Below are 115,343 nucleotides of genomic sequence, written 5' to 3'. Positions count from 1 at the left end.
GGATCAGTATCAAAATAAACAACAATTCCAACGGGTCATCCAACAGGCGGCGTTAACCAAAGTAAATGAGCGCCCTTTAGCTGTTGGCTCTGACGGGCTTATGCAAGCAGCGCTTCCTTATCATCAGCAAGGGAAGCCAGCCGTTTATTTATTTTCAGCTTTGGGGGAAACGGGGAACCAAGAGTTTCTGCCACTGGTTTTGTTTCTGCCACTGGTTTTGTTTCTGCCGACAGAGTATCCGACGGCAACGGTGTATCTGTATGGAAAATACCAAACGACCGCAGGGACAGGAGAGCTGATCAAGGAATCACCCAATCATGGGAATAAGCCATCAACAAAAACATCATTGCCTTAAACAAATGAGCGTCCTAGTAATTTTCTGTATAGCGGAATTTTGCTAGCTCTAGCTGGGGGCGGTGGTCTGGCTTATCAAAAACAAAAAAACAGGAGGAAAAATGAATGAAAAGTAAGAAGATAGTTCGGGTTGTCGCAGCGATCGTGTGTCTGCTTCCGCTGATCGCCGGAGTGTTTGGGTTTGGGGGCGCCGTACAGGCCGCTGCTGAAGAAAAAGTGGATGTCACACTTCACAAGAAAAAAATGGACCAATTCCCAACGAATCCAGTAGAGAATACAGGGAAGGAAATGGCCGAATTTGAGCAATACGAAGGTCTGGCTGAAGTCACCTTTGAGGCGTGGGACATCACCACTGATTTTTACACACAATTGAATAAACTCGTAGCGCCGAATGCGTCGAAGGACGTATACGAGGCGGCTGTGAAGGATTTAATGAAGAACTTTAAATTGAACAAGGACGCAGCTGTATCAAAGGGTTCTGAAACTACGGATGAATTGGGCTTGGCTACTTTTGCTGATTTGGATAAGCGGACAACAGAGGGAACGTACAAGGTCTACCTGTTTGAAGAAACCGACAGTAAAGGCGCGACGGCTTCGGCGGTACCATTGATTTTAGTATTACCTGTTGTCGATGAAGCGGGTGAGAATACGGATATCCATTTGTATCCAAAAAACAAGATCAAAGGTGAGATCGACAAAGAGCTTGTGGACGAAGACGGGAAGGAACTGACGGGAAAAGATCGCTACGATTATGAAGTAGGCAAAAAAATCTACTACCATGCGAGCTTTACGATCCCGAGCCAAATTGGTGAGATTCTTGACTCAGAGGGCAGTTTGCAGACACGTTACACGAAATTGCAATTCAAGGATGAGGTGTCACAAAATGGCGTGAAATTTGAAGGGATCGAACGAATCTCGATCGCGGATAAAACAGACGATATCAAAGCGGCCTTCCTCTCTCACGGAACAGCGAGCTATACGAGCACTGCGGCTCCTTACAATGAAAAAGCAGGATTCACGATCGATATGAATTTGTCTGACGCGAAAAGCGATGGAGATGCTGCCAAGTTTGCTTCATCGAAGGAGACAGCGGAGTATCTGAAGCCCTTTGGCGGAAAGACACTGCATATTTATTACGCGATCTCCTTTACGGATAAAACGCCTGTCGACGTTGACATCAATAATAACTTCTCCGTTGAGCTGACCCATGATGGACAAACAGAAACGGACGACCATACAACCGTACCGCCTGTCGTTACTGGCGGTAAGAAATTCATGAAGCATGAATCCGAAAAAGAGAAGCAAGGATTGGATGGCGCTAAATTCGTTGTTATCAAAAAAGTAGATGGAAAAGACTACTATTTAACGAATAAAAATGACCAAATGATTTGGACAGAAGTTGGAGAAACAGAAGATTTCGCGACAGCGACACACTATACGTCCGAAAATGGCGGACATCTGCAAGTGTCGGGTCTAGCGTTTGGTACCTACTATTTACGTGAGATCGAGGCACCGAAAGGCTTCCAATTGTTGGAGACGGATAAGGAGTTCATTGTAGAGAAAGGGTCCTTTGACGATGCAGCGACCTTGCCGATCGCCAACGTGTCAAAAGGCGGCTTCTTGCCTTCAACAGGTGGAACAGGGATCATTGCCTTTTTAGTGATCGGAGCAGCATTGATGACAGGGGCATTTATCAAGTATCGCCAGATAAATCACGCATAAAACCAATAAAGACGAAAAAACAAGAGCGAAACGGTTCTTGTTTTTTTGTTTTTTGAAAAAAAATGGATAAGAAGAAAAAATGATTTTTAAGGTGAAAGTTGGTTGGTAATTGCTCATTTTTCATAGAAAATACAATTAATTTAAGAATATTAATCTACTTTTTTGCTGTTTTAGCGGGTGTTTAGGCACCCGTTTTTCAGCGTTCAGAAAAAGGTCATTTTGAAATCATATATTTTGAATAATTTTGACCGAAAATTGCTTTTATCGTTTTTTTATACTATTATTTGTGAATAACACAAAAATATTTCTTGTATTTTCTCTTTCTGATATTGGGAAAACGGACTATTTTTGAGAAAATAGCCTTGAATCAATCTATTAATAAAGGAGGATTCCAATTTTTTAGCAAAAGAGTAAAAATCCTAAACGGGCTGTCTAAAGCAGTATCCAATAAGGGGAAACGCAGGATTTTACTTGTGAAGACATTCTTTTGAGAGGAGAATGATCATGGATTTTCGTGGGGTTTTAGGGACAAGCAACAAACGACGATTGGCGTTGCTGGAGCAGCTTTATTATCGTCGGGAAGGGTGGTCGAGTGATCAGCTTTTGAGTGAATTGAATTGTTCGCTGCCGATCTTGTTGAATGACATCGAGATGATCAACGAGGAGTACCCCAGTTTCCAGATTACGAAAACGAAGGGACTTTATCGGCTAGAGGTGGACAAGAAAGTCAGTTTGGGAAATTTGTATGCCAATATTTTGAACACGAGCCCTGAATTTCAGATCATCGAGGAATTGCTGTATGAGGAATGTGAAAATATCACGGCTTTAGGGAAAAAGCTGTACCTTAGCTCCTCAAACACGCAGCGTTATCTTAAAAAGATCGAAGAGGCGTTGTCAGAGGCGGGGATAGAATTGTGCTACCGACCCTTGCGCGTCGAGGGAAATGAAGGGGAGATCCGAAATTTTTATTACCGCTTTTACAGTGAACGGCAAGATGCGTTTGAAAGCACACTGCCGAAGCTGCCTGCGAAGCACTATCACGTGATCGAGCAGTACGTACAGGAATTTGTTTCGATCAATCAGATCCACGAAAAGTACGTCTTTCAAAAGCGCTTGATCTACAATTTCTATATCAGTATCTGGCGGGTCAAAAATGGTCATCGGTATCCGGTCGATCACTTGCGGACAGAAGGCTTGGAGTTGCCGAAAGGCCCGTATTATCAGCACTTGAAGCAGGCGGTCCATGAGGGCGCGGAGGTCGAGCTGTCGCCGGAGCTGGTTCGCGACGGGCTGTGGCTGCTCTTTTCGGATTCGGTCGTATTCAGCAGTCCTCATCGTGCGCTTGCAATGTCAGACAATGAAAAGTATCAGCAATTATTCAGTCGTCACTATGAATTGGTGGGGGCGTACAACAAAATGCTAGGGTACCGCTTGGACAAGCAAAGTCGGATCAATCTGGCGACCGTCTTGTCGAACGAATTTTACCTTTATGATCCGGCAGGTCAGTATGTTTGCTTGCTATGGCGCAATCGAACGGTGTTTTTAACAGAGGTATCGAAGGTTTATAGTCGCGGCGTGGAACGGGTAAAGGAACTTGTTCAGCGATTTACGGAAAAATACCAGATGTATCAAGAAGAAGATTTTTTGCGGAACTATACATACTTATTGGTGACGACAGAAGAGCGAAGCATGGAATGGCTGGCGAACCAAGAGCCGTTGCTGCAGGTGCTGCTGCTGTCTGATCTAACGCCAACTGAGGAAAGCTTTTTGGCCAAGCAAATTTCAGACGCTATATATGGAAATTTTATCATTCTGCATTTTGAAACATTATCCGGGGGAAACCCGCAGCTGCGCAATGAATTGAAAAATTATGATTGTTTGATCACGACGGGTTCGGCGGAAGGGTTGCCCCAGGACTATCCAGTGGTAGTGATCGATCCCTTTTTAACAAGGCAGAGTACGCGGTGGATACAGGAGATGATCACCGAGCTGGAGGAAAAACGAAGCCTTCTTTCTGTGATAGAATAGAAGCGAAAGAAGGTCGACTATGAACAGTATGGAGAAAATCAATCAATTTCGCGATGATCGCAATTGGCGCCCGTTCCATAATGAAAAGGATCTCGCGCTGTCTATCTGCTTAGAAGCAGCCGAATTATTGGAGCTGTTTCAATGGAAGGATTCTGAAGAAGCCCGGACCCAAACTGAGCGGCTGAAAGAGGAATTGGCAGATGTGCTGATCTATTCTTATATGATGGCGGACAATCTAGACTTTGATATTGACGAGATCATCAGCGAAAAATTAAAGAAAAACGCGATCAAATACCCAGTGGAGAACGCGTAAAAAAGAGGTGCCCGTATGCAGCGGCACCTCTTTTTTATTCATGCAATTCTAGCGGCAGACCGTCAGGATCAAAGAAGAAGGTCATTTTCTCGCCAGTGAAATCATCGGTGCGCAACGGTTCGCAGACGACCCCTTCACTAGCCAAATAGGCCACTGTCGCTTCGATGTCCTCGGTTTTGAAGGCAAGATGACGCAAGCCGGCCGCTTCTGGGAAGCTTGGGCGGTTCGGCGGATCTTGGACAGCAAAAAGCTCCAATTCCGCGTCCTTCAATTGCAGATCCAGCTTGTAGTCGTGCCGTTCAGGCCGGTAATGTTCCCGCAGGATCGGCAGACCGAGAATATCGACGTAAAAATGGCGGGCTTTTTGATAATCGGACACAATGATCGCCACGTGATGGATCGCAGAAAAATCGGGTTTCGACATAGGCGTCTCCTTTCTTTTTTCGTTGGCTATAAGCGTCGCTTCGACGTGCTCGAAGGCTTCCTTTCCATTATAAGCTAGTTGCTTTAAAAAAAGTATGTTATACTCTAACCAATTGAAGAGAAACATTTGGGGTGCTGTATTGCTGAGATTATACCCATGGAACCTGATGCAGTTAAGACTGTCGCAGGGAAATGTAGCGAATTTACGACGTGCACCCGACCATTTTCTTTTGGTTGGGTTTTTCTGTCTTTTTGTACACCCTCCTTTTGTTTCTTGAAAAAAGGAGGGTATTTGCCGTGGAAAAAAATAAAATCCATAAATTGACGCTTTTAGCATTGATGATCGCACTAGATGTCGTCTTATCACCGTTGATGCGGATCGAGGGCATGGCGCCGATGTCCAGTGTGATGAACATCCTCGCGGGTGTTTTATTGGGACCCTTTTATGGCACTATGATGGCGCTGGTATGCGGATTGATTCGCATGACGCTGTTGGGGATTCCCCCTTTAGCGCTGACAGGGGCGGTATTTGGGGCGTTCTTTGCTGGGGTGTTTTATCGTTTCGGAAAAAAGGTGTATTGGTCGATGCTGGGGGAAATAGTTGGCACCGGAATCATAGGCTCGCTGCTGTCGTATCCCGTAATGGTCTGTTTCACGGGCAGTCAGAGCGACTTGTACTGGCTGATCTACACGCCGAGGTTTTTAGGCGCGACGGTGATCGGCGCTGCGATCGCCTTTGTTGTACTGGTGAAGTTAAAGGAGACAACGATTTTCAAACGGTGGCAGCGGTTATTTGCCAATGAAAGGATGATTGGATGATCAAACGAAAAGTCTCAAACGTATTTCCTTTGAAGCGTGCTCCGTTAGTCCATTGTATTACCAATGAGGTCACCTGTGAGACGGTGGCGAATGCGCTGCTTTATGTGGGAGCGAAACCGATCATGGCGGCTGATCCAAGAGAGTTTGACGCCTTGTTTCAGCAGACGGACAGTCTGCTGCTGAACATAGGACATTTGTCGGAGCAGCGCGCAGCAAGTCTGACGGCGGCAGCGGCAAGTGCAAGAAAGCAGGAAAAACCGACCGTCGTGGACCTTGTGGGCTTTGGCATCAGCGAGCTGCGGAATGGTGTCGGGCAGCAGCTAGTTGCAGAAAACCCAACGGTCGTAAAGGGCAATATTTCGGAGCTGCGAAACTTTTGCCAGCTTCCAAGCCATGCCCGCGGAGTGGATGGCAGCGCGCTGGATCAAGGAGAAGAAGCGTTAGAAGAATTGGTCGAAGCGTTGCAGCGAGCGACGAAAGCGTACCCGCAAACCACTTTCTTGGCGACTGGTAGTCAAGACATTCTCGTGGATCAACAACGAACGTGGCGGTTGACGAACGGAGTCCCTGAACTGGATCGGTTTACGGGCACGGGGGACGTGGTGGGGGCGTTGATCGCGGCTTTGTTGGGAAGCGGTGTGGACACGCCTGAAGCCGTCATCGCAGCGGTCAGTTACTTCAATCTTTGCGGAGAGCAGGCAGCCGATGGGAAGGGCTTAGCTGCTTTTCGACAGGAAACACTGAACCAGCTTTCATTACAAATGGAAAAAGAATGGTGGAGGGAGATCAAAGGATGGGAAAAGCAATGGATCTAACGTTGTACTTGGTGACTGGGCATTATGATTTCAGCGACACGAAATTTTTAGCGGTGGTGGAAGAGGCCTGTAAGAATGGCGTGACTCTTGTTCAATTGCGGGAGAAGGAGTTGCTGACGGGGGCATTTTATGACCTGGCGTTAAAGGTCAAAGCAATCACCGACGCGTATCAGGTTCCGTTGATCATCAACGATCGGGTGGATATTTGTCTAGCCGTTGACGCAGCGGGGGTACACATCGGAGATGACGAGCTGCCGGTGGCGGTCGTTCGATCGCTGATCGGTCCGGAAAAAATCTTAGGTGTTTCAGCGAAGACGGTGGCGCGGGGAGTGGAGGCGGAACAGGCAGGCGCAGATTATTTAGGGATCGGGGCGATTTTTCCAACGAAGACCAAGGAGACGCCGCTGACGGGATTGGAAACAGTGAAAGCGATCAATGACGCAACGACGATCCCAAGTGTGGCGATCGGCGGGATCAAGGAAGGCAATTTGGCGGCTGTTGGCGGAACAGGGGTCGCGGGCGTCTCCATCGTAAGCGACATTATGTTAGCGGAGGCTGTCGGACAGAAAGTCCGTCGTCTGAAACAAAAAATCACGGATGTATTGGAGGAAGAAAAATGATCAATGCAACACCGCAAGTCGTAACGATCGCCGGTTCGGATTCTGGCGGCGGCGCAGGCGTGCAGGCAGACCTTAAAACCTTTCAAGCCCGCAACGCCTTCGGGATGAGCATCTTCGTGGCTCTGACCGCGCAAAATACGTATGGCGTACAAAACAGCATGGCGATCCCAAGTGCGTTTATCGAAGATCAATTTGATTCATTGGCGGCAGATTTTGCGATCGGTGCCGCGAAGACAGGGATGTTAGCGGATGTGGAACGGGTGGAGACCGTCGTAAAAAAACTGAAGCAAGTCGATTTTGGTCCCTTGATCGTTGACCCGGTGATGGTGGCAAAAGGCGGCCATCATTTGCTGCAAAGCGATGCGGTAAAAACGATCAATGAACAATTATTGCCGCTGGCGACGATCGTGACGCCGAACTTGCCTGAGGCAGAGGTGATCATTGGTGAACGGATCGTGACCGATCAGGAAATGGTTGCTGCTGCGAAGAAGCTGCAGGCTTTCGGGACGGAGAATGTCGTCGTCAAGGGTGGTCATAGCCAGAAGAAAGAAGCGGCGGATTTTGTTCTGCTGGCATCGGGAGACGCCTTTTGGATGAGTGCACCAAGGGTGGAAACAGCGAGCACCCACGGCACAGGGGATACCTTCTCCGCCTGTATCGCGGCAGAACTTGCAAAGGGGACGGAGCTGAAGGAAGCGATCCTCATCGGAAAGAGATTTATTCAGGCGGCCATTCGTCAGCCGATTTTTGTCGGACACGGTCATGGCCCAACGAATCATTGGGCGGAAATCACAGAATCTATTTCAATTCAGGACGCCCTTGTTTAGAAAAAGGACTATCTTAGTAAAGGCCTGTTGTCAGAACGTTTCTGGCAACGGGCTTTTTTTATTCCTGTCACCAAATGGTTAAAATAGCGATCTTTGAGGCAAAGATTTATAATTGAAGATGAGGAATTCATGGGTGAAGAAATAAATGCAATGCTGGAAGAACTAGAAAATCAGTATTTAAAGAAAAGAGGGAACATATGCGTGTAGTGATTGTAGGAGGCTCCTTTGGCGGTGTCCAAGCGGCAGTGGAAATAAAGCGGAGGGCACCAGAAACAGAGGTCCTAGTGATTGAAAAGCAAACAGAATTGGGCTTCGTGCCCGGCAGCTTGGCACTGATTTTACAGGGGAAAGCGACCTCTGTAGACGAATTGCGCTGGATCACACGAGCGGAATTAGAGGCGCAGGGGATTCACGTAAGAACGGGTGTTTCTTGTACCGGTCTTTTGCCAGATCATCAAATCCAGTTGTCGACTGGCGAAGCGATCGGGTTTGATCGGCTGGTGATCGCGACCGGTTCGCGGCAATCGTTTCAACAAGAAGAGGTGCCGTCAGCCAGAATCAAAACCTGTAAGACCGAGCAGGATGTCACGGACATTCTCACGCAGCTGGAGGAGCTAGAGACAGTCGCGATCGTCGGTGGCGGACACGTCGGCTTAGAGCTTGCGGATGCTTTTGCACAAACTGATAAGCAGATTCATTTGTTTGAGAGTGACACGATGCTGATGGGGCACTATTTTGATGAAGAAATGATCCAGCCCCTCGAGACGGCGATCCGCCAGTCTGCCGTCCACCTCCATATGGGCACCTTTGTAGAATCAATGGAGGAAACCAATGAGGGGCACGTCCGACTCTGTTTTGATGAATCGGACCTGACTGTTGATTTGGTCGTGTTGGCCAATAGTACGCGTCCCGACAACCACATTTGGCAGGCATTGGACCGCAACGATGACGGCACGCTGAAAGTGAACGCCTATTTGCAAACCTCCGATCCGAACATTTATGCGATCGGGGATACCATCAAAGTAAGGTTCCAACTGACGGGGGAAGAACTCTACGTGTCATTGGTCACGAACGCGCTTCGGACAGCAAGCATCGCCAGTCAGAACATCCTTGGAACGCCGGAAGAAGATCCTGGAACCGTGCGAGTGAGCGGCAATCAATGGTTTGGCTATTTTGTCGGCAGTGTTGGTTTACTTGAGAAAGAAGCCTTATTGTATCCTGAAGAAATCCAGATGGCGCAGGTCGACGTGCCGGTGGCGGCTGTTTCAAAGGAAAAGATGAAGCTGAAGGTGATTTGGGATGCAGAGACAGAGGTGTTGCTAGGCGTACAGCTTGTTTCAAAATGGATGGATTTCGCCTTACTCGATCTATTCGCGCTAGCGATCCAACAGCAGCAAACGATTCATGGATTTCAAGTGAAGGAACGCTTCTTCCATCCAGCTTTTCGTGCGCCGTTACTGGGATTCTCTGGTTTAGGGGAGAAGTAGGATGAGGATGGAACAATTATTGGATAAGAATCAACAAGTGCAATTGTCGATCCTCCATCATCTAGTCTTATCTGGCGGCAGGCTGTCTGCGAATGTGCTGGCGGAAGCGATCCATTCGTCAAAATCTAGCTTGGATCAGTATAGCCAAGAGCTCTCCTACTTAGGAAAAGAATTAAACATGGGCTTCTCGCTCACGAAAGAGGGTACTACGCTGGTACTGGCCTTAGAAAGAAGAACGACGCTTGAGGGGATCACGGCCACGCTAGTAAGAGACAGCTTTAAATTTCAACTGTTGGAATACATGCTGCTGCATCGAACGTTCACGATCCCGCAGATCACACAGGAATTTGCGACCAGCGAATCCTCCGTGTTTCGTAAATTTCGCGAGCTGAATGAGGTTCTTGCGGAATTTCATATTCGGATAAAAAATGGCCGTTTGCAGGGGGAAGAATTACAGATTCGGTATTTCTACTTTCAAATCTATAGCTATTTTCCAGTTAGGATGCGGCCTCGTTTCCTCGTTGCATCCGATCAGAATCAGCTGTTCTTTAGAGGACTTGAGCGTGCGCTAGAGACGGAATTTTCTGCTGAGTCCAAAAGCGAGATCGCCTGCTGGCTAGGGATCAGCTTGAAGCGCATGTCTGCTAAGAAAACACAGCAGACACGGCTGAAAACAACGTATCGGCTCTTTCAAAAGGACGCGCTGTTTCAACGCATCGAGCCGTTGATCCGCCTATACAACAGCCGCAGTTCCTTTGAATTGAACCAGTATGAACCGATGATGTTTTACAGCTTTTTGGTGTCCTTTGCGATTTTGGATGAAGAGACGTTTTATCGATATGAATTGCAGCGGAGCAAAAAGCTGCTGCCGGCTCTTTTAGATATGTACATCCGTGAGATGATCCTTGTCCATTACCGGCCAAGGCGATTGTCCATTCAGCAGGAGAAAGCGGTAGGTTATCAGCTTTCCCAGATCAACAACCGCATCTATTTCTTTCAAGGCTATCTCCCGCGGTACGAGCCTGAACGTCTGCTTGCGCGGCAGCGAGAAAAACTAGGCATTGAGCGAAGTCGATTGTTAGATATGCTTCAGGAAACAGCTCGTAATTTTTTGGAGCCGGCGAAGGCACAAGACACCTTGCTTACACAGGCGTTGCTGATCGATTACGCGAGTATCCTGTCGATGATCGATTTTTACATCGCGAAGGAAGTCATTGTGGGGATTGATCTGGAGGCATTGCCGGTGTACCGTATTTCTTATTATCATTATTTGTTTTCAGAATTGCGTCCGATCCCGGGGATTCAAGTAGAACAACTGCGTGAGGGAACGACGTATGATTTGATTGTTAGTACCCGAGATGGAGAAGACCCTTCTGAGGCGATCCATTATTGCCTGTCTGAATTTGAATCTGCCTATGATCTTGACCAAATAAAGCAACTGATCGAGCAATTGAAAAAAGCGAAAAATTGATGGAGCGGTTCCTTAGGGAGCTGCTTTTTTTGATGAAAGAAAAAAATTTTGGCTTTCTGGATTCTTTGATATAACAGAGTTTTGGAGAGAAACTGCCACTAAATCGTGAAATCGTTTTAATAATTGACTGTTTTCAATGCGGAATGCACGTTAGGATAAGTCCATAAAGAAAGCGATTGCAAGAAAACTTTAGTACAAGGAGGACCAATCAAAATGACTGAAAAACAACAATACATTATGGCGATCGACCAAGGGACAACGAGTTCACGAGCAATTATCTATGATAAGTTTGGGCATCAGGTGGCAAGCTCGCAAAAGGAATTTACGCAATATTTTCCAACAGAGGGCTGGGTGGAACACGATGCCAATGAAATTTGGAATTCTGTTCAATCTGTAATCGCAGGGGCATTCATCGATTCAGGTATCAAGCCGGATCAAGTTGCGGGGATCGGGATCACGAACCAGCGGGAAACAACGGTTATCTGGGAAAAGGATACCGGCCGCCCAATCTATCATGCGGTAGTTTGGCAGTCGCGGCAATCCGCGCAAATCGCGGATCAGTTAAAGTCTGACGGGTACGAGGAAATGATCCATCAAAAGACCGGCTTAGTCGTCGATGCGTATTTCTCCGCAACGAAAATCCGGTGGATCTTGGATCAGGTAGAAGGCGCACAGGAACGAGCAGAACAGGGCGAGCTGCTTTTCGGAACGATCGATAGCTGGCTTGTTTGGAAATTGACAGATGGCGGTGCGCACGTGACGGATTATTCCAATGCCAGCCGGACGATGCTTTACAACATCCACGAGCTGACTTGGGACCAAGAAATTTTAGATCTGCTGAATATCCCCAACGAGCTTTTGCCGAAGGTGACCTCAAATTCTGAGATTTACGGCTACACGCAGGGTTATCATTTCTTCGGCAGCGAAGCACCGATCTCAGGAATGGCTGGGGACCAGCAAGCCGCATTGTTTGGTCAAATGGCTTTTGAGCCTGGGATGGTCAAGAATACCTATGGCACAGGGTCCTTTATCGTGATGAACACAGGTGAGAAGCCGCAATTATCAAAAAACAATTTATTGACGACGATTGGCTATGGGATCAACGGCAAAGTGTATTACGCCTTAGAAGGAAGTATTTTCGTTGCTGGTTCATCCATTCAATGGCTGAGGGATGGTTTGAAAATGCTGAAAAAGGCGAGTGATTCGGAAGATGCTGCCAAGCGCTCCACCAACCAAGACGAAGTGTACATCGTCCCAGCGTTTGTGGGTCTAGGCGCGCCGTATTGGGATCAAAACGCTCGCGGAGCGATGTTCGGATTGACCCGAGGGACGACGAAAGAAGATCTGATCAAAGCAACCCTTCAATCCATCGCCTATCAAGTGCGGGACATCGTGGATACGATGCAGGAAGATACCGGCATCCAGATTCCAGTATTGAAGGTAGATGGCGGGGCAGCGAACAATGAATATTTGATGCAATTTCAATCAGACATATTAGATGTACCGATCCAACGTGCAGCAAATCTTGAGACGACGGCTTTAGGAGCTGCCTTCTTGGCGGGATTGGCGGTAGGCTACTGGAAGGACATGGACGAAATCAGAGAATTTTATGAAGCTGGGAAGATTTTTGAGGCGGAGATGGCACCTGAACGCCGTCAAAAATTGTACGCCGGTTGGAAGAAAGCAGTAAAAGCGACCCAAGTATTTGAATAAAAGTGAGGAGTGAACGAAATGTCATTTTCAAAAGCAACGCGTAAAGAAAGTATTCAAGTCCTTAAAAAGGAAGAAATGGATCTATTGATCATCGGCGGCGGCATCACAGGTGCGGGCGTCGCGATCCAAGCAGCCGCAGCCGGAATGAAGACCGGGCTGATCGAAATGCAGGATTTTTCAGAGGGAACCTCTTCACGCTCCACGAAGCTGGTCCATGGCGGTATTCGTTATTTGAAGAACTTTGATGTAGAAGTGGTCGCAGATACGGTCACGGAACGAGCGATCGTTCAAGGGATCGCTCCGCATATTCCGAAACCTGATCCCATGCTTTTGCCTATCTATAATGACGAAGGACCCACGACCTTCAGCATGTTCTCAGTCAAAGTCGCTATGGACATCTACGATCAATTAGCCAATGTGAAGGGAACCAACTTTGAAAATTACACATTGACTCCGGAAGAAGTATTGGAGAGAGAGCCCTTCATCAAGAAGGAAGGGCTTCAAGGTGCAGGCGTGTATTTGGACTTTCGGAACAACGACGCACGGTTGGTGATCGAAAATATCAAGCAAGCCGCTTCCGATGGCGGTCACATGGTCAGCAAAATGAAAGCAGTCGGCTTCCTCTATGAAGGGGATAAGATCATCGGCGTCAAAGCGCGCGATTTGTTGACGGGCGAAACGATCGAGATCCACGCCAAATTAGTGATCAACACAAGTGGTCCATGGGTCGATAAAGTTCGCAACATGAATTTTACGCAGCCTATCTTGCCTAAAATGCGTCCAACAAAAGGCGTTCATTTAGTGGTCGATGCAAAGAAATTACCCGTTCCTCAGCCGACCTATTTTGATACTGCTCAAAATGATGGCCGCATGGTGTTTGCGATCCCGCGGGAAAACAAAACTTATTTTGGGACGACGGACACGGATTACCAAGGAGATTATGTCGATCCGAAGGTCACGCAAGAAGACGTGGATTATTTACTGACAGTCATCAACCACCGTTATCCTGAAGCGAAGCTGACGCTCCAAGATATCGAGAGCAGCTGGGCAGGACTGCGGCCATTGCTGATCGGAAATGCTGGATCAGACTACAATGGCGGCGATAACGGAAATATCTCGACCCAAAGCTTCCAACAAGCCGTGGACGTAGTGACGGATTATAAAGATGGCAAAGCGACCCGAGATGAAGTAGAGGATGTATTGAACAACCTTGAAAGCAGTCGTGCAGAAAAACGGTTGGCACCTTCTTCGGTTTCTCGCGGCAGTTCTTTGGAGCAGGCACCCGATGGCATGATCACTTTATCAGGAGGGAAAATCACGGATTATCGTAAAATGGCAGCCGGTGCCATCGAATTGATCCGCAAGCTCTTGCAGGAAGACTACGACTTGACCTTTAAAGAAGTGGATTCAAAAACCTATGCCGTTTCCGGTGGGGATTTTGATCCTACCAAAGTAGCTGAAATGGTGGTTGAACAAGCCAAAATCGGCGTTGCTGCAGGTCTTTCAGAGGAAGAGGCCGCGTATATCGCTGATTTTTACGGCACGAACGCCAGCAAGATCTTCCAGTTGGCAAAAGAAATGGACGCGTATCCGGGAATGAGTCTGGCTGAATCGGCGCGTTTGCGCTATGGCATGGAAGAAGAAATGGTCTTAACTCCCGTAGATTATTTATTGCGTCGGACCAATCATCTTTTATTTGAAAGAGATACGGTAGATGCTCTGCGTCAACCAGTCCTTGATGCGATGGCCGCCTACTTCGAATGGGAAGAAGCGGAAAAAGCAGAGGTCGCTGCACAATTGGCTGCGGCGATCGACGAATCAGATCTGACCCAGCTAAAGACAGGAGGAAACAACTAAATGAGCGGTGATATGACACAGGTAATGGGTGAATTTATCGGCACGATGATCTTAGTCTTATTAGGTGACGGTGTCTGTGCAGCGGTAAATCTGAATAAGAGTAAGGCGCAGGCTTCCGGTTGGATCGTGATTGCGATGGGCTGGGGAATGGCGGTAATGATGGGGGCGTATATCTCCGGCTTCATGGGGCCTGCACACTTGAATCCAGCAGTTACTTTGGCGATGGCGCTGAATGGTTCGATTTCTTATAGCTTAGTAGTTCCCTTTATCGTCGCGCAAATGGCGGGTGCTTTTGTCGGCGCCGCACTTGTCTGGTTAGCGTATTTGCCTCATTGGGAAGCCACGAAGGATCAGGCAGCGATTTTAGGAACCTTTGCGACGGGACCTGCGATCCGCCGGTATCCTGCAAACTTAATAACAGAGATCATTGGTACGTTTGTCTTGGTCTTAGGACTGTTTGCATTCACACAAACATCATTCGCACCTGGAACGAATATCTTTGCCGTAGCCGGTCTTATCTTGGCACTCGGTCTTTCCTTGGGAGGACCAACAGGCTATGCGATCAATCCAGCCAGAGATTTAGGTCCTCGCTTGGCCCACGCTATTTTGCCGATCGCCAATAAAGGAACCTCCGATTGGCACTATGCATGGGTACCTGTCGTAGGTCCTATGATCGGCGGAATCATCGCCTATGGTGTTTTCCAATTGATGGTTTAATAAAACAGACCCACGCTGCTTTTTGCGGCGCGGGTCTGTTTTTTTGTGCCGTCGTGAAAAAGAGGAACGGCTTTTTAGTTGGCCTTCAAGCAAACATCCTGCCCCTGATCTTGCAGGTGAGCGACATGATGCTCGCCCCAACTGCATAGGCTGTCTAAAATATCGGAGAGGCTGCGGCCATATTCACTCAAGGAATAGTCCACTTTTGGCGGGACCTGCTGATACACTTTCCGATCGATGATGTTGTCCTCTTCTAATTCACGAAGCTGCTGCGTCAGCATTTTTTGGCTGATCCCTGTGATACTCCGTTTCAAATCACTGGGCCGCATCGGTCCGTGACGTAGGTTGCAAAGGATGATAGGCTTCCATTTGCCGCCGATGACATCCATTGTTGCTTCTACACCGATCATATATGCACGATTCTCCAAAAAAATTCCTCCTAAAAAACGTTGATATTATCCAAAAGTTACAAAAAGGTACCTATAATACAAAAAAGTGGGTACTTATCAAAAGATCATCAACAGTATATAGTATCTTCTCGTAGCTTACAAATATTTTTTGATGTCTGGTTTCACGAACGCGCGTCAGTGCTTTGCCAGTGCGAAAGACTTCGTAAAACCTTTCTGAGGAGGAACAAAATGGAAAAGAAAATTTCACCAAACTTCACGCTATTAGCCCTCGCGATCAACGCCTTTGCGATCGGCTCAACCGAATTTATCAGCGTCGGCCTGTTGCCGATGATCGTCAATAGCTTCCATGTGACCTTGGCGCAAGCAGGACTGACGGTCTCCCTTTACGCGCTAGGCGTGACGATCGGTGCGCCGCTGCTCACCGTTTTAACAGGGAAATGGAATCGCCGCAGCTTGATGCTGGGGATCATGCTGTTGTTCATCAGCGGGAATGTGTTAGCCGCGTTTGCACCGACCTTTACGATATTATTATTGGGGCGTATTTTAGCTGCGTTGGCACACGGGATCTTTATGTCGGTATCAACCGTGATCGCTGCCGATGTCGTTGAACCTTCACGGCGGGCAAGTGCGATCGCCATCATGTTTACTGGCTTGACTGTAGCGACTGTAACAGGGGTGCCTTTGGGAACCTTTATTGGACAGCAAACAAGCTGGAACATGTCCTTTCTCTTTATCGCGGCAATCGGCCTGATTGGTTTGATCGCCAGCAGTTTCTTGGTACCGCGTCATTTACCTATTCCTGGTAAAGTCGATTTGAAGGGGTTTGCTCGGATCTTTACGAATAAACCGTTGGTGATGTCTTTCTTGATCACAGCCTTTGGATACGGCGGTACGTTTGCGGCGTATACGTACCTATCCCCGATTTTAGAAGGCTTTGGTTTTTCTGCGAGTGCCGTTGTGATTATTCTGATCGTTTATGGTGTGATGGTGGCGATCGGCAATACCGTCGGCGGACATTTCGCGAATGAAAAGCCCCTCGCGTCATTGATCAAGATGTTTGGCCTTTTGATGATAGCTTTGGTCTTTTTATTTGTGACGATCGTGGTTGGCAACAGCCTTTTAGGCTTGTTTGCAGCATTGCTTTTAGGGTTGTTCGCGTTCATGAACGTTCCAGGCCTGCAATTGTACGTCGTGCAGTTAGCGGAAAAATACGTGCCTCAAGATATCACGCTGGCTTCTGCTTTGAACATTGCTGCCTTCAATATCGGGATCACCTTAGGCTCAACGATCGGTGCGCAAGTCACCGGCAGCATGGGGATCGCCTATACCCCGATTTTTGGTGCAGGGATCGTTTTACTGGCGATTCTATTGATCTTCCAAGTGAAAAAAAGCGAATCCCCAGTGACCATAAGTCAAGGGACAGAATGTGAAGAATAAGCAAAAGCCGTGACTTTTGAGTCACGGCTTCTTTGCTAGTTGTTTTTCCAAACGTGGGCCAAGAGATCCTTCAATACAAGGAAGGCATCTTGGTCGTTGTAGCCATAATCCTTTTTCAAACGGTGAAGCAGGTCGATCAGTTTCGGAACATAATCATTCAAATCAACGGTCTTTTGATAGGTTCCCAGGATCGGGTATTTCTCCGACCATACCGACGTCCAGTCGATTTTTTGCTGCTTCTCTTCACTAGTCTTTGCGATCACTTCTTTGATGTCGTTCAAATCAGGATCAAATTCAATCAATTCATCTAAGGAAACTTTATAGATGGCGGCCAGCTTTTTCGATTGATTGATGTCCGGCAGTGTCTCATCCAGCTCCCATTTCGAGATGGTTTGTCTGCTGACACCAAGGTGTTCTGCGACGTCCTCTTGAGAAAGGCTTTGCTTCTTGCGAGCGGTAAAAAAATTTGTTCCTAATGTCATAGGTGCTCCCTCCAAACGTGATACCTTCAGTTTAACAGGATAAAACAGAAAAACGAGCGAACCTTCATTGAAGATTCGCCCGTTTTCTTTCCATTGATTTAATCGACTGCTGGTTCATTGCGGAAATGAAGGACGCACGCGATAAGCACGAGGACTAACAAAGCCAATAAGAAAAGCAGAGAAATCTGTGAGCCAGTCACGGTCGCGGCGATAAAGTCCGGTTGCGATTGTTGTGCCAAATTGATGATGGTGGCAACGATCGCTGTAGCCACTGCACCAGAAAATTGCTGAAGGGTATTGAACAGCGTATTGCCGTCGCCATAGGCTTCTTCTGAGAGCAGATTCATTCCCGTCGTCATCAAATTACTATAGGAAAAACCGATACCGATCATATAAAAGACGTGCCCTGCAACAAATCCAAGGAGCAGCGGAGAACGTAACAAGACGGTCAAAATGATCCAACCGATCGTAGCGAAGCTCAAGCCAAGCAGGATCGGTTTTTTCGGACCAAAGGTATCAAGAACACGGCCAGAGATAGGGGCCAAAAGCGCGCCAACAGCTGCACCGGGCATCATTACAAGTCCTGCGATAAAGGCATCTTTGCCTAAAACGATCTGAATGAAGTTTGGCAAGACAAAGGAGATCCCCAAGAGCAAGAACTGACAGACTAAAAAGCCGCATAAAAATAAAACAAACACACGGTTCTTCAATACGTCGATCCTTACCAGCGGATTTTTCCCTCGTGTTGCTTGTCGGTAAAAAATCACCAGTCCGACAAGACCGATCGCTAACGAAAGGAGACTGGTCATGCTGCCGATTTGATTCAAGAACATCAGCAGGCCGCTGAAGAGCAGTGCCACACCGATCAGACTGACAAAATCCAATGTGCCCCGCTTTTTGACAGGCATCTCAGGAATCGCATAAAGTCCGATAACCAATGAAATCGCCAATACCGGCAACAGGAATAAGAAAATCGAATGCCACGAAAGACTCGCAGTCATGATCCCTCCATACGTCGGGCCGATCGCTGGCGCGATGGACGTGGTCAATGTTCCCACCCCCATCATGGTCCCGCGCTTGTGCATAGGCGTGAAATTCAAAATAATATGGAACATCAAGGGCAAAGCAATTCCCGTGCTGACCCCTTGGAATAGACGTCCAATCAATAAAATACTGTAGGAAGGCGACCAGAGATCAATCACTAATCCTGCAATAAAAAAGAGATTGGCAACGATAAATAATTTCCGAATCGAAAAATTCTTCAATAAATAATTGGAAAAAGGCACCATGATGGAGATCACTAGGAGATAGATCGTCGTGACCCACTGCACCATACCGGTAGAGATGCCGAACTGCTTGATCAGTGTCGGGAACGTGACGTTCATGGCAGTCTCGATCAGCACACCGGCAAAGGACATGATCCCTGTGGCAAGGACCGCTAACAACAAATGGATTTTCTTTTCTTTCATGTAATAACCTCACTTTATTTCGATAGATAACACGCCCTACGACGACCGCGGGATGTAGGGATTTGGCTGGGGAGCGCTGTTCCCGGTTTGCAGGATGTATTTTGATAGGGCCAATGAATACCGACACGTTGGACTTGCAGCTAATTCGTCAAAAGGAGTGTTCTTTTTTCAAAACCCGAAAAAAGAACCGTTGATCCTCATCACGCCTATCATTCTGCTAGACATCACGTATTGAGATGTTAGGTATCAATGTAGAATAATGAGCACGCTTTAGAATCCTGCAAAAAGCAGAACTGACAAAAAAAGAGAGGGGGTTTCTAAATTAATAGAAACCGCCTCTCTCTCGACACGTCGTGCGTGTTATCTGTACGATTTATTCACAAGGAGCATTGTAAAGCTTTTTATATCGAAGGTCAAGCTTATCGTTGGATCAAAAAGCTGATGATCGCGAACAATGCGATGTGTGCGGGATAGAAAATGTAAAAGAAATTGCGCATTCCGCGGCCTTTTTCACCAGTGTATAAAATGATTGGGATAGCGGCTAGCAGCATCATCCACTGGTAGTTGAAGGTGAAGGCGTATTGAATACCGCCGCCAAAAATCAGCGTGATCATCGCAATGATGATCAATGATGCCACTTGCAGAGCTTTCTTTCCGTGGAACAGGTAGAACAATACGGCTAGCAGAACCAACAAGACGCCGCCTTCTGTCAGCATCACTGTTGGGACGATCATGGTGAAGAGTTGGAAAAACAGCATGCCCCATTTTGATTCAAAAAGAGTCCCGCTAGATAACAGCATCAGTGTAAAGACACTTAGAAGCGTCGGAACAAGGAACCAAAGGAGCCCTTTTCCAATATTTCTCTTTTTAAAATACTCACAGGCTTGCATGTAGACCGTGCCTAGGAAGATCGTGCCGAAGATATTATTGATGACGATCGCGTCGCCAATAGTAAAGAAATGGTTCAAGATTTGATTGATGATCCCCATCAACCAGTAGCCTGCTAATAAACGGAACATATATTTTTTACGATTGCTCGTGTGAACGAATCCTTCTGAACTTTCAAATAAGAACAACGGTGCGGCGATCCGCCCGATCCAATGGAACCACATGGGAATACCTAAAAACAGGAAAAATTCCGCAAGGTGATCGATCACCATCGTTACGACCCCGATAACTTTCAACTGAAAACCAGTCATACCTTTGTGCATTAAAAAACCCCTCTCTTTCAATAATCTCACTTTATCGAAAAAAAACGTGGAGCACCATGTTTTGAACGAACAATCAACTTACAAAAATGAGAGAGAAAGTGTCAGAAAATTCTATAAACTCATTGACAATTAAAAGAACCTCCGTTATGATTGCAATCATAAATTAATTTAAATGTCATTTAAATTTAATTTTAAAAAGGAGAATTTCTATGAACGCGACGACTACGAAGCAAATGATCATTATTATTAGGCTTAGGACTTGAGACTGGTTTTGAAAAAAACAGTTTGAAGTCCTGTTTGACATTTGTTGAGTGGGATTCTCCAGCATCTCACTAACTCTAGTGAGGTGCTTTTTTTATTCATCCAGCGGGACTGTTTCGTCAGTCAGAGCCGCTGGAGGATAGGGCACAAAAAAGGACTTCTTTATGAAGCATCCGCTGTCAGCCCTATTCGCTGCCGTGAGGAAGCGAAAGGATTTACAGCGAACCAATGGTTTGTTGATCGTAATTAAAAAAGGAGTGGGAAAGATGGAAAACAACGTTAAAAAAGTGAATTTTCAAGAATCGGCGATCTATACGGTCGATACAGTGGAGGCACCAAAAGCAATTGGGCCGTATGTTCAAGGGAAAGTTGTGAACGGGATGCTTTACGCGTCAGGGCAGATCGCGTTGGACCCGGCAAGCGGTGAATTGGTTGGTGAAACCATCGAGGATCAAACGTATCAAGTGCTGCGCAATGTCGGCGGTGTTTTAGCGGCTGTGGGGGCAGATTATGATCAGGTAGTAAAAACCACCTGTTTCTTAAAAAACATTTCCGACTTCGCGACATTCAATCAAATCTACGCGAGCTTTTTCGACAATGAAAAACCGAGCCGCTCCTGTGTGGGCGTCGCTGATTTGCCCAAGGGTGCATTGGTGGAAGTGGAGATCTTAGCGGTAGTGGATGAATAAAAAAACAGAGCGGGATATCCCGCTCTGTTTTTATTAGATATGCAATAAGAAAATAAACAGCAAGGCGGCGATGGTTTGGACAGCGCCGACGGACAGGCCGTAAATCAAGAAACGGGGACCTTCCTTTAGGAATTTTCTGAAATCCAATCGCAGGCCGATCGCTGCCAAGGCGATCGTTTCAAACCAGGTACTGATAAAGTGCGCCGCTTGGTTGATAAAAGCGGGTAGTGGAAAGAAGCTGTTGGCGATACAAGCGATCAGGAAACAGAGCACATACCAAGGGATCGGGAATTTCTTTTTAGCGGATGTAGTCGTTACGACACCGTCACGACGAACTTTTTGTTCAAAAATAAAGACGACGACGACTAAAAAGATGATTCGTGTGATCTTATAAAGCATCGCGAATTTGACGGTTTCGCCATTGATCAAGCTGGCGCCGGCAACGACTTGCCCGACCGATTGAAGGGTGCCCCCCAGCAACGCGCTTTTTGAGAGCAGGGCGTTTCCGAATAGATGCATTCCGAGAAATGGCAAGGTCAGCATCATCACCGTTCCGAGTAAATTGACGAGGGTGATGATCTGGCCTTTTTCTGTATCATCTGCCTCGATACTTGGTGCGATCGCACCGATCGCGGAGGAGCCGCAGACGGCATTCCCACCAGCCATCATCAGGGCCATTTTTTCATTAAAGCCTAACTTGCGGCCGATCGTGAAGGCACCGATGATCACGGTAGTCATCATCAGCACGATAAAAATCAGGCCTTTGAGCCCCATTTGGCTGATGGTTTGGAAGGTCACAGTAAAGCCTAATAGGACGACTGAATATTCCAGCAGGCGGCTTTCAGAAAATTTGGTTCCGCTGGCTAAGCTGGGCTGCTTAAAAAAAGTGTTTCCTAAAAGTATCCCTAACAGGATCGCTAACGTCGCTGCACCGAGTTTCGGGAGCAGGAGCGCTAACAGTTTCGCACCGACAGCAACAGCGAGAGATAAGCCGAAGCCGGGGAGCAATGTTTTTATTTTTATGATTGTATGAGTAGACATGTTCATCTTCCTTTTTTGTTTGGTCGCTTTTCAAAAATTGAGAATAGCTGATTATAAAAGCGAAAATACGCGCGTTTTTTGCTCTTGACGGAATATATTATACAGAACATCTTCCATTAGTATAATTTATTGATATAATAGCTTAGATAGAAAAACATAATGGAAGTGATTGCGATGTTCAAATGGTTAGAAACCTTCAAAGTTGTTTATGAAACGAGGAATTTTTCAAAGGCGTCAGAGATTTTATTCATCTCCCAACCAACGGTCTCCTCTCAAATCAAGCAGTTGGAAAATGAGTTGACGACACAGCTTTTTATACGCAGCGGGCGGAAGGAAGTATTGGTGACACCGCAAGCGGATATTTTGTACGAACGGGTCGTGGATTTGATCGACGATTGGGAGAATCTTTATCAGGCGGTTCAGACCAATCAGCAGCAGATCGTTCGCTGTGTGATCGGCGCCTCCCATACGTTTGCGAATTATATGCTGCCGTCACTTTTGATCGAGCTGCATCAAAAATTTCCGCAAATTCGCTTCAGTGTTCAAATGATGAATTCGCTGGAGGTCCTACAGGCAACAGAGCATCATTCGGTGGATCTGGGGTTTATTGAAAAGCCGCTGTCTGCGGTAAGTATCAAGCGATTCCCTTTGATGGAGGATCAGCTGGTTTTGGCTGGCGATACGGAAAAAGGTCCATGGCTGGTGCGGGAAAATTCATCTGGAGTCTACTATTATACGAAGCGTTTTTTAGAAGAGAAGGATATCAAAGACCCGGTGATGGAGATCCAGAATAACGGGATCATCGTCAGTCTTTTGAAGCAGGGGTTTGGTTGTTCCTTGATTTCAGAGCGGGCGGCGAAGGGGATTTCGTATCAAGTATTAGATGACAGTTTTAAACGGAATTTCTATTTGCTTAAACGAAAAGCCAAAGCTTCGGAGGAAATTGAGCAGTGCACCGAATTTATTTGCGAGTGGAGTAAACGGTCGGGGGATTTCACGTCAGAGATGCTATAATCAAGAAAGTAGAAAAAAATTTTTGATTAGAATGCGATTTGACACGTTATTTTTTAGTGAGCTTAATAAATTGGAGGACAGGAAAATGAAAAGGATTGGTTTACTTGTTGGTTTGTTGATAGGACTGATTTGTCTGCCCGTTTCTGCAAAGGCTGCCGGCGTTGCCATGTCGCGGCTGTATAACCCCAATAGCGGCGAACATTTTTATACGGCGAATACGAATGAACGGGATCATTTGACCCGAGTTGGCTGGCGCTATGAGGGGATCGGCTGGAATGCGCCCACAAGCGGCAATCCAGTGTACCGCTTGTACAATCCCAATGCGGGCGATCATCATTACACCCTGAACGCGGGGGAACGGGATACGTTGAAGCGCGCAGGTTGGCGTTACGAAGGGATTTCGTGGTATTCACCAGGCAGCGGTGCGCCCTTGTATCGCTTATACAATCCCAACGCACGAAGCGGCTCCCACCATTATACGCTCTATGCGTATGAACGCGACGACTTGAAGCGTGCCGGCTGGCGTGATGAGGGGATCGCTTGGTTCGGGCTTCAGGGCAACGGATCGGACTATGTATTGTTGAACGCGCCTTACATCAATCAAAATTCCGCAGGGCTGCCGATGGGCTGTGAAGCGGCGGCATTGTTGCAGGCATTGCAGACGAAAGGGTACGCGCGAAACTACAATCTGAAAAGCTTTATCAAAGAGATGCCGTTAGCCGCGGATAACAATCCGAATCACGGCTTCGCGGGTCGTCCGGATATCGTCATGAACAATGTCTATCAGTCGATCTTTCCAGCGCCTTTAGCAAGCTGGGGCAGTCGTTACGGCAAGGTCGCGAATATTTCCGGCAGCTCGACAAACACCTTGAAACAAGAATTGCGTAATGGCAATCCAGTCGTGGTATATGTAACACTGAACTTTGCCGGCCCGCAATATGGCAACTATTTCTGGGGAACAGGGATCAATAATGCCCACATCATGACCTTAGACGGGTACAATCAAAACAGCAACACGTACCATGTTTCAGATCCTAACGCTGGGAAGTATTGGGTCGCAGCCAATAAGTTTGAAGCAAGCTATAATTTGAAAAAATATGCGGTCGTCGTGCGTTAAGCGATACCTCGCGTTAAGGAAAGTTCTTGTCCGATGGGGATGAGAACTTTTTTTGATTTCCAAGTCCCTAAAAGCAGTCCGTTAATAAAATCATTGTTATTTATTCCTTTTTATAAAAAAAATACTTTATTTAGAATTCGTATTTTTTAAGAATAGCGGTATTCTAGATTTATCAAAGAAAGCGCTCGCAGGACTGAGTATGCGAGAACGAAAAGGAGAAGAGGACACATGCAGACGAAACCATTATCAAAACGACAACTTTTCACGATGAAACCAAAAAGCTTGGCAAAAAGAGTACAGGATTCTTACCAAGAAACGCAGAATACAGCGTTTATCATTGAATGCCTCGTCGCGATCATGGTTCGTCAGGCGTTATGCAGGGAGGAATTTACGCAGCCGCTGATTCCTCTGATCCGCGAACTGTTCCTAACAAAAGCTGCTGATCCGACGATGCGCCGCTTCAGCCCGTTCTTCGAAGTATTTTTTGACGAAAGCGAATGGCGCAGTATCGTCGCCCGGATATTCAACCAGCAGCAGGAGTATCATGCCGCAGCAAAAGCTGTGAAGAAGATCAACGTTTATTTGACAGAAAAACGCGAGCGGCACGACACGAACACCGTTTCCGTCTTCAATCTTACTTCCGTTTTCAAAGACGCGAAGGGCAAACGGCACACATGGACCTTGCGTGATGTCGATGCAGCAAGATCGGAAAATGACACGGCCGCTTTGCTGAAGGTGTTGACGAGTCTAACGATTCTGGAAACGAATGGCACCCGTCAATTTGCGGAATACGTGAGATGCAAACGCTTTGAAACGAGTGTGGATATGGTCCATGAAGAAGCGCAAGAAGAGGTAGTGGCAGAAGTGCAAGCAGAAGCGCCAAAAGCGCCGAGTCAAAAACCAGCAGTGACGAAAAAACGTCCAGTGACGCATGGGGAAATGCTGCCGCAGCAAGCTATGACTGAGGACACGGCCCCAGCCGCAACAGCCGTGGCAGTTGAAGAGGAATTCGTTGATCAAGAGACCTATGAGCTTGCAGAAGCCGCCGTTGCAGCGATCGCCAGAGGGAAGAAAAAGCCGGTGGATTTTCGCAAGCCGAAAAGTGAAAAGCAGAAAGAACAAGAAAACAAAGAGATGCTCTTGAGAAGGCAAAAAACCAATAGCGGCAAAAGAAGCAGTAAGACAAGCGGCAAGAGAAAAAAGAAAAGAAAATAAGGTCGAGCTATCCTACAGGAAAAGTCAGTAAAATAGCCACGTTTCTTTCTTTCAAGTAAAATGAAACCAACGAAAGCGTTCTCCAATGACGTGAAGAAAAGCCATAAACCTATATTGTCAACCGCTTAGCTGAAAAATCAGTCGAAAGTCTGAGGTGCAGGTTTTCCCGAGTGATATAATTAGCTCAATCACAAAAAATAAAATAATCAGAAAAAGGTTGGGATAAAAATGAAACGAAGAGGTTCAGGTATCATTGTTGGTATAGGCGTGATCATACTAGCAATCGGCGTGTATTTGGTAACGACATACAACTCGTTGGCTTCAGAAGAAAATAACGTGGATGCAAAATGGTCGCAGGTGGAAAATGTGATGCAGCGGCGGGCAGATTTGATTCCGAATCTAGTGAACAGCGTGCAAGGCAGCATGAATCATGAAGAAAAAATCGTTAAGGAAATTACAGATGCGCGTAAAGCTTATAATAGTGCAAAAACGCCCTCTGAGAAGAACGCAGCGAACAATCAAATCGACCAAAGTTTAGGTACGATGGTAAATGTCATTCAGGAAAATTATCCGACACTGGCTTCAAATGAAAATGTGAAAACCTTGATGGTCCAGTTGGAAGGCACAGAAAACCGAATCTCTGTTGAACGGAAGAACTACATCGACCAAGTCAATGACTACAATCAACGCTTGGTTCGCTTCCCGAAAAATATGGCAGCGAAAGTGTTAGGCTTCGATAAAAAGGCGAATTTCAAAGCCGATGACAAGGCCAAAGAAGTGCCAGATGTTAGTTTTCAATAAGAATGGGTGAGGGAAAATGAGAAGGGAACAGCGTACTTCAGGAGAGAGGCTCCATCAGGTAGTCGTCGAGAATTACCGCAAGCTGCGCAAACGCAACGGGGTCTTTTCTTTCCTATTGATCATCGTTGTGCTGGTTAGCGGGTTTGGTCTGTTCAATCTGTTTGCAGGGAAGGACTACAGCGAGAAAAAAGCGGGTTATGATCAGCAGTTGACGACGTTAGATCAAGAGCGAGAAGATATTTTGTCTGGTAAAAAAGTCACCGTCAGCCAATCCTTCAAAACGACGCTGGATGAGAATTTGGCAAACTTGAAGGAGTATCCAAAACAGGCCGATAATTATGACGTGGCGATCAAAGGAACAGACGGTCATTTGACCATCAATAAAAACAATATTTTTGTTTCTGACAATGCCAACATGCTGAGTCAGAAAACGAAGCAAAAAATCTATGATCTGAATAAACAATTGGCAGCGAGTACGAATGGGGCACAGCTTGAAGTAGTGACGGTCCCTGAGCTGCCTCGCGGAGAAGACATCGAATCTTACGCAAATACGATTTTCAATCAGTTAGGTATCGGGGATAAGACCGAGAACAATGGGGTCTTATACTTGATCGCCTTAGATGAACGAAAATTCCGATTGGAAGTCGGCTATGGGTTTGAAGGGCTGATCCCAGACGGGAAAGCGGATGACATCATTAATGACGATGATGTGGTGGATGCCTTTAAAGACAAAGATTATGACAAAGGGGTCAACCAAGTGCTGGACGAGGTATTTGGGATCATGAACACGAAGACCGCTTTGGTGGATTCTCAGATCAAAGGCATCAAGAGCCAGCGGACACAGCTCATGTTCCTCCATTGGTCAGGGATCGTTGTGCTTGGTCTGTTAGCAGTCGTGGGACTGCTGATGCTGGTCAATCTTTTACGGGCGAGAGTGTTCTTGAAGGAAAATTATAAAACCTATGAATCCGATACGGCGACACTTGCCAGTGATGAGGACTTGCTGCGGGCGGTCAAACATTCGGCGCTGTATCAAATTCTTTTGAGCAGCTTGATGGTCGGATTGTCTGTACGTGGAATCAAACGGGCGATCATCCAAGGTAGATTACTGAAAAATCCGGGGGCAGAACGGAAGATGTTTGGACGCGTCTTGATCGGGGACACGTTGTATTCCGGCAATGGGGATATCCTGACTACCGCTTATTTAGCATCGAATTACAACTCTAGCAACTGGTCTGACAACAACAACAGCGGCTCAGGCGGAGGCGGCTCTTGGGGCTCCTTCGGCGGCGGTTCTTCCGGTGGCGGCGGCGCATCCGGCGGCTGGTAATCCGCGAGTCTGCACCAATGGCTGTATTTTGAACGATCTAACTGAATAAATGCGGCTCGATTTCAATCGAAAAACCGTCAGATAGAGGTTTCTGTCTGACGGTTTTTTTGTTCTATAGTTTATGTGTTCGCAGTTTTAGTGAAGAGGCTGCCTATTTTTTTCTGGAGGATCGTCCTGTATAAATCCTAGAAGTTAGCCAAATCCTTATACATTCTGAACAGTTCCTGACTATAATAAGTCGAGGAGCTTTCTTTTTTGTCCGTTGCAACGGTCAAAACCAAGTGAAGCGTTTTCTTTCTGACGCGTTATGATAAAAACAAGAAGGGGAGGTCGATAGCCATGGGAGCAAAGAATAATCGTGAACAAAGGCTGTTACTACTTCTAACGAAACGACATGACTATATCACGTCCGATGAATTGGCGGAGCACCTAGGAACTTCGCAAAAAACGATTTATCGCCTGGTCAAAAAAATAAATGAAACACAGGGCGAGGGCCTGATCCAGTCAGAAAAGGGGCGAGGCTACAAATTAGACTACGAAAAATACATCAATCAAACCAATTATCAACCCAGCCAGCGCAGCCAATACTCTCCACAGGAACGCAGAAACCGTGTGATGGAGGAGCTGCTGCTCTCATCGCCTAACGCGAAAAATGTCTATGACCTGTTTGAAGAATATTATGTCGGCGAGTCAGTCATCTTCAGTGATGAGCAGCTTATCGCAGAGCATCTGCAAAGCTATCGGTTGAAATTAGAACGAAAACAGCGGACATTAGCAGTTTTGGGAGAAGAAGCCAATCTCCGTCGTGCCATCGCTGATTTGATTCAGATGCACAACATTATTGAGATCGACGAGTTGAAAAACAATTCGGAATTGAATTTCAACAATTACGATGTGCTGTTTATCTTGGACCAGTTAAAGGTGATCGAAAAGCAATTACAGCTGACGATCCCGTATCCTTACAACGTCAATATTTTTTCCCATTTGTATATTTTGATCAGCCGACTGCGGAAGGTCCACAAACTGCCGAACGGTGAAATGAGTCCGCTTTCTAAAAAGGAACAAGAAGGATTGCAGCAGGACACCGCGCTTTACCAGGTGGCTAAGGCAGCGATCGGGAATGTGGAGAATTACCTCCACAGCAGTTTGCCGGAATCAGAGGTGTATTACCTGTATCAATATTTGACCTCTTCTCGGATGCAGGGGTCCTTGAGCAAAGTAACGAAGTTTTCTTCACGCGTCGTGGATATCACGAATACCTATTTGAAGGGCATGGGGCAACGGCTGAATATTCCTATTAAAGGGGATTCGATCTTTCTTGATCTGGCAAACCACATCAAGCCGATGATCAACCGGTTGGAACACGGGATTCATGTAAAAAATAGTTTGCTGGATCAGATCAAAATGACGTATGAAACGATTTATTCAGACGTTACGTGTGTCTCGCAAGAAGTCAGTCAGCGTTTCGAGCTGCCGCCAATCAATGAAGATGAGAACGGCTTCATCACCTTGTATTTTGCTCGGATCATCGAGACCAATCAGTTGCCGATCCGCACCGTGATCATGTGTACGACAGGGGTAGGGACTTCCGAGCTTTTACGAGTCAAGATCGAGAAGAAGTTTCCTGAGCTGGAGATCGTAGACGTGATTGCCTCAAGAGATGCGAAACGCTTTACGGAAAAATATCCGGGCATTGATTTGATTTTAACGACGGTCAGTGTCAGCGATACGATCCCGATCCCATCCTTGTTGGTCAGCGCGATGTTCACTCGAGACGATCAAAACCGACTGCAAAAGAAAATCGAGGCGATCTATGATGAACGATAAGCTATTTCATGTGTTTTTAAACCAAGAGCTGACGAATAAAGCACAACTTCAACGCTTCATCGCAATGTTTGCCAATCCAGAGGAAGCCGATGCGTTGATCGATTTATTACAACAGCGGGAAAAAGTCGGCAATACCATGATCGCGGAGCACGTGATCCTGCCGCATTTGGAAAGTCCGAAGATCAAGCAAAGCCAAGTCCTGCTGATCCGTTTGGCAGCACCTGTAGATTTAGACGAAGAGACCCCTGAGGTCCAGCTCGTCGTGACGATCTTACTGAAAAGTCAGGAAAGCCAAGAAATCAAAAAGCAGATCGCGCAGTTTACCCGGCGATTAGCAGATGAGGATTTTTTGGAAGCATTACTAACTGTTGAAAGTGACACACGTTTTAACCAACTATTAGAAGACAACCATTAGGAGGAACAATAAATGAAAATCGTCGGAGTAGCCGCGTGTACAGTGGGGATCGCCCATACGTATATCGCCCAAGAAAAATTAGAAAACGCCGCAAAAAAAGCGGGCTGTGAAATGAAAGTAGAAACACAAGGAACGATCGGGATCGAAAACGCCTTGACGCAAGAAGAGATCGATCAAGCGGACATCGTGATCCTAGCAGTGGACGTAAAAATTTCTGGAAGAGAACGCTTTGAAGGCAAACGAATCATCCAAGTACCGACAGAGATCGCTGTAAAATCACCCAACAAATTGATTGAAAAAGCGCAGGAAGTCGTTGCCCAAAAGATCTAGGAGGAGTTCAGATGGAAGTAAAGGATATTGTAGACGTAGCGATCGTCAAAACCAATATGGCCGCCAAAACCAAAGACGAAGCATTGAATGATTTGGCGACGCAATTGAGGGACAATGGCTACATTTCAGAAGTAGAAGGATTTATCAAAGACATTTATGTACGAGAAGCGGAGGGCCAAACGGGCATAGGCAATTACATCGCGATCCCTCACGGTAAAAGCGCCTACGTCAATAAAGTCGGCGTCGCTATCGGCATCAATCAAGAGGAGATCCCATGGGAAAGCCTGGACGGTAAAGGCGTGAAGGGCATCATTCTTTTTGCTGTCGGAAACGACAATGAGGGGGCGACCAAGCATTTGAAATTATTGTCGCTTTTTGCCAGAAAGCTTGGAAACGATGAGGTCGTCGGTAATTTGCTGCAGGCGAAAAAACCGGAAGATGTTGTAGAAGCATTCGCTTAATGGAGGAAGAAAAATGAAAAAAATCAAAGAGTTAAACCTTAAAGGGCATTTATTGACAGCAATCTCTTACTTGATTCCGATCGTCTGCGGGGCAGGGTTCTTGATCGCGATCGGGATGGCGTTTGGCGGATCAAGCCAGGATGCATTGGTGCAAGGGCAATTTTCAATTTGGGATGCCTTAGCGACGATGGGTGGTAAAGGCTTAGGCTTATTACCGGTTGTTATTGCGACGGGGATCTCGTATTCGATCGGTGGCAAGCCAGGGATCGCTCCCGGCTTTATCGTTGGGTTGACGGCAAACGCGATCGGCGCAGGCTTCATCGGCGGCATTTTAGGCGGGTACTTAGCCGGTTATTTAGTTGTAGCTATTTTAAAATATGTAAAATTACCAAACTGGGCCAAGGGCTTGATGCCGACATTGGTGATCCCCTTCTTAACTTCGATCATCGGCGGCTTGATCATGGTGTACATCATTGGCGCACCGATCGCAGCCTTGACCGCATTATTGACAAACTTCTTAGATGGATTGGGCAACTCATCCCTATTAGTCTTCGGAGGTGTGATCGGATTATTGAGCGGTATCGATTACGGCGGTCCGATCAACAAAACAGTTTTTGCCTTCGTATTGACGATGCAGGCTGAAGGTCTGAATGGTCCTATCACGGCATTACAGCTGGTCAACACAGCGACACCGATCGGCTTTGGGCTGGCGTTCTTTATCGCAAAATTGTTCGGCAAAAACATCTACACCAAATTAGAAGTAGAAACATTGAAATCAGCGGTACCGATGGGTGTCATCAATATCGTTGAAGGAGTCATCCCATTAGTCATGAACGACCTTGTGCGCGGCGTTGCAGCAACAGCGATCGGCGGTTTTGCCGGAGGCGCGACAACGATGATCTTAGGCGCAGATGCGACGGTGCCATTCGGCGGGGTGCTGATGATCCCCACGATGTCTCGGCCATGGGCAGGGGTGATTGCGATCTTAGTCAATGTGGTAGTCACGGCTGTCGTGTTGGCAGTGATCAAGAAAAACGTCACGGAAGAAGACGCGACGATGCACGTTGAAAAAGAAGAAGAAGACATTAATTTAGAAGACATCCAAATCTTTTAAACGGAAAGAGTGTGACCCATGAAAAAAGTAGAATTCTCTCCATCATTAATGACGATGGACTTAGATAAATTTAAAGAGCAAATTACCTTTCTGAACGATCATGTGGATTCCTACCACATCGATATCATGGACGGTCATTATGTCCCGAACATCACATTGTCGCCATGGTTCATCGAAGAACTGCGGAAGATCACGACGCTGCCGATGTCTGCCCATTTGATGGTGACAGATCCGAGCTTTTGGGTGCAGCAGCTCATCGACTTACAGTGTGAGTGGATCTGCATGCACGCAGAAGTCTTAGACGGCTTGGCATTCCGCTTGATCGATCAAATCCATGACGCCGGCCTAAAAGCAGGGATCGTCTTGAATCCTGAGACACCGATCGAAGCGATCTTCCCTTATATTGAATTGGTGGATAAGATCACCATCATGACGATCGATCCCGGCTTCGCGGGACAACGCTTCATCGAAAGCACTTTAGACAAGATCGTTGCATTACGGGAATTACGAGAAGAAAAAGGGTACGGCTATGTGATCGAGATGGACGGCTCCTCCAATCGAAAATCCTTTAAGCGCATCGATGCAGCCGGGCCGGACATTTACATCGTCGGCCGCAGCGGACTCTTCGGCTTAGATGAAGAAATCGCAAAGGCATGGGAAATCATGGTCACAGATTACGAAGAAATGACCGGAAAAACGCTGGAGTACAGCGAAGCAACATAACGTAAAAGTATGAGACCTGTAGTCGAGAGACTGCAGGTTTTTTTGTTTGAAGTTGATGTTTCTTATTATAAAAAATAAGGAGCCAATCGTGACTTCTTTCCAAAAATCATCTTTTTTATGATATAGTAAATGAAAATGTAAACGCTTCAAATAGGATGGAGGAATGCTATGGACTATCGGGGACCAATGCTGGTAGTGAAGGATATGGAGCGGTCAAAGGCCTTCTATCGAAAGATTCTTGAGGTAGCGATCGTATCGGATTTTGGTGAGAATGTGACCTTCAACGGCGGCTTGTCGCTGCAAACGGAAGAATCTTGGATACGTTTCACTGGCTGTGGCCAAGAGATATTCAACTATCAGAGCAACACGGTGGAATTTTATTTTGAGACGAAGGACTTTGACGGATTTCTTGAACGGATCAGCGGCGAGGAGCTGGATTTTTTACGAGACGTCGCAACGATGCCTTGGGGGCAGCGAGTGGCGTGCTTCTATGATCCAGATAAGCATGTGATCCAAGTTGGCGAGGATCTGACGGTCATGGTGAAACGGCTATCCGCTGAGGGAATGTCCGTGGATGAATTAGGGGAAAAACGTTTCTTGGAAAAGAAATGGTTGAAAATATGTTAAAGAGCTAAAAAAAGAGGAGCCACGCGAAGGGATAACGGTCGCGTGGCTCCTCTTTTTTAATGTTCAAATTGTGCTTGATGCAGTTGGTAATAGCGGCCTTGCTTGGCTAATAGTTCTTCGTGAGTGCCTTGTTCAACGATATTGCCGTCGTTGACCACTAAGATTAGGTCGGCTTCGCGAATCGTGGAGAGGCGATGGGCGATGATGAAGGAAGTCTTATCGATCATCAGCTTGCCCATGGCTTCTTGAATCTGCAATTCGGTTTGCGTATCGACATTTGAGGTTGCCTCATCTAAAATCAGCAGCTCGGCATTTAAAAGCATCGCCCGAGCGATCGTTAATAGCTGCTTTTGCCCTTGAGAGATCGCCAAGCCATCCTCGGTCATCACCGTATCGTAGCCTTTTGGCAATTGCATGATAAAGTCGTGGATGTGGGCGGCTTTGGTTGCTTGGAGGACATCCGCCATCGTGGCGTCGTCGTTTCCATAGGTCAGATTCTCAAAAATCGTTCCGGTGAAGAGCCACGTATCCTGCAAGACCATCGCGTATTGCTTCCGTAGGCTGCTGCGGGTCGCTTCTTTGATGTTCTGACCATCTAAATAAATGGCGCCGCTGTCGGGATCATAAAAGCGCATCAGCAAATTCACGATCGTCGTTTTTCCAGCGCCTGTTGGTCCGACGATCGCGACGACGCTGCCGGCTGAAACAGCAAAGGACAGGTCGTTGATCACGGGTTGATTCGCTTGATAGCCGAAGGAGACATGGTCGAAACGGACCTCTCTGCGGGCTTTTTGGAACACATGGGCGTGGGGCACATCTTGCACTTCCGGTTCTTCGTCTAACAGCTTGAAGATTCGTTCGGCTGCGGCGATCGAGGATTGCAGGTCGCTGAAGATGTTTGCCAGCTCATTGATCGGTCCAGAGAATTTCCGTGAATACAACACGAAGGAAGACAATTTTCCTAACGTCAGGTGTCCAAAGAGAAACAGGAAGGCACCTAAGATACTGATCAATGACAAGGAAACGTTATTGATGAAGTTGACGGAAGGCCCCGTCATACTGCCGTAGTATTCGGCATTGTAATAGGCGGACATGGCTTCTTCGTTTTTCTTGCCGAAGCGAGCGATCATTGTCTCTTCCTGGTGGTAGACTTTGGTGGTTTGTTCACCAGACAACAGCTCTTCAGTCAGTCCATTCAATTCCCCCAGTTCGGCGGAACGTTTTCGGAATAACGGCTGGAATTTTTTGGTTAAAAAGCGCGTCAACAGAATCGAAGCGGGCACCGTCACAAGGAAGATCGTCACCATCAGGGGCGAGATCACCAGCATCATGACGAAGGAACCGATGATCGTCACTAAACTGCTGAGCACTTGGACCGAGTCACTGGCTAGTGACGTATTGATCGTATCGATGTCGTAGCTCATGCGGCTGACGATATCTCCCGTCTGGTGCTGATCGAAATAGCCGACAGGCAAAGAAACGATTTTTTCAAATAGATCCTTTCGCAGACGAAAGGCGATTTTTTGGCTCAAATAGATCATCAAGCGGCTGATGCCGTAGCTCAGGATCGCTGAGGCAACGTAAAAGCCGACCATCAAACTACAATAGTAGAACACTTTGTCAAAGGCGACGCGGCCTTTGCCGATCTGGATCGCGTCAATGGCGTACCCAGACAGCAGGGGTCCGACCAAGGCGAAAAGATTGCTGGCGATCGTTAAAATGACAGCCAAAACCAACAGCCATTTGAATTGATACAGGTAGCCCCACAAACGGAGCAGTGTGCCTCTGCGTGAATCCTTAGTCTTCAATGGCTTGCCCTCCTGTCTGTCCTTGGTAGATTTCTTGATACGTCGCATTTTCAGCCAAGAGCTCCTCATGAGTCCCATAGCCGATCATTTTTCCTTTGCTTAATAACAAAATCTTATCCGCGTGTTGGATCGAGCTGACCCGTTGAGCGATCAGGATTTTCGTTGTTGAAACGAAATGGGTCCGCAAAGCTTTCCGCAGATTGGCATCGGTATGGTAATCCAATGCGCTGGAGGAGTCGTCTAAGATCAACAAGTCCGGCTGCCCGATCAATGCACGAGCCAGCAGTACCCGTTGTTTTTGCCCGCCGCTGAGATTTTGTCCTTTGGCTTCCAAATGGTGATCCAGTCCGTCAGGTAATTTATCAATAAATTCACGTGCCTGCGCATCATCGATCGCCTGCTGGAGTTCTTCTTCTGAAAAAGACCGACCAAATAAAATGTTTTCTCGGATCGTATCCGCAAAGAGGACATCCTTTTGCAAAACTGCGCCGATTTTTTGATGGAGGGCATCCAGAGAATAATGCTTGATCTCTTGCCCATCCAAGAGGATCTGTCCCGACGTTCGATCGTACAAACGCAAGATCAGGCTGGCAATCGTTGTTTTTCCGCTGCCTGTCGCACCCATGATTCCTAAGGTTTCCCCAGGATTGACTTGGAAGCTGATTTTTTCGATCGCAGGGCCGCCATCTGGGTAAGCAAAGGTCACCTCTTCAAAAACCAAGGTGGTATCCGCGGCGTTTCGCTGTTCCAAGGTACCGGGTACGATGGTGGGCTTCTTCCGCAAGACTTCTTTGATACGGTTGGCAGAAGCGAGTCCGCGAGAATACAAAACGAAGATCCGCGTGATGGACAGCATCGCATTCAAAATAATCGTGAAGTAGGTCAAGAAGGCGACGATGACCCCCGGTTGCGTCAATCCAGCATTCACTCGGTAGGCACTAACGACGATCACGAGAGTCAGGCCCAAGTTCAAGAATAGATCCAGCAGGGCAGGGGAAGCGGCCAACGTGACATTTGCCGTTGTTTCAGCCGTCACTAACGATTGATTGATCGTTTCAAAACGCTGCCGTTCATACGCTTCTTTAGATAATGCCTTGATGACACGAGACCCGGTCACATTTTCACGCACCGATAAAACGAGCTGATCGACCTGTTTTTGCAGCTTGCCGAAAAGCGGCACGCCTTTTTTAGAAATGTGTGTCACCATCACAAAAATAATGGGCATCACAGCGACCAATACTAGCGTTAAGATCGGGTCTAGCGTGGTAGTGATCAAGATACCGCCGACTAACAAAATCGGTGCACGAATCCCCATCCGCATCATGACACCGAGGGTCAAATGAATATTATAAGTGTCAGATGTTACACGTGAAACTAATGAGGAGACCCCGACTTCTTCGACTTGTGTCGTATCTAAGTAGGTGATTTTTTGAAAAAGATCGCCGCGAAGATGTTCGGTCGTATCCTTTGCGACCCGTGAGACCATGCGATTGGCGAGGATGTTCGCCCATAAAGCGAAGGCAGAGGCTGCCAACATGACACCGCCCCAAAAAAGGATCTTCTTCGGCTCTTTTTCTGGAATGACATGGTCTAAAATATAGGCCAGATTCCATGGCAGGACCAATTCCATCATAGTTCCTAGAAATTTAATGATCACACCCAAGGTGACACGGGTGCGATAGGGTTTTAAATAGTTCAAAATCAAGTTCATTGTTCTTCGTCATTCCTCCTTTTTGCACATTTCTGCTTCGGCCTTCTCCATGATCGTCTGCAATCCCGTCAATACGGCTTCTTGCTGTTCTACCGAGAGTTCGTCTAGCAACAGTTGGTTCCAATCGGCTAAGATCGCCCGAATTTTAGGTGCCAACGCCACGGCTTTTTCGGTTGGGAAAAGCCGCAGCTTGCGTGCGTCACGGGCGCAGCTTTGTCGAAGGATGAATCCTTTTTGTTCCAATTGAGCGACTTGACGGGCGACGTTGCTTTTGTTGATAAAAATCTTGCAGGCCAGCTCCTCCTGAGAAATGCCCGGCTCTCCGCAGACCGTCAAAATATAAGCATGATGCATTTCGCCTAAGCCTATTTTTTTAAACTCCTTTTCGCGATAAAGAGCGGACAACCGTGAGATACGATTGACCATCTTTACAAAAGAATCCATCTATTTTTCCTCCTTGATACGTTCTGATTAAAACAAGCATCTAACAGTATAAAAGAAAAACGTTGCGGGTGCAACGTTTTGAAATGGACGAGACACATATTGCTTGAGGAATAACCCAAAAAATGAATAAAAAGAGCAAAAAAAAGAATTTATTTTTTATTGGATATTTTGACTGTTTTCGAGGATTAAAGAGTAAAGCTACGGTAAAGTTGAAAGCGGATACACTCTTGAGTTGCGGATGTTTTTACCCAAAAATTAAATTTTATATTGCAAAAATGGCTGAGACATTCTTTGGGAATGCGGGTAGAATATATGTGTAACCACTCGTATGTACAATGAAGGTATTTTTAGTTCTTTCTGGTCGTGTCGCGGGAAAGGACTGCGGCCTATTTTTTCCAGAACCAAGCAGCATAGAAGTTTATAAAACAAACCTACATAAGAAATCCGTTCATTGTAATTTTAATAGTGACAGCATGCTGAAGGGTGAGGGGGACTCGATCAGTGACTCTGTTTCTTCGCATTCTCCTTGATAGATGGGAAAATGCCGCAAGTCAGAGAACTAAGAGGACGTTCAGGTTAAGCTTACACTGTTAGGAATGAACGGTGGGGAATGATCAGCACTCATTGAAGGACTTTTAAGTAATGGATGGGATGCATCATTATCGAAGAAGGAATCAAGGATGCGGATTGGTGTCAGCATCCTTGATTTTTTTCAGTTCACTGATCGTCTTCAACAGCTAGAGAGAGGCTTTAGGGATTCAAGAAGGAAAGAAGGGGAAGTTATTCATGAAAAAGATTGTTATGGTCATTTGCGGGGCAGCAGTAGTTTGTTGGGGAGTTGCCAGCCTGCGCAGCGGAGCATTGAAAGCAGACGAACTGCTTCAAGAATCCGCCATTGTTGAGACGACTGTGCCAGAAAGTTCGGTCGCTGCACCTGTGGAAGCGCCAGCGCCAGCCGTTCCAGCACCGGAGCCGCCATCAGAAGCGCCGGCACCAGAACCTGCGCCAGCGCCGGAAAATCCTGCACCAGAGCCCCCCGCAGCGGAGTCTGCTGCGGTGCCAGAAGTGCCGGTCGAGCAGCCGGCGGAAGAGACGGTGCCGCCGAAGGAACCTGCGGAGGAGGCAACACCGGAAAGCAGCACGGTCGAACAACCATCAAGTGAAAGTACGAGTAAAGAAAGTTCAAGTGTTGGCAGCTCGGCAAGCGAGAGCAGTACCAGCACTACGACCAGCCAACCTCAAACATCGACTACGAGCAGCACAACGCCGTCGACAGAACAACCCTCGACGTCAAGTGCCGGTACGGGGACGCCGAGTACGAGCAGTAGCACAAGCGGCGGTTGGTCAAGTGGTACGGGAACGCCCCCGTCTTCTACGACGCCAAGCGCTAGTCAGGAAGATCCGCAACCTAGTCCGCCAACACCTAGTGATGTACCGCCGCAGCAGGTGCAAGCACCGCCTGCACCAAGCGAGCCGAATGTTCAGACGAGCCCGGCGATCACTCAAGAGACACCTGACGCATTCTCGGAGACTAGCACTTTGCAGCTGCCGAGTGATCTGAAGACGTCGGAAGTGGCACAGTCAGATCTGAAGGGCTATGAATTGCCGCTGCTTTCGAGCATTGAGAATAAAGCGCAAGCAGCCTTGATCTACGACGGGATCAAAAAGCTAGGGAAAGAGCAGACCGCAGAATTCACTGCTGAACAATTGGCGGCTACTCTCTACCAAGACCTTTTCGCGATCGAGACCGCAGGAACACCTGTGAAGATGAAGGATGAGATCAGCGCCGGCAGTCTGCTCTATCAAAAGAAAAAAGACCAGCTAAAAGTAGTGGGCGTGTCTATCGGCAAAGAGTATTACTTGACTGTCGAAGATGTCGACGTGGAGGCCTCTGCCGAACCAACGGAAACAGCGAAATCGAACGCAGAGAATAAGGAAAAAGAAAAGAAAACCGATAAAAAAGAAAAGCAGCGGCAGGTCGTTCTTCAGCCGATGTCGATGGAAGACGAGCTATTCGTTCAGCCTTTGCCAGACGTGACGCTGACAGAATATGGTCAGACGATCTTGAAAGAGTATCCGGCGTCCCACAATTTTACTGAAAATGAAGGGGCGAAGACCTTTATTTCAAAGGTCGCAGAAGACGCTCGCAAGCTGGGACAGGAATACGATGTTTTTGCGTCCGTGATGATCGCGCAAGCCTTGTTAGAGAGCAGTTCGGGGACTAGCGGACTGTCCTTGCCGCCGAATCACAATCTCTTTGGGATCAAAGGTACCTACCAAGGACAAGCCGTTTCGATGGCGACGCAAGAAGACCGCGGAAATGGCGCGCTCTATTCGATCAATTCGGCGTTCCGAAAATACCCGAATTATGCAGCCTCATTAGGGGATTATGTGCAGTTGCTGCGGGGCGGGATCTCTGGAAATGACGGCTATTACCAAAAGACCTGGCGCTCTACGGCAAAGAATTATTTGCGGTCGACCCAAGCCTTGACGGGCACCTACGCTACCGATACTTCTTATAATAGAAAGCTGAATTCGATCATTGCTGTGTACCATTTGACGCAATATGACCGTCCGAAGGTGGATCAATCCTCCGGCGTCTTCATTAAAGGAAAAGCAGAAATCCCAGCAGAATACCGTTCTCTGATGCGTTATCCAGATTATAATGGCGTAAATTACAACACGTCGGGCTCTTATCCAGTCGGCCAATGTACTTGGTATGCCTTTAATCGGGTGAAGCAGCTAGGCAAGAGCGTGGATGATTTCATGGGCAACGGCGGAGAATGGGGAGCAAAAGGAAAAGCTCTGGGGTATGAAGTCAGTCGCGAACCGAAAGCCGGCTGGTTGATCTCCTTTACACCAGGCACCGCAGGCTCAGACCCTCGTTACGGACACGTGGCGTTTGTTGAAGCAGTCAAGCCGGAGGGGATCTTGATCTCGGAAGGCAATGTTTATGGGGGAACAGTCATTTCTTATCGCGTCATTGATGCGAATTTAGCGAAATCAGATTTAGTTACGTATATCAAAGCAAAATAAAGGGGTGCCATCACTCGTGGCAAATACGCACTATGGACACGCAGAAGATTCGCCAAATGACAGGAGAAACAAGCTTTTGACGGTGGTGGTCCTAGTTCTCCTGTCTGTAACGCTGCTGCTTGTAGTGAGAGGACAAGTGCAAAAGCATTACAGCGTCCACACGATCTCAGGAACGTCCATGACACCGACATTGACTGAAAAGGATCAGGTTCTCGTAAAAAAGAAGACGCTGATCCAGCGCTACGACATCGTTGCATTTTCTGTCCGAAATGAAGAGGGCATGTTTGTCAAACGCGTGATTGGGCTGCCTGGCGACAAGATCTTTATACGAAATGAACGAATGGTGTTGGACCTGGGAGAGCAGGGAGATTTTGAAACGACCTACACGTATCAGCTTTCACCAACGGTGGCGGAGGAATTTCAAACACTCAACACCATTCCAGAAGAGGTCTATTTTGTGATCGGTGATCATGTGGATGTTTCTAAAGACAGTCGGACTTTTGGATTTGTCCATCGAAAAGCCATCGAAGGGACCGTCCAATTTCGCTTTCCAGCGATCCATCTTGCTCGTCCGAATAACGAATAGAAAAGGGGAAAACACGTGATGATCATTAATTGGATCTGCATTGGACTTATCATTCTAGCACTCCTCGTGTGGGGATTTCGAATGATTATCAATGTCCGGCTGCAGATGATCAAACCGCCAAGAGATGCTTCGGTGACATTTCAGCGAAAGCTGGATTACGTCAAGCAGATCCAGCAAGCCAAACACGTATCGTCGCTGCTGTTCATTACCTTCTGTTTAGCACTGGGGATACTTTTGACCACCTATAAGACCTCCCAAACACAGGAGCAGCTCTATGCATTAAACGAGCAGAACAGTCTGTTGAAGGATGAGTTACAATTGATGAAAAAGGAACAAAAAAAATTGGTCAATAAACTACCGGTCAAAGAGTACCCGCCAGAGGGCATCGGCTTACAAGACTATTCTTGGAAGGAATTGTTCTCCGAAGAAAGTCGCGAGACGCAATACACGATGGAAAGCGACCTTTCGAATAAACTCAGTCCTTACTTTGGTTTACCGACGACACTGATCGTCTTAGATATACCGACTCAAACGTTGAACATTGCTTTGGCTGGCGATTTGACCAGCGAAGCCAATCGGAAACAGATCAAAGAAAATATCAAGGCCTTTGCTGCTGAAGCAGAGGGGGTATCGAATCTGACACAAATCACGTTCCAACTGAATGTAAGGGATGGGGAGAAACAAACGCAAGATTATAGCTGCACTTTCTCTCGTGAGAATGGAGAAGATAAATTTGCGATGATCCAAGAAGACTAACGGAAAGAAGGGAAAAAGATGGTAGCACAGCAAAAAAAGAACGGATGGTTTTTCAATAAAAACATTATCGATGAGATCAATTCCGTTCCTGAAGAGAAAGTGGAAACTGACACACCGACCCATGTCCAGCCGCAGGCCCAAGCGCACTCACAAGCGCACTTACAAGCAAAACCTGCGCCGACATTAAAAATGGTCTCTGACAACACCGTTCCTGAGTCGCCGGAAAGGCAAGCAGAAGAGATCAAAGAATTGAAGCGATTGATTTTTGAAAAAGAGCAGGTGCTGCAAAAGTACAAAAAAGAGTCGGCGGCACAAACACAGCAGCTGACAAAAGAAAATGAAAACTATCGGCAATCTGTTTTACGAATGGGCGAGGAAAAAGCCCAAAATCGGCGGCAGATTCAAGACCTGGAAGCCGAAGTCCAGCGTGCACGGCAAGAAGTCCAGCGTCTGAAAGAGACACAGGAATTAGACAACTTGAAGCAGCAATTAGAGCAAGTGCAGGAAGAAAACGAGAAATTAAGAAATTCTGTTGCCCATCTGGCGACCGTCGAACAGGAACTGCAAGAGATCCATGAAGAGCATCAGGCCTTGATTGCTCAGCAAAAAGACGAAGAAGTCCAACGTCTGGAAAAAATCCATCAGCTAGAAGCGCAGATCAACGAATTGCTAGTTGAGATCAATGAAAAGGATGAACAATATTCTCAACTGGACAAAGTAATCGTCGAAAAGGATCAAGCGATCGATCAAATGTCGGAAGAACAGGCAGCCAATGAGCGCTATGAAAAGGAATTAGCAGAGCTGCGGGAAAAAATGGCTGGATTAGCTGCGGAAAATGCGGAGCTGAAGCAAGAGGCGACTTCGACCCAACAAGAAATCGGGGAGGTCTTGATCACCGCTCGGAAACAAGCCAATCGGATGGTTGAAAAATCAAAGATGGAAGCGTATCGGATCATTGAAGAAGCCAAAAATGAATTGGCGACGATCAATGAGCAAGCCAAAGAAATCTCTGAAGAAGTCAATGAATCTCGCCAATCGGTTCTTTCTATGTATGAAGAGTTACAAACTCGAGTAAATATCCTTGCGCAAGGAAAAATGCAAGAAGATGTAACAAATAATAAGTTGATCAATTTTGAAAAATAATTTTGTGACGCCTCAAGACATCCTCCTAAATCGGCGGGTGTCTTTTTTTTAGCGAGGAGACGACGCGTCTTTGCGGCGATTGTCTTTGATTTGTGAAACCGCTATACTTTAAGAGAGGAACCAGCAAGCAGACGAAGGAGGGAATAAAATGAACGTAGCGATCATTTTGGAGACAAAGGAACATGAGAAAGCGTGGAACGCGTTTCGGTTTGGAGTAGCCGCCTTAAACAAAGGGCATCACGTGAAATTTTTCTTGATGGGGGAAGCGGTAGAAGTCGAAAGTATCGAGGATGAGGCGTACGATGTGCCTGCGCAAATGAAGAAGCTGACGGAGCAAGGGGGCGAATTGCTGGCCTGCGGGACGTGTTTAAACTCTCGGCAGTTAGAAGAACAAACGTCTTGTCCGATCTCAACAATGGTCGATTGTGTCGAAATGGTGGAATGGGCAGACAAAGTCGTCACGTTTTAAAGAGCAAGAAATCCCCAGCTTGGGTTCAAGCCGGGGATTTTTTTTTAATGATGCAAGCGATTCAATGTCATGGCCATTTTTTTATTCTCGTACTTGGAATAAAAATAGAACATTAGGATGTGTAAAACCAACGTCAACAGCAATACTGCAAAGAAGAAGGGGCGAACCAGCTCAAACATTTGAGGGGAATATAAATACACACAAGCAAATCCGCACAACGTATTGATCACTGTACATATCAGGATCATAAGAGGTGCTTTCAAGGTCGCGTAGCTCCACAAATAAGGATACAGTATGCCGAATACCGAGCCGATGATTAGGCTGATGGCGATCAGATGCCAGAAGTAGCTAAAGGCGACCTGGGAAAAAAGATCGGTGAACGAGCAAAGCAGTGTGACCCAAACCAATGATCCGAAAGCAGCTTGAAAGAAATTATTTTTTAATTGTTTGTACATGAGAGTCTCTCCTTAATTTTTTTGGCATAGTGGCGGCTGACGACATACACGGCATTTGTTTTCGTGTGGACCTCTAAGCGCGCGTGCTCGCCTAGTTGAAACGCTTGAACGGTCGTTAAGTTTAAAATCTGCGAATTATTGATACGGTAAAAATTCAGACTTTCGAGTCCGCTCAATTCCTTGAGTCGTTTTTGTAAAAGATACGTACGCTGATCACACAACGTTACCTGTACAAGGTGTCCCATCGTTTCAAAGGCAACGACTTGACTCATGGGCAGTTTGACGGAACGATTGTTTTTTGGATCGATGGCGATGAGCGCCTTTTCCTGCTGGAGTTGTTTTTCAAGTTGAAGCAATTGTTGTTTGTTTTCTGGATGTGCGAAGATATCTATTTCATTTACGGCTTTTTCTTTTACCCAAGTGAAGTGGATGTTCACTCATTCTCCTCCTTTTGTTTTCTGTATGTCTCTCTTTCATGAACCTAGCATAGCAAGGTTTTTGCGGAGAAAGAATCTTTTTTTCGTTTGTTGCAAGAAAACAACCATTTGTTGCAAAAAAGCAGGCTGTCAAACATTCCTTGCGGAAAAAAGCAGCGATGAAAGCGACGCGCTCTAGTATACTTGAAGTGAGGATTCTATCATCAAGTTAGGAACAGACGTCAGTAAGCGTTTTTATTGCATTGGGGAAATAAGGGGCATATATTTAGCCTGTAATGGATGACTCTCTGGTTTTCTTTGAGAAACGAAGGGTTGCTGGTCAATTATATGAAAAGAAAGAAGGCGCTTAGTGATGTTGAAGCTAGTTGAAAGAGACGATCTGACGATTCACGGGTGGATCACAACGCTGCACTCGATGGATTCGCCGGATGAATTGATAGAAATGAGCAAACAGAAGATGCGGGCAAAAGAGGAATACGCGTCAAAAATCGAAGGGGACCTGTACGCAGTGAATGCTGTGATCAATGGGGACCAATGCTATTTGATCGGAAATAGTGATACTGAAAAGACGCGTCCTTCAGAATTCGAGCTGCCGGCTGGGACCTATGCCGGTTTTGACTTGACCTACACCGATCAAGGAGAGCTGGATCGACTGATTGGTCATAGTTACGCGGAAGTCATGCAAAGCGACGCATATCAAGTCGCCGGAAACTTTAATCTGGAAGAATATTCAGGCGTGGGGAAAGTCTCCTTTTACGTCCCTGTCCAAAAGAAAGAAAAATAAAGCACCGCTGAAGAAAATTAATAAAGGAAGACTGCCAAGCCACGACGGTTTGGCAGTTTTTTATGGGTACTAAAATGGAAAGTTTTCCAATAAATAGGTAATAATGCAATAAAATAAGATTATTTGCTACAGAGTATGGAAAACGCTATCACTTAAAGGTATACTAGTGATGGAATTCACTTAATTGGAATGCACAAGGAGGTGAGAATGTGTTTATACAGCGTTACTGAGCGTGAGAATCGCAAAATCTTAGAGTTTCTAGGACAGTTAACAGAATAAAACGACGTTCTCACCTCATTTTTTTCAGGAATTAGTGGGTCTATTTGTGATTGAAAAATGAGGAGACATACTGAAAGGTATGCCTCTTTTTGTCGTGGGCGAAAAGCGGAAAATTTTATCTGTTAAATAACGCTTGTAGTTTAAACGTTCTGATAAAAGGGGTTCAAGGTATCTATGAAATTTGAAAAAAGTTGGAGGGTAAAAATGAGTAAGATTGATTTGAAGCAGGTTGGATTTGGGACGTTAGCAATTCATGCTGGGCAAGAACCAGACCCAGTCTACGGTTCATTGGCTACACCGATTTATCAAACATCGACGTTTTGTTTTGAGACAGTAGAGACCGGAACGCAAATTTTCGATGGGGCGCTTCCGGGCTATGCTTATTCCCGTGGAGGAAATCCAACAAACGCAGTGTTGGAGAATAAGCTTGCGGCATTAGAGGGGGGCGAGGCCTGTGTGGCGACAGCTTCAGGTATGGGAGCGATCGGCTCAGTTTTCGTCGGGCTTTTACAAGCTGGCGATCATGTCATCAGCGGGGAATGTATTTACGGTTGTTCCTCCCTCGTATTGAAAAATACACTGACGAAATTTGGAGTAAAGACCACTTTTTTGGATACAAGTGACTTAGCTGCGGTAGAAGCCGCTATTCAAGAGAATACAAAAATGATCTACTTTGAAACACCGACCAATCCGACGCTTGAATTGACGGACATCAAGGCGATTTCAGCGTTGGCCCATCAGCATGAGATCAAGGTGGTTGTAGACAATACCTTTGCACCGCCACCGATTCAATACCCTTTACAGTTGGGGGCAGATATCGTCGTGCATAGCGGAACAAAATATATCAATGGGCATGGCGATGTCATCTCGGGTTTTGTGATCGGAAGTGAAGCGGACATCACTCCGATTCGAAAAGATGCTGCAACGAAGCTTTGCGGATCGACCCCAAGTCCATTCAATTCCTTCCTAGTCATTCGCGGGATGCAGACACTGGAATTGCGGATGGCTCGTCATTGCGAGAATGGGTTGGCAGTAGCTGAATATCTTGAAGAAAATCCTTTTGTTGAAAAGGTTTATTATCCTGGGCTGGAAAATCACCCCCACTATGAGCTGGCTAAGGCACAAATGAATAACCAGTTCAGCGGCATCATGGCATTTGAATTGAAGGAAGACATTGACGGCATGGACAGCTATACCGCGTGTAAAAAAGTGGTAAACCAGTTGAAGCTGGCCTCTATCGCGGTTAGTCTCGGCGATCCGGAAACCTTAGTCCAGCATCCTGCCAGCATGACTCACGGCAATATGCCGAAAGAGGATCGAGAAGCTGCCGGAATCAAAGATAATTTGATTCGTTTGTCTTGTGGGCTGGAAAATAAAGAAGACATTATCGCTGATTTTGAACAAGCTTTTTCAATTCTGAAATCATAGGTACTTTGGGTGAAAAAGTGTTAGGCGGATCAGAGGGATCATGGAGAAAGTTCTCTTGAAAAAGGTCCTCTGGATTGAGAAAGGAGCTACATGGAGCAAATAAAAGTAACCGATCTGTCGTTTGCTTACAAAGAAGCGCCCGACCGATTGATTTTGAAGGACATCAATTTAGAGATTGCTTCGGGGGAATTTGTTTGTTTGTTGGGACAATCCGGCTGCGGAAAAAGTACGTTTTTACGGTTGCTGGCTGGACTGGAAACACCCACTTCGGGAGCTCTTACGATTGATTCTGTACCGATCAAAGGTGCAAGCTTGGAAAGAGGTGTTGTTTTTCAAGACTATGGACTATTTCCGTGGATGACTGCGGGAGAGAATATTTTTTTGGCATTGAAGCAGAAATACCCGAAGAAGGACAAAAAGGAATTGAAGACGATTATTTTAGATATGTTTGAAAAAGTCGGCTTAGATTCGTCGGTTTATAAGAAATTGCCAAAAGAGCTTTCCGGTGGAATGAAACAGCGTTGCGCGATCGCCCGCTCCTTAAGTGTCGATTCGCCGATTTTGTTGATGGATGAGCCTTTTGGTGCCTTGGATGCAGTGACTCGAGCACGGCTGCAGGATTTGATTTTGGATCTATGGTCAAAAGAAGAGCTGAAGAAAACCGTCTTTTTCGTGACGCATGATGTGGATGAAGCGCTTCTTTTAGCAAATCGAATCGTTGTTTTAGGGCAATCGCCCAGCAACATCATCTATGAATGCTGCATACCGGAAGAAAAACGAGCGACAAGGGACACGCAATTTGAAAATTTAGAGGTGTTAAAGCTTCGAAATACATTGATCAAAAATATCAATCGCGACGTCGAAAAACACGTTGATTAAAACGCATGACGAAAAAATGGACGATAAAGGAGAGTATTATGAAAAAAAGAGTGGTTGCTTTGTTGGCACTGTCTACGTTGGTTTTAGGGCTGGGTGCCTGTGGCGGAAATTCCGCAAAGAGTAAAACAGAAGACACGAAAAAAGAAGCAAAATCAGAAAAAGGCGAATCCAAAAAGATTACCTGGGCACAAGGAAACAGCGGGAATGTTTTGGTGAGCATTGCGAAGGATCAGGGCTATTTCAAAGAAGTGGGATTGACGATCGATGAAGTTCCTTTAGACGAAGGGCAGTTGGAGGCAGTTACCACAGGACAAGTAGATATAGCCTCGAATTCAGGCACTTGGACACCGGTACAAATGATCGCAGCAGGGGATGATATGGCGATCATCGGCGGTTTCATGCTGACGGGGTCAATGCCGATCATCGCGGCAGAAGATGCGGATTGGAAAGGGCCGGAATCATTATTAGGCAGTAAATATGGCGACACGATCTCACGTTATGCGACGCTCCATGAATTGTACGAACAAGGGCATGATCTAGAAAAAGAGATCGAGTTTGTTGATATCAGCGACGATGATGAGATTACAGCAGTCCAAAAGGGTGAGTTGGATTATGCGGTCATCGGAACAGGGAAAATGTATCAAGTACAGAATACGAAGGGCATCAAGATCGTGGACTATTGCAGTGATATCACGCCAAATTATTCATGCTGTCGGATGGTGGCACGAGATTCTTGGGTAAAGAAAAATCCAGAAACGGTGAAATTACTGAACGAAGCGCTGATTCGTGCACAAGCTTATTTTGAAGCAAACCGTGAAAAATGTGTGGACTTGATGGCTGAGCAGTTAGGAACAGACAAAGAATACGTGGAAGCCTATATGTTGAATGAACATTATCGGATCAACCCAGACACCGTGAAAAATACGGTTATGGACAACTACAAATACATGAAGGCAGTTGGCGGGATCGATCAGGAAGACAAAAAGGTGAAGCTTGAAGACCGCATTTATTCTGACCTTTACAAAGAAGCATTAGACAATGCCGTAGAAAAATACAGCGATGAAGATCCAGAGTTCTATAAAAATGCCGTGACCTTCTATGAAGAAAATAATTTATAGACGGATAAAGGAACAGACGAAATGAAAAAAATAAGGACATTTATAAAAAAATATTGGATCACTTGTTTGATTTGCGTCGGCTTCGTCTTTCTTTATAAATATATCTCGGACAATAAATTGTTCAACGCGCTGATGTTCCCGCCTGTCGAAGATATTTGGGAAGCCTTTATCAAGGACCGTGATTATGCTGCACTCAACTTGCTGTACTCGTTGAAGCTGCTGATCCCTTCGATCGCCATAACGCTGGTGATCGCATTGGGATTAGGTGTACTTGTGGGAATGAACACGCGGCTGCGTGAGATTCTGCACCCGATCATTTATGCCTTCAGTTGTGTTCCTTCGATCCTGCTTTCACCGTTTGTAGTCCTGCTGGCGCCCGATTTTTGGTGGGCCTCAGTGGTTCTGATCGTGTATGGGACGGTCTGGGCAACGCTTTTTGCGACGATCACCGGTATTCAGACGATTGATAAACGCTATCTGGATAATGCGGCAACATTGGAGCTGCGCGGCGCTAAAAAATTTTTCAAAGTCATTTTACCCGCAGCCAGCCCATCGATTTTATCAGGGTTTGTCAATTCTCTTCGCAGCTCCTTCGTGATGCTGGTCTATGCTGAGATGTACGGAGCGACATACGGTCTGGGCTTTTACGTCAAGCGGTATTCAAGCCTAGGTATTTATAAAAATATGTGGGGCGGCTTTGTCTTCATGGTGCTGGTATTGGTAGTAGTGATGCAGTTGTTTGAGAAAATCAAAAATCACTTGCTGAAATGGACGATTGATTGATGAATAGTAGTAAAAGGCGGATGGGGAAATTTCTCATCCGCCTTTTTTTAGAAAAAAAGCAGAAGGAAACAGTGGGAATTTAAAAATAAGAGAAAAATACATAAAACGAGCGGGTTCGATTCTTTTTTTAATAAGAAAGAATGTATTCGGATTATATTAATTTTTTTATTGAATTTAACAAAATGGGAGCGTATACTCGTGATTATTGAGTGTTTGAAAAAACTATTTTTTTGATGAAAAAGACAGAACAAAAGTTATTTGTTTTATCACAGGCACTCACACATACAAATGGATTGAAATCAGGAGGGAAAAGAATGCGCAGGGAAAAAAATAGATGGCTGATCGCTCTATCCGGTGTGGCGATCCATCTGTCTATCGGTTCGGCATACGCATGGAGTGTATTCAAAGAGCCAATCAAAGAGCTGACTGGTTGGGACAAATCATCAATCTCTTTTGCATTTAGTTTAGCTATTTTCTGTTTAGGAATATCCGCGGCATTTATGGGGAAATTTGTGGAAAAATTTGGTCCTAAGAGAACAGGCACGGTGGCATCGATTTTGTTCGGACTGGGCATCGTTTCAACAGGATTTGCCATTTCCAGCCACTCGCTGCCGATGCTGTATCTGACCTATGGGATCATTGGTAGGATTGGATTAGGGGCAGGGTATGTGACACCTGTGTCCACGATGATCCGCTGGTTCCCGGATAGAAAAGGGCTGGCCGCGGGACTGGCGATCATGGGCTTTGGATTTGCCTCCATGATCACAGGACCGATCGCTCAGCAGCTCATGGTGCATGTCGGCGTTGCTAAAACCTTCTATATCTTAGGCGTTGCGTATTTCTTAGTGATGTTCACGGCTTCTCGCTATTTAGAAAAGCCTGCGGCGGATTGGGCGCCAAAGGGCTTTGAGGCACCGAATCCTACAAAAGAAGTAACGATCCAATATAAAGGCATTCAACTGACCGCCAATCAAGCGATTCGGACCAAGACTTTTTGGCTCTTGTGGTTCATGCTCTTTTTGAATATCACGTGCGGCATCTCTTTGGTCTCCGAAGCGTCTCCGATGGCGCAGGAAATCACCGGGATGTCTGCCGGTATGGCAGCAACGATGGTGGGCGTAATGGGCGTCTTCAATGGCTGCGGGCGATTGTTCTGGGCGTTGATCTCCGATGTTCTCGGGCGGAAAAATGTGTTTACGATTCTCTTCATTATTGATATTGCGGTATTACTAAGCCTTTCTGTCGTGCGTTCGCCGTTTCTTTTCGCAGCGTTGATCTGTCTATTGATGACCTGCTACGGGGCGGGATTTTCGATCGTTCCGGCGTATATCGGCGATGTTTTCGGTTCTAGGGAGGTCGGTGCGATCCATGGCTATATCCTGACTGCTTGGGCAGCGGCGGGGATGTTTGGTCCGATCTTTTTGGGCAAAGTCACGGAAATGTTCCACTCCTATACCGCGGTGTTACGGATCTTCGCGGGGCTTGCGCTGGTGGGCTTTGCGGCGTCGATGCTGATTCGGTCGTCAATCAAAAAGCTGGCAAATTCGGACGATCATGGAACACCGAAAGGATCAAATTACGACAAGACGAAACATGCTTAAAAAATCGTTCCAGCGGTCAGAGCCGACAGGTTTTGACCGCTTTTTGAACAAAAAAATCTATCAAGATCGGACACTGGCTTGGGCGGCTGGGAGAAATTTTGACGTATCTTTAATTTGAAATAGTGAGTTGGAAAGTAAAAAGGAGGATAAAAAATGGAGGGAACGAATCCATTAGGGGTTGAAAAAGTTTCGCGGTTGTTATGGCGGTTCTCCATTCCGGCGATCATTGGGATGGTCGTGAATGCGTTGTACAATGTCGTGGACCGTATTTACATTGGAAATGCGCCGGGATTAGGAGCGAACGGGTTAGCAGGGATCACGATCGGCTTTCCCATCATGATCATTTTGTTGTCGATCGGAATATTGTTTGGTGTTGGCGGTGCGACGTTGTTTTCCATGAAATTGGGCGCCGGGGAAACAGAAGAGGCGGAGCTTGCGTTAGGGAATGCCTTTTCTCTGCTGCTGATCAGCGGGGTTCTTTTCATGGTTCTTGGACAGGTGTTTCTGTCCCCGCTGCTTGCCGCATTCGGTGCCAGTCCGCAAGTTTTGCCTTATGCCATCGGGTATATGCGCATCATCTTTTGGGGCGCCGTGTTCCAAATCGTCAGTATTGGCTTAAACAACTTTTTGCGGGCAGACGGGCAACCGAAGCTGGCGATGGTGACGATGTTTATGGGAGCGGGGGTCAACATCATCCTCGATCCAGTCTTTATTTATGTCTTTGATATGGGCATGGCAGGCGCGGCGTTGGCGACGATCCTGTCGCAGTTCATTTCAATGGTCTGGATATTGACCTATTTTTTCAGCAAGCGAAGCCATCACCCCATTCGCCTGAAAAATATGGTGCTCAAGTGGGGGACCGCGATTCGGATCACGGCATTGGGACTGCCTAATTTTCTGCTGCAATTGGGAAACAGTGTGCTGAACGTCGTGTTGAATATGACGTTGCTGAGCTATGGCGGGGATATCGCTGTATCAGGCATGGGCATCGTCAATAGCATCCAGACGATCTTACTGATGCCGATCACAGGACTGGTCCAAGGAGCTCAGCCGATCGTCAGCTTCAATTTCGGGGCTAAAAAATTCAATCGCGTTCGAGAAACGCAAAAATATGCGATCCTGATTGCCACCACGATCGTTGGTATCGGGTGGCTGGCAACGAGGATCATACCGGAGCCGCTGGTTCGGCTGTTCAACAGCGAACCAGAATTGTTGGCCTTTGGCACACAAGCATTGCAGACGTGGTTCCTAGGGTTGCCGATCATTGGCTTCCAAATCGTAGCGTCAAATTTCTTTCAAGCGACTGGGCGCACGAGGTCAGCTATTTTTCTAACGCTGACGCGTCAAATCATCCTGTTGATCCCAGCCATCCTGCTTTTTTCCCAAACATGGGGGATGGCTGGCCTGCTCCACGCGGCACCCTTTTCAGATGCCGCTGCCGGATTATTGACAGCCGTTTTTTACATTGGCGGCATCAAACGCCTGACGAAGGAAGAAGCCGAGGGGGATCAGTTGGATTATGAAATCGAATAAAACGAGGGATAGAAGACTTGGGGATAAAAAATCTCCAAGTCTTTTTTTGTGAAGAAAGGTCGAAAATAAGGTGTTTTTTTTGTTTATTGGAAACGGTTTTGATTTTCGAATAATGAAGATTTTGTGGAGCAAAGGCTTACATAGAGTCGCTTTATTTCCTAACAAAATAGGGAAGTGCTAGTCTGATAAAGGAAAGAGTAATCACAGTAGGAGGAGATCCGCATGGTAACAAAAAAAGAAGAACAACAATTAGAAACACTCGGCGCATTTGAAATAAGCAATGACATGTTGAAACTGGCGCAGCACAATGAAAAGAACAATATCTTTTTGAACGCCGGCAGAGGCAATCCTAACTGGCTCAACACAAAGGCTCGTTTGGCTTTTGCACGGATCATTGAATTTGGTACACAGGAATCAAGACGGACGATGGATCAGGGAGATTTGGCTGGCTACACGACGTTGGAAGGAATCCGTGAACGCTTAGAGACGTTTTTAGATTCGGAATCCAGCGAGATCGACCGCTTTTTGTTAGACGCAGTTGACTATGCCCACGATCAGCTTGGTGCAGACAAAGATGAATTCGTGAAAGAATTGGTCGATGGTGCGATAGGAAATAATTACCCAGTGCCTAGCCGAATATTGAAAAATAGCGAGCGTGTGATCAACGCGTATTTGGAATCTGCTTTGTATCGCGGTGAAAAATTAGCTGATCAAACGGAGCTGTTCCCTACAGAAGGCGGGACCGCAGCGATCGTGTATATTTTTAATTCATTAAAGGAAAACAAGCTTATCAAGAAAGGCGATAAGATCGCGATCAATACACCGATCTTCACGCCATATCTGCAAATCCCTGAACTAAACGACTATGACATGGTCGAAGTTGATTTGCGTTCAACGGAAGAAAATAATTGGGAAATCCAAGCTTCCGAAATCGATAAATTAAACGACAAAGATATCAAAGCCTTCTTTATCGTGAACCCTTCAAATCCAGGTGCGATGGCTTTTGACGATGCTGCTTTAGCTGAAATCAAAAAGGTCGTCGAAGCACGCCCCGATTTTATCATCATTACTGACGATGTGTATGGGACTTTTGTGACGGACTTCAAAACAGTGTACAGTGTCGTTCCCCACAACACCTTGCTTGTCTACTCGTATTCAAAATTGTTTGGTGCGACTGGCTGGCGACTAGGCGTGATCGCAGCGAATAAAGACAATGTCTTTGATCGATTGATCGGCAAATTGGACGAAAAAGACAAGGAAGAATTGAATACCCGCTACGCCATCAATGTCATCGATCCAGAAAAGATGTCCTTCATCGACCGAATGGTGGCAGACAGCCGCTCCGTGGGACTCTACCATACATCCGGCTTGTCGACACCGCAGCAAATCATGGAAGTATTGTTTTCATTGACCCATTTGCTGAATCGGGAAAAGGATGCCTACATTGATGCGTCAAAAGCCATCGTTGATCGACGCTACGATGCCTTATATAAAGGCTTGAAAATCGAAAAAAATCCAAGCAAAGAAAACAGTAAATATTATAGCCTTATTGATATTTATGGCCTTGCAGAAGAATTGTACGGTTCAGCATTCAAGGATTATTTAGTCGATAATTTTGAACAGGTAGATTTCCTCTATAATCTGTCAGAGAAAAATGGCGTGGTTCTGATGGATGGTGTTGGGTTCGGGACGCAACCGGGAGAACTGCGTGTATCAGAAGCCAATCTGCCAGATGAGGACTATGAGATCTTGGCAAAACAAATTCTTGAATTGCTTGGTGAATACCATGCGCAATTTTTACAACACTAAGGAGGAACAATGATGTGGAAAGAGATCAGCACGTTTTTATTGGCTAATCCAATCATTAGTCTCTTTCTCGCCCTTGCAGGGGGCTATTATATCGGAAAGTTAAAAATCAAATCCTTCAGTCTAGGATCGACCGTCGGCGTGCTGTTAGTAGCACTGCTGATCGGCCAAGTCGGAGCGTTCACGATCGCGCCGATACTAAAAAGTATTTTCTTTGATCTATTCATTTTTGTTGTCGGTTATGAAGTTGGCCCCGCGTTTGTCCAAAGTCTGAAAAAATCAGGGATCAAGCTCGTGATCCAATCTCTCTTTTTCTCGGTGGTCGCTTTTGGGATCGCGATGGTCATTTTCAAAATAGCGGACATCGATGCTGGTGAAGCTGGCGGGATCATTGCCGGAGCACTCACACAGTCAGCCACGATCGGGACGGCGACTTCTGCGATCAATGGGCTGGCGATATCGGCAGCGGCAAAATCTGCGATGACTTCGAATGTAGCCATTGCCTATGCAGTGACTTATGTTTTCGGAACGATGGGTGTAGTGATCTTTTTGAAGAATATTGCCCCCGCGATCTTACGAGTCAATTTAAAAGATGAAACGAAAAAAATGATGGAGTCGTTAAATCTGGATACTTCTGACAGCAGTTCGCCCTTATTAAGCACACTTGCGACCCGCTCCTTTGAGATCCTCCAACTGCCCCAAGAAAAAATGACAGTGGCGGCCTTTGAAAAGAAGTTCCATGACAAGATCGTCCTTCAACAGCTATTCAGCCAACGGAAACCCGTGGACTTTGATGCTCAGACCTCATTTAAAAAAGGACAGGTAGTCACCGTTCTAGGAGACAGCGAGGATCTATGGAAACTCATCAAAGAAGGCGTCAATTACAAAGAAGTCTTCGACGATGCGTATCGTAAGATTCCATTGCTGACTATGGAAGTCCTGCTGACGAATGAATACAGCTACCATGCACTGTCTCTTTTGACGGATCACAGTATCGTGGTCGCTGAAGCTATGCATGAGGGAACTAAGGTGACAGAGTTGTCCACGTTGAAGCCAGGAGACCGGATCACGCTTGCCGGTCCTGCCCGTTCGATCAAAAAGGTCTTGCCTACACTCGGCTATCCTGTGGAAAATGGCGCAGAAACAGATGTCAGCTTTCTATCGATCGGACTGATCGTCGGTCTTCTGATCGGGTTATTGGTACTGACCGTCAAAGGGGTGCCATTAACGCTGGGAGCTGGCGGAGGCGCCTTGTTCAGCGGCTTGTTTTTTGGGTGGTACCAAAACAAGAAGGCATATTTGGGGAATATTCCCAGTGCTACTCGCTGGTTCTTAAAAAGTGTCGGCCTAAACCTGTTTATAGCTGCCGTCGGGTTAGAAGCAGGCAGTCAATTTATCAAGGCATTAGGCGCTATGGGAATCCAAGTATTGCTGATCGGTGCGGTGATCTCGATTTTGCCGCATTTGCTCACGCTGCTGTTCGGCAAGTATGTATTGAAGCTGAACGCAGTCGACAACATTGGCTCCTTAGCCGGCGTTGGGACGATCAACGCGGCACTAAATGCCATCAGTGAGGAAACACAAAGCAGTGTCTTTTCATTGAGTTTTACCCCAGCCTATGCGATTGGGAACATTACACTCACCGTAATGGGTCCTTTAGTCGTATCGTTGCTGGCACATTAACGAAAAAAATAGACTTCACGAATTCGCTCCATCAGTCATTGATTGAGCGGGTTCATGAAGTCTTTTTTTTTGCTTAATATTTCCGTTTGATCTTCGTATAAATAAACGAGCGAAAGGCAGAAAAATTTTTGATCCGTTTGATTTCTTGATAGCCGTCAGCCGTCTCGAAAAGAGAGATCAAGGCCTCGTAAATGTCCGTGAACCTCCGACGATCCACATCGTTGATCGCAGCCAATAGGATGATGTGGACCTTTTGATTTCCCCAAGCGATCCCTTTTTCAGAAATGGCGATGCTAATGACGGTTCGATGGGCATCCATATAGACAGAATGGGGGATCGCGATCGCTTCAAAGGCTGTTGAAGATGCGTGCTCTCTTTCTAATACATGGGTCGTGAACACGGCGGGGATCACGCCTTCTTTTTCTAATACATGGCACATCTCAGTGATTGCCTCATCTGAATTATCCGCCTTCAGGTCACTGGTAAAAAAGATTTCGTTGAAGTAATCGTCAAAGTTTTGACGCAGGATGCTCTTCTTTCGATCCAGTCGAATGTTCCCCAGCTCATTAAGCAGCATCACGCGCTGTTCTTCTGTAAAGATCGGAGAAACATTAATCACGAGAAAGTCCTGTGAATCAGGGACAGGCAGCGTAGTGATCAACAATTCAAAATCCAATTCTGCCACCTCAGAAAATTTGGGGACGACGGTTTGGATGTTCAGCTCATTGCCGAAGTGTTGATGCAGCTTTTCATAAAGCTGTTCATCTAGATTCATGTATTTTGGACATAAAAGAACCGTCCGTATCTTTGAAAGGTTGCGTTTTTGCCCCTCCAGTTCAGAACCGATATGCAAGGCGATATAGGCGGTCTCGTCTTCGCTGATGGAAATATCAAACAAGGCGCTTAACCGTAACGACAGGTAGACCGAGACATCGTAGACCATCGGAAAGCTCTTTTTCAACGACTCCAGCATGGGATTTTTCAAAGAAGTCTCCTGTTTGGCACGAGAGAACAGCCCGCTGATATGCAGCGAGAAGGGAACAAGAAAATTCTCGCTCATGAGATTGATCCCAAAGGTTTGCCGGACATCCTCCAACACCTCATCCACTGCCTGAGAAATATCGCTTCCTATGATCTGCTCCAGCTCCTTCAAATTATTCGAAGGAATATAGTTGGCGTTGGCTTGAAAGATCATGTGGATCTCTTCTTTTTCCAAACTATTCAAAGACAGCTCAAACGCCTCTTCGATCATGGCGATCATTTGTGTGACTAGCTGTGCTTTGTCTTCCCGCAGCCAGGAGCTGAACCAATTTCGAGTGACTAAAGACTTATCGTTCCGCACAGAATCTAGCAGAATCAATAAGTGCAGCATCAAATTGACAAAGGAAAAGTCATTCAAATGATAATTAGATTCGTGCATGATGCTGTGAATGATAGTGGATAATTTTTCAATGTCCGCCTTATCGAAGGTGGCTTCTAAAATTTGCTTGTCGATAAATTTATGGGGCACTTCTTCAAAGATGATATAAGAGATCAGCCGGCGTTTTTCCTTTTCCTCCCCCACGATCTGGATCTCGTCTTGCTTGAGTACGAACTTCACGTGGTATTTCTCATATTCCTTATTCATTCGGGCAAGATCTGATTTTATTGTGGAATAGCTCACGAATAATTCATCGGAGAGGTCAAAAATGTTTAGCTGTTGATGCTCCATCAAGATTTGTTTGATGATAAAGAAAGACCGTTCCTTGAAGGTTTGAGGTAAATCGTTTTCATTTTGCGGCGTGGCTAATAGCTTCGCGGCTTCCTCTGGGACGATCGTGTAGCCTAGATTGGAGGAATGGATCACGGGGACAGAGCCCAATCTATTTAATTGATAGATATAATTTTTCACCGTTCGGATAGAAACGCCCATTTTTTCAGCCAAAATTCTGGAAGAGACAGGAGTATCTTGCTGCAGCAGCAATCTCAGCAAGTAGTCTTGTTTTTCCTTCATTTCCTCATCCCCTCATAAATGCTTTTTATTATTATATCGTGAAACACTGGAAGATAAAATAGAGAGTTGCACGGTCGGCGTGCAAGAGTCTGGTTGAGGGAAATGTGAAAAATCGGAATAATGAGGGTGTAAAGAGAACAGCACATACAGAAAAAATAGATTCTTAGGAGGATTTTATTATGGAAACGATCAATATTTTACTTTGCTGCGGTGCCGGTATGTCTAGTGGTTTCTTAGCTCAAAAAACACGAAAGGCTGCAAAGAAGCGCAAGATCTCAGGGTCTATCGATGCAAGAAGTGAAAGTGAAGTGGCTTCTTATCTAGATGCGATCGATATTTTACTTTTAGGCCCGCATTACGCGTCATTCAAAGAAGAAATGTCTGAGCAGGCAGCGCCCTACAATGTGGTGGTGGACGTCATTCCTCAAGATATTTACGGCATGTTAGACGGCGAAGGGCTGTTGGATTTTGCTCTTAGCAAACTGGAGAAGTAACGAAAGGATCGCCGTCTTCTCGTAGTCGTTTCGTTAGAGAAGAGACGGTATAAAAAATAGGAGGAACAAAAAATGAAAAAATTTATGGATTGGCTGGCCAATTCGTTTGCGCCAAAAGCAAAAAGTCTGACACAGCGCCCGTCCGTTGCCGGGTTATCGAGTGCGATGCAAAAATTGATTCCCTTCATTATGACGGGATCGATCGTCTTCTTTTACAATGTTTTTCGCTCGTACATTCCGCAACTGCCAGATTTAGGCAATATTTCAAATTATTCATTCGGCATGATTGGGTTGATTGCCGCGTTCATGGTAGCGAATCAGTATATGGAGAAATTCAAACATGCGAATTACTCAATTACCGCAGGGATCGTCTCAGTCTGTGTTTTGATGATGACCTTGCAGCCAGTCGGAGCCGAAGAAGGCGTCTATGACATGGGACGTGTCGGACCCACAGGGATTTTGATCGGGGTAATCGTCGGCGCAGTCGTAAGCGTGATCTTCCATTATTTCAGCAAGCTTCACTTATTGCGAAATTCAGAATTGCCGGATTTCGTTGTTGAATGGATCAACAACATCATCCCAATTTTCTTAAGCTTGGCGTTATGGTCCACACTGATCTTCGCCTTGAAGATCGATGTTTTCGAAGTCATCATCAATCTGTTTGAGCCGATCCAAAGCTTCGGGCAATCATTGCCAGGACTGATCCTGCTTGTATTGATCCCAGCCTTTTTCTACTCGATGGGGATCTCAACATGGTTATGGTCAGCCATCCAAAACCCGATCTTTATCGCCGGGATCGCGGCCAACGCCCTCGCTCTGAAAAGTGGAGATACCGGCATGAATATCGTCACGAATGAGACCGTTTATAGTTTGGGCTTGATCATGATGGGCGGGACGGGGGCGACCTTGTCGCTGAATCTGCTGATGTGCTTCTCAAAAGCGAAGAAATTAAAAACGTTGGGACGCATCTGTATCGGTCCTTCACTATTCAACATCAACGAACCCATCGTCTTCAGTACTCCCGTAGTGATGAACCCGATCTTGATGATGCCTATGTGGATCAACTCGATTACAGGAAGCATCGTTGTCTGGTTCGCGATGCGAGGCGGCTTGCTGAATATTCCCCAAGAGCTGATGCAAGTGGCGCAGATCCCAGCACCGATCTCCAGTGTGATGATCCTGCAAGATTTCCGCGCGATCCTCTGGTATGTCCTATTGTTCGCGATGTACCTGTTGACGTGGTACCCATTCTTCAAAGTGTATGAAAGAGAAGTGCTGGCTGAAGAAGTCAAAGAAGAACAAGTAGGTGCAGAATTAACGGCACCTGTAGAAGCTGTATAAAAGGACGAGGTGAAAAAAATGATGGAAGAAACAGAAGTACTCGAAGAAGAAAATGAACTGATCTCGGTAGCCATGCAAATCATTTTACACGCAGGTAACGGCCGAACAAAGGCGCAAGAAGCCATCAAATACGCAAAAGAACAAGATTTCGAGGCGGCTCAAGACGCGTTGAAGGAAGCAAAGGACCATATCGTGTTGGCCCATCGCTCTCAAACTGCGATCATCCAAAATGAAGCAGCAGGAAAAAGCTACCAGCCTAGCTTACTTTTCACCCATGCGCAGGATCATTTGATGACGATCACCAGCGAAGTCAATATGACCAGAGATTTAGTCGATCTGTTTGAAGTAGTGATGAAAAAGCAGGAGACCGTTTAAATGAAAAAGAAATTAGTAGGGCTATTATCCCTGATGAGCATTCTGCTGGTCGCTGCCGGAACAGTGACCAGCGGAGTAAGTGAAGCAGCAGCCAAAGAAGCCAAGCAACCCAAGGAAACGACAATTTATTTAGTCAGACATGGAAAAACGTGGTTCAATACGCAGAATCAAGTCCAAGGATTTTGCGACAGCTTGCTGACGGAAGAAGGAGAAGCACAGGCAAAATTAGTCGGTGAAGGGTTGAAAGAAGTCAAATTCCGCGCGGCGTATTCCGGTGATTTAGGTCGCCAAATAAAAACAGCCCAGTTGATTTTAGAGCAAAACAACAAGAAAACACCGCAAATCATTGAGAACAAAGGCTTTAGAGAGAAGAATTTTGGCGGCTTTGAAGGTCAGTCCAATGATGACATGAATCTCGCTGTTGCCAAGTCGTTGAATCTGGATTATCCCGAAGGCAGCGATGAGCTGTGGGATTTCTTAAAGGAGCAACTGACGGAAGAAGAGCTGGCAAATAAAGTAGCGGAGGTCGATCCAACGAAGACGGCTGAAACTTACGATCAGATGAAGCAGCGTGTAGAAAAAGCAATGCCGCAAGCACTAAAAAAAGTGACCAAAAAAGGCGGGAATGTTTTGATCGTTTCATCCGGCGGTATCATTCCGATCTTACTGGAAAGCATCGCCCCTGGAAGCTATCAAGGAGAAAAAATCGCCAATTGCAGTGTCACTACGTTGACCTATAAAGATGGGAAATACACGATCGATACGATCGGCGATACCAGCTTTGTTGATCAAAAAGAATAACCTATGGAAAACCTGAAGCAGTCCGGTAAATGACTCATCCTTCAGTTTTAAATAAAAAGATGAGGAGCGAAAACGATGAACAACGAATTTCCAAAAGACTTCCTGTGGGGAGCAGCAACCAGCGCGTACCAAGTAGAGGGCGCAGCACAAGAGGATGGGAAAGGACTATCCCAACAAGATATCATCAACAGCGAACGCCACGAAAAATTCGGCTTTGCCGATGCGAGTGTCGCCAGCGACCATTACCATAAATACAAAGAAGACATCGCTTTGTTCAAAGAAATGGGCTTCACCAGCTACCGCTTTTCGATCGCGTGGTCACGAGTGTTCCCAAATGGGGATGATGTAGTCAATGAAGCGGGCATCCAATTTTACCGCGATCTGATCCAGGAATTGAAAGACAATGGTATCGAACCGATCCCAACCTTGTATCATTATGACTTGCCATGGCCTTTAGTTGAAAAATATGGCGGCTGGCTGTCTCGTGAAGTGGTGAAGGATTTTGAAGTCTTTGCGAAATACGTGATCAATGAATTCAAAGACGACATCAAATATTGGATCACCATCAATGAGCAAAGCATCATCGTGCAATACTGGACACAAAAATGCTATGTATTGCCAGAATATCAAGACAACAATCAGCTACGGTATCAAATCAATCACCACATGAATTTGGCGCAAGCAGTCGCGGTGAAAGCTGCGCATGAGGTGGGCGCAAAAGCAGGTCCTGCCTTAGGCTATGCCCCTGTGTATGCCCGCACCTGCAAACCAGAAGATCAGTTAGCGGCTTTGAACGCGAATGACCTACGTAATGCGTATTACTTGGATGTGTATTTCCGCGGCTACTACAATGTCGCAGCGTTGACTTACTTGAAGCAAGCAGGCTTGGCACCAGAAATGGAAGAAGGGGATGAGGCCTTCTTCGCGGAAAACTTATCTGACTTTTTTGCCATCAATTATTACGACAGTCAGTGTGCTCATGCGTGTCCTGAAGGGGAAGAGCGCCGTTGGTCCGGCTACAATTTATCGGGTAAAAAAGGTGATATGTCTGGTTTTGAAACGCATCCTGGATTTTATCAAATGTGTTCAAATCCAGAGCTGCGCACGACAGACTGGGATTGGGCGATCGATCCGATCGGTTTAGAGTATGTTTACCGGGATCTCTACACTCGGTACCGCGTACCATTTATGATCACTGAAAATGGCTTAGGCGCATACGACGAGTTGACGCCTGACGGCAAAGTTCATGACGATTATCGCATCGAGTATTTGCGGGAACACATCCAAGCGACGAAACGTGCGATGGATCTAGGCGTAGAAGTAGTCGGCTATATGCCGTGGTCAGCGATCGATCTGCTGTCCACCAGCAATGGCTACAAGAAACGTTATGGATTGATCTATGTGGATCGTACAGACTACGATGTAAAAGAATGCAAACGAATCAGAAAAGATTCTTTCTATTGGTACAAAGAAGTGATCGCGTCTAACGGCACGAAGATGGATTGATGAAGATGCTTTTACGAAATCTGATTTCTGTTCTGGGCTCTTCTTTAGTAGGCGTGGGCGTTGGGCTTTGCGTTGCTACAGGCCTCGGTGCGGATGCACTGGGTGTCCTGTGGGAAGGACTGACCAAGCATCTGCCGATCACCGTCGGGCAAGCGTCTTTGTTAGTCACTTGTACGTGCCTGCTGCTGGTACTGGTGATCGATAGAAACGAGTTAGGCGCAGCAACCTTGTTCAATCCTATTGCGACCAGCATTTTTACCGACTGGATGATTCGCCAATGGACGATCGAAGGTCCTGTGATCGTGAAATTTCTGCTGGTTGTTCTTGGGATCTCATTCATCGGCATCGGGTCTGGGATCGCCGCCGCAACCAATGCAGGCAAGGAAGGCTACATTGCGCTAAGTTTTGCCTTGAGTCATCGTCTTTCAGTCGATCTGGCAAAAGTGCGGATGAGCTTGGATCTGATCTGCTTTATCGCTGGTATGGTCCTCGGTGGGAAATTCATGATCGGACCATTCGTGGGTGTCCTATTGATCGGGCCTCTATTGAAGCGAACAAGCAGCTATTGTGGAGAAAAAATGTCACCATTGTTAGGGTAAGAAAAAGGATTCAGACGGAAACGTTTGAATCCTTTTTTTGATGGGTATGATTATTTTGTAATAAAAATAAATAGTCACAGATCCAGAATACGAATAAGACGAGGACCGTCATATGAATGAGGATACAAATGAATAAAATTTCATGTTATTTTATCTTGACGTGCCTTCGAGTAGATGGTAAAGTATTTCTGCTTAAATAGTAATCGTTACGGTTTGTCTGATGCAAATAGTAATCGACAGACCCTGTGGACCGACGAGTGCTCAGAGCAGAAATCAACTGGAGGTTTGGAATGAAAAAGAAAATAGGTATTCTCATCATCGGCTTATTGGCACTTTTTGGTTTAGGTGCCTGCAAGGATAACCAAGCAACAACCAATAGCAAGGGAGACAAACTGCATATCGTAGCGACCTTCTATCCCATGTATGATTTTACGAAACATATTGTCGGCGATGCCGGCGACGTGAGTCTATTGATGCCGGCAGGATCAGAGCCGCATGATTATGAGCCTTCTGCAAAAGATATGGCAAAGATCTCGGAAGCAGATGCTTTTGTCTATCACAACGAAAACATGGAGGGCTGGGTTCCCAGCGCGATCAAATCTTGGAAAAAGGGCGCACCCAATGTTATTGAAGGAACAAAAGGAATGGTCTTGCTGCCAGGCGGCGAGGAAGAACACGACCACAGTCATGAAGAGGGACACCACCATGAACTCGATCCCCATACTTGGGTGTCTCCTCATCGAGCGATCAAGGAAGTGACTTCGATCAAGGACCAATTGATCACATTATACCCAGATAAAAAAGCGACATTTGAAAAAAATGCGCAAAACTATTTGACGAAGCTAGAGGCTTTGGATAAAGAGTTTTCAGCAGAATTGAAGAACGCCAAACAAAAGGATTTCGTCACACAGCATACCGCCTTCAACTATCTTGCGGTGGATTATGGCCTGAATCAGGTGGGCATCTCAGGATTGAATCCCGATCAGGAGCCAGATCCTTCGAGAATCGCGGAGCTGAAGCACTATGTCGAGGACAATGGCATCAAGTACATTTACTTCGAAAACAACAATCAAGGAAAAGCTGCGAAGACATTAGCGGATGAGACCAACGTGACACTTGCTGTGCTGAATCCATTAGAAAGTTTGACGCAAAAGCAAATGGACGCCGAAGAGGATTATATCTCCGTCATGAAAGAAAACTTGTCTGCCTTGAAGAAAACAACGAATACACCTGGAAAAGAAGTAACGCCTGAAACAGCTGCAAAACAGGAACAGACTGTCTATAATGGCTACTTCAAAGATGCGCAGGTCAAAGACCGTCCATTGTCCGATTACGCCGGTGATTGGCAATCTGTTTATCCATTGTTGGAAAAGGGAACATTGGATCAAGTATTCGATTATAAAGCGAAGCTGAAAAAAGATAAAACACCGGAGGAATATAAAGACTATTATGAAACAGGCTACAAAACCGATGTAAATGAAATCAAAATCACAGACAATCAGATTGATTTTCTCGTGGACGGTAAACACCACAAGTATACCTATGAATACGCCGGTCACGAAGTGTTGACTTACGAAAAAGGCAATCGCGGTGTCCGCTTTACCTTTGAGACAAAAGACCCAGACGCAGGGGACTATCGGTATGTCCAATTCAGCGATCACGGGATCGCGCCGGCAAAAGCCGCCCACTTCCATATTTATGTTGGGGGAAGCAGTCAAAAGGAATTGCTGAAGGAGCTGGACCACTGGCCTACGTATTATCCGAAAACGATGAGTGGTCAGGAGATTGCCCAAGAAATGATGGCGCATTAATCAAGACGATCGAAGAAAGAGTGAGGAAGAATCCATGGAAAAATCAGATGTATCAAGTGCCTACCGCCGCTTAAAAAGCCCCAATATCAAGACACGCAAGCGTGCATTAAAGATTATCAAAGAGAATAAACGACAATCAGGAAAGAAATAAGTACAGTTTACAGCTTCTGAGATTTATCAAAGTCCCGCAGGATTCGTTAGAAAGAGGGGATTGCTTTTCAACAAGTCGAGCACGAAGAGTTGCATGGGCAGAGGAAAGAAGGGTAAGATGAACGTATCAAATACCCCTACAGAGGAGAGGTTCCATTGACTAAAACCACTCGATTGAAAGTCCCTCAATGGCAGGGAGGAAACAATCTCACTTACGCACTGGGTGCAGATATTCTTTCCTTTCTAGCCCCTAAGAATTTGGAACAAAAAGAAATCATCGTGCCGATTTCTGAGTTGGAAGAACCCTTGATCAGAGAAAACGGTGTGACTGGTCAGTCTGTCGTTGCGGAGAATGTCGATAAGATGACGGCGATCATCCAAGAGGAGGCGCCTGACAAAATCATTACACTGGGTGGCGATTGTCTAGTCTCACAGGCACCGTTTGACTATCTGCATGGCAAATACGAGGATAAGCTCGGGGTCATCTGGCTAGATGCCCATCCGGACATTTCGACACCGGCTATTTTTTTCAATGCTCATGCGATGGTTTTAGGCAATTTATTGAAGGATGGAGACCCTGTCTTAGCGGAAAAGGTGCAGCACCCCTTTGAAGCAAAAGATATTTTGTATGTGGGATTGCAGCAGCCGACAGTAGATGAGGAAGCGATCATGCAGCGGTTAGGCCTTCAGTATCAAGTCCAAGCACAGTCACGGCTCGCACCAGAAACGATCATCCAATGGCTGAAGCACCACGGATTTACGAAAGTTGCGGTTCATTTTGATTTGGATGTTCTAGATCCAAATGAATTCCGCTCGCTTTACTTTTCAGAACCTGGTACTGCGAAGCATTCGGCGGAGGCTGGGAAGATGTCCCTGCTGGAAGTGAAGGAAACGATGCAGGCCATTGCAGAGCAAAGCGAGATCGTCGGGTTGACTATCGCAGAGCTGTTGCCATGGGATGCACAGAATTTGAAGAATCTGCTAAACGGATTTGATATTTTTCGATAAGAAAAAGACGAGAAGAGGCCTGCCTCTTCCCGTCTTTATTTTTGATCCATTTGCAGAGTGATCAAGGTTGTCAATGTGTCACCGTAATAATCATTTTTCGATACCCCGTCATTGATGACCCACGATTCTGTCGTTACGAGATTGCCATAAGCTTTTTTCTGATCCGCCGCAAATAAAACGGGCGCAGAGAAATTTTTCGATAAATTTTGAGACAAGGGTTGTCCTGAGAGGGTATAGCCTTCAGCGATACTGCCCTGTTTCAAAAAGAAATTCATCATTTTGCTCAAGATTTGGTTGCTGCGTTTGTCGGATGAGCTGGCCAACCGCCATGGGATGCGGCAGGCGTTGGCGCCGTAGTTGCCATCGTTGGGACCAGCGATCAGATTCTTTTCTGCTGGTTCGACACGGTTGTTTTTCACGACGGCAAAATCAGGAATCAAGCCGCTTTTATGCTGTTTGCTGAGGTCTTCTAGGACCACTAGCGAATGGTTTTTTAGCGTCTTCCAAAAATCATCGCCTGTAAAAGAAGCAAAGGCATCGAAATAGCTTGGGATGATATCTGAAGGGCGGATCAAATCGTAGGAATCAGACTCTTTTGTCGCCCACGCGCCGACGGTCAACAGCTTATTGGTTGAATTATAGTTTTTGGTTTTGATCGCTGTAAGTAATTTTTTAGCGGCACCCTTATAATTCATTTGACTGTCTGGCCACTGCTTGCTTGCCTCGATCAAGGCGTAGGCAATATCCAAATCGCCGTCCGTCGCATTGGTCTTTTCTTGTTCCAGCACGCGTTCGTCTTCGAATTTCTGCCGCCAGCTCATCAGCGGCACATCGTCGCTAAGCTGAAAATGTTCATAATAGCGATAAAAATCGCGGAACTCTTTCTCCGAAGCCCAGCCGCGTTTGGCCGCTTGCATCGTGATCAACATCCCGTAGCCATGACCTTCTGAGAGTGAAACTACTTCTTTCTCCTCTGGATTGGTTTGGACATAAGAACCGTCGCCAGATTCTTTGACATACGCGGTTTGCCATTGCTGATAGGTCGTTTTTTCTAACTGTTTCTGATTGTCTTTTATAGTAATGATGACGGCTGCGACATAGCAAAAAAAGAGCAATGCCAGCAGCGGCCACATAATTGCAGGACGTCTGCGCATACGTTCGCCTCCTAATCATCGAAACGCTGAGTTTTGTACCACTTCGTACCGTCACGTCGAAACAGTTTGTCTCCTATATAGGAAAAGAATGCTGCGATCGAGATGCCGATAAAGAGTAGGGAGTAGGTAAAGTAGGACGCGATGGCATAGAAGAAATTCGCCGTCGTGGCCTGTCCAAATTGGCTAGATAACGCCAGTTGGATCTGTAACAAATAGATCGTAAACATCAACGCCCAATTGACGAATAAGAGCGCGCCGATCTGACGATTGCTGCCGCCAAAGGTAAAGATCACGTCGATGGACGGAAACCAAAGGTGTAAGATCATCGCGATAAAATTGACGATGAACATGATGTTCGAGAGAATGATCGCACTAGTGAACCAAAAGAAGGTGTTAAAATAATAAACACTTTGCAGACGGATACGCCAATTGGAGCTGCCAAAAAAGTTTTTTAGGTTATTGACGATGACTTCATAATTTCCTTTTGCCCAGCGTTTTCGCTGCCGATAATAAACGGACAGCGTCTCTGGCTCCTGCTGAAAAGCTTCTGCACGGGAGGCCAAAGCAATCAATTTGCCGATTTTCATGATTCTAAAGCTCAAAGCGGTGTCTTCGGTCAATGCCCCATTATCCCAGCCGCCTAAGTCGCGGATCATTTTTGTCTGAATAATGAAGTTTGTACCGGGAATCTGTCCGATTTTAAAAAGCTGCCACATGCCAGTATGAATGATTCGTTGACTCGTCACGATCTCTAAATTGATACAACGGGTCAAAAAATTCCGTTTGTAATTCCGTGTTTTGTTTCGACCAAAAACAGCACCGTAACGCTCCGGGTCTTCTAATGCCCGTTCGATCAAAAAATGCAGGGCGTTTTGTTCAGGCATCGCATCGGCATCATAAACACAAAGATACTCTCCGTGAGCGATTTTTAAGGAGTCATTCAATACGCCGGCTTTTCCCCCAGTGCCTCGGCGGTCAATGACATTAGTCAGATAATAGCCGGTATATTCGGGCTGCTGCAAGATCGACTGGACCCGTTCATACGTGGCATCGTCGCAATTATCTGCAAACACCAGTATCTCCATCTTTTCTCTGGGATAGTTCATGTTTAAAATAGCCTTCACGGTATCTTGGATAACGATCTCTTCATTATGGGCAGGGACAACGATCGTCACGACCGGATATGCGCGCAGCGGGTCCAACCGATTTTTTGGCGGGCGAATATTCTTGAGCAGGAAAAACACAGCTCCGAATAAGACGACCAAAGTAATCAGCAGTGAAAACCAAATAGAAATAATCCCAAACATCAATAGAATACTTGCCATCAGTAATCACGCCTCCTAAAGTAACGCCAGATCCGATCCTTGATGACGAGCAGACAGAGGAATAAGACGACGGCTGCCACAAAAAATATACCTGTGATGATCTTACTTGCTTCAAAGAAATACATCAGTAACTGATCCATAAATAGCCGCCTCCTTATAAAATGTACTCGTCTGTCAAATCTGCCTCTGAGCGTCTTCTTACCCGGCTGATAACTTGCTCAGCCGTCATTTCAGTAGAACCTTCGATCAGAAACTCGCCGGAACGAACCACGGTGCTTTGTGAATGCTCAAAATTTTTAAATGGGAAGAGAGAAAATTGTGTCTTGGTGATTTTATTTAAACTTTGGATAAATTCGCAGCTTTTTCCCGATTCATAAACGGGGGATAACACGACAAAGATGCCGTTGCCAAAATAAAACTGGTCCTCTTCTGGTAAACGGATATTACTTAGCAATTCAGCGAGCTCCTTCAACAAGTCATCCGTTGCTTGGTCGTTTTGATAATTCAATTGCTCGATATAATCAATGGTATATGACGAAATGAGTAACCCGCGCCCGGTTTTGTGATACAAATTCATGGCACATTTAAATTTCTCGTAACGGACATCAAATTCTTTTCGATTGTAAAGCCCCGTCGTTTCATCCAACGTCTGTAAATATTCCCGCATCTTCGGCTGGAACGTGTTGCTTCGCTGATTGAACAGTACACTGTTTTTAGTGATCAAACCTAAAACGGCAAAAATCGGTATCACAACGATCAAATAGATTTTTTCCAGTCCCGGCATAATGATCGGCGTGTAATACAGCAAGTATGTGCCTGTCGACATGACCAACATAGAAAATACCGCAACTGTTATCGTGTTTCCTAAAAAACCAACTAATAGACCTAAGAAGGCCAAAAGAGAGATGCTCAGCACAGGGACAAAACCAAAGCGATCATCGAGGACCAAGTTTTGAATAAGAAAAATAGCGGCTAGCAGGATCATCATCCATTCGATTCGAATGCGTCGTAAATACTTCATAACATCGTTCTCCTTATCGACTAAAGTCTGCTGGACGAGGGGCAGCATAAAAATAATGAGCGATCGCTTCAGTGATTCGTTCGCTGGCTTTTCCATCGCCATAGGGGTTGCTGGCCTTCGCCATTTTTTCATAGGCAGCAGGGTTCTCGAACAGCTCTTTGATGGCGGTGTATACAGGACGTGTGTCTGTTCCGACTAAACGTAAGGTTCCCGCAGCGACACCTTCTGGCCGCTCCGTTTGATCCCGCAGGACGAGAACCGGGACACCCAAAGAAGGGGCTTCTTCTTGGACGCCGCCAGAATCTGTCAAAATCAAATAACTCCGTTTGGCATAATTATGAAAATCGATCACATCCAAAGGTTCGATCAAGGAGACATTTGATAATGTGCCTAATGCTGCCTTCGCCGCGTCGCGGACCATTGGATTTTTGTGCATCGGGAAAATAAATTGCGTGTCTGGATATTTCTCTGCTGCTTGACGGATTGCTTCAAACACCTGCTGCATTGGTTTGCCTAGATTTTCACGACGGTGCATGGTAATAAGAACGAGTCGTTTTCGGCCTTTCGAGACAGCAGCAGGAATCTGATACGCTTCATCAATAGTATTTTTCATAGCATCGATCGCGGTATTTCCTGTGATATAAATATGTTTGTCTGAATGGCTTTCTTTAAGCAAGTTCTCTTTGCTTTCCTGTGTTGGAGCGAAATAAAGATCTGCTAAATCATCCGTCAGTTGACGATTGATCTCTTCTGGAAATGGCGAATACTTGTCCCAAGTGCGTAGTCCCGCCTCCACGTGTCCAATGGGGATCTGCTGATAAAAAGCACTTAAAGCTGCTGAAAAAGTGGTTGTTGTATCCCCGTGGACCAGCAAAATATCGGGACGCTCTTCAAGCAAGACAGCAGTCAGCTTTTCAAGGACACGGCTGGTGATCTCGCTCAGTGTTTGACCTTGGTGCATGATGTTCAAGTCATAGTCGGGTGTGATTGAAAAGGACGCTAAGACCTGATCGAGCATCTCACGGTGCTGACCGGTGACAACGACTTTCGTTTCAAAGCGATCGTCCGCCTTCAAGGTCTTGGCAAGGGGCGCCATTTTGATTGCCTCTGGCCGTGTTCCAAAAACTAAAAATACTTTCTTTCTCATTATGATCCCCCTTAATAGATAGAAAAATTATGGATAAATTTGAAAAATACTAAGAAATAAAAAGTTAAGACAGTATAGCATCTGATTAAACGATTGAAAAATTAAAAATAACAGGTCACATTTTAAATTAATTTTCACCATAATCATAAGGGTAATTTGAATGTATATGAAGTTTTTATCTTGACGGGAGACAAAAAAAGCAGGAAGATCGCTCTTCCTGCAAAAAAAGGCTGTTAACGAAAGGCACGACGGTCTTTTACCAGCAAGAAAACCGCGATCGCCAAGAAAATCAAACTGAATAAAATCGTTCGATGCCCAAAATAAATGACCAAAAAGCCATTTAAAAAAGCACCGACGACAAAGCTGGCTAGAATCAGCAAGGTGTCAGAAAAAGCTTCTTGTTTGGCTTTGTCATGAGTGAGGTAGCCCTCAAAGAAATTGGTAGCAAGATTGCGTAGATTTCCGGTCATCATCAGTGAAGTAAAAGGCTTGCCCTTTAGCCGCTGGAACTCTTGAAGCTGAGTCGCCGCTGTGATAGAAAGCAGCGCATTTGCGACCAAGCTAGGCAACTGCGGGGAGAAGATCCCAACGATCAACAGCAAGAAAATCTCAATCAGTAAAAACCGAAGCTGCTGGTCACGCAGGATCTTCGTCTGTAAGTAACGGGCCATCAATGCCCCCAACGCAAAGGAGAAGATCGGGATCAAGTAATGTATAAGTGCTCCCCAATCGCCTTGACCTAGATGAATCCCCAATAGGATAAAGTTCCCTGTTTGCAGTCCGGCAAAGACTTCACCGTGAACAAGATATGTATAGGCATCTAACCCGCCGGCTGTGGCTGCTAAAGCCATCCCAAATGCCAGTCGTTCATGCATTTTTTCTTCCATTATAAAAGCACCTCTTTTTTCTTCATCAGAAGTGTACGACAAATGGCGAAAAACAACAAAAGAAGTGTATCGATAAAAAAAGAGCAAACAAGAGGTGCTTGTCTGCTCTAATTAATGCTGGTCTATCCAAAGAATGTTTTAGCAAGCTGCTGGCCTTGGTCGATCTTCGCCCACTGCTCGTCCATGGTTAAGTGATTGCCGCTATCGCAAGAGGCGAAGCCGCATTGATGCGATAAGAACAACCGCTCTTTTGGAAGGATCTCACTCGCTTTTTCCAGGTATTTCAACACGCGTTCATCGTCATCTAAAGTATTTGTTTTACTCGAAAGCAGACCTAGAACGACTTCAACGGAATCCTTTTCCTTCAGCACTTCTAATGCCGCTAGATCGCCCGCGCGCTCGTCGTCCCATTCCAAGAAGAAGCGATCATAGTGCTGTTCCCCAAGGAATTTTTCAGCAATGGCTTGATACGTCCCGCCTGAAGCATGGCGAGATTCGTAATTGCCGCGGCAATTATGGGTCCATACCTTCAATCCCAATTCGTGACCAAAATCGGCAATTTCATTGTTTACAGCGATAAATTCATTGGCTAAGCCGATCAGATCTACATTGCCTTCGGAGAAAAAGCTGTCCTTGTTGGTAGAATCAAAAAGCTCCCACAAACAGTCGTCGAATTGAACGATCTTGCCGCCAGCCTCTTTATACTCAACTAAAAATTCCTTATACGCAGTAACTAATCCGGTTTTTAACTCCTCCTTAGTCTGATAGACCTGATCCGTTCCAAACAGGTGATTAAACACAGAGAGTTCTGTGAACGCATGGGCGACACTCCAAACAGTGGTCTTTACGTCGTTGCCTTGCGCTTGCTCGCTTACTTCACGGAAAATGTCTAAAAAGTGATGATTTTTCCCCGATAACGGTGCAACGATTCGAATCCCAATGTCTTTCCGTGTTTCAAAATGCGCGCCATCAAAATCCTTGAAGCTGTAGCCGTGGTCGGCAATAAAACGTTCTACCCCGTGCAGCCCCCAAAGAAAATCCAGGTGCCACATAGATTTCGAATATTCTCCGTCTGTGAGCACGTCGATGTGATGTGCGAGTTGCTCCTGAATCACTTGAGTGATCGCGTTGCTCTCTGTTTCTTTGTACCCGTCAAATGCGTCGTAAAAAGGGTAGGTAATATCGTCTCGTTCCTCGATCTGGTTTTTATAATCCAACAGGTTTTGCGGACGTAAAAGTGACCCGACTAATTGAAATTTTGATTTCTCCATGTATAAACAACCTCCAAACATTTAAGTTCGTTTATCGTATCAAATATCCTGTATAATAAATAATACGTAATTTCTTTCATAAATTATAGGTAAAACCTATTAAGGAGGACATCTATGCGCATTCAACAATTGGAGTACCTTGAGAAAATTGTTCAAACAGGCTCAATGAACGAGGCGGCGAAAAAATTATACCTCTCTCAGCCCAGCTTGACGCAAGCAATCAAAGAACTGGAAAGCGAATACCAACTGCAGCTTTTTTACCGCAATAAAACCGGGATGACGTTGACGAATGACGGTCGCGAATTCATGAACTACACCAGGGGGATATTGGATCAGGTCAACCTGTTGAATGCGACGTATAAAGTACAAACGACGCGGAAGCAGGTCTTCAGCGTCTCGGCGCAGCACTATGCCTTTGTCGTTCACGCCTTCGTTGAACTCGTCAAAAAGCTTGGCGGGGAGGAATACGATTTTACTTTGCGAGAAACACTGACAGAGAATACGCTGAACGATGTCCAAACCTTTAAGAGTGAATTGGGGATCATCTATTTGAACACCTTCAATCGCATGGTTCTAAAGCGATTGATCACGGATAAGGAGCTAGAATTCATTCCTTTGTTTGACGCGCACCCTCATGTTTTTGTCGGTCGCGAGAACCCCTTAACGAAAAAGAAGACCCTCAAGCTGGAAGATCTGGAAGAGTATCCCTATCTATCCTACGAGCAGGGAGAGACCAACTCCTTTTATTTTTCGGAAGAGATTCTAAGTACTATGCAGCACAAGAAACAGATAAAAATCAGTGACCGTGCGACGATCTTTAATTTGATGGTCGGGCTTAATGGGTATACGATCAGCTCGGGAATCATCAGCAGTGAATTGAACGATGAAAAAATCGTGGCGATCCCACTAGAGATCGACGACCAGATGACGCTTGGCTACCTTAAACATAAAAAAAGCACCCTCAGTGTGATGGGAAAAGAATATTTAGAGCTGCTAAAACAGCATATCCGAAACTATGGCTTTGAGATCTTCGGGGCGCCTGAAAAATAAAAACCACAAAAAGAGAGACGCGTCCCACTTCGCGTCTTTCGTGCGAGTAGTGGAATCCTATGTGAATTGAGACCGACAGTCTTTTTGGTATGAACGGACAGAGATAGCGCTTGTAATCGTATAGTGAACGTGACAAACTTGGTATTGAGAGAAAGAAACAAGCCGTTTATTTTACGATTAAAGGGGAAAACAGGTGAAAAAATTAGTGATGATAGGCATGATTGTCGGGCTATTTGTGACGGGATGCGGAAACACTCGATCCGAACAAGAGACCAGCACCACTTCTACTAAGACGTCGAATCAAGAAAGTCGTTCAGAGGTGGCGTTGACCTTTTCTGCAGTAGGAGATAATTTGATCCACGATTTTATTTATGACCATTTGAGACAACCGGACGGCTCGTACAGATTTGATGAGATGTATCAGCCGACAAAGTATTTGAATCAAGATCGAGACCTAGCTTATATCAATTTAGAAACCATTTGTGGGGGAGAAGAGTTGGGACTGTCGGGGTATCCTACCTTTAATGGCCCAACACAAGTCTTGGATTCATTGCACACTGCCGGGTACAATTGGCTGTCTGTTGCAAGCAACCACATCATGGATAGAGGAGAAGAGGGGATCGTGAAGCAGTTGGAGTATTTGGAAAGATACCCCGACATCACGGTGACGGGCTCACAAAAAGCACCGGATGCACCACGACTTCATGTTCAAACGATTAAAGGGGTAAAAGTTGGTTTGATATCTTATACGTTTGGGTTGAACGGGATTCCATTACCTGAAGGCAAAGAGTATTTAGTCAATTTGATCGATGAAGAACAGATCAAGAATGATATGCAGACATTGAATGCCCAAAGTGACATTCAACTTGTCAGTATGCATTGGGGTGAGGAGTATCAAGTTGTTCCCGACGACGAACAGACACGATTGGCACAAGTATTGAGCGATGCAGGCGCGGATGTCATCATTGGAGGGCACCCGCATGTCATTCAGCCGATGGACTATGTAACTGGGGAGTCAGGGAATCAAACATTGGTCATGTACTCATTAGGAAACTTCATTTCTTCTCAAGATGTCAACGATCGGATGCTAGGGGGCATGGGCCGTTGGACGATCAAGTATGACAAAGAAAAAAAGAAGGGGACCTTTGCAGATGTCGAATTTTGGCCAACGATCACTTATATCGGTGACAATTATCAAACCTATCAAACTTATGCCTTGAAGGATTACACCGATGAATTAGCGACTCAGCATATGCTCCATGTAAACCAAGGGCAGGATGTATCAAGAAATTATTTCATCGAACGAACAAAGCAGATCATGAATGATAAAGTGAAGATCGTTTATTAAAATCCTTACGTCAGAGAAAGAGCAAATCATTGAGAGTCCTTCCTGTTCGATGTGCAACCAGTGACCATCTTCAAAAAAAAGCCGCAATCGAGTCAATCGATTGCGGCTAATGTTATATGTTTATTCTCTGCTTAATGAGCCCTTCAAAAATTCTTCGTCGTTTGGATCACCAGAGCCACGTTGATTTTTATCAATGGAAGCGATCATAGACATTTCTTCCTCTGTCAACGTGAAATCAAAGACATCGATGTTTTGAGCGATGCGTTCTTCGTGGACAGATTTTGGAATGACGATGATATCCCGTTGCAAGTGCCAACGCAAGATGACTTGCGCCACCGTTTTGCTGTGGGCTTCAGCGATTTTTGTTAACACAGGATCTTCTAAAACATTGCTTTTGCCTTGTCCAAGAGGGCCCCACGCTTCATGAACGATATCCAAACTCTTCAAATACTCATGCAATTCCTTTTGTTGGAAGTACGGATGTGTTTCGATTTGGTCAACAGTAGGTTTGATTGTTGCTGTCGTCATCAATTTTTCCAAGTGCGGTTTCTCAAAGTTTGAGACACCAATGGATTTGATCAGACCGTCATTGTACAAACTTTCCATTGCACGCCATTTTTCGTTGTAGCCTTCACTTGGCCAGTGGATCAAGTAAAGATCCAAATAGTCGGTTTGTAATTTTTTCAAAGATTCGTGGAAAGCGGCAATTGTTTCATCATACGTCGTGTTGCTGTTCCATACTTTTGACGTAATGAAGAGGTCTTCACGTTTCACATCGCTTTGAGCAAGTGCTTCACCAAGCCATTCTTCATTGTGATAGATCGTTGCAGTATCGAAGTGACGATAGCCGTCCTTCAAAGCTTCCGCTACGGCACGTTTCAAATCATCCGCATCTTGCACTTTGAAGACACCGAGACCCAATTGAGGGATCATTTGACCGTTGTTCAATTTCAACTCTTCCATTAAGAAAAACCTCCTAATATAATCGTTACACTAAAAGTATAACGCGAGTTGGCCTATACTGTAATAATTTTGCTTTATCAATTGTAGATTTATTAATGAAAGGAAGGTAAAAAACTAGTCACGAAGTCTCGAATAGAGGCATTCATCTACGATCCCGCGATTATTTTTTCCTCGTTGTTTCAGCAAGCCTTCATACGTAAAGCCGCATTTTTTCAAGACATTCCCAGAATTCTCATTTTCAGCATCATGAAAGGCCTCGATCCGCTGGACGGAAGTAGCGGCAAAGAGGTAGTCTACAACGGCGGTCAGCGCTTCAGCAGTGTAGCCCTGATGCCACCAATCTGTACCGAGAACGTAGCCGATCTCCATGGTTTTTATTTCTGGATTGTAGCGGACGACAGAGATCGCCCCAATCAAGTGCTGGGTTTCTTTCTCTTCGATCCCCCAGTAAAAATGATCCTCGCTCTGATATGCTTGTTCGTTAAGCGCGAGATAAGCAGCGACATCTTCCGCATTTTCGTAAGGTTCCCAAGTCAGGTACGTTGTTACAGCAGGATCATTTGCCCAGTGGCGAAACATCTGGACATGGTCTGCCACGACCATCTTCCTCAATATCAATCTTTCAGTCAGTATCCGTTCCGTGCCCATTGTGTCACGACCTTTCTGCGTAAAACAGCTTTTTTCGATTTTACCATAGATGTCTAGGCGAAACACAAAAAAGCCAGCCTGCTTTGCAGACTAGCTAAAGGATACACTATGTTATCTCCAACCTAAGTCGGGAGCAATGTCTTTAACGATGGACTCAAGCAAATGCATATTGTATTCGACGCCTAATGTATTAGGGATCGTAACAAGGACTGTATCTGCTTCTTTGATGGCTTCATCTTCTGCCAACTCTTTAGCGATCTTGTCTGGTTCACCCGCAAAGGTTTTCCCGAAAATCGTTGGGTTTTGATGGTACGCAAGGAACCCAACTTGGTCGTATTTTGCATCGTCGCCTTGGCGGCCGAATAGCTGACGGTCCAAGTCTGTTGTAATTGGCTGGATAGAACGTGTCACCAAAGTTCTTGGTTCAAAGTCATGCCCAGCTTCTTTCCATGCCTCTTTGTAGGCACGTAATTGTTTGGCTTGTTGAACATGGAAAGGTTCGTTCGTTTCATAGTTTACCAACGTTGAGGATTGCAGATTCATCCCGTGTTGAGCAGCCCAAATCGCTGTCTGCTGTGAACCAGCGCCCCACCAGATCCGTTGACGAAGTCCTTCTGAATAAGGTTCTAAACGCAATTTTCCAGGTGCTTGCGGGAACATGGGTTGTGGATTTTGTTCAGCGAACCGTTCGCCTTCAAGCAGCTTCAAAAATTCCAATGTCCGTTCCCGTGTGATGTCTTTGATCTCTTCTTCGTCATAGTCATACCCAAAATATTTCCAACCATCAAGCACTTGTTCAGGTGAACCACGGCCAACGCCTAATTCGACTCTTCCTTGAGTGATGATATCTGTTAATCCAGCATTTTCAGCCATCATATAAGGGTTTTCGTAACGCATATCGATCAACCCAGTACCAATCTCGATCTTACTGGTTTTCGCACCGATCGCTGAAAGCAATGGGAAAGGTGAGCCGATTTGATCTGCGAAATGATGCACGCGATAATAAGCCCCATCAATGCCGATTTTTTCTGCTTCAACGGCTAGATCAATGGATTGTAAATACGCATCTTTTGCTGTTTTTACGATTGATCCTTCAAAATCCATCCAATGACCAAAACTTAAAAAGCCAATTTTTTTCATAATGGATGACCTCCTTTGTTCTCTAAAATCACTTACTTTTAATAAGTTAAACCGATTCTACTACGTTCCTTTTTAAAAAGCGAATAATTGTTCTCGGAGGGTTCTCTTTGTTCTGGCGTCCTCATCCACGTTATCTAGCGATTAAATGAAACTCTCTAAAAATTCTGTCGCCACTCGTTCAAAAGATTCATCATAATCAATGAGCAATTGCTTCAAAGGCTCTGTTTGGAGAACGTTTTTTCCTTGTGTCTGGACCTCCATCAACAGCTCCTCTCCGTTCAATCGGAAATCCACAAAGACTTCATCCTCGATGTTTGTTTCAAGATAATCGATCAAGGTCTCAAAATACCCCTCCGCTAACGGGTCTGCTACTTCTGCTAAGACTTGTTCCATCAAGGCATCCACACCGGAATGCTGATAAAGAAGGAAATGCTTGCTGACGAAGGCGGAATTGTACACATTCTCGATGTTGAAATCCAAAAATTGCAGGTAATCGTCTACTTCGCCAATTTTTTCTAATGTATCAAATACGCGCTGCAAGATTCGCAACAGGGCGTCATCAAGTACGGCATCAAAACGGTCTTTCGGATAGACAGTTTCGACGTGTTCTTCCTCATCAAAAAAGCTTGCTTGGATTTTTTCAAAATAGCAGCCGTCAGATTGATCCGTGACAAAAAAACGGATAGTCATTCCCATGGGACACACCTCACTAAAATTTATTAAAAAGCCTACTTCAAAAATAAAAAACTGAACACGTCATAAATCAGGCGTCCAGTTTTTTTACAGTCGATAATTAGTTAGTATTAACAATGCGTTGGATTTTTTCGGCAAGATGACGAATCAGATTTGGCGCATTAGTACGGAAATCCTCAATAAATGAGTCAGATAAACTAGTTACCGTGCCGACTTCTTTGTTCATGATATCAAAAATGGCGAGTGTTTTATCTTGTGATTGCCATTCGACCTTCCAATAAGGACCTTCTAAATCACCATCTAGAATTTGTTGGCTGTTGTCTCGGACCGCTTCACGGATGACATCTTCTTCAGTCGTCTCAATGCCTTTTTCTAATAAATAAGTTAATTTTTCTTTGACTTCATACATATTTTCGGGAACAAGTGAATACATTTTTCCAATCTCCCTTACTCGCATTTGCGAGGGTTTATTTTCTTTAGTTATACTCAAATTATCAGAAATCTGCAAAGAATAAAACTTACTTGTTTTGTAAAAAAAATTAGCAAGGTGAGCGCTTGAAAATGAAATAATGGTTAACAGCATTAAAAATAAATGAGTGTTTTCTTTGACAAAACGTTTTATCTATGCTAATTTTTTTAAAACGTAAAAAACTTTTTGGAGGGGAAGACATGACAGTCAGCAAACATTTCGCAACTGAATCTTGCTGTTGTTGTATGGTGCGTAAACGCAGCATACCATTTTGTCATGCCTATTAACTGCCCAATTTGCGACTGTTTTTGATACGTATGTGCCCGTTTGAGGGGCCATAGTCAAGGTGTCAATAAAGCGAATCTCAAGGTGCTGATTAATAGTCAGTGCCTTTTTTGTTTTCCAAAAAACGTAATTAAGGGAGTATACCAATGATTATTGATTCGATTCAGATGGCGATTGGGGACACACCGATGCTCCGATTCACCCATCACCAGTTTGAAGAAATACCGAAAGGTTCCGCCATTTATGCGAAGCTGGAATATTTAAATCCAGGAGGGAGCATCAAAGATCGTTTAGGCGCTTACCTGATCAAGGAGGGGATAGAACAGCGTAAAATCACGGAAAATACAGTGATCATTGAACCGACCGCTGGAAACACTGGGATCGGTGTGGCGATCGCCGCGCAGGCAGCCAAGCTGTCGACGATGTTTGTCGTACCGGAAAAATTCAGCTTGGAAAAGCAAGAGCTGATGAGGGCGTTGGGGGCGGAGATCGTCCATACACCAACAGAAGAAGGAATCAAAGGCGCGATCGCGGAAGCCAAACGATTGCATGCGGAGCGGTCAAACAGCTATTTGCCCTTGCAGTTTGACAATCCCGCAAACCCTGAAGCCTATTACCATACCTTGGGTCCCGAATTAATAAAAGATCTTGGCTCATCCATAACAAGCTTTGTGGCCGGGATCGGCAGTGGCGGAACCTTTAGCGGCGTGGCACGCTACTTGCTGAAGCACGTGCCATTGATTCGCTTGATCGGCGTGGAGCCTGAAGGATCGATTCTCAATGGTGGCGCGAGTCATAGTCATGAAATTGAAGGAATCGGCGTGGAATTTATTCCGACTTTTCTTGAAGGACTTCCAGTTCATGATTTTGCGACGATCAGTGATGCAGAGGGATTTGCCATGACTCGTCGGCTGGCAAAAGAGCATGGTACGCTCGTTGGAAGTTCGTCGGGGGCTGCGATGGCGGCGGCTTTGCGAGAAGTCGCGACTCTTCCAGCCGGCAGTCAAGTAGTGACCGTATTTCCCGATGCCGGAGATCGCTACTTGTCAAAGCAAATCTATTCTAGAACCGATTATTGATGCTCTTTAAATACGTTTTCCTTGCCAAGTTATGGGTATTATAAGTTGGCAAAAAGCGAGAAGTGATGTCTGTTGTTTTTACAGAAACAGCGATGTACTGCTCGCAGGATTGAATAGAAGGTTGTTTCAGTTAGAGAGGCTTTGGAGGTGTAGAGCGTTCAGCCTGAACATAAATAAAATAGAAGAACGATTGGAAAGGAACAAGACCGATATGGGATTAGAGTTCATGCCGATTTTTGAAGGCTGGGCAGTGGATTATGATGAGGAAGTAAACGGCGCGAACCCGGAATATCAGGAAGTGTTCGCGAATTATTGGCAAATTTTAGATGAGATCACCGCACACTCGGGACAGTCTGTGCTGGAGTTTGGCAGCGGAACAGGCAATTTAACGGAGAAGCTGGTTGCTGCTGGGAAGACCGTTTACCCTGTGGAACCTTCGCCAGAAATGCGAGACATGGCGGCAAAAAAAGACGCACTGCAAGCAACCTCTTTTTTTGCTGGCGATATGGAAAACTTTCCCTTGCCACCAGAGCCTGTGGATACGATCGTATCGAATTTAGTGTTCCACCATCTGACGGCAGAGGAAAAGCAAAAGGTTCTCAAAGAATACAATCAGATCCTTCCTATCGGCGGGAAAATTATTTTTGGGGACACGATGTTTTTGTCACAAACGGTTTACGACACCTATCTACGCACAGAAAAAGAAGCAGGACGACAGAACTTAGCCGCTGATTTAGAGCGAGAGTATTATCCTGTGATAAGTGAATTAGATCAATATTTTCAAAAAAGTGGGTTTCAAACAACGTACCGACAAATGAATCGTTTTGTTTGGATCGTTTATGCAGAAAAAATAATGGAGGCAGAATAAGATGAAAATGAATGTTGAAAGTTTTAATTTAGACCACACAAAGGTTAAGGCGCCGTATATTCGCGTCGCGGACAAAAAGACTGGAGCAAATGGCGACTTGATCGTGAAATATGATGTTCGCCTGAAACAACCAAATCAAGCCTATATGGATATGGCTGCATTGCATTCCTTGGAGCATTTAACAGCAGAACTGATCCGAAACCATGCAGACTATATCGTAGACTGGTCACCAATGGGATGCCAAACAGGATTCTATCTGACTGTTTTGAACCATGACGACATTGACGAGATCATGGATGTTGTGGAGCAAACGATGAAGGATGTCTTGAAGGCAACAGAAGTACCGGCGAGCAATCCCGTCCAATGCGGCTGGGCAGCGAACCACACATTGGAAGGCGCTCAAGAGTTGGCGAAAGAATTCTTGAGTCAACGAGACGAATGGCCGCATATTTTTGCGGAGGGCTAAACAAAAGGAGGTATGACCAGCGTTAGGTCACACCTCCTTTTTTATGCCTCTGGATAAATATTGGCTTCTATTTCAGCACGTTGATCGGCTAAAAATGGCGGCAATGCAAAATGTTCTCCTAGCTGTTCCAAAGGTTCATCGATGGTAAAGCCCGGCCCAAGCGTCGCGAACTCCAGTCGATTCCCACCAGGTTCGCGAATGTAAAGACTCTTGAAATATCCGCGAGAGACGAGTTTTTCGATCATCCAGCCTTGTTTTTTCGCCCGTTGCTGCAGGTCATATAAGGCAGCGTCGTCCGCAATGGCGAAGGCGATATGATCCGCACTGCCGCGCCCCATGTGACTTGTCTTGTCCGAATCAGTCGGTAAAATCTCAAGAAAATCCGTCGCATTCAATTGAATCCGCTGGTCCACGGTGGTCCAGCTTAGAAAAGTCTCAAAAAATGCACTTGTTGCCTGAGGATCACTAACGTGAAGCTGAGTAGAATGCAATCCTAAAAGTTGTTTTTCGGCTGGAATATCAGTGGTCACTTGATGCTCTGAAGTCAAAGGAGGCAACTCTGTCTCAGTCAACAGAATCTCTACTTGATCAGGATCGAGAAAGCGTAATTGCCCCTCACTCACTGTATAATCTACCGAATAATGCTCCAACCGTTCTTGCCAGTAGGCCAAACTATTCTTCGGAAGTTTCAGACCAATCGTCGAGATAAACTGCTGATTCTCATAACGATGCCCTAACTGCGGAACAACAAAGAAAGTCACCACACTGCCCGGTGAACCTTGATAGTCGCCATAATAATAATGAAGCATCCGATGATTCTCCTGATTGACCGTGTTCTTCACAAAACGCATCCCTAAAACATCGGTATAAAATCGTACATTTTCACGACTGTCTTTCGTTAATAATGAGATATGATGAAATGCTGCCACAGGCGCACCTTCCTTTCTTTTCACTTACTTAAAATAAGTATAAAGGAGAGAAGAAGGTGAAACAAGGGAAGCGACTTGGTGGTGGAAAATGCTGACCGAAATTAGCTGAAAAATTTGATAGGATTCAATTTTAAACTACATGAGTGTCAACAAAATAAATAAAATTTATTTGATTTAAAACGCCGAGTTACTCGTGGGTGCGTACAATGGGAAACTATTTGATAGCCATCTTGAATTTCAGTCCTTTTTTATTCGTTCTGTCAGTATGTGATCCATCATTCACGTACTATCTTTTTAGTAATAGGCGTTCGCCAATGATAAAATTCGTCGGCATTTTTGTATTTATTCGGTTCTGATGAAAAAAATCACCTAAAATAATGCGTAAAATTATATTTTTGCAAATCTAAATTGCTGAAACTTCTGTTTTTTGGTAACATATTTTATACAGATATGGTGTGAATGTTATTTAGTGTTTAACAAAAAATAGATACATAGATAAGACGAAACGAAATTTGCGAAATGAGGCAGATAAAAATGAATAAGAAAATCCTCGTGCTCATCATGATCACTACGATCATGACGGCTTTAATTATTTGTGGAGGAATGTATAAGGACGCTCAACGTAATAACAAAGTGGAAGCAGATAGGGACGCTCAACAAAAACTAGATACACGAATTGAGAATGAAAAAGAGGCGCTGGAAACCGCGGAAGCAGCAGTTAATACTGCTTATAAATCCCGATTGGAAAAAGATATTGATAAAGCCAATGAAGCCATCAAAAAACTAAGCAAGAATCAACAAGCCGAGAAAACAAAACTGACCGACAGAATGGCAAAATTAGCTGGCTTTCTCAAACAAATCTCAGCGGTAGATAAAGCAATAAAGAAGGCTGAAGAATCGAGAACCGATGCCGATATTAATGCTGCGCAGGATCTGATCGATAAGGAGACTGACCCGTATCTTAAAAACGATAAAGAGGCGGCGCAAAAAAGATTAGACGATTTGAAAACACAAATCGCCAATGAACTTGCACAAGAGCAATTAGAAGCCGAGCCGCAAGTACAAACAGAGTCAACAGAAGAACCAACGAAGCCGTCGGAAGAACAACCAAATATCCAAGAAACACAGCCAGAGCAGCAAAACCCAGTGACTGAACAACCAGCTTATAACGAACAACCGCAGCCAAGCTATCCACAACCAGTCCAGCCAGATCCTGTACAAACGGTGCCGATTCAACCAGAGACCTCCAATCCTGAGCCAACGCCCAGCCAGTCATCTAACGATGGAGGACAAGGAAATACACAACCATCAGAACCCGCATCCGAAGGCGGAAATGCTGATGCAAAAGAATTAGGAACGGAGCAATCAGCACAGGATGTCAGTGATTAAAAGCGAGAATCTAATCTAAGGGAAATGAAAAGTACTAAAGCCGTCGAAATTTTGGCTTTAGTACTTTTTGATTTTATGGAAATTTATACTCATTTTATGTTTATCAGTGAACAGTATTCAAGCAGCCAGCGATAGTACAAACGGCAAAAATCTTTAAATTGTCTCGTTTTTCCATTCTTCTCAATTAATCGGAATATAAATATCCGTAAAACTCTTATCTCTAAAATTCTTAGGTGGCTCAGTAACGAACAATTCAAACGGTACCGCATCGCGGGCCTTCTGATCGTCTTTGAAAAGCCATTCTTGATACATATAGTTCCAGGCATCACCATATTCTTTTGCGGATAGTTCAAAATGTCCGACACCAAATTTTCCTGAAATACTAGACAAGCAGATATTGCCGGTTTCTTGAACGGTTCGATCATTTGGAATGGTCATGGCGACACTGGTGCGTAAATTCTTGGACTCGGTAATAAATGGATTGTCATCGTAAATAGTCAATACCTTGGTCTCATTTTCGACGATGAGATCATTTTTTGTCGCGAATTCAAATAGTTCGTTGAACAGCTTTCGGCTCTGCTTTCTAAATGCGGCGTAGCTTCCTCTGAAACGAATATAAATGATTTTCAAGTCCTCCAGATTCTCTGTTGTGATGCTTTTCGGTTCGATCATGTTTGTGTCCCCCCTTCTAGAATATCTTCATTATTCCATGTTTCTTTTTGGAACTCTTGTCATTTCTTGCTGTTTCCGATACTTAAAGGGGCTGACGCCAAAATGTTTTTTGAAGGCTCTGCTGAAGGAGCTTGCATCATTATATCCGTAGCTTAAGGCAATGTCAGTTAGTGAAGTAGAAGAGGACACACGTAGAAAAATGGCTGCGCGTTCCAACTTGAATCGTGTCACGAATTCTTTCAGTGTCTCGGTAGAATAGTTTTTAAAAATTCGGTGGAAATGAAACTCTGAAAAGTGCGCATTCTTAGCCAGGTCACTTAACGAGATCGGTTCTGAAAGATGCTGTTCAATGTAATCTTCTGTTTTATTCATTAGTCGTCTATAGCTTTCTTCTGTCGAATCCGACACATCCTCGAGCTCCTTTTTCATTATTTTATTTTATTATAGAAGATTGGCTGCCTTTTTTGAATTGTTAGACAGAAAGCTAAGCAGAGAATTTTACTTACAAATAGTAAGATGATAAGGTGAAGTTAATTATAATAGAAAGAATGCGACGATAATCTTTTATTCAGGAGGTTTTATCCATGACAGTAATTATTCCCACTTTTCAAATAAGCGCGGCTGCCCACATTGGGCGAGTAACTTTGAAGGTAGCTAATTTAGAAAAAATGACTCGCTTTTACCAAGAAGTGATTGGTCTGCAAGTCTTGAGTCAAAACGCATCCCAAAGTACACTAGGTGTTGGCGATACGGTATTATTAGAATTACATAAGGTGCAAGCGCCTCTAGCTGTGACGCCCAAGACCGGTTTATATCATGTGGCGTTTTTATTACCTAGTCGAAAAGATCTGGGCAATGCCCTGCGTCACTATTTACAAGTCGACGCACCATTAATTGGCGCTAGTGATCACGGCTATAGTGAAGCCCTCTATCTGAACGATCCAGAAGGGAACGGCATCGAAGTGTACCATGATAAGCCGCAAAGCGAATGGGATATTCGTGCGGATGGTGAGATCGTTGGTGTGACACTCGAAATGGATGCGGAAGCGGTGATTGCTGCTGGAGATGCTACATGGGATGGATTTCCAATGGGGACAACAGTTGGTCACGTGCACTTAAAAGTAGCGGATTTGATGCAAACGGAACAATTTTATACAGAAGTTTTAGGCTTGTCTTTGAAAAATAATTTCGGCAATCAAGCCAAATTTTTCGCGACGGGTGATTATCATCATCACATTGGCTCGAATGTCTGGTTAGGAAAAAATGTTCCTGCGATGACAGAAAACGACTTGGGCTTGGACTATTTCAGTTTTGCTGTACCCAATCAAGCCGAGTTGGACCGTTTAGAAAATCACTGGAAAACGCAGATCGATTATGACAAAGATGAAAGCGGCAGTTTGTGGATGGTTGATCCCAACGGAATTACGCTGAAGTTTGAAAAATAGAAAATTGTCAAAACAAACTAGCAACCTAGACGCTGATAATGTGAGATGGCTTATTTATATAGTGTGTTATAAAAAAACTATTGAAAAGGCTAACAAGTTAAATGTATAGTTGGTTATAAAGAAATGAGGAGGTAGCTACATGTTTGATTACATTAGATACTTGAAAGAGGAAGACTCATTATCATTTGAAGATTCATTAGACATTTATAATTCAATCTTCAAGGTACTAGATAACCAAGATGATTATTTACACGAATTATGGGAAGAAGTTGTAAATTCAGCTTTAGCCTATTGTAAAATGAGAACCGATTGGAATTATTTTTCAAAGGAAGAAAAACAAGATAAGGATAAATTAAGAACTAGTCTTCATAATACATTCATTATTAATTTGAAGGCATTTTATAGACGAGGAGAACAAATGGGATTGAATGGGGAATGGATGGAAAAACTTAGGTTGCCAGAAGAAAGAAAACGCTGGGGTGATTTAGCGGGATACATTGTTTGTTTTGAGAATATTAAGGCTAGATAAAGGCAATTTTTTTTATTTAGTAATAAGTTATCTATACTTACTAAACTTTTATCAAAAAATGAAATAGAATAGCAAGTACTAGATGAATTGCTTGATATGGTATAATAGATTGGATGTTTTAAAATACTTTCACTAATTATTGTTGGAGGAGACCAATGAATCCATCACCACTAAGATATCCTGGCGGGAAACATAAAATGTATAAATATATTAAGGCGTTAGTATCAGAAAATAATGTTGATACATATATTGAACCTTTTTGTGGAGGTGCGGGGCTTGCTTTGGAACTACTCTTAAGCAAGGATGTAAAAAAAATAATTATTAACGACTATGATTATAGTATTTATTGTTTTTGGGAGAGTGTTCTCTATCATACAGATGAATTAATAGCGAAAATTGAGTCAACAAATATTGATTTGAAAGAATGGCACAGACAAAAAAAAATAAGAGAAAATATCTATGATTATTCTGTAGCAGAAGTTGGTTTTTCAACATTATTTCTCAATAGGACTAATAGATCAGGAATTATTGATAAAGCAGGTCCGATTGGAGGGTATCAGCAGACAGGTAACTATCTAATTGATTGCCGTTTTAATAAGGAAAAGATAATTGCTAAAATATTAAAGATAGCCTCTGTGAGAGATAGAATTAAAATCTACAACTTAGAAGCTCTAGATTTCATTGATGATGTAATAAAAAAGGAAAAAAAGGCATTTACTTTTTTTGATCCTCCTTATTTTGAAAAGGGGAAAGGTCTATATACTAATTTTTACAGTATGGGTGACCATTATACGTTAGCAAAAAAAATTGTAGATGAATTAGATAAGAAAAAGTGGATTGTTACTTATGATTTGGCACCTGAGATTGATAGTATGTATTGCAATGTTGACAGTATAAAATTTACTCTATCATATACTTTGCAGACAAAGAAAAGAGGTGCTGAATTCCTATTCTTTTCAAATAAAGTTAAAAGGATAGAGGATAATGAGTACTTAAATTTTTTGGAGGTATAGGGTATGGGTATTGAAAAAATAAAGGTAGGGAAAATTGATAACTATTTTGAGAATCCAAGGCATGACGTTGCTACAACTGAGCAAGACACTTTAAAAAAACTTTTTGATGCTGCTGGACATCAAAATATGGTTAATCTCGCTCAAGATATTTATAATAATGGATTGGTTAATGCGAGTCTTATTACTGTCGTTAAATAGAAGGGAAATGATCGATATACGGTTTATGAAGGGAACAGAAGGATAGCTTGTATAAAATTGATTTCGGCCCCGGAGACATTCACTTTTTTGTCAAAGAATCAAATTGACAGAATTAAGAAAATGAAAAAGGATAATTCTGCAAAGGTTTCTTTAGAAGAGATTGACTGTCTAGTTGCTAATGAGGAAGAAGCTTTCTTTATCATGCAACGACTACATTCTGGTGAAGATAAAGGTCGAGGTACTAAAGCTTGGAATCCAAAAGAGCAAGAAATTTTTCAATTACGCACGAATAAGAAAACTAATAGTTCAATTGCTAAAATTATAAGCGATAAATATGAGGAATATTTCAAAGAAGATGTTAGAGATAAAATGGCCTATACTAACATTAATAGATTGTTTAATAATATAGAAGTTAGAGACGCAATTGGCTTCGATAAGAAGAATCCGGATACTTTTACCAAAGAGAGAATGGAGATTATTAGAGTAGTAATAGTTAAAATCAATGAAATGTCTAAAATTGAAAAATTCTCAATTTCGCGAGAATTTAACAAAAGAAAAAGGATTGAAGAAGTATTATTACCTATAATAGACGGGATAAATCAAGAGCCATCAAGTGATAATATTGATGAAAATTCAAAATCTAATATTGAAGAATCTACAAAGGACACAAATGAAGATTTTACCAAAAGTAATAATCAAAATCCAAATCAGTCAGGACAAGCAACTAGTCCTGATGAATCCAACGATGAAAAGAATAAAGAGGGAACAAGTATAACTGAAAGTTCGCCATCTCAAACACCAACTAAACCATTTAAGCCAAAACCCAAGACTAATCTAAATCCAATTGATCAGACTATTTATGACAGTATGAAACCAAGTAAATGTAAAGACCTTTTGAAAGAAATACAATTTATCAAAATTAAAGATTATCCATACGCAACAGGATATTTATTAAGAGCAACAATCGAATCCCTCATAAATGAATTTCTGTTATCGAATTTACATGGAAATGAAAGTAGCTTTTCGAAGTATATAATTACGAACGATAAAAAGATAAAAATACAATATGCTGAAAATAAAATAGATGATATTTCAAATAGAAAAAAAATATTAGATTTGAAACAATATTTGAAAAAGAATAAGGTGTTTGAGGAACGCTCTTTAAGGCATCTAGATAAATTAGCTGATTTTATTGATGAGTTAAATTTGTCTATACACTGGGTAGATAAAGCTGTTTCTATAAATACAATAGACACTCATTGGACTAACTCCTCGTTTTTTATTGAATATTTGATTCAAAATATTTAAGATCAATCTACTAAGCTTGAATAAGCTAATAAAATATGTACCGTCCCCCAAAGAGCTAACTTCTGGAGGTCGGTATTTTTATGGTCTTTTTTTATATCGTATAGGACAATTTTTTATAAAGAAAACAGAACCATAAAATGTGTAAGAAAAAATATTTAAAAAAGCCGAAATACCGAAGTATTTCGACTCGTCGAGCTAATTATATAGCTATTTATTGATTAAGTTGGTGGGAATTCTGGTGGGGAACGTATTTAGATTTCCCATTCTTATCCATTTTACAACTTCAAAAACATTGTTAAATCAGTATTGCGGCGCCAACTTCACTTACTCTTTTATTCCCACTCATTAGTTGCTAAATTGTTTTCTAAGGAGTAGGAAGTTGATATATAAGGGTTTGTACCGCTAACTAACGTTTGAGGATGGGATTTTAATGCCAAAATTAATGCCATCGTACTAAAAACCGACATGTTTTTCAAAAAGGTCTAATCCTTCTTCTTCCATTGTTTCAGTTACATGAGTGTAGATGCCCAATGTCGTTTCGATTTTTGAGTGACCTAAGCGTTTCATAGCAGTATTAGGAATTACGCCTGACTCTGCTAGTAGTGTAGTGTGAGTATGTCTTAGTCCATGAACTGTTATAGGAGTTAGGTTGTACTTTGCTATTATTTTATTAAGTTCTCTATTAGGAATTGAATTGTTTATATATTCTAACTCACGTTCCTTCGTCATCTTTGAAAATACTAAACAATTTTTGTTGTCTACTCTTATGCCAACAGACAGTAAGGTTTTTAGTTGGTCGTTTTTCCATTTTCGAAGAACATCAAGAGTAATGTTATCAAGTCTAATCGTTCTTATAGAACTCTTCGTTTTAGGACTATCCGTACTATAGCCTTTAATTTTTGCTCTGTAGTAAGCAGTTTTATTGACCTGCAAAGTTGATTTTTCAAAATCAATATCATTCCATGTTAATGCAAGAGCTTCTCCTTTTCTAATGCCAGTAAACCCAATAACCCTGAAAAAAGTATACATTTTAGTATCACATTCTTGTTTTATATAAGTCATGTAATTTTCTAACTCGGATTTCGAGAGAAAATTTCCTGTTTTTTCCAAGGGGGGAACTTGTGCTTTAGGTGTATCTACTCTATCCATTGGGTTAAAATCTATTAAGCCTACTTTTACTCCATAGTTCATAACCATACTGAATCGTATTTTATTTTCATTAAAAGACCTATAAGTTTTAGCCCATTGATTTAATATCTTTTGACACATAATTGGCGTTATCTTATCAATTTTCATATGCCCAAAATGAGGAAGTATTCTCTTTTTAAATATAGTTTCAATTGAGTCTTGCGTATTAGGTTTAATTTTTAGTTTATGTGTATCAAACCATAGTTCGTAAAGCTCATTAAAAGTAGGTTTTCTTTTGTCCCTAAAGATATTCCCTTTTTCTGCTTCAATTTTTAACTTTGAATAAGCTAGAGAAGCTTCTTTTCTGGTTTTAAAACCTGTCCTAGTAGTCTTCTTTGATTTTCCAGTAAAAGGATTTATCCCTAGATAAATTTGAAACTTGTAAGCTGTATTTCCCTTTTTATCTGTGTATTTTTTTATTGCAGTCATGTTTTTCCTCCTAGAATATTGTTCAATAGTTATTTGCTATTGGGAGCAATAATAGGAGCAAATCTCGTTTTTAGTTTCTGTTTATTTTAAGATGTTACGCTTAATATCGCTCCATCTTAAACACCTCCATTATTCTGATTTGTAATTGCTTCTAAATATTGATTAAGACCTAATATCTGTCCATCGGTCAATTTTTGGTTATTAAAGAAAATGTTCTTTTGTTTATTAATTCCCTTAGATATGATGTCTGATAAATTAGTTGAGTCTATATAAGGAATGCTTTCTCCTTCATATATCTTCTTCTTAACATCAACATTATCTAAAAATTCTCCTAATTTAAAATTAAGATTTTCGTAATCGAAAGATTTACTAACATCTCTAAAGGCAAATGCTTCAGGTGTACCTATATTGGATAATTTTTCTGGAGATAATAGGTTGTGTGTTCCATCTTTACTTGGTTGGCAATATAGTTCTGTAAGACGTTGGTATTCACATAGATCAATTAAGTTACGGAGACCGATACCCAAAGCATCTGCAATCTTTATCAAAGTCTTGAATGATGGAGTTCGTGTGTTGTTTTCAAGACCTCCAATATATGACTGTCCGACTCCTAAGTCTTTAGCCATCATCGCTTGAGTATATTTTTTTCCTTCAATAGATTTCATTTGTCTAATACGCTTAAGAGCAAATCCAACCTTCAAGTTACTATTTTCTTCCATAGTCATCACCTCTTTCTAAAAACATATTATCACTTAATTGTGATTTTGTAAATACGTTTTTTAAAAAAATCACAATTAGGTGTTGATTATTTTGTAGATACATGCTATATTATGTATATCAACTAAGAGAGGCGGTGATAATTATGATCAAACAATAGAAGGGAGGACATTCCATGAATAGTATAGAAGAAATTACTCTGGATAGTCTACTTGAGAGAGCAATCCAAGAAGTTTTAAATAGAGAGCTTATAGAATTAAAAAGTCTGTTAGCTACTTTGTCTAATCCTAACAATCATTTTTCAGGTTATTTAACTATAAAAGATGCTTGTGACTATCTGTCAGTATCCCGAAATACTCTAGCTAAATACATCAATGAGTATGATTTACCTATAACAATAATAGAAGGCACTAAGCGTATAAAAAAATCAGATTTAGATGAATTTATGCTTAGTAGGCAGTGTTGACTATGTCTTACAAGTATCTTTATTTATTACTAGTAAGATAAATTAAAACAAAACTATTAAAAATTATAGGAGGATAAGTATGGAAAATATATATACAAAGCAGATAGAGGATAAAGTAGTAAAGCAAATGGACAGACTGTTAATTAGTTATAGAAAGGAATACCTTTTCCAAGTGAAACAAGGAGAGGATGTTAAATTTCTAACAACTATTGATAACAAGGTTCAATTAAACGAGTGGAGAGTTAGAAAACATTTAAATGGAGAATACACATTAGGAATAAAATTAGGTTCAGGTGGTTTGACTAAATTTATGTGTTTTGATGTCGATATTATAGAAGAGGGAGATAGAAGGTGGACAACTATAGAATTGATAGAAATGCTTCATTCTTATTATGGTATCCCTATGAAAGACATTCATGTTTGGTATTCAGGGTTAAAGGGCTATCATGTTGATCTTTATTTTGACGGATTTATTCGAGAACAGGAACTTGAAAACTTCTATTATGAAGTCCTTTCCCAGATGGGAGAAACAATTCATCGCATTGAAAGAAGACCCACTACTGGACTTGGAGTCAAATTACCTTTGGGTATTCATTTGAAAACAGAAGAATTTTGTTACTATGTTGACAATCGGACGTTAGAACCATTACCTATAGATTATTTTTTGTCTATTGAACCCCAGTCTTTGAATGAGTTCAAAGAAAATGTCTTGAAAGATTGTTCAGTTATGACTAAACATCGATTGACAACTGACAAGAAAAAAAGCGTACATCGTAAAAATATCAGTCTGAAGGAGCATAATAACCAAAGCGTTTATACTTACGTGAAAAAAACTCTTGAAGATGGATGCTTGTCAGAACCAAGTAGTAGGAACTATTTTACGTTCCACGCATCTCGCATCTTAAAGTATCAGGGAAATGACATAGAGGCTACGTACCAAGTGGTCTTCAATGTAATCCAAAATACGTTTAAAAACTCTGAGATAAGAAAATTCTTAGATCAAAGGTGGAACTTGCGAGGGTTGAAAGATGAAACACGGCGTGTAATTGAGATGGTTTATGATGGTGATTATTCGTTTAGCATGAAGTCTAGTGACGTTACTTTCTATAGACAAGAGTTAGATATTATCTTATCTATTCAAAGAAAAAATCTAAGATATCTTCTCTTTAGTTTACTGTGTCATTCTAAAAAATATAGTGGCAGTGATGGAGTATTTTATTGTACTCACGCAACTTTAGCTGACATGGGCAATGATAGTAATACTGGAAGAAGTGCTAAGAACATCAGATCACTAGAGAAAATGGGCTTTGTTAAAGTGATATCTTCCAGAGTATTTAAGGGAGGAAATTGGCTTCCTAATTACTATAAGATGACTTTAGGAGAACTGGATATTGTTGAGGGTAAGGGGATTACATACAATTCTGATGAGCCTCTTAATCTAGTGAAGGTAATGAATGACCTATATAGTAAAGAAGAGTTAACTAAAATTGAAACTACTGGTGATAGGTTTATTTACCAGTTTAATATAAAGAACAAAAAGCACCCTTCCTAATCGGATGGGTGTTTCTATTTGAACTCATTGCATTCCATTTCTTGCCTCTTTAATAACATCATATATTCTAAGGTTTTAACCTTATCTTTGGATGATAAGGAGCGATACAAAGCGTTGAAATAGTCATCTGCTATTTTCTGTTTGCCTATCAATAAAATGGCTTAGAGGGACTCCCAGAGCCTCCCAGAGCCTCTCAGAGTCTAAATGTTATCGATTTTAGGTACAATTTTTAAGATTAAACCAATGTCATCAATATCTAAAGATTCGGCAATTCTTTCAATATGAGGCAAATATATTCTTTCATGTTTATTATTTGCCAGTTTATTAATAATAGAAGGTTCTATATCAGATAGTCTAGCAAGTTCTCGAAGAGATATATTTCTTTCTGCAACAAGTTTTTTTAGTTGAACTTCTACTTTTCTTTCCACAGATGTCACCTCAACACGTTGATATAAAAACAATGCTATAGTATAATTTGTATATATGTGGTGTTTTCGAAGACACCATCCGTTGAATTTTTTAGACATATCTTTGGTATAGGAGGAATGTAAAGTGATTTTTGTATTAAAATTATTTGGGGCTATTGTTATTATTTTAGGATTGACAAAACTATATGATGTTGTAAAAAATAAGCAAAAAGGTAATAAAAGTCCTAAGAAATTTGTCTTTGGTATCGTATTAGTTATAATTGGTATTGCAATTTTTCCGAGCTGGTCAAATAGTTCAATTGATGCTGAAAAGTGGGCTCACAGTGAGTTTAGGGAAGTCTATTGGAACTCTGTAAATACTATAAAAGATACCGATTCTCAAATTGATGAGATAGTTTTCTATTTGGAATCAGATTCGCAACAATTAACAAAAAATGCCTTTGATAACTTAGGGATAGAGTATAAAGATAAAAGTCCAGAGGAAATAAAAGAAGTATTAAATAGAGCTGAACGAAAGATTAAAGATGCTAATAAAATGATTAATGATTACAAAGTTCCTTGGTATCTGAGTAACAACATATATAAAGATGGGAATAAGATAATGGCATTGCAATCAAAGCAACTTGATTTGTTACAAGAGAAAGTTCAAGGGTACAAAAAGAAAGGTGGAAAATTTTCTGAGAAAGCTTGGGATATCCGAACTAAGTTAGACAAATTAGAAGAGGAAACCAATGGTATTTTAGAGGAAAATAATTTATTATACTATTGATTAGGTTGAGGAGTGAAACCATGAAAAAATTTTTATTAACTAGTTTTTTGTTAGTGAGTATACTATTTATCATTGCAGGATGTAATAAAAATAGTTCTACAAATCAATCTAACAATTTAAATGAAAATAAACTAGAATCTAGTAATACATTAATGGACAAAAATAAAGCCCCATCAACTAAAGAAAGTGAGAATTTAAAAGAGATTAGACAAAGCTTATGGAGTAATAGCAAAGATAATGAACTCAAGTCATTCATGAATACTTGGGGACAAACCATGAATCAGACGTATAAACAGTACAGTCCGAATAATAATGTTGATTTATACGGTTTACAACTCCCTGACTCAGTTCTGAATAACAATAAGTGGCAGGCGGTTATTGGTAACACGCCAATAGTTTTAAACTGGTCAGAAAGTGGTGAAGAAGAATCAGGTTATTCTTTAGTAGCTGTTTATTCGGATGCAGAGGCACAAGACCATTTATCGAAGCATGTTTATTTCTTTACCATTAATTCAGGAGTACCCAAAGTGTTAATAACTAGCCAGAATCAAGGGAATCCGAATAATTACTTATACTTTAAAGAAACAGAGAATAAAGAGCTTAGAGATGGTTTTAGTAATATTGTGAATAGTAGTGTAACTTTTGATGATGCTAAATCAAATTTTACCAAAGATGAGCAACTCAGCTACTTTATCAGTAACTATGATCAATTGCCTTATAAAGGTTATCTAACGACCGAAATTAATGGCAATGGTACAAGGATTACTTATTATGTTGATGAGTCTATTCCAAATGATAAGCAAGCTATATCAGAAGCAATTGAACATCTGAAAGCAATTAGCCTATCTGTTCAGCAGAAGGTGGGAGAGGGGATAACAGTAAGCTTAAAAGAGCCACTGGAAACGGAGTACACCCTTACCCTAATTGATGGACAACCAACTCAAGCTAATCATATCTTTGGTAGAATTATACAAGAAGTTTCAAATGGTGCTGATATTTCTAGATCTGAATCTTCTGATTTGATACCTAGCAAATTCAAAGGGAATTGGAGAATTAAGAATAGAGGGATTTCATTTATACTAGAAGACGATAACTCTAGGATGATATTTGGACATGATACGACAGAGCTTTCTAATCCCAGAATGGAAGGAGAATATTTAATTTTTGATAGTAATTTCAGAGTGAGTGGCTCTGCTCCAATTATTTATGTGTCCATCAAATTAACAGAAAGTAAAGTTGGTATAATTTCTTTTGAAAACGATAGGGGAGAGGTGGTTACTCACGATTTTCTTGAAAATGATAGATAATTGATAATATAAAAGGAGAAATTATGAAGTCAAATTTAAAAAAACTGATTGTATTTATTCTCACTATTTTTCTTGTGGGATGTTCAAATATTGGAGATAGAAAAAGTGAAGTAGTAAAAAAAGCAACTGAATCAAAAGTTAATGAATCATCTGAATTAAAAGAGAAGAATACTGAATACATGAGTGAAGAGTCCTATAATTCAAGTGCAGATAACCTAGAAAATAAAAATAGTGAACGTGTTATATATGAGGGAAGAACACTTTCAGAGCTTCCGATTATTTTCATTGGAAGATGGACACTAGAGAGAGAGGACAACACATATGTATTTGATTTAAAAACAGGAGAGTATTCGTTTTATGTGAATAACGAAAAATTTCCTTTTGAAAAGCCAAGGTCTATGGGACTAAGTTTAGTGTTTGATACTAATATGACATTTAATAAAAATGAATATGTGGATTCAATTTCATTAGAAACAGTCGACGGGAACAATGGATTGGTAACTTTTAACTACAGAGATGGATTTACTTCTACGTATGATATTTATAAAGAATAGCCCACCCCGTTGTTTTGTGACCGTACTAAGGGTACCCTTTAAATGAGCTACAGGGCTCACTTGGGGCACTCTTTTTTTTACTTTTGCAAAAGGTTAATAAGTTTTGAGACATGAAACGAAATGAAACACAGCTTTATAAACATTGATATACAAGGGTTTCTATGTTTCACATGCAGACGAAACGAAAAATAGTTTTTAGCTGAGAATCCTTAAAAAGTACTACATAGTTGTGGGAGTTATTGCAGATGAAACAGATCTACAAATATTTCATATAGTCTCGTTGTTATTTACTATTAAGATGGGAGTAAAATGACAGGAATTACCGTAAAGAATAATTTATAATACAATAGATTAGTCTTGTAATTAAGAGCTGATTGAAGTACAATTTGTATTAGAAAGGGTGATTAACATGTTTACAGAATTAGTTTTAGAAAATTTTAAGTCTTTTAATAGAATCTCTTTCGATATGACCAAATCATTGAATAATCCTAAGAATCTTTTAGCAATTTATGGTGAAAATGGGTCAGGAAAAAGTAGTATTATTGAAGCATTTGGTATACTAAGACTATCAGTGAATACCGTTGAATTTAGTAATGAGTTGAATAAATTTAACGCTCTGATGGAAAAAAAAGATACTTCTTTGTTAGATGATCAGGTAATATTTTCTGACTTTATTAAAGCTAATCAATTTTCAAATATTAAAAGAATAATAGGTGAAACAAAAACTATAGGTACAAAAAGTAATATGCAATTAGAGTATTCTTTTTTGTTACAAGGTAAACGAAAAGGCAAGTATATATTAACTTTTGATAATGAAAATACAATAGTTAAAGAGCAACTTGATTATACAATAAATGACAGAATTGGAAATGTTTATACTATCGAAAAAAATAATTTGAATGAAGTTAAGTCTCATTTGAATAAAAGTATATTTTTAACGTTAGATGTAAGAAAAGAATTGGAAATCAGGTTACAGAAGCTTTGGGGAAAACATTCGTTTATTTCTATATTTAAGGCAATGGAAGAGGAACTCAACGAATCTTACATTAACAAAAATATTAAGAATCGACTTAAAGAAGTTATTGGTTTCTTTTCACGTATTTCTGTTTCTACTGGATCTTATACAACCATTTCACAAGAAGCTTGTTTACTTTCTGAGTTTTCAAATGGTAGTGTAAAGTCTTCAGAAGAGAAAAAAATTGATAAAACAGAAAAAATTTTATATAAATATTTTTCTAGTTTGTATGTAGATATTAAAGATGTATTTTATAAAAAAATTACAATAAATGATGAGATTGAATATAAATTGTATTTGAAGAAGAGTATATATGGTAACCTCGTAGATGTGCCATTTAATCTTGAATCGAAAGGTACAAAGCAACTTTTAGAAATACTTCCATTCTTTTTAAATGTTGTTGATGGAGGCGTGTGTTTCATAGATGAAATTGATAACGGAATACATGATATATTGATGAACCATTTGTTAGATAGCCTTTCAGAGGATATTAATGGTCAATTAGTATTTACTACACATGATACACTTATGTTGAAAGAGCTACCAAAACAATCAGTATACTTTATAACAATTGATTATGAAGGAAATAAAAAAATAAAAAATCTTCGAGATTATGATAATACAACTTTATCGCAGAATAATAATTTTCAGAACCAGTATCTAAAAGGTGCTTTTGAAGGTATTCCTATACCTCTTGATATTGATTTTGAAGAAATTAATCAAATGATTCAGGAAAAAGCTTATGGGGAATAATACAAAAGCAATTATTATTGTTCATGGAAAAAGTGAGTTAACCATAGCTCAATTTATTAAGTCAAATCTGCGTTTACCTATAGAAATAGTCTCTAGGGATAAAGGGAGATCTAGTATACAGATTGGTTCATTGGATAATCTATTGACAGATTTTAGATTTAAAAATATAAAGAATTTTGTAAAAACTTTTTCTTCTGTTGAGTTTAATAAAAAAGAAATGATAAATTGTAAAATTTTCATGATAATGGATTTGGATGATGCAGATATTAGTGCGCAAGAGTCATACAAAAATAAAATTATGTTTAACAAATATTGGTTTAAAGAGTATATTGAACCTATATATAATAATAGAAATTTGGAAGATGTCTTAAAAGAGATGGGTTATCCATATGCAAAAACTAAATCAAAAAAGGGAGAGTACGTAACTGTTTTCCCTGTAGCGGATGCTCGTGGAGCTGATAGAAAACAAATAGAAGAATTTTGTGAAGCTTGTAAAAAATGCAAAAATACAAACATGGAGATACTATTGGAATACTGCTTACAGCAAACAGTCAAATATATATAGTTAAAGAGCTAGCCTTGTTCTAAGACTAGCTCTTTTATATTGCTCCCAATTTTAATGCCATTTAAAATGCCAAATGTTGATAACTATTGATGATGTTTGACATAAACATAAACTAAAAACAGAGTTACTATAGACTATTGATACCCCTTGATAATGCTTGGTTTTTTAAAAGTCATTCCCACTCTACAGTTGCAGGTGGCTTACTCGTAATATCATACACGATCCGGTTAACATGTGCGACTTCATTCACGATCCGAACAGAAATCTTTTGCAAGACATCCCATGGGATACGTGCGAAGTCGGCGGTCATACCGTCGATGGAAGTGACAGCGCGGATACCGACTGTGTAGTCGTAGGTACGGCCGTCGCCCATAACACCGACTGAGCGGATGCCTGGTAGGACAGTGAAGTATTGCCAGATGTCGCGGTCAAGACCGGCGTTGGCAATTTCTTCACGTAGGATCGCGTCTGATTCCCGTACGATCTCTAGTTTTTCTTCGGTGATTTCACCAAGGACGCGGATTCCTAGACCTGGTCCTGGGAATGGTTGGCGCCAAACGATGGAGTCAGGCATGCCAAGCTGTGTTCCTAATTCGCGAACTTCGTCTTTGAATAGGGTATTTAGTGGTTCGATCAATTCGAACTGCATGTCTTCTGGTAATCCACCTACATTATGGTGAGATTTGATTGTTTGCGCTGTTTCGGTACCAGATTCGATCACATCGGTATAAAGTGTGCCTTGGGCTAAGAAAGAGATGCCTTCTTGGCCAGCAAGTTTGGTTGCTTCGTCGTCGAATAGGTAAACGAATTCGTTCCCAATGATCTTACGTTTTTTCTCTGGATCAGAAACGCCGGCTAATTTATCTAGGAAACGGTCACGGGCATCGACTTTGATGATGTTTAGGCCGAATTTACCGCCGAGTGCTTCCATCACTTGTTCGCCTTCGTTTTTACGTAATAGACCGTGGTCTACGAAGATCGATGTTAATTGGTCGCCGATGGCTTTTTGTAAAAGCACACCTACGACAGATGAGTCTACGCCGCCCGATAGGCCTAGTAAGACTTTTTTGTCGCCGACTTGTTCACGGATTTTTGCGACTTGCATCTCGATGAAGTTATCCATGCTCCAGTCGCCTTTACATTGACACACATCTAGGGCAAAGTGACGTAACAATTCGTTGCCGTATTCTGAATGGCGCACTTCTGCGTGGAATTGGATGCCGTAGAAGTTGCGGTTAGTATCTTGGATCGCTGCGATCGGGCAGTCTTTGCTGGTGCCGACTTTTTCGAAGCCTTCTGGGACTTGAGTTACTAAGTCACCGTGGCTCATCCAAACAGTTTGTTCTTTTGGTGTGCCGGTAAATAGAACGGCATCATCAGAGATGACTTCTAAGGTTGCTTGACCGTATTCGCGGTTTTTCGCAGGTTCGACTTTTCCGCCTAAGTTGTACGTGATCAGCTGCATGCCGTAACAGATACCTAAAACGGGAATGCCTAGTTCAAAGATTTTTGGATCAATGGAGAAGGCTCCTTCGTCATAAACACTGTTAGGACCACCGGATAGGATGATTCCTTTTGGATTCATGGCTTTGACTTCTTCAGCAGTGATGCGGTGGCTCATAAGCTCTGAGAAAACACCGAATTCACGGATACGACGAGTGATTAATTGGTTGTACTGGCTACCATAGTCAAGTACGATGATTTTTTCTACGTTTGTCATTTCGGCAGAAACGTTTGTCACAATTATTACCCCTTTTCAAGTTTTATATATAAAAGAAAGCAAGCAAGCTTTCCTTATAAGCTAGTATTTACGCAAATAAATTTCATCAATAATATGATGCTTTGCCTTGTGCAAGATAATATCAGCTCGGCCTCTTGTTGGCAAGATGTACTCTTCTAAATTCTTCAAGTTCACATTTTTCCAAACGTCTTGGGCCATGGTCAACGCTTCTTGGCGATCCCCAATGGCATACTGATAATAGTAATTGTCAGGATCTTTAAAGGCGGTATCTAATAAGGATTCAAACCGTTCCAAGTACCAGCGTTCGATCATTTGCGGATCAGCATCGACAAACAGCGAAAGGTCAAAAAAATCGCTGACGTAGATTTGCTGGTTGGCAGGAAGCTGCAAGGTGTTGATACCTTCCACGATCAAGATATCTGGTGAATCGATGGTTTCAAATTCGCCTTCGACGATATCATAAACATCATGAGAATATTTTGGAATGGGAATGTTTTCTTTCCCCGACTTCACTTCATTCAATACATCGATCAGTTTCTCCATATCGTAGCTTTCAGGAAATCCTTTGCGATCCATGATTCCGCGTTCTTCTAAAACAGCGTTTGGATAGAGAAACCCATCAGTGGTGATCAATTGTACGTTTTGATGTTTGAACAAGCGGTCTAATAAGGTTTGCAATAAACGAGCGGTGGTGCTTTTTCCGACAGCCACACTACCAGCGATCCCGATGATAAATGGCGGCATTTTTACATAGCGGTGCAGAAACAACCCTTTGCTTAAGGTCAGTGATTCAAAATCCTTCATATATAGGTGGATCAGGTGACACAATGGCACATAAACATCCTCCACATCTTTCATGGAGATGCGGTCATTCAAACTTTTGATGCTATCCAACTCAGCTTGGGTCAACGGCGTATTTCCAGGTGTGTAGAAATCTTGCCATTCATTCCGGGCGATCCGGTAATAATTCCCTCTTTCGTTCATAGCAGCCTCCTTATTCATAGTAAGGTATTCATGCTGTTTATCATTCTGTAAATGGACCTCATTCATGGAGATAGAATTGCCGCCTGTCCTCCTCTAAAAGGAGACTCGGCAACGGAACGTGTAAACAGACATCCTTTGATAACTGCGCTTATTCTAACATAAAAAACGTAGTCAGAATTGCTCCAACTCCAAGAAATCCGAATATTTTCCCTTAAAAAAGAGCTATAGGTCATTCTATCCGAAAAAAACAGTAAAAAGCTATCAGAATGGTAGGAGTTTCATCATATTTTTAGTTGGGTGGGAGAAAATAATCGGGATATTAAGAAAATTAAAGGAGCAGCATAAAAAAAGTGTATGATAGAAGAAATAAAATCAAAGAAAGCGGTGAGGACTATAAAAGAGTTGTCAGATATGACGCTGGAAGAATTGTGGCAATTGTTCCCGATCGTTTTGGATGAACACGATCCGAAGTACGCAGAATGGTACGAGGAAGAAAAACGCAAGTTGCTGGAATTGTTCAGGGAGTTTGATGTCCAGCGGATCACGCACATCGGCAGTACGTCTGTAGAGGGATTGATCGCGAAGCCAATCGTAGATATATTGTTGGAATTTCCTGTGGATTATCCACTGCCACGCATCGCTGATTTGCTTGAGGCGGATGGCTGGACGGTGATGGCTAAGGACGCAGAAAACCAAACGCTGGATTTGAACAAGGGATACACACCTGCTGGGTTTGCGGAGAAGGTGTATCACCTGCATGTGAAAACGGTGGGGGACTGGGACGAATTGTATTTTCGTGATTATTTACAGGTACATCCAGAAATCGCAGAGCAGTATGGGGTGTTGAAGCAATCGTTAAAGGAAAGGTTTGAGCACGATCGGGATGCCTATACCGAGGCGAAAACGACATTTGTACAGAAATACAGCCAAAAGGCGAGAGACGAGTTCGGCCCGCGCTATTTGGCTGAATAATTTTCGTGTTTCATGCTATGATAGAACCGATACTAGCGCGAGGAGGACAACGTAATGAAAAAAATCGTTTTATTTGGCGATAGTTTATTGGCAGGTGTCATGAATGGTGAAACCAGTGATATTTTAGACACATATATCATTGATGAATTGACGGAGATGGGATTTCCAGGCTACTCCATCGTGAAATTAGAAAAACGAGGCGAGACTTCTTCAGATGGTTTGGCTCGAGTTGAAGAGGCTGTGGATGCTGAGGGTGATTTTGTTGTGATCTCGTTTGGGACCAATGATTCTTTGACACACGAGAATTCACTGGAAGCTTTTGGTGAAAATCTGAAAGAGATGATTGAATCCTTTGACGCGTCAAAAGTTATTTTATTGACGACTGGCTACATCAACACAGCGATTTATACTGCGGGAGACAACGAGCGGCAGCAACTTTTTGCGCAGATGGCAAAAATGGTGGCGGCAGAATCAGGCGTGAATGTGATTGACCTCTATCATCATATGACGGTTTATCCAAAACCCAATGAGTTCGTCCAATCCTATGACGGTCTTCATCCATCAGAAGAAGGCTATCATTTCTTAGGCGCACTGATTGCACGAGATATCAAAGAAATATTACTAGCAGAAGGGTAGAATTATGGCAAATCATTATTATTCTGAAAATCCTGAGACCGCACACGACCTGCATCAATGGTCTTTTGAATTAGCAGGGAAAAATTTTCAATTTGTAACAGACAGCGGGGTGTTCTCGCGTGATACAGTGGATTACGGCTCACGGGCGTTGATCGAACATTTTGACGCGAGTGAATTACCTGAAGGGACCTTGTTAGATGTCGGCTGCGGGTATGGCCCGATCGGGATGGCGTTGGCTTATCAGACGGGGCATCCCGTTGAGATGATCGATGTGAACAATCGAGCGGTGGAGCTGGCACAAGGCAATGCGAAGCGAAACGGCATTGAAGCGGATATTCATCAATCGAATATTTACGAGACGCTGCACCAAAAGGAATACGCGGCGATCATCAGTAATCCGCCGATCCGTGCAGGAAAGAAAGTCGTTCATCAAATATTAAGCGAGGCGGCACCTTTGTTAAAAGAAGGCGGTACGTTGACGATCGTCATTCAAAAAAAACAAGGGGCACCGAGTGCGAAAAGTAAGATGGAAGAGGTCTTCGGCAATGCGGAGATCGCAGCAAAAGACAAAGGGTACTATATTATTCGCAGCGTAAAAGAATAGAGAATGACTCTCCCGTTCGTTCAGCTTTTGAGCGAACGGGATTTTTCGTAATGGAAAAGGCTTGCAAGTTCGATAAAAGACACGCTATAATCACATTAACTCATGTTTTTCACAAATGTGATTTGAGAGGAGTGAGTCCGTGCAAAAAGAAGAAGATAAATTATTGGTTCGTATTGCTGAAATGTATTACCAAGAAGATAAAAATCAGAGTCAGATTTCTAAAGAGCTGAATATCCACCGCAGCACGATCAGCCGTCTGCTGAAGCGTTCTCGTAATGAAGGGATCGTCAACATCTCGATCAATTATGACAAGGCAGGAACGTATAGTATAGAAAAAGAGCTTCAAGAAAAATTTGGTCTGGAAAAAGCGATCATCGTCCAAGCGGGCACAGATCTGAGCCGCACGCAAAAGGATAAGTTATTGGCTCAAGGCGTAGGGGAATACATAACAGAGATCATTAAAGATGAGATGATCTTTGGGTTCTCATGGGGAGAGACGATGGCTGCTATCCCAGAAGGATTAGGTCAATACGATGCTGAGAATATTTTGTGTGTACCGATGATCGGCGGGCCCTCTGGACGCCTCATCAGTGATTTTCATGTCAATACGATCACGTATGAAGCATCGAAAAAATTGAATGGTCGTGCCTTGTTGATTGATTCGCCTGCTTTTCCTGAAACAGTCGCGTTGAAAAAGGCATTGATGGAAAACGAGTTCAACCAAGAGCTGATTGATTATTGGCGGAAGATCGATGTGGCGATTTTAGGGATCGGTTCTCCTACGTTAAAGGCGAGTGAAAGCTGGAAACAGTTCTATGGAGAAGATGTTTTGACGTATTTAGAAGGTAAAAAGGTAGTCGGGGATGTTGTTTCCCGCTTTTATAATATCGAAGGCGAACACATTGATAATACCTTAGATGACCGATTGATCGGGATCGACATCGCTGAATTAAAACGGGCACCGTATCGGATCGGTGTAGCAGAAGCAGTGGATAAAGCCGACGCGATCGCCAGTGCACTCAAAGGCCGCTACATCAATGTATTGGTCACGACAGAAGAAACGGCGCGGGAAGTATTGAAAAGATAGGGAAACCTGTCTTTTTCTATTTAAGGAGGAGCCATGCAAGTAATTCGATTGCTTCAAACGACCTTGATTTTATTGAGCCGCAAGCAAGTAACTGCAAAGGAATTGGCGGAACGTTTCCAAGTTTCAGTTCGAACGATCTATCGCGATGTGGATGCACTGAGTTTAGCGGGCGTGCCTGTGTATGCGAATAAAGGGCGCAACGGCGGGATTTTTCTGGATGACTCTTATCAGGTGAGCCACGCGTTGATTGAAAAAGAGGAGCAGGACGACTTGTTTTTAGCGCTGCATTTGCTGCAATCAGTAGGGTTGGCTGACACAGAAGAACTATTGAAAAAAATGGGGACAGTCTATGATTGGAGCGAGTGGCTGGAGGTCGATCTGAGTCAGACAGAAATTACCAGTCAGACATTCGAAAAAATCAGAGAAGCGTTATTCAATCATTGCGAGGTCGACTGTGTGTATCATACGGAATATGGGCAAACACGTTTGTTGTCTTTGGCGCCTAAACGTGTGCTGTATAAGTATCAGACCTGGTATTTGTTAGCCTTGGAATTGACGAAAAAAGAATGGATGCTCTTTCCCCTCAAACAAATCAAGCAAGTTGTTTTAAAGGAGCGGATCACTTACGACTTTCCTGAAGAAGTCGTAGTATTTCCCCGGTTATCTGTTCAATTGCGCTTCAGCAAGCGGATCGCCTATAAAAAGTATGCCGAGTTTGCGGATTTTGAGTGGCAGGATAACGTTGACAGCAGCTTTGATGCTGCCTTGGAGTTTGCGGAATTTGACGATCTGTATCGCTTTTTGATTCCATTAGGGAAAAATGTCGAAATTCTCGGACCAAGCTGGATTCGCGAAAAAGTCCTCAATCACGTCGCCGCTTTTTACGAGAATCATTTTTAATATGACATGTTCTGGCAACTTGATTCGATAAACTAAGAGAAAAGGAGGAGAGAAAGATGCACTTCGAACAAATCGTAAAACCAGAACAATGGATTCTTTCCCAAAGCTTCACCGTAAAAGTTGAGGAGATCCCACAGGTCATTGGCCCCACCTTTATGAAATTAGGTGGATTTATTCAGGAGCAAGGGATACAGATTCTAAGCACGCCCTTCGTGTCGTATAAGAACATGGACGAAAGCGGCGGAGTGGATGAAACAAGTGTCAAGATGGAAGTCGGATTTCCTGTCGCAGAGGAAGTGAAAAATGCTTCTACGATTGCCAGTGACAGCTATTTTCTACCGTCCTATAAGGCGCTGTCTTATTTGTATGTTGGAAGATACGAGGAGATGACCGATCCTTATTTCGCCATGCTGGATGAGATCAAGCGGATCGGCGGAAAATTTATCGGCACGTCGTATGAGTACTACCTTAGCGATGAGGAGATTCCAGCAGAGCAGCAAGAGACGATTATGGAATTGGTTTATGAATAAGCATGAAAGCCACTCGGATAAGTGTAAAGCTTATCCGTTTTTTTGTACTTTTTGGCACTTTTGTGATTTCGTTTTAAAAAAGTTGCAAAAAGTGATTGACAACGTTTTCTTTTGCCTTTACTATAAAGGTGCAACAAATGTTAAATTCAAATCACAAATGTTAAAAAGGGGCGTTCACGATGGATTGGTTAAATGTTCAGGGGAAAACAGTCGTTGTCACAGGAGGGTCATCTGGTATCGGAGCGGCCATTGTTAAAGAATTATGCGAATTGGGAATCAACGTGGTCAATGCTGATCTGCGAGAAGGTGCATTCACACATGAGAAATTGGTTTTTAGCCAAACGGATGTGACCTCTCCAGAATCAGTTGAAAAAACAATCGCTACTACCGTTGACAAATTTCAAACAATCGATGCAGTGGTTAATAATGCAGGAATCAACATCCCGGCACTATTGGTCGATGAGGAAATGACTGAAGACGGGAAATTTCAAATCAACGAGCACATTTTTAATAAGATGATTGCTATCAATCAAAAAGGGGTTTACTTGATGGGCCAAGCCGTTGGTCGAGTAATGGTGAATCAAGGCTACGGCGTCATCATCAATATGTCTTCAGAATGCGGACTAGAAGGGTCAGAGGGTCAAAGCGTATACGCGGCGACCAAAGCGGCGGTGAACAGCTTTACACGTTCATGGGCGAAAGAATTAGGTAAAAAGGGTGTTCGTGTCGTTGGTATCGCTCCGGGAATCATGGAAGAGACGGGGCTGCGCACGATCGAATACGAAACGGCATTGGCGTATACTCGAGGAATTTCGGTGGAGCAGCTGCGAGCGGGTTATACCAATACAAAGACGATCCCGCTAGGTCGCGACGGAAAATTGCGTGAAGTGGCTGACTTAGTCGCATACTTCATTTCTGGACGCTCAAGTTACGTGGACGGTGTGACGGTCAATGTTGCTGGAGGCAAGACAAGAGGGTAATCACTTTTGCTCCACTGAAACTAGCAATCGGTGGAGCAAAATGAAGAGTTAAAAAGTTGTTGGTGCAACGTTTCGCAGATCAGGAAAACGACTAAGGAGGGACATATGAACAAAGTAATTTTGGTAGCACACGGGAAGCTGGCCCACGAAATGAAAAATTCAGCAGAAATGATTTTTGGGGCATTGCCAGATTTTGAATCCGTGGAATTTTTGAAGGAAGAAGGGCTGGACACGATTCAGGAAAAAGTTTTTGCAGCGATGAAGGATCAGGAAGCGTCCTATCTAGTATTGACGGATTTATTTTGCGGCACGCCTTATAACGCCAGCTGCGCGGTGGCGATGAAGCATCCAGAGCGTGAGATCGAAGTCGTGTCGGGCATGTCGCTGCCGATCGTCTTGGAGGTAGCCAGTATGCTGGGAAGTCGTTTGCAGGATATTGTGAATCATGCTACAAGCATTCCTTGCGATACAGTGAAAGCGTTTAAGCAGCAATTGATTGAAGAAGAGGAGGATTTCTAAGATGAAGATCAACTTAGCACGAATTGACGATCGTTTGATCCATGGGCAGGTGGCAACGGTTTGGGCAAAGGAAGCAGGGGCAAAACGAATCATTGTGGTCAGTAAAGAAGTGGCGAATGATGACATTCGTAAAACATTGGTAAAGCAAGCAGCGCCTCCTGGAATCAAAGTAAATATCGTTGATCCGGAAAAGGCAATGAAGGTCTATCACAACCCAAAATATGCGAGCGAAACAGTCTTTTATTTATTCACGAACCCAATGGAAGTGTTGGAATTGGTCGAAATGAACGTGCCGATCACATCTATCAACATCGGAGGGATGCAATTCAAAACGGGACGCACGCAAATCACCAAAGCTGTCTCTGTTGATCAAACAGAAGCAGATGCATTTCGCAAGCTGGAGGCATCAGGTGTGGAGCTGGATTTACGGGTCGTGGCGACCGATCCAAAAGGTAATTTTGAAGAAAAACTGAAGGAAGCCGGATTTTAACTAGCGATAGTAAGAGGAGGACACAAAAATGGAATTATCAGCGTTACAGATTGTACTTATTTTTCTTTTTTCATGTGTGTGTGGGATGGGCAGTGTATTGGACGAATTTCAAACCCATCGGCCATTGATCGCCTGTACGATGGTGGGGTTGATCTTAGGCGATGTGACTACAGGCATCATCTTAGGCGGGACCTTGGAATTGATCGCATTAGGCTGGATGAATATCGGCGCGGCGCAATCACCAGATTCGGCGTTGGCAAGTGTCATCTCTACGATCTTGGTTGTGGTGGGCCAGCAGGACATTCAATCAGGGATCGCGATCGCATTACCTGTTGCGGCAGCCGGGCAAGTGCTGACGGACATCGCGCGGACGATCACGGTAGCCTTCCAGCATGCAGCGGATCGTGAAGCGGAAAAAGCGAATTTTAATAAAATCATCTTCCTGCATTTTAGTGCCTTATTCATCCAAGCTTTGCGGGTAGCGATCCCAGCCACGATCGTAGCAGCATTCGTTAGTGCGGAGATGGTCACGAATATGTTGAACATGATTCCAGATGTAATTACAGGCGGATTAGCGGTAGCCGGCGGATTTATCGTAGTAGTCGGATATGCGATGGTACTGAATATGATGAGCGTGGCGTACTTGATGCCATTCTTCTATCTTGGTTTTGTGATGGGCGGTTACTTAGAATTCAGTTTATTGGCTTTCGGGATCATTGGTTTGATCACAGCGTTAGTCTATGTGCAGCTAAATCCCAACTTTAAGAAAAATGAGGGTCAAGGCAATCAGATGGCGGCGGTCGTTGCTGGCGAATTGGCCGATGATGAATTAGAAAATTAAGGGGGCAGGAAAAATGGAAAACACGTCAATGGTAGAAACAAAGAAAGATATTTATGCACAGTCGCAGTTAACGAGGAAAGATTTGATGACCACCTTTGTTTTTTCAAACTTTCAGCAAGCCTCCTTCAACTTTGAACGAATTCACGCCTTGGCTTTTTGTGTGGATATGATCCCAACGATTCGTCGCGTGTATAAGACAAAAGAAGAACAGTCGGAAGCGTTGAAACGACATTTAACATTCTTCAATACGACTCCGGCAGTGTGCGGACCGGTCATCGGTGTGACGATGGCGATGGAGGAAGCGCGGGCAAGCGGAGCGGACATTGATGATGGAACGATCAATAGTTTGAAGGTTGGATTGATGGGACCGCTGGCAGGTGTAGGCGATCCGTTGGTTTGGGGAACATTGCGACCGATCACGGCGGCGTTGGGTGCATCCTTGGCATTGTCGGGAAATGCGATGGGACCGATTTTGTTCTTCGTGGCCTTCAATGCGATCCGTTTATCGATGAAATGGTTCGGTCTCACATATGGCTTCAGCAAAGGAATGGATATCGTCAAAGACCTCTCCGGCAACTTGCTGCAAAAATTAACTGAGGGAGCGACGATTTTAGGATTGTTCATCATGGGTGTTTTAGTCACAAAATGGACAACGATCAACATTCCATTGGTGGTATCCAGAACACCTGGTTCAGATGGCGAAACAGTTATTACAACGGTTCAGAATGTCTTGGATGATTTGGTGCCGGGATTGCCTGCATTAGGTTTGACGTTATTGATGATGTATTTATTGAAGAAAAAAGTCAGCCCGATCGTCTTGATCTTCGTGTTGTTTGCGGTCGGTATTCTTGGTTATTGGTTAGGAATTTTAGCTTAAGTAGTCGTAATTTTAGGGGGAATAGCAGTGAAAACAAAAGCAGTGCGTTTATACGGTAAGAAAGATTTGCGCTTGGAGGAATTTGAATTACCTGAAATCAAAGAAAATGAAATTTTAGCATCTGTCATCACCGATAGTATTTGTATGTCAACATGGAAATTAGCGAACCAGGGTGCCGACCATAAAAAGGCGCCAAATAATCTTGCCGAAGAGCCAATTATTGTCGGTCATGAGTTTTGTGGCGAGCTGTTGGAAGTAGGCGGAAAATGGGCGCACAAATATAAAAAGGGTGAGCGCTATGTATTACAGGCAAATCTTCAATTACCGGATCGTCCAGATTGTCCCGGCTATTCGTATCCTTATACAGGCGGCGATGCCACCTATATCGTGATCTCAGAAGATGTGATGAATCAGGATTGTTTGATTCCATACAAGGGAGATACGTATTTTGAAGGATCGCTGATCGAGCCTTTGTCGTGTGTGATTGGTGCCTTCGAAGCGAATTATCATTTAAAAGAAGGCTCTTATGAACATAAGATGGGGATCAAAGAAGGCGGCAATCTATTGATCATGGGCGGAACAGGTCCAATGGGGTTGTTGGCGATTGATTACGCATTGCATGGGCCGCTCAATCCGAAGAAGTTGGTCATTACAGATCGCGATCCTGAAAAATTGGCACGGGCTTCGAAGCTTTATCCGAGTCAAAAGGGCATTGAGGTTTCTTATGTGAATGTCGGCGATGTTGACGATCAGGTCAGTCTTTTGAAGGAAACGGTCGGCGGCGGATTTGATGATATTTTTGTCATGGTTCCAGTCGGTCCAGTCGTTAGTGACGCGGCTGCAATGCTGAATCCTGATGGGTGTCTGAATTTCTTTGCAGGGCCGCAGGACAAAGAATTTTCAGCGAATGTAAACTTTTATGACGTTCATTATTCATTTACACACTTTGTTGGGACCTCTGGCGGCAATACAGAAGATATGCGCAAAGCGGTGAAGCTGATCGAAAACAAGCAGGTCCACGTGGCAAATGTGGTGACACATATTTTAGGCTTAGATGCGGTGGGTGAAACCACGCTGAACCAGCCAGCAATTGGCGGCGGGAAAAAACTCGTTTACACCCATAAGCAATCAGAGTTGAAAAAAGTGTCAGACATCGATGAGCAATCAGATCTAGGAAAAATCTTAGCAGAGACAGACGGTATATGGAGTCAAAAAGCCGAAAATTATGTCTTAGAAAACTATCCAGAAATATAAAAACGACCGCAGAGAAATTAGTCTCTGCGGCGTTTTTTTATAGATTGTCTTTTAAAAATTGAATCGTTGATGAATAAGCGATATCCGCGTAGCCCTCGCCGTGGACGGTGCCAGTGATAAGTTTTACTTCACTTGGGACCCCATTTTCAGCCAATTGACTTTGTAATTTATATACGCCAGTCAGGGGCACTAATTCATGCAGGGAGTTAGCGAGGAAGAGTGGGCCGCTTTTATCTGAAACACGAGACAATGGATCTGCTTGTTTCAAAAGCGCTTCATCTTGGTTCACGTAATTTAAAACGAACCATTTATAAAAAGCATCGTTGGCACCGTCTTGGTCGATTTTTCCGCTGGCTTGTTTATCAAAGTCAGGCTTTTGGTTCATTGCGGCAACAACTTCGGGGTGTTGCTGCACCCAATCATAAAGATCGATGATGCCAGACCAAGAAGCCGCTGGAATCCCTCTTTGCAACGCCAATTCGAGCGATAAGTTCCCGCCGGCTGAAGAGCCGAGTGCAGTGATTTTTCCTTTTACTTGATAATCGCTGGCAGCTAGCCAGTCATAGACAGTTAGTAAATCATCCATTGCAGCCGGAAAGATATGGTCTGGCGCTAAACGATAACTGGGTGCGACAACGAGAAACCCATCTGATACTAAACGTTCCGCCAACGTCGCTTCCTTTGATTTGTCCCCACGGAACCAGCCGCCTCCATGAATCAGAATAATCGCCGCTTCGATTGTTTCAGGCTCGTAAATGTCTAACGTTAATTGATTTTTATCATCATATACATAATCTTTGATCATAGTGTCTCGCTTCTTTTTCTTTTTTTTCGCGCAAAATAATAAATTTGATTTTAAGGGATTGATTTGATTAAGTTTTTAAATCGACTGCGTGTCCTAGACTAAATCATTCTCTTCTGTCGGCTGGGGCTGTAATTTTGCTAACGCAGCTAACACCGTTAAGAAGTTATCATGAGCTTCTTCGTAAGTCCCCATTTGATCGCCAAACTCTTGGTTAAAGCCTTCTAATCCGCCTTTCGCAAACGCATATTCATAGCGATAAACGGCATCATACGCTTTTGTAAACTGTTGCAGCAGCTCAGTTTGAGCATCTAATTGCAGTGCTAGCTGAATGACGCGAAAATCAGTATAGGCAAGCTCAAATTGAATCGCCCAAATACGAATGAAGTCATGCTGGTTTTTGATATGCAGAAAGTGATGCTCTGCCGTCCATTGTAGATTTTTGATTGCCCCTAAAACATCAAGCATTTTTCTCACCTGCCTTGAGAGTGGATCTATCCTTAATTTACGCTCTTTTTTTGAGACGGCAAGTAAGTCGTCTCGCAAGTGTGGTCTACGCCAGATAGGCAGACTTTGCTCCTTCAGCCGGCGTTAATTTTGAAAAAGTCTTTCTTTCTAAAATTTCCTTTGCTACACTTAAAAAAAATACAGAGAGAAGGACTAGGATGAAGATCACCATCAAAGAAATTGCCGAATTAGCAGGCGTTTCAGTAACGACGGTGTCGCAGATCTTGAATAATAAGGGCAGTCGATTCAGTGAGCAGACACGAAAAAAAGTCCTTGCGATCGTCGAGGAATATCAATACAAACCGGATTTTTTTGCGGCCAATTTGATCAATCGTCATTCGAAAACGATTGGAATGATCGTGCCGGATGTGACAGACTTTTTCTTTTCAAAAGTGATCGAAGGGGTGGAAAGTTATCTAAATCCTTTAGGCTATATGATTATTTTATGTAATTCACGTCATGACAAAGAGCAAGAAAAACGGTATCTAAATGAATTGTCCCATCGTTCAGTAGACGGGATATTACTGGCTACACCCAATCATCTGGAAGACGAACATACACTGGGGAGCGATTTTTATCGCAAACACCCCATCGTGTTGATCGACCGGGGACTAAACGATCGCGACTGGGGGCAGCTTTTGGTGCAAGAGTATGCGGGAGCTCAGGACGTCTTAAGAATGTTGGTAGATAAAGGTCATCGGCATATTGGGATGCTGAAAGAGAGCGAAGGCTACTACCAATTAACAGAACGTGTCAAAGCGTACCGGCAAGTTGTTTATGAGTATCAGCTTCCTTTTGAGGAGAGCTATATTTGTTCAGGGGAGCTGACTATTTCTGGCGGGTATCATGCTGCAAAAGAAGTGTTAAAGAATAAAGAGATTACAGCGATATTTTGCGGAAATGACGAGATGGCGATCGGCTGTTACCAAGCAGTGTACGAAGCGGGATTGAAGATTCCTGAAGATATTTCAGTCGTTGGATTCGACGGCTTGGAAGTAAGTCAGTACATGGTGCCGCCGCTGACGACTGTTTTTCAACCAAGTACGGAAATCGGCTTTTCTGCTGCTAAGTTTTTAGTCGATGCGATCAATTTCCCTTCTCAGCGAATTCCGAATAAAATCTTCCAAACTAAATTAATTATTCGTGAGAGTGTGAAAAGTGTAGGTCATAGTTGACAACGGGAGTAAGACCCGTTATAGTAACAATGGTAGCGCTGACAGAAAGCGCTTCTTCGATAAGTAAACTGTTTTACTAAAGTGGTTTACCTTTCGCGATTTTATTGTATAATATCTTTTGAAGCTTGGAGGAAAACCTATGAGAATGGTAGATTTGATAGAGAAAAAGCGAGACGGAAAACCCCTATCAAAAGAAGAAATCGATTTTATTATTGACGGTTACACGGATGGCAGCATTCCAGATTATCAAATGAGTGCATTGTTGATGGCGATCTTTTATCAGGACATGACGGATGAAGAAATTTCTCACTTGACGTTGGCAATGGCGAATTCGGGTGACATCATTGATTTGTCTTCAATCGAAGGCATCAAAGTAGATAAGCATTCGACTGGCGGTGTCGGTGATACGACGACATTGGTTTTAGCACCACTTGTGGCAAGTGTCGGTGTTCCTGTAGCGAAAATGTCCGGACGAGGACTTGGTTTTACCGGCGGAACCTTAGATAAATTCGAATCGATCCCCGGCTTTAAAATTGAATTATCTGACCAAGAATTTATTGATACCGTAAATAAGAGCAAAGTTGCTGTAATTGGTCAGTCAGGCAATCTGGCTCCAGCAGACAAAAAGCTTTATGCGCTTCGAGATGTGACAGCGACGGTGGATTCGATCCCATTGATCGCAAGCTCGATCATGAGTAAAAAGATCGCGGCGGGTGCAGATGCGATCGTCCTAGATGTGACAACTGGCGATGGAGCCTTTATGAAGGACATTGATGATGCGAAGCGCCTGGCGAAAACGATGGTGCGGATCGGCAAGCTTGCGGGCCGACAAACGATGGCAGTCATTTCAGATATGTCTGAACCGTTAGGCGAAGCCATTGGAAACAGCCTGGAGATCGTGGAGGCAATCGATACCTTAAAAGGCAACGGTCCAGCAGATCTAACAGAAATGTGCTATGTCTTAGGCAGCCAAATGGTCGTACTTGCTAAAAAAGCAGAGACTCTTGATGACGCGAGAGCTTTATTAGAAGAAGCACTGCATTCAGGAAAAGCCTTAGAAAAATTCCGCGAGATGGTTAAAGATCAAGGTGGCGATCCATCTGTGATCGATCAAACGGAAAAAATCTTAACGGCGAAATACGACATCGAGTTACCTGCTAAAGCGAGCGGTTATGTAACCAAACTCGTAGCCAATGAGATCGGCATCGCAGCAATGCTGCTAGGTGCAGGGCGCAAAACAAAAGAAGATGATATCGATCATGCAGTAGGAATCAAGCTGCATAAAAAAATCGGAGACAAAATCGCTGAGGGGGACTCGTTACTAACGATTTATTCCAACTCAGAGGATATCGATCACGTAAAAGATTTACTTTATCAGAATATTTCTATCGGAGACACACCGGAAGAACCTATTTTGATTCATGATGTAATTACAGAATAAATATTT

At 43.7% G+C, this 115,343-nt stretch carries 116 protein-coding genes and 1 riboswitch (1 of these 117 cut by a window edge); of the genes, 82 read left to right on the top strand and 34 right to left on the bottom strand.

All coding sequences use genetic code 11. The features are described from left to right. From I592_RS14785 to I592_RS14770, 4 genes are all read left to right on the top strand, one after another. A protein-coding gene (locus tag I592_RS14785; RefSeq protein ID WP_010779408.1) for a pilin N-terminal domain-containing protein crosses the window boundary here: on the top strand, positions 1 to 355 show its 3' portion. It extends 215 nt beyond the left edge of the window; 355 of the gene's 570 nt are visible here — the last part of the coding sequence; its start codon lies beyond the left edge, outside the window; the stop codon is at positions 353 to 355. A gap of 104 nt (positions 356 to 459) precedes the next feature. Next, on the top strand, positions 460 to 2,076 hold the full coding sequence (locus I592_RS14780) for a SpaH/EbpB family LPXTG-anchored major pilin (protein ID WP_010779409.1): 1,617 nt from the start codon (positions 460 to 462) through the stop codon (positions 2,074 to 2,076). Between the two features lie 504 nt (positions 2,077 to 2,580). Continuing rightward, complete coding sequence (locus I592_RS14775; protein ID WP_010779410.1) at positions 2,581 to 4,104, top strand: AcpB/EbpR/MafR family transcriptional regulator; 1,524 nt, start codon at positions 2,581 to 2,583, stop codon at positions 4,102 to 4,104. A gap of 19 nt (positions 4,105 to 4,123) precedes the next feature. Next, the gene (locus I592_RS14770) at positions 4,124 to 4,417 is read left to right on the top strand and encodes a nucleotide pyrophosphohydrolase (protein WP_010779411.1); all 294 of its coding nucleotides are present in this window, start codon (positions 4,124 to 4,126) and stop codon (positions 4,415 to 4,417) included. A 34-nt stretch (positions 4,418 to 4,451) separates the two neighbouring features. On the opposite strand, the gene gloA2 is transcribed toward I592_RS14770, so the two are convergent. Continuing rightward, positions 4,452 to 4,841: an SMU1112c/YaeR family gloxylase I-like metalloprotein gene (gene gloA2 / locus I592_RS14765; RefSeq protein WP_010779412.1), complete on the bottom strand. Its 390-nt coding sequence runs from the start codon at positions 4,839 to 4,841 to the stop codon at positions 4,452 to 4,454. Between the two features lie 117 nt (positions 4,842 to 4,958). After that, positions 4,959 to 5,048: riboswitch (TPP riboswitch) on the top strand. Between the two features lie 131 nt (positions 5,049 to 5,179). On the opposite strand from gloA2, the gene thiW reads away from it, so the two are divergent. From thiW to I592_RS14720, 9 genes are all read left to right on the top strand, one after another. Beyond that, positions 5,180 to 5,659, top strand: coding sequence for an energy coupling factor transporter S component ThiW (gene thiW, locus I592_RS14760; protein ID WP_044926606.1), 480 nt, complete (start codon positions 5,180 to 5,182; stop codon positions 5,657 to 5,659). Beyond that, entirely contained in the window at positions 5,656 to 6,474 is an 819-nt protein-coding gene (gene thiM / locus I592_RS14755; RefSeq protein ID WP_010779414.1) for a hydroxyethylthiazole kinase, read from the top strand. The genes thiW and thiM overlap by 4 nt, the downstream gene beginning before the upstream one ends. After that, positions 6,453 to 7,094: a thiamine phosphate synthase gene (thiE, locus tag I592_RS14750; protein ID WP_010779415.1), complete on the top strand. Its 642-nt coding sequence runs from the start codon at positions 6,453 to 6,455 to the stop codon at positions 7,092 to 7,094. Before thiM ends, thiE begins: the two co-directional genes overlap by 22 nt. After that, positions 7,091 to 7,921 (top strand): bifunctional hydroxymethylpyrimidine kinase/phosphomethylpyrimidine kinase, encoded by an 831-nt coding sequence (thiD, locus tag I592_RS14745; RefSeq protein ID WP_010779416.1) that lies wholly within the window; start codon positions 7,091 to 7,093, stop codon positions 7,919 to 7,921. The genes thiE and thiD overlap by 4 nt, the downstream gene beginning before the upstream one ends. 197 nt (positions 7,922 to 8,118) lie before the next feature. Continuing rightward, on the top strand, positions 8,119 to 9,408 hold the full coding sequence (locus I592_RS14740) for an FAD-dependent oxidoreductase (protein ID WP_010779417.1): 1,290 nt from the start codon (positions 8,119 to 8,121) through the stop codon (positions 9,406 to 9,408). 1 nt (position 9,409) lies between these two features. Further along, positions 9,410 to 10,879, top strand: coding sequence for a helix-turn-helix domain-containing protein (locus I592_RS14735; RefSeq protein ID WP_044926344.1), 1,470 nt, complete (start codon positions 9,410 to 9,412; stop codon positions 10,877 to 10,879). 213 nt (positions 10,880 to 11,092) lie between these two features. Then, positions 11,093 to 12,592, top strand: coding sequence for a glycerol kinase GlpK (gene glpK / locus I592_RS14730; protein WP_010779419.1), 1,500 nt, complete (start codon positions 11,093 to 11,095; stop codon positions 12,590 to 12,592). An 18-nt stretch (positions 12,593 to 12,610) separates the two neighbouring features. After that, positions 12,611 to 14,449, top strand: a complete 1,839-nt coding sequence (gene glpO / locus I592_RS14725; protein ID WP_010779420.1) for a type 1 glycerol-3-phosphate oxidase — start codon at positions 12,611 to 12,613, stop codon at positions 14,447 to 14,449. After that, entirely contained in the window at positions 14,450 to 15,166 is a 717-nt protein-coding gene (locus I592_RS14720) for an MIP/aquaporin family protein (RefSeq protein WP_010779421.1), read from the top strand. Between the two features lie 74 nt (positions 15,167 to 15,240). On the opposite strand, the gene I592_RS14715 is transcribed toward I592_RS14720, so the two are convergent. Then, entirely contained in the window at positions 15,241 to 15,594 is a 354-nt protein-coding gene (locus tag I592_RS14715) for a winged helix-turn-helix transcriptional regulator (RefSeq protein WP_010779422.1), read from the bottom strand. Between the two features lie 210 nt (positions 15,595 to 15,804). On the opposite strand from I592_RS14715, the gene I592_RS14710 reads away from it, so the two are divergent. Then, positions 15,805 to 17,013, top strand: coding sequence for an MFS transporter (locus tag I592_RS14710; RefSeq protein ID WP_010779423.1), 1,209 nt, complete (start codon positions 15,805 to 15,807; stop codon positions 17,011 to 17,013). A gap of 35 nt (positions 17,014 to 17,048) precedes the next feature. Here the strand turns inward: I592_RS14710 and I592_RS14705 are convergent, their stop codons facing one another. The 3 genes from I592_RS14705 to I592_RS14695 all read right to left on the bottom strand — a co-directional run bounded on the left by I592_RS14705 (position 17,049) and on the right by I592_RS14695 (position 20,175). Beyond that, entirely contained in the window at positions 17,049 to 17,495 is a 447-nt protein-coding gene (locus I592_RS14705) for a helix-turn-helix transcriptional regulator (RefSeq protein ID WP_010779424.1), read from the bottom strand. A gap of 98 nt (positions 17,496 to 17,593) precedes the next feature. Next, positions 17,594 to 18,964: an MFS transporter gene (locus I592_RS14700; RefSeq protein ID WP_010779425.1), complete on the bottom strand. Its 1,371-nt coding sequence runs from the start codon at positions 18,962 to 18,964 to the stop codon at positions 17,594 to 17,596. Positions 18,965 to 19,383: 419 nt separating this feature from the next. Further along, positions 19,384 to 20,175, bottom strand: a complete 792-nt coding sequence (locus tag I592_RS14695) for a TraX family protein (protein ID WP_010779426.1) — start codon at positions 20,173 to 20,175, stop codon at positions 19,384 to 19,386. Between the two features lie 527 nt (positions 20,176 to 20,702). On the opposite strand from I592_RS14695, the gene I592_RS14690 reads away from it, so the two are divergent. Continuing rightward, entirely contained in the window at positions 20,703 to 21,125 is a 423-nt protein-coding gene (locus I592_RS14690; protein ID WP_010779427.1) for a RidA family protein, read from the top strand. A gap of 33 nt (positions 21,126 to 21,158) precedes the next feature. On the opposite strand, the gene I592_RS14685 is transcribed toward I592_RS14690, so the two are convergent. After that, on the bottom strand, positions 21,159 to 22,166 hold the full coding sequence (locus I592_RS14685) for a YeiH family protein (RefSeq protein WP_010779428.1): 1,008 nt from the start codon (positions 22,164 to 22,166) through the stop codon (positions 21,159 to 21,161). A 174-nt stretch (positions 22,167 to 22,340) separates the two neighbouring features. On the opposite strand from I592_RS14685, the gene I592_RS14680 reads away from it, so the two are divergent. The 12 genes from I592_RS14680 (at position 22,341) to I592_RS14625 (ending at position 33,140) form a co-directional block, all read left to right on the top strand. Beyond that, positions 22,341 to 23,180: a LysR family transcriptional regulator gene (locus I592_RS14680; protein WP_010779429.1), complete on the top strand. Its 840-nt coding sequence runs from the start codon at positions 22,341 to 22,343 to the stop codon at positions 23,178 to 23,180. An 85-nt stretch (positions 23,181 to 23,265) separates the two neighbouring features. Continuing rightward, positions 23,266 to 24,297, top strand: a complete 1,032-nt coding sequence (locus I592_RS14675) for a C39 family peptidase (protein ID WP_010779430.1) — start codon at positions 23,266 to 23,268, stop codon at positions 24,295 to 24,297. A 228-nt stretch (positions 24,298 to 24,525) separates the two neighbouring features. After that, a complete protein-coding gene (locus tag I592_RS14670; protein WP_010779431.1) occupies positions 24,526 to 25,512 on the top strand; it encodes a hypothetical protein in 987 nt (328 codons plus the stop codon). Positions 25,513 to 25,740: 228 nt separating this feature from the next. After that, on the top strand, positions 25,741 to 26,313 hold the full coding sequence (locus tag I592_RS14665; protein WP_010779432.1) for a LemA family protein: 573 nt from the start codon (positions 25,741 to 25,743) through the stop codon (positions 26,311 to 26,313). A gap of 16 nt (positions 26,314 to 26,329) precedes the next feature. Next, complete coding sequence (locus I592_RS14660; protein WP_010779433.1) at positions 26,330 to 27,643, top strand: TPM domain-containing protein; 1,314 nt, start codon at positions 26,330 to 26,332, stop codon at positions 27,641 to 27,643. A 339-nt stretch (positions 27,644 to 27,982) separates the two neighbouring features. After that, positions 27,983 to 29,470 carry a BglG family transcription antiterminator gene (locus tag I592_RS14655; protein WP_010779434.1) on the top strand — a complete coding sequence of 496 codons (1,488 nt, stop codon included), beginning with the start codon at positions 27,983 to 27,985 and terminating at the stop codon, positions 29,468 to 29,470. Further along, positions 29,457 to 29,885, top strand: a complete 429-nt coding sequence (locus I592_RS14650; protein WP_010779435.1) for a PTS sugar transporter subunit IIA — start codon at positions 29,457 to 29,459, stop codon at positions 29,883 to 29,885. The genes I592_RS14655 and I592_RS14650 overlap by 14 nt, the downstream gene beginning before the upstream one ends. 12 nt (positions 29,886 to 29,897) lie before the next feature. Continuing rightward, positions 29,898 to 30,215, top strand: a complete 318-nt coding sequence (locus I592_RS14645) for a PTS fructose transporter subunit IIB (protein WP_010779436.1) — start codon at positions 29,898 to 29,900, stop codon at positions 30,213 to 30,215. Between the two features lie 11 nt (positions 30,216 to 30,226). Next, positions 30,227 to 30,676 (top strand): fructose PTS transporter subunit IIA, encoded by a 450-nt coding sequence (locus I592_RS14640; protein WP_010779437.1) that lies wholly within the window; start codon positions 30,227 to 30,229, stop codon positions 30,674 to 30,676. Positions 30,677 to 30,689: 13 nt separating this feature from the next. Next, positions 30,690 to 31,790 (top strand): PTS fructose transporter subunit IIC, encoded by a 1,101-nt coding sequence (locus tag I592_RS14635; RefSeq protein ID WP_010779438.1) that lies wholly within the window; start codon positions 30,690 to 30,692, stop codon positions 31,788 to 31,790. Positions 31,791 to 31,808: 18 nt separating this feature from the next. Further along, positions 31,809 to 32,513 (top strand): D-allulose 6-phosphate 3-epimerase, encoded by a 705-nt coding sequence (gene alsE, locus I592_RS14630; protein ID WP_010779439.1) that lies wholly within the window; start codon positions 31,809 to 31,811, stop codon positions 32,511 to 32,513. 168 nt (positions 32,514 to 32,681) lie between these two features. Further along, entirely contained in the window at positions 32,682 to 33,140 is a 459-nt protein-coding gene (locus I592_RS14625) for a VOC family protein (protein WP_010779440.1), read from the top strand. 56 nt (positions 33,141 to 33,196) lie between these two features. Here the strand turns inward: I592_RS14625 and I592_RS14620 are convergent, their stop codons facing one another. Genes I592_RS14620 through I592_RS14610 form a run of 3 tightly spaced genes read right to left on the bottom strand, consistent with a single transcriptional unit; the run spans position 33,197 to position 37,103 of the window. Then, a complete protein-coding gene (locus I592_RS14620) occupies positions 33,197 to 34,996 on the bottom strand; it encodes an ABC transporter ATP-binding protein (RefSeq protein ID WP_174293639.1) in 1,800 nt (599 codons plus the stop codon). Then, positions 34,938 to 36,659, bottom strand: a complete 1,722-nt coding sequence (locus I592_RS14615) for an ABC transporter ATP-binding protein (protein WP_010779442.1) — start codon at positions 36,657 to 36,659, stop codon at positions 34,938 to 34,940. Before I592_RS14615 ends, I592_RS14620 begins: the two co-directional genes overlap by 59 nt. A gap of 9 nt (positions 36,660 to 36,668) precedes the next feature. Then, positions 36,669 to 37,103 carry a MarR family winged helix-turn-helix transcriptional regulator gene (locus I592_RS14610; RefSeq protein WP_010779443.1) on the bottom strand — a complete coding sequence of 145 codons (435 nt, stop codon included), beginning with the start codon at positions 37,101 to 37,103 and terminating at the stop codon, positions 36,669 to 36,671. A gap of 786 nt (positions 37,104 to 37,889) precedes the next feature. On the opposite strand from I592_RS14610, the gene I592_RS14600 reads away from it, so the two are divergent. From I592_RS14600 to I592_RS14580, 5 genes are all read left to right on the top strand, one after another. After that, entirely contained in the window at positions 37,890 to 40,139 is a 2,250-nt protein-coding gene (locus tag I592_RS14600; protein ID WP_010779445.1) for a glucosaminidase domain-containing protein, read from the top strand. A gap of 16 nt (positions 40,140 to 40,155) precedes the next feature. Next, the gene (lepB, locus tag I592_RS14595) at positions 40,156 to 40,725 is read left to right on the top strand and encodes a signal peptidase I (RefSeq protein ID WP_044926339.1); all 570 of its coding nucleotides are present in this window, start codon (positions 40,156 to 40,158) and stop codon (positions 40,723 to 40,725) included. 15 nt (positions 40,726 to 40,740) lie between these two features. Then, the gene (locus I592_RS14590; RefSeq protein WP_044926337.1) at positions 40,741 to 41,481 is read left to right on the top strand and encodes a hypothetical protein; all 741 of its coding nucleotides are present in this window, start codon (positions 40,741 to 40,743) and stop codon (positions 41,479 to 41,481) included. A gap of 18 nt (positions 41,482 to 41,499) precedes the next feature. After that, positions 41,500 to 42,624 carry a coiled-coil domain-containing protein gene (locus tag I592_RS14585; protein ID WP_010779448.1) on the top strand — a complete coding sequence of 375 codons (1,125 nt, stop codon included), beginning with the start codon at positions 41,500 to 41,502 and terminating at the stop codon, positions 42,622 to 42,624. A gap of 148 nt (positions 42,625 to 42,772) precedes the next feature. Next, a complete protein-coding gene (locus I592_RS14580; protein WP_010779449.1) occupies positions 42,773 to 43,093 on the top strand; it encodes a DsrE/DsrF/TusD sulfur relay family protein in 321 nt (106 codons plus the stop codon). A gap of 44 nt (positions 43,094 to 43,137) precedes the next feature. Here I592_RS14580 and I592_RS14575 read toward each other — a convergent pair whose 3' ends face one another. After that, entirely contained in the window at positions 43,138 to 43,548 is a 411-nt protein-coding gene (locus I592_RS14575) for a hypothetical protein (RefSeq protein ID WP_010779450.1), read from the bottom strand. Continuing rightward, complete coding sequence (locus tag I592_RS14570; RefSeq protein WP_010779451.1) at positions 43,533 to 43,985, bottom strand: LytTR family DNA-binding domain-containing protein; 453 nt, start codon at positions 43,983 to 43,985, stop codon at positions 43,533 to 43,535. The genes I592_RS14575 and I592_RS14570 overlap by 16 nt, the downstream gene beginning before the upstream one ends. A 352-nt stretch (positions 43,986 to 44,337) precedes the next feature. On the opposite strand from I592_RS14570, the gene I592_RS14565 reads away from it, so the two are divergent. From I592_RS14565 to aspT, 9 genes are all read left to right on the top strand, one after another. Next, positions 44,338 to 44,769 (top strand): effector binding domain-containing protein, encoded by a 432-nt coding sequence (locus I592_RS14565; RefSeq protein ID WP_010779452.1) that lies wholly within the window; start codon positions 44,338 to 44,340, stop codon positions 44,767 to 44,769. A gap of 483 nt (positions 44,770 to 45,252) precedes the next feature. Beyond that, positions 45,253 to 46,476 (top strand): trans-sulfuration enzyme family protein, encoded by a 1,224-nt coding sequence (locus I592_RS14560; protein ID WP_010779453.1) that lies wholly within the window; start codon positions 45,253 to 45,255, stop codon positions 46,474 to 46,476. Between the two features lie 90 nt (positions 46,477 to 46,566). After that, a complete protein-coding gene (locus I592_RS14555; RefSeq protein WP_010779454.1) occupies positions 46,567 to 47,355 on the top strand; it encodes an ABC transporter ATP-binding protein in 789 nt (262 codons plus the stop codon). Positions 47,356 to 47,393: 38 nt separating this feature from the next. Beyond that, positions 47,394 to 48,473, top strand: coding sequence for an ABC transporter substrate-binding protein (locus I592_RS14550; protein ID WP_010779455.1), 1,080 nt, complete (start codon positions 47,394 to 47,396; stop codon positions 48,471 to 48,473). A 21-nt stretch (positions 48,474 to 48,494) separates the two neighbouring features. Further along, positions 48,495 to 49,256, top strand: coding sequence for an ABC transporter permease (locus tag I592_RS14545; RefSeq protein ID WP_010779456.1), 762 nt, complete (start codon positions 48,495 to 48,497; stop codon positions 49,254 to 49,256). Between the two features lie 314 nt (positions 49,257 to 49,570). Then, positions 49,571 to 50,857, top strand: coding sequence for an L-lactate MFS transporter (locus I592_RS14540; protein ID WP_010779457.1), 1,287 nt, complete (start codon positions 49,571 to 49,573; stop codon positions 50,855 to 50,857). A gap of 153 nt (positions 50,858 to 51,010) precedes the next feature. Continuing rightward, positions 51,011 to 52,390, top strand: a complete 1,380-nt coding sequence (locus tag I592_RS14535) for an MATE family efflux transporter (protein WP_010779458.1) — start codon at positions 51,011 to 51,013, stop codon at positions 52,388 to 52,390. Positions 52,391 to 52,612: 222 nt separating this feature from the next. After that, positions 52,613 to 54,199: a bifunctional aspartate transaminase/aspartate 4-decarboxylase gene (locus tag I592_RS14530; RefSeq protein WP_010779459.1), complete on the top strand. Its 1,587-nt coding sequence runs from the start codon at positions 52,613 to 52,615 to the stop codon at positions 54,197 to 54,199. A gap of 12 nt (positions 54,200 to 54,211) precedes the next feature. Continuing rightward, entirely contained in the window at positions 54,212 to 55,879 is a 1,668-nt protein-coding gene (aspT, locus tag I592_RS14525; protein WP_010779460.1) for an aspartate-alanine antiporter, read from the top strand. Positions 55,880 to 55,952: 73 nt separating this feature from the next. Here the strand turns inward: aspT and I592_RS14520 are convergent, their stop codons facing one another. Continuing rightward, positions 55,953 to 57,872, bottom strand: a complete 1,920-nt coding sequence (locus I592_RS14520) for a BglG family transcription antiterminator (RefSeq protein WP_010779461.1) — start codon at positions 57,870 to 57,872, stop codon at positions 55,953 to 55,955. Positions 57,873 to 58,051: 179 nt separating this feature from the next. Here I592_RS14520 and I592_RS14515 point away from each other — a divergent pair, with 179 nt between their 5' ends. The 9 genes from I592_RS14515 (at position 58,052) to I592_RS14480 (ending at position 65,957) form a co-directional block, all read left to right on the top strand. Further along, a complete protein-coding gene (locus I592_RS14515; RefSeq protein WP_010779462.1) occupies positions 58,052 to 58,366 on the top strand; it encodes a PTS sugar transporter subunit IIB in 315 nt (104 codons plus the stop codon). 72 nt (positions 58,367 to 58,438) lie between these two features. Then, positions 58,439 to 59,707 (top strand): PTS sugar transporter subunit IIC, encoded by a 1,269-nt coding sequence (locus I592_RS14510; protein ID WP_010779463.1) that lies wholly within the window; start codon positions 58,439 to 58,441, stop codon positions 59,705 to 59,707. Between the two features lie 18 nt (positions 59,708 to 59,725). After that, positions 59,726 to 60,082 (top strand): PTS sugar transporter subunit IIA, encoded by a 357-nt coding sequence (locus I592_RS14505; protein WP_010779464.1) that lies wholly within the window; start codon positions 59,726 to 59,728, stop codon positions 60,080 to 60,082. After that, on the top strand, positions 60,083 to 60,883 hold the full coding sequence (locus I592_RS14500; RefSeq protein WP_010779465.1) for a histidine phosphatase family protein: 801 nt from the start codon (positions 60,083 to 60,085) through the stop codon (positions 60,881 to 60,883). A 75-nt stretch (positions 60,884 to 60,958) separates the two neighbouring features. Next, entirely contained in the window at positions 60,959 to 62,389 is a 1,431-nt protein-coding gene (locus I592_RS14495) for a glycoside hydrolase family 1 protein (protein WP_010779466.1), read from the top strand. Further along, complete coding sequence (locus I592_RS14490) at positions 62,389 to 62,988, top strand: DUF6198 family protein (protein ID WP_010779467.1); 600 nt, start codon at positions 62,389 to 62,391, stop codon at positions 62,986 to 62,988. Before I592_RS14495 ends, I592_RS14490 begins: the two co-directional genes overlap by 1 nt. Positions 62,989 to 63,278: 290 nt before the next feature. Further along, entirely contained in the window at positions 63,279 to 64,799 is a 1,521-nt protein-coding gene (locus I592_RS14485) for a metal ABC transporter solute-binding protein, Zn/Mn family (RefSeq protein ID WP_010779468.1), read from the top strand. A gap of 34 nt (positions 64,800 to 64,833) precedes the next feature. Further along, positions 64,834 to 64,950 (top strand): putative metal homeostasis protein, encoded by a 117-nt coding sequence (locus I592_RS21675; RefSeq protein WP_010779469.1) that lies wholly within the window; start codon positions 64,834 to 64,836, stop codon positions 64,948 to 64,950. A gap of 155 nt (positions 64,951 to 65,105) precedes the next feature. Beyond that, entirely contained in the window at positions 65,106 to 65,957 is an 852-nt protein-coding gene (locus I592_RS14480) for an arginase family protein (RefSeq protein WP_010779470.1), read from the top strand. 35 nt (positions 65,958 to 65,992) lie between these two features. On the opposite strand, the gene I592_RS14475 is transcribed toward I592_RS14480, so the two are convergent. The 7 genes from I592_RS14475 to I592_RS14450 form a co-directional block, all read right to left on the bottom strand. Continuing rightward, positions 65,993 to 67,111 (bottom strand): family 8 glycosyl hydrolase, encoded by a 1,119-nt coding sequence (locus I592_RS14475; protein WP_010779471.1) that lies wholly within the window; start codon positions 67,109 to 67,111, stop codon positions 65,993 to 65,995. An 11-nt stretch (positions 67,112 to 67,122) separates the two neighbouring features. Next, positions 67,123 to 68,436 carry a glycosyltransferase family 2 protein gene (locus tag I592_RS14470; protein ID WP_010779472.1) on the bottom strand — a complete coding sequence of 438 codons (1,314 nt, stop codon included), beginning with the start codon at positions 68,434 to 68,436 and terminating at the stop codon, positions 67,123 to 67,125. Next, entirely contained in the window at positions 68,436 to 68,576 is a 141-nt protein-coding gene (locus I592_RS21670; protein ID WP_010779473.1) for a hypothetical protein, read from the bottom strand. The genes I592_RS14470 and I592_RS21670 overlap by 1 nt, the downstream gene beginning before the upstream one ends. Positions 68,577 to 68,590: 14 nt before the next feature. Next, a complete protein-coding gene (locus tag I592_RS14465; protein WP_010779474.1) occupies positions 68,591 to 69,457 on the bottom strand; it encodes a GGDEF domain-containing protein in 867 nt (288 codons plus the stop codon). Between the two features lie 13 nt (positions 69,458 to 69,470). Then, positions 69,471 to 70,604, bottom strand: a complete 1,134-nt coding sequence (wecB, locus tag I592_RS14460; RefSeq protein WP_010779475.1) for a non-hydrolyzing UDP-N-acetylglucosamine 2-epimerase — start codon at positions 70,602 to 70,604, stop codon at positions 69,471 to 69,473. Between the two features lie 233 nt (positions 70,605 to 70,837). Continuing rightward, positions 70,838 to 71,491 (bottom strand): YoaK family protein, encoded by a 654-nt coding sequence (locus I592_RS14455; protein ID WP_010779476.1) that lies wholly within the window; start codon positions 71,489 to 71,491, stop codon positions 70,838 to 70,840. A 122-nt stretch (positions 71,492 to 71,613) separates the two neighbouring features. Further along, positions 71,614 to 72,762 carry a cobalamin-independent methionine synthase II family protein gene (locus I592_RS14450; protein WP_010779477.1) on the bottom strand — a complete coding sequence of 383 codons (1,149 nt, stop codon included), beginning with the start codon at positions 72,760 to 72,762 and terminating at the stop codon, positions 71,614 to 71,616. Positions 72,763 to 72,876: 114 nt separating this feature from the next. On the opposite strand from I592_RS14450, the gene I592_RS14445 reads away from it, so the two are divergent. Next, positions 72,877 to 73,812, top strand: coding sequence for a LysR family transcriptional regulator (locus I592_RS14445; protein WP_010779478.1), 936 nt, complete (start codon positions 72,877 to 72,879; stop codon positions 73,810 to 73,812). A gap of 193 nt (positions 73,813 to 74,005) precedes the next feature. Continuing rightward, on the top strand, positions 74,006 to 75,160 hold the full coding sequence (locus I592_RS14440; RefSeq protein WP_010779479.1) for a CapA family protein: 1,155 nt from the start codon (positions 74,006 to 74,008) through the stop codon (positions 75,158 to 75,160). 120 nt (positions 75,161 to 75,280) lie between these two features. Here the strand turns inward: I592_RS14440 and I592_RS14435 are convergent, their stop codons facing one another. From I592_RS14435 to I592_RS14415, 5 genes are all read right to left on the bottom strand, one after another. Beyond that, the gene (locus I592_RS14435; protein WP_010779480.1) at positions 75,281 to 76,123 is read right to left on the bottom strand and encodes an aldo/keto reductase; all 843 of its coding nucleotides are present in this window, start codon (positions 76,121 to 76,123) and stop codon (positions 75,281 to 75,283) included. Positions 76,124 to 76,237: 114 nt separating this feature from the next. Further along, positions 76,238 to 76,771, bottom strand: a complete 534-nt coding sequence (locus I592_RS14430; RefSeq protein WP_044926597.1) for a GNAT family N-acetyltransferase — start codon at positions 76,769 to 76,771, stop codon at positions 76,238 to 76,240. Between the two features lie 111 nt (positions 76,772 to 76,882). Further along, positions 76,883 to 77,911: an LLM class flavin-dependent oxidoreductase gene (locus I592_RS14425; protein ID WP_010779482.1), complete on the bottom strand. Its 1,029-nt coding sequence runs from the start codon at positions 77,909 to 77,911 to the stop codon at positions 76,883 to 76,885. A gap of 141 nt (positions 77,912 to 78,052) precedes the next feature. Beyond that, the gene (locus I592_RS14420) at positions 78,053 to 78,607 is read right to left on the bottom strand and encodes a hypothetical protein (RefSeq protein WP_010779483.1); all 555 of its coding nucleotides are present in this window, start codon (positions 78,605 to 78,607) and stop codon (positions 78,053 to 78,055) included. Between the two features lie 97 nt (positions 78,608 to 78,704). After that, on the bottom strand, positions 78,705 to 79,037 hold the full coding sequence (locus I592_RS14415) for a hypothetical protein (RefSeq protein WP_010779484.1): 333 nt from the start codon (positions 79,035 to 79,037) through the stop codon (positions 78,705 to 78,707). Between the two features lie 467 nt (positions 79,038 to 79,504). Here I592_RS14415 and I592_RS14410 point away from each other — a divergent pair, with 467 nt between their 5' ends. The 3 genes from I592_RS14410 to I592_RS14400 all read left to right on the top strand — a co-directional run bounded on the left by I592_RS14410 (position 79,505) and on the right by I592_RS14400 (position 81,771). Next, positions 79,505 to 80,437: a PLP-dependent cysteine synthase family protein gene (locus tag I592_RS14410; RefSeq protein ID WP_010779485.1), complete on the top strand. Its 933-nt coding sequence runs from the start codon at positions 79,505 to 79,507 to the stop codon at positions 80,435 to 80,437. Positions 80,438 to 80,648: 211 nt separating this feature from the next. Beyond that, on the top strand, positions 80,649 to 81,305 hold the full coding sequence (locus I592_RS14405) for a class I SAM-dependent methyltransferase (RefSeq protein ID WP_010779486.1): 657 nt from the start codon (positions 80,649 to 80,651) through the stop codon (positions 81,303 to 81,305). A 1-nt stretch (position 81,306) separates the two neighbouring features. Then, entirely contained in the window at positions 81,307 to 81,771 is a 465-nt protein-coding gene (locus I592_RS14400) for an S-ribosylhomocysteine lyase (protein WP_010779487.1), read from the top strand. A 41-nt stretch (positions 81,772 to 81,812) separates the two neighbouring features. Here I592_RS14400 and I592_RS14395 read toward each other — a convergent pair whose 3' ends face one another. After that, positions 81,813 to 82,700, bottom strand: a complete 888-nt coding sequence (locus I592_RS14395; protein ID WP_010779488.1) for a VOC family protein — start codon at positions 82,698 to 82,700, stop codon at positions 81,813 to 81,815. Between the two features lie 534 nt (positions 82,701 to 83,234). On the opposite strand from I592_RS14395, the gene I592_RS14390 reads away from it, so the two are divergent. Continuing rightward, positions 83,235 to 84,089 (top strand): GumC domain-containing protein, encoded by an 855-nt coding sequence (locus tag I592_RS14390; RefSeq protein ID WP_010779489.1) that lies wholly within the window; start codon positions 83,235 to 83,237, stop codon positions 84,087 to 84,089. Between the two features lie 180 nt (positions 84,090 to 84,269). Here I592_RS14390 and I592_RS14385 read toward each other — a convergent pair whose 3' ends face one another. Next, entirely contained in the window at positions 84,270 to 84,761 is a 492-nt protein-coding gene (locus I592_RS14385) for an AraC family transcriptional regulator (protein WP_010779490.1), read from the bottom strand. Between the two features lie 30 nt (positions 84,762 to 84,791). Continuing rightward, positions 84,792 to 85,190 (bottom strand): helix-turn-helix domain-containing protein, encoded by a 399-nt coding sequence (locus I592_RS14380; RefSeq protein ID WP_174293640.1) that lies wholly within the window; start codon positions 85,188 to 85,190, stop codon positions 84,792 to 84,794. Positions 85,191 to 85,345: 155 nt separating this feature from the next. Between I592_RS14380 and I592_RS14375 the strand changes: the two genes are divergently transcribed. From I592_RS14375 to I592_RS14360, 5 genes are all read left to right on the top strand, one after another. Beyond that, positions 85,346 to 86,206 carry a VOC family protein gene (locus tag I592_RS14375; RefSeq protein WP_010779492.1) on the top strand — a complete coding sequence of 287 codons (861 nt, stop codon included), beginning with the start codon at positions 85,346 to 85,348 and terminating at the stop codon, positions 86,204 to 86,206. 139 nt (positions 86,207 to 86,345) lie between these two features. Beyond that, positions 86,346 to 86,735, top strand: a complete 390-nt coding sequence (locus I592_RS21665; protein WP_010779493.1) for a hypothetical protein — start codon at positions 86,346 to 86,348, stop codon at positions 86,733 to 86,735. A 155-nt stretch (positions 86,736 to 86,890) separates the two neighbouring features. Then, positions 86,891 to 87,748 (top strand): DNA adenine methylase, encoded by an 858-nt coding sequence (locus tag I592_RS14365; RefSeq protein ID WP_010779494.1) that lies wholly within the window; start codon positions 86,891 to 86,893, stop codon positions 87,746 to 87,748. A gap of 3 nt (positions 87,749 to 87,751) precedes the next feature. Then, complete coding sequence (locus I592_RS20775; RefSeq protein WP_010779495.1) at positions 87,752 to 87,946, top strand: hypothetical protein; 195 nt, start codon at positions 87,752 to 87,754, stop codon at positions 87,944 to 87,946. A gap of 120 nt (positions 87,947 to 88,066) precedes the next feature. Then, complete coding sequence (locus I592_RS14360; RefSeq protein ID WP_155857541.1) at positions 88,067 to 89,254, top strand: hypothetical protein; 1,188 nt, start codon at positions 88,067 to 88,069, stop codon at positions 89,252 to 89,254. A gap of 453 nt (positions 89,255 to 89,707) precedes the next feature. Here I592_RS14360 and I592_RS14355 read toward each other — a convergent pair whose 3' ends face one another. Continuing rightward, entirely contained in the window at positions 89,708 to 90,871 is a 1,164-nt protein-coding gene (locus tag I592_RS14355; protein ID WP_010779497.1) for a tyrosine-type recombinase/integrase, read from the bottom strand. Positions 90,872 to 90,987: 116 nt separating this feature from the next. Next, positions 90,988 to 91,590: a helix-turn-helix domain-containing protein gene (locus I592_RS20770; protein ID WP_010779498.1), complete on the bottom strand. Its 603-nt coding sequence runs from the start codon at positions 91,588 to 91,590 to the stop codon at positions 90,988 to 90,990. Between the two features lie 173 nt (positions 91,591 to 91,763). Between I592_RS20770 and I592_RS14345 the strand changes: the two genes are divergently transcribed. Together I592_RS14345 and I592_RS14340 are read left to right on the top strand one after the other, a co-directional pair. After that, positions 91,764 to 92,054 (top strand): helix-turn-helix domain-containing protein, encoded by a 291-nt coding sequence (locus I592_RS14345; RefSeq protein ID WP_010779499.1) that lies wholly within the window; start codon positions 91,764 to 91,766, stop codon positions 92,052 to 92,054. A 79-nt stretch (positions 92,055 to 92,133) separates the two neighbouring features. Further along, entirely contained in the window at positions 92,134 to 93,606 is a 1,473-nt protein-coding gene (locus tag I592_RS14340) for a TOTE conflict system archaeo-eukaryotic primase domain-containing protein (protein ID WP_010779500.1), read from the top strand. A gap of 200 nt (positions 93,607 to 93,806) precedes the next feature. On the opposite strand, the gene I592_RS14335 is transcribed toward I592_RS14340, so the two are convergent. After that, positions 93,807 to 94,034, bottom strand: coding sequence for a helix-turn-helix domain-containing protein (locus I592_RS14335; protein WP_010779501.1), 228 nt, complete (start codon positions 94,032 to 94,034; stop codon positions 93,807 to 93,809). Positions 94,035 to 94,158: 124 nt separating this feature from the next. On the opposite strand from I592_RS14335, the gene I592_RS14330 reads away from it, so the two are divergent. From I592_RS14330 to I592_RS14310, 5 genes are all read left to right on the top strand, one after another. Then, positions 94,159 to 94,803 carry a DUF308 domain-containing protein gene (locus I592_RS14330; RefSeq protein WP_010779502.1) on the top strand — a complete coding sequence of 215 codons (645 nt, stop codon included), beginning with the start codon at positions 94,159 to 94,161 and terminating at the stop codon, positions 94,801 to 94,803. A 20-nt stretch (positions 94,804 to 94,823) separates the two neighbouring features. Further along, on the top strand, positions 94,824 to 96,110 hold the full coding sequence (locus I592_RS21840) for a DUF4767 domain-containing protein (protein ID WP_010779503.1): 1,287 nt from the start codon (positions 94,824 to 94,826) through the stop codon (positions 96,108 to 96,110). Positions 96,111 to 96,133: 23 nt separating this feature from the next. Then, a complete protein-coding gene (locus I592_RS14320) occupies positions 96,134 to 96,664 on the top strand; it encodes a hypothetical protein (protein ID WP_010779504.1) in 531 nt (176 codons plus the stop codon). Between the two features lie 409 nt (positions 96,665 to 97,073). Further along, complete coding sequence (locus I592_RS14315; protein WP_010779505.1) at positions 97,074 to 98,432, top strand: AAA family ATPase; 1,359 nt, start codon at positions 97,074 to 97,076, stop codon at positions 98,430 to 98,432. Then, entirely contained in the window at positions 98,422 to 98,997 is a 576-nt protein-coding gene (locus I592_RS14310; protein ID WP_010779506.1) for a hypothetical protein, read from the top strand. Before I592_RS14315 ends, I592_RS14310 begins: the two co-directional genes overlap by 11 nt. A 172-nt stretch (positions 98,998 to 99,169) precedes the next feature. Here the strand turns inward: I592_RS14310 and guaA are convergent, their stop codons facing one another. Beyond that, positions 99,170 to 100,738 carry a glutamine-hydrolyzing GMP synthase gene (gene guaA / locus I592_RS14305; RefSeq protein WP_010779507.1) on the bottom strand — a complete coding sequence of 523 codons (1,569 nt, stop codon included), beginning with the start codon at positions 100,736 to 100,738 and terminating at the stop codon, positions 99,170 to 99,172. Positions 100,739 to 100,798: 60 nt separating this feature from the next. Beyond that, the gene (gene coaA, locus I592_RS14300) at positions 100,799 to 101,722 is read right to left on the bottom strand and encodes a type I pantothenate kinase (RefSeq protein WP_010779508.1); all 924 of its coding nucleotides are present in this window, start codon (positions 101,720 to 101,722) and stop codon (positions 100,799 to 100,801) included. A 354-nt stretch (positions 101,723 to 102,076) separates the two neighbouring features. Between coaA and I592_RS14295 the strand changes: the two genes are divergently transcribed. The 12 genes from I592_RS14295 (at position 102,077) to I592_RS14240 (ending at position 111,412) form a co-directional block, all read left to right on the top strand. Continuing rightward, positions 102,077 to 102,694, top strand: coding sequence for a GrpB family protein (locus I592_RS14295; RefSeq protein WP_044926329.1), 618 nt, complete (start codon positions 102,077 to 102,079; stop codon positions 102,692 to 102,694). A gap of 54 nt (positions 102,695 to 102,748) precedes the next feature. Beyond that, positions 102,749 to 103,330, top strand: a complete 582-nt coding sequence (locus tag I592_RS14290) for an SGNH/GDSL hydrolase family protein (protein ID WP_010779510.1) — start codon at positions 102,749 to 102,751, stop codon at positions 103,328 to 103,330. A gap of 4 nt (positions 103,331 to 103,334) precedes the next feature. Then, complete coding sequence (locus tag I592_RS14285) at positions 103,335 to 103,934, top strand: class I SAM-dependent methyltransferase (protein WP_010779511.1); 600 nt, start codon at positions 103,335 to 103,337, stop codon at positions 103,932 to 103,934. 139 nt (positions 103,935 to 104,073) lie between these two features. Next, entirely contained in the window at positions 104,074 to 105,021 is a 948-nt protein-coding gene (locus tag I592_RS14280; protein ID WP_010779512.1) for a sugar-binding transcriptional regulator, read from the top strand. Between the two features lie 33 nt (positions 105,022 to 105,054). Further along, the gene (locus tag I592_RS14275; RefSeq protein WP_010779513.1) at positions 105,055 to 105,921 is read left to right on the top strand and encodes a helix-turn-helix transcriptional regulator; all 867 of its coding nucleotides are present in this window, start codon (positions 105,055 to 105,057) and stop codon (positions 105,919 to 105,921) included. A 56-nt stretch (positions 105,922 to 105,977) separates the two neighbouring features. Next, positions 105,978 to 106,451 carry a GyrI-like domain-containing protein gene (locus I592_RS14270; protein ID WP_010779514.1) on the top strand — a complete coding sequence of 158 codons (474 nt, stop codon included), beginning with the start codon at positions 105,978 to 105,980 and terminating at the stop codon, positions 106,449 to 106,451. Positions 106,452 to 106,630: 179 nt separating this feature from the next. After that, complete coding sequence (locus I592_RS14265; protein ID WP_010779515.1) at positions 106,631 to 107,431, top strand: SDR family oxidoreductase; 801 nt, start codon at positions 106,631 to 106,633, stop codon at positions 107,429 to 107,431. A 105-nt stretch (positions 107,432 to 107,536) separates the two neighbouring features. After that, on the top strand, positions 107,537 to 107,950 hold the full coding sequence (locus tag I592_RS14260; protein ID WP_010779516.1) for a PTS sugar transporter subunit IIA: 414 nt from the start codon (positions 107,537 to 107,539) through the stop codon (positions 107,948 to 107,950). Between the two features lies 1 nt (position 107,951). Next, positions 107,952 to 108,440 carry a mannose/fructose/sorbose PTS transporter subunit IIB gene (locus I592_RS14255; RefSeq protein ID WP_010779517.1) on the top strand — a complete coding sequence of 163 codons (489 nt, stop codon included), beginning with the start codon at positions 107,952 to 107,954 and terminating at the stop codon, positions 108,438 to 108,440. 28 nt (positions 108,441 to 108,468) lie between these two features. Then, entirely contained in the window at positions 108,469 to 109,281 is an 813-nt protein-coding gene (locus tag I592_RS14250) for a PTS mannose/fructose/sorbose transporter subunit IIC (protein ID WP_010779518.1), read from the top strand. Between the two features lie 28 nt (positions 109,282 to 109,309). Continuing rightward, positions 109,310 to 110,158 carry a PTS system mannose/fructose/sorbose family transporter subunit IID gene (locus I592_RS14245; RefSeq protein ID WP_174293649.1) on the top strand — a complete coding sequence of 283 codons (849 nt, stop codon included), beginning with the start codon at positions 109,310 to 109,312 and terminating at the stop codon, positions 110,156 to 110,158. 27 nt (positions 110,159 to 110,185) lie between these two features. Next, positions 110,186 to 111,412: a zinc-binding dehydrogenase gene (locus I592_RS14240; protein ID WP_010779520.1), complete on the top strand. Its 1,227-nt coding sequence runs from the start codon at positions 110,186 to 110,188 to the stop codon at positions 111,410 to 111,412. 37 nt (positions 111,413 to 111,449) lie between these two features. On the opposite strand, the gene I592_RS14235 is transcribed toward I592_RS14240, so the two are convergent. Continuing rightward, positions 111,450 to 112,217 (bottom strand): alpha/beta hydrolase, encoded by a 768-nt coding sequence (locus I592_RS14235; protein WP_010779521.1) that lies wholly within the window; start codon positions 112,215 to 112,217, stop codon positions 111,450 to 111,452. Positions 112,218 to 112,310: 93 nt separating this feature from the next. After that, complete coding sequence (locus I592_RS14230) at positions 112,311 to 112,682, bottom strand: hypothetical protein (protein ID WP_010779522.1); 372 nt, start codon at positions 112,680 to 112,682, stop codon at positions 112,311 to 112,313. A 152-nt stretch (positions 112,683 to 112,834) separates the two neighbouring features. Here I592_RS14230 and I592_RS14225 point away from each other — a divergent pair, with 152 nt between their 5' ends. Beyond that, the gene (locus tag I592_RS14225; RefSeq protein WP_254908417.1) at positions 112,835 to 113,896 is read left to right on the top strand and encodes a LacI family DNA-binding transcriptional regulator; all 1,062 of its coding nucleotides are present in this window, start codon (positions 112,835 to 112,837) and stop codon (positions 113,894 to 113,896) included. A gap of 139 nt (positions 113,897 to 114,035) precedes the next feature. Next, positions 114,036 to 115,337, top strand: a complete 1,302-nt coding sequence (locus I592_RS14220; protein ID WP_010779524.1) for a pyrimidine-nucleoside phosphorylase — start codon at positions 114,036 to 114,038, stop codon at positions 115,335 to 115,337. The last annotated feature ends 6 nt before the right edge of the window (positions 115,338 to 115,343 follow it).

This window comes from Enterococcus gilvus ATCC BAA-350, assembly GCF_000407545.1.
GTDB classification, from domain to species: domain Bacteria; phylum Bacillota; class Bacilli; order Lactobacillales; family Enterococcaceae; genus Enterococcus_A; species Enterococcus_A gilvus.
Note: the sequence above shows the minus strand (reverse complement) of the source record. Positions and strands in the feature narration are given on the sequence as shown.

Bases quoted from the DNA above. Each gene is read 5' to 3' on its own strand.
- I592_RS14740 (WP_010779417.1), top strand. From the start codon at position 8,119: ATGCGTGTAGTGATTGTAGGAGGCTCCTTTGGCGGTGTCCAAGCGGCA.
- I592_RS14585 (WP_010779448.1), top strand. From the start codon at position 41,500: ATGGTAGCACAGCAAAAAAAGAACGGATGGTTTTTCAATAAAAACATT.
- I592_RS14645 (WP_010779436.1), top strand. From the start codon at position 29,898: ATGAAAATCGTCGGAGTAGCCGCGTGTACAGTGGGGATCGCCCATACG.
- I592_RS14690 (WP_010779427.1), top strand. From the start codon at position 20,703: ATGGAAAACAACGTTAAAAAAGTGAATTTTCAAGAATCGGCGATCTAT.
- I592_RS14475 (WP_010779471.1), bottom strand. From the start codon at position 67,111: ATGCGCAGACGTCCTGCAATTATGTGGCCGCTGCTGGCATTGCTCTTT.
- I592_RS14320 (WP_010779504.1), top strand. From the start codon at position 96,134: ATGAAGTCAAATTTAAAAAAACTGATTGTATTTATTCTCACTATTTTT.
- I592_RS14560 (WP_010779453.1), top strand. From the start codon at position 45,253: ATGAGTAAGATTGATTTGAAGCAGGTTGGATTTGGGACGTTAGCAATT.
- I592_RS14495 (WP_010779466.1), top strand. From the start codon at position 60,959: ATGAACAACGAATTTCCAAAAGACTTCCTGTGGGGAGCAGCAACCAGC.
- I592_RS14260 (WP_010779516.1), top strand. From the start codon at position 107,537: ATGAACAAAGTAATTTTGGTAGCACACGGGAAGCTGGCCCACGAAATG.
- thiM (WP_010779414.1), top strand. From the start codon at position 5,656: ATGATCAAACGAAAAGTCTCAAACGTATTTCCTTTGAAGCGTGCTCCG.
- I592_RS14545 (WP_010779456.1), top strand. From the start codon at position 48,495: ATGAAAAAAATAAGGACATTTATAAAAAAATATTGGATCACTTGTTTG.
- I592_RS14450 (WP_010779477.1), bottom strand. From the start codon at position 72,762: ATGGAGAAATCAAAATTTCAATTAGTCGGGTCACTTTTACGTCCGCAA.
- I592_RS14405 (WP_010779486.1), top strand. From the start codon at position 80,649: ATGGGATTAGAGTTCATGCCGATTTTTGAAGGCTGGGCAGTGGATTAT.
- I592_RS14360 (WP_155857541.1), top strand. From the start codon at position 88,067: ATGAAAAAGGATAATTCTGCAAAGGTTTCTTTAGAAGAGATTGACTGT.
- I592_RS14535 (WP_010779458.1), top strand. From the start codon at position 51,011: ATGGAGGGAACGAATCCATTAGGGGTTGAAAAAGTTTCGCGGTTGTTA.
- I592_RS14470 (WP_010779472.1), bottom strand. From the start codon at position 68,436: ATGGCAAGTATTCTATTGATGTTTGGGATTATTTCTATTTGGTTTTCA.
- I592_RS14620 (WP_174293639.1), bottom strand. From the start codon at position 34,996: ATGCGACGTATCAAGAAATCTACCAAGGACAGACAGGAGGGCAAGCCA.
- I592_RS14680 (WP_010779429.1), top strand. From the start codon at position 22,341: ATGTTCAAATGGTTAGAAACCTTCAAAGTTGTTTATGAAACGAGGAAT.
- I592_RS14290 (WP_010779510.1), top strand. From the start codon at position 102,749: ATGAAAAAAATCGTTTTATTTGGCGATAGTTTATTGGCAGGTGTCATG.
- I592_RS14565 (WP_010779452.1), top strand. From the start codon at position 44,338: ATGTTGAAGCTAGTTGAAAGAGACGATCTGACGATTCACGGGTGGATC.
- I592_RS14285 (WP_010779511.1), top strand. From the start codon at position 103,335: ATGGCAAATCATTATTATTCTGAAAATCCTGAGACCGCACACGACCTG.
- I592_RS14775 (WP_010779410.1), top strand. From the start codon at position 2,581: ATGGATTTTCGTGGGGTTTTAGGGACAAGCAACAAACGACGATTGGCG.
- I592_RS14245 (WP_174293649.1), top strand. From the start codon at position 109,310: ATGGTAGAAACAAAGAAAGATATTTATGCACAGTCGCAGTTAACGAGG.
- I592_RS14490 (WP_010779467.1), top strand. From the start codon at position 62,389: ATGAAGATGCTTTTACGAAATCTGATTTCTGTTCTGGGCTCTTCTTTA.
- I592_RS14670 (WP_010779431.1), top strand. From the start codon at position 24,526: ATGCAGACGAAACCATTATCAAAACGACAACTTTTCACGATGAAACCA.
- I592_RS14695 (WP_010779426.1), bottom strand. From the start codon at position 20,175: ATGCACAAAGGTATGACTGGTTTTCAGTTGAAAGTTATCGGGGTCGTA.
- I592_RS21840 (WP_010779503.1), top strand. From the start codon at position 94,824: ATGAAAAAATTTTTATTAACTAGTTTTTTGTTAGTGAGTATACTATTT.
- I592_RS14500 (WP_010779465.1), top strand. From the start codon at position 60,083: ATGAAAAAGAAATTAGTAGGGCTATTATCCCTGATGAGCATTCTGCTG.
- I592_RS14275 (WP_010779513.1), top strand. From the start codon at position 105,055: ATGCAAGTAATTCGATTGCTTCAAACGACCTTGATTTTATTGAGCCGC.
- coaA (WP_010779508.1), bottom strand. From the start codon at position 101,722: ATGAACGAAAGAGGGAATTATTACCGGATCGCCCGGAATGAATGGCAA.
- I592_RS14310 (WP_010779506.1), top strand. From the start codon at position 98,422: ATGGGGAATAATACAAAAGCAATTATTATTGTTCATGGAAAAAGTGAG.
- I592_RS14445 (WP_010779478.1), top strand. From the start codon at position 72,877: ATGCGCATTCAACAATTGGAGTACCTTGAGAAAATTGTTCAAACAGGC.
- I592_RS14270 (WP_010779514.1), top strand. From the start codon at position 105,978: ATGCACTTCGAACAAATCGTAAAACCAGAACAATGGATTCTTTCCCAA.
- I592_RS14410 (WP_010779485.1), top strand. From the start codon at position 79,505: ATGATTATTGATTCGATTCAGATGGCGATTGGGGACACACCGATGCTC.
- I592_RS14515 (WP_010779462.1), top strand. From the start codon at position 58,052: ATGGAAACGATCAATATTTTACTTTGCTGCGGTGCCGGTATGTCTAGT.
- I592_RS20775 (WP_010779495.1), top strand. From the start codon at position 87,752: ATGGGTATTGAAAAAATAAAGGTAGGGAAAATTGATAACTATTTTGAG.
- thiW (WP_044926606.1), top strand. From the start codon at position 5,180: ATGATCGCACTAGATGTCGTCTTATCACCGTTGATGCGGATCGAGGGC.
- I592_RS14720 (WP_010779421.1), top strand. From the start codon at position 14,450: ATGAGCGGTGATATGACACAGGTAATGGGTGAATTTATCGGCACGATG.
- I592_RS14390 (WP_010779489.1), top strand. From the start codon at position 83,235: ATGAATAAGAAAATCCTCGTGCTCATCATGATCACTACGATCATGACG.
- gloA2 (WP_010779412.1), bottom strand. From the start codon at position 4,841: ATGTCGAAACCCGATTTTTCTGCGATCCATCACGTGGCGATCATTGTG.
- I592_RS14650 (WP_010779435.1), top strand. From the start codon at position 29,457: ATGATGAACGATAAGCTATTTCATGTGTTTTTAAACCAAGAGCTGACG.
- I592_RS14340 (WP_010779500.1), top strand. From the start codon at position 92,134: ATGGAAAATATATATACAAAGCAGATAGAGGATAAAGTAGTAAAGCAA.
- I592_RS14485 (WP_010779468.1), top strand. From the start codon at position 63,279: ATGAAAAAGAAAATAGGTATTCTCATCATCGGCTTATTGGCACTTTTT.
- I592_RS14385 (WP_010779490.1), bottom strand. From the start codon at position 84,761: ATGATCGAACCGAAAAGCATCACAACAGAGAATCTGGAGGACTTGAAA.
- I592_RS14235 (WP_010779521.1), bottom strand. From the start codon at position 112,217: ATGATCAAAGATTATGTATATGATGATAAAAATCAATTAACGTTAGAC.
- I592_RS14220 (WP_010779524.1), top strand. From the start codon at position 114,036: ATGAGAATGGTAGATTTGATAGAGAAAAAGCGAGACGGAAAACCCCTA.
- I592_RS14250 (WP_010779518.1), top strand. From the start codon at position 108,469: ATGGAATTATCAGCGTTACAGATTGTACTTATTTTTCTTTTTTCATGT.
- I592_RS21670 (WP_010779473.1), bottom strand. From the start codon at position 68,576: ATGGATCAGTTACTGATGTATTTCTTTGAAGCAAGTAAGATCATCACA.
- I592_RS14530 (WP_010779459.1), top strand. From the start codon at position 52,613: ATGGTAACAAAAAAAGAAGAACAACAATTAGAAACACTCGGCGCATTT.
- I592_RS14635 (WP_010779438.1), top strand. From the start codon at position 30,690: ATGAAAAAAATCAAAGAGTTAAACCTTAAAGGGCATTTATTGACAGCA.
- I592_RS14655 (WP_010779434.1), top strand. From the start codon at position 27,983: ATGGGAGCAAAGAATAATCGTGAACAAAGGCTGTTACTACTTCTAACG.
- I592_RS14265 (WP_010779515.1), top strand. From the start codon at position 106,631: ATGGATTGGTTAAATGTTCAGGGGAAAACAGTCGTTGTCACAGGAGGG.
- I592_RS14425 (WP_010779482.1), bottom strand. From the start codon at position 77,911: ATGAAAAAAATTGGCTTTTTAAGTTTTGGTCATTGGATGGATTTTGAA.
- I592_RS14580 (WP_010779449.1), top strand. From the start codon at position 42,773: ATGAACGTAGCGATCATTTTGGAGACAAAGGAACATGAGAAAGCGTGG.
- I592_RS14660 (WP_010779433.1), top strand. From the start codon at position 26,330: ATGAGAAGGGAACAGCGTACTTCAGGAGAGAGGCTCCATCAGGTAGTC.
- I592_RS14640 (WP_010779437.1), top strand. From the start codon at position 30,227: ATGGAAGTAAAGGATATTGTAGACGTAGCGATCGTCAAAACCAATATG.
- I592_RS14665 (WP_010779432.1), top strand. From the start codon at position 25,741: ATGAAACGAAGAGGTTCAGGTATCATTGTTGGTATAGGCGTGATCATA.
- aspT (WP_010779460.1), top strand. From the start codon at position 54,212: ATGTGGAAAGAGATCAGCACGTTTTTATTGGCTAATCCAATCATTAGT.
- I592_RS14430 (WP_044926597.1), bottom strand. From the start codon at position 76,771: ATGGGCACGGAACGGATACTGACTGAAAGATTGATATTGAGGAAGATG.
- I592_RS14505 (WP_010779464.1), top strand. From the start codon at position 59,726: ATGATGGAAGAAACAGAAGTACTCGAAGAAGAAAATGAACTGATCTCG.
- I592_RS14600 (WP_010779445.1), top strand. From the start codon at position 37,890: ATGAAAAAGATTGTTATGGTCATTTGCGGGGCAGCAGTAGTTTGTTGG.
- I592_RS14780 (WP_010779409.1), top strand. From the start codon at position 460: ATGAAAAGTAAGAAGATAGTTCGGGTTGTCGCAGCGATCGTGTGTCTG.
- alsE (WP_010779439.1), top strand. From the start codon at position 31,809: ATGAAAAAAGTAGAATTCTCTCCATCATTAATGACGATGGACTTAGAT.
- I592_RS14520 (WP_010779461.1), bottom strand. From the start codon at position 57,872: ATGAAGGAAAAACAAGACTACTTGCTGAGATTGCTGCTGCAGCAAGAT.
- I592_RS14380 (WP_174293640.1), bottom strand. From the start codon at position 85,190: ATGAAAAAGGAGCTCGAGGATGTGTCGGATTCGACAGAAGAAAGCTAT.
- I592_RS14400 (WP_010779487.1), top strand. From the start codon at position 81,307: ATGAAAATGAATGTTGAAAGTTTTAATTTAGACCACACAAAGGTTAAG.
- glpO (WP_010779420.1), top strand. From the start codon at position 12,611: ATGTCATTTTCAAAAGCAACGCGTAAAGAAAGTATTCAAGTCCTTAAA.
- I592_RS14550 (WP_010779455.1), top strand. From the start codon at position 47,394: ATGAAAAAAAGAGTGGTTGCTTTGTTGGCACTGTCTACGTTGGTTTTA.
- I592_RS14555 (WP_010779454.1), top strand. From the start codon at position 46,567: ATGGAGCAAATAAAAGTAACCGATCTGTCGTTTGCTTACAAAGAAGCG.
- thiE (WP_010779415.1), top strand. From the start codon at position 6,453: ATGGGAAAAGCAATGGATCTAACGTTGTACTTGGTGACTGGGCATTAT.
- I592_RS14365 (WP_010779494.1), top strand. From the start codon at position 86,891: ATGAATCCATCACCACTAAGATATCCTGGCGGGAAACATAAAATGTAT.
- I592_RS14230 (WP_010779522.1), bottom strand. From the start codon at position 112,682: ATGCTTGATGTTTTAGGGGCAATCAAAAATCTACAATGGACGGCAGAG.
- I592_RS14705 (WP_010779424.1), bottom strand. From the start codon at position 17,495: ATGACATTAGGAACAAATTTTTTTACCGCTCGCAAGAAGCAAAGCCTT.
- I592_RS14420 (WP_010779483.1), bottom strand. From the start codon at position 78,607: ATGGGAATGACTATCCGTTTTTTTGTCACGGATCAATCTGACGGCTGC.
- I592_RS20770 (WP_010779498.1), bottom strand. From the start codon at position 91,590: ATGGAAGAAAATAGTAACTTGAAGGTTGGATTTGCTCTTAAGCGTATT.
- I592_RS14700 (WP_010779425.1), bottom strand. From the start codon at position 18,964: ATGAAAGAAAAGAAAATCCATTTGTTGTTAGCGGTCCTTGCCACAGGG.
- I592_RS14710 (WP_010779423.1), top strand. From the start codon at position 15,805: ATGGAAAAGAAAATTTCACCAAACTTCACGCTATTAGCCCTCGCGATC.
- I592_RS14675 (WP_010779430.1), top strand. From the start codon at position 23,266: ATGAAAAGGATTGGTTTACTTGTTGGTTTGTTGATAGGACTGATTTGT.
- glpK (WP_010779419.1), top strand. From the start codon at position 11,093: ATGACTGAAAAACAACAATACATTATGGCGATCGACCAAGGGACAACG.
- I592_RS14615 (WP_010779442.1), bottom strand. From the start codon at position 36,659: ATGAACTTGATTTTGAACTATTTAAAACCCTATCGCACCCGTGTCACC.
- thiD (WP_010779416.1), top strand. From the start codon at position 7,091: ATGATCAATGCAACACCGCAAGTCGTAACGATCGCCGGTTCGGATTCT.
- I592_RS14455 (WP_010779476.1), bottom strand. From the start codon at position 71,491: ATGGAAGAAAAAATGCATGAACGACTGGCATTTGGGATGGCTTTAGCA.
- I592_RS14540 (WP_010779457.1), top strand. From the start codon at position 49,571: ATGCGCAGGGAAAAAAATAGATGGCTGATCGCTCTATCCGGTGTGGCG.
- I592_RS14685 (WP_010779428.1), bottom strand. From the start codon at position 22,166: ATGTCTACTCATACAATCATAAAAATAAAAACATTGCTCCCCGGCTTC.
- I592_RS14610 (WP_010779443.1), bottom strand. From the start codon at position 37,103: ATGGATTCTTTTGTAAAGATGGTCAATCGTATCTCACGGTTGTCCGCT.
- I592_RS14295 (WP_044926329.1), top strand. From the start codon at position 102,077: ATGATAGAAGAAATAAAATCAAAGAAAGCGGTGAGGACTATAAAAGAG.
- I592_RS14735 (WP_044926344.1), top strand. From the start codon at position 9,410: ATGAGGATGGAACAATTATTGGATAAGAATCAACAAGTGCAATTGTCG.
- I592_RS14770 (WP_010779411.1), top strand. From the start codon at position 4,124: ATGAACAGTATGGAGAAAATCAATCAATTTCGCGATGATCGCAATTGG.
- I592_RS14255 (WP_010779517.1), top strand. From the start codon at position 107,952: ATGAAGATCAACTTAGCACGAATTGACGATCGTTTGATCCATGGGCAG.
- I592_RS14415 (WP_010779484.1), bottom strand. From the start codon at position 79,037: ATGTATTCACTTGTTCCCGAAAATATGTATGAAGTCAAAGAAAAATTA.
- I592_RS14375 (WP_010779492.1), top strand. From the start codon at position 85,346: ATGACAGTAATTATTCCCACTTTTCAAATAAGCGCGGCTGCCCACATT.
- wecB (WP_010779475.1), bottom strand. From the start codon at position 70,604: ATGAGAAAGAAAGTATTTTTAGTTTTTGGAACACGGCCAGAGGCAATC.
- I592_RS14355 (WP_010779497.1), bottom strand. From the start codon at position 90,871: ATGACTGCAATAAAAAAATACACAGATAAAAAGGGAAATACAGCTTAC.
- I592_RS14435 (WP_010779480.1), bottom strand. From the start codon at position 76,123: ATGGAAGAGTTGAAATTGAACAACGGTCAAATGATCCCTCAATTGGGT.
- I592_RS21675 (WP_010779469.1), top strand. From the start codon at position 64,834: ATGGAAAAATCAGATGTATCAAGTGCCTACCGCCGCTTAAAAAGCCCC.
- I592_RS14625 (WP_010779440.1), top strand. From the start codon at position 32,682: ATGGACTATCGGGGACCAATGCTGGTAGTGAAGGATATGGAGCGGTCA.
- I592_RS21665 (WP_010779493.1), top strand. From the start codon at position 86,346: ATGTTTGATTACATTAGATACTTGAAAGAGGAAGACTCATTATCATTT.
- I592_RS14315 (WP_010779505.1), top strand. From the start codon at position 97,074: ATGTTTACAGAATTAGTTTTAGAAAATTTTAAGTCTTTTAATAGAATC.
- I592_RS14465 (WP_010779474.1), bottom strand. From the start codon at position 69,457: ATGAAGTATTTACGACGCATTCGAATCGAATGGATGATGATCCTGCTA.
- I592_RS14345 (WP_010779499.1), top strand. From the start codon at position 91,764: ATGAATAGTATAGAAGAAATTACTCTGGATAGTCTACTTGAGAGAGCA.
- I592_RS14510 (WP_010779463.1), top strand. From the start codon at position 58,439: ATGAAAAAATTTATGGATTGGCTGGCCAATTCGTTTGCGCCAAAAGCA.
- I592_RS14575 (WP_010779450.1), bottom strand. From the start codon at position 43,548: ATGTACAAACAATTAAAAAATAATTTCTTTCAAGCTGCTTTCGGATCA.